The organism is Streptomyces enissocaesilis, assembly GCF_039533765.1.
Lineage (GTDB): Bacteria > Actinomycetota > Actinomycetes > Streptomycetales > Streptomycetaceae > Streptomyces > Streptomyces enissocaesilis.
In genome coordinates, this window is record NZ_BAAAUD010000010.1 from 1 (window position 1) to 113,928 (window position 113,928).

The 113,928-nt window shown below is 70.7% G+C and carries 98 protein-coding genes, 5 pseudogenes and 1 riboswitch; of the genes and pseudogenes, 27 read left to right on the plus strand and 76 right to left on the minus strand.

From position 1 onward, the window contains the following. Positions 1–230: 230 nt before the first annotated feature. Entirely contained in the window at positions 231–1,424 is a 1,194-nt protein-coding gene (locus ABD374_RS03280; RefSeq protein ID WP_344490282.1) for a CBM35 domain-containing protein, read from the minus strand. Between the two features lie 45 nt (positions 1,425–1,469). Between ABD374_RS03280 and ABD374_RS03285 the strand changes: the two genes are divergently transcribed. Both ABD374_RS03285 and ABD374_RS03290 read left to right on the plus strand, forming a co-directional pair. Further along, positions 1,470–2,243 (plus strand): hypothetical protein, encoded by a 774-nt coding sequence (locus ABD374_RS03285; RefSeq protein WP_344490285.1) that lies wholly within the window; start codon positions 1,470–1,472, stop codon positions 2,241–2,243. A 10-nt stretch (positions 2,244–2,253) separates the two neighbouring features. Then, positions 2,254–2,703: a hypothetical protein gene (locus tag ABD374_RS03290; RefSeq protein WP_344490287.1), complete on the plus strand. Its 450-nt coding sequence runs from the start codon at positions 2,254–2,256 to the stop codon at positions 2,701–2,703. A 128-nt stretch (positions 2,704–2,831) separates the two neighbouring features. Here the strand turns inward: ABD374_RS03290 and ABD374_RS03295 are convergent. From ABD374_RS03295 to ABD374_RS34530, 4 genes and pseudogenes are all read right to left on the minus strand, one after another. After that, a pseudogene (locus ABD374_RS03295) lies at positions 2,832–3,039 on the minus strand (peptidase C39 family protein); the annotation flags it as partial. A gap of 108 nt (positions 3,040–3,147) precedes the next feature. Then, positions 3,148–3,540, minus strand: coding sequence for a type II toxin-antitoxin system death-on-curing family toxin (locus ABD374_RS03300; protein ID WP_344490290.1), 393 nt, complete (start codon positions 3,538–3,540; stop codon positions 3,148–3,150). Continuing rightward, complete coding sequence (locus tag ABD374_RS03305) at positions 3,537–3,731, minus strand: ribbon-helix-helix protein, CopG family (protein WP_216719094.1); 195 nt, start codon at positions 3,729–3,731, stop codon at positions 3,537–3,539. Before ABD374_RS03305 ends, ABD374_RS03300 begins: the two co-directional genes overlap by 4 nt. Positions 3,732–4,551: 820 nt before the next feature. Next, positions 4,552–4,755, minus strand: a pseudogene (locus ABD374_RS34530) (thiolase family protein); the annotation flags it as partial. 50 nt (positions 4,756–4,805) lie between these two features. On the opposite strand from ABD374_RS34530, the pseudogene ABD374_RS03310 reads away from it, so the two are divergent. Beyond that, a pseudogene (locus tag ABD374_RS03310) lies at positions 4,806–4,991 on the plus strand (thymidine kinase); the annotation flags it as partial. Between the two features lie 101 nt (positions 4,992–5,092). Here the strand turns inward: ABD374_RS03310 and ABD374_RS03315 are convergent. The 12 genes from ABD374_RS03315 to ABD374_RS03370 all read right to left on the minus strand — a co-directional run bounded on the left by ABD374_RS03315 (position 5,093) and on the right by ABD374_RS03370 (position 17,024). Then, positions 5,093–5,821: a hypothetical protein gene (locus ABD374_RS03315; RefSeq protein ID WP_344490298.1), complete on the minus strand. Its 729-nt coding sequence runs from the start codon at positions 5,819–5,821 to the stop codon at positions 5,093–5,095. A 272-nt stretch (positions 5,822–6,093) separates the two neighbouring features. Then, on the minus strand, positions 6,094–6,921 hold the full coding sequence (locus ABD374_RS03320) for a C1 family peptidase (RefSeq protein WP_344490301.1): 828 nt from the start codon (positions 6,919–6,921) through the stop codon (positions 6,094–6,096). Then, on the minus strand, positions 6,918–7,778 hold the full coding sequence (locus tag ABD374_RS03325) for a phytanoyl-CoA dioxygenase family protein (protein WP_344490305.1): 861 nt from the start codon (positions 7,776–7,778) through the stop codon (positions 6,918–6,920). The genes ABD374_RS03320 and ABD374_RS03325 overlap by 4 nt, the downstream gene beginning before the upstream one ends. Further along, positions 7,778–8,458, minus strand: a complete 681-nt coding sequence (locus ABD374_RS03330; protein ID WP_344490308.1) for a TfuA-like protein — start codon at positions 8,456–8,458, stop codon at positions 7,778–7,780. The genes ABD374_RS03325 and ABD374_RS03330 overlap by 1 nt, the downstream gene beginning before the upstream one ends. A 26-nt stretch (positions 8,459–8,484) precedes the next feature. Next, positions 8,485–9,837, minus strand: coding sequence for a YcaO-like family protein (locus ABD374_RS03335; RefSeq protein WP_344490311.1), 1,353 nt, complete (start codon positions 9,835–9,837; stop codon positions 8,485–8,487). A gap of 37 nt (positions 9,838–9,874) precedes the next feature. Next, entirely contained in the window at positions 9,875–11,092 is a 1,218-nt protein-coding gene (locus ABD374_RS03340) for a 50S ribosomal protein L11 methyltransferase (RefSeq protein WP_344490314.1), read from the minus strand. Positions 11,093–11,099: 7 nt separating this feature from the next. Further along, positions 11,100–11,705, minus strand: coding sequence for a flavoprotein (locus ABD374_RS03345; RefSeq protein WP_344490317.1), 606 nt, complete (start codon positions 11,703–11,705; stop codon positions 11,100–11,102). Continuing rightward, positions 11,702–12,649, minus strand: coding sequence for a phosphotransferase (locus tag ABD374_RS03350; protein ID WP_344490320.1), 948 nt, complete (start codon positions 12,647–12,649; stop codon positions 11,702–11,704). The genes ABD374_RS03345 and ABD374_RS03350 overlap by 4 nt, the downstream gene beginning before the upstream one ends. Next, on the minus strand, positions 12,646–13,650 hold the full coding sequence (locus ABD374_RS03355; RefSeq protein WP_344490323.1) for a T3SS effector HopA1 family protein: 1,005 nt from the start codon (positions 13,648–13,650) through the stop codon (positions 12,646–12,648). The genes ABD374_RS03350 and ABD374_RS03355 overlap by 4 nt, the downstream gene beginning before the upstream one ends. Continuing rightward, on the minus strand, positions 13,647–14,603 hold the full coding sequence (locus ABD374_RS03360; RefSeq protein WP_344490326.1) for a phosphotransferase family protein: 957 nt from the start codon (positions 14,601–14,603) through the stop codon (positions 13,647–13,649). Before ABD374_RS03360 ends, ABD374_RS03355 begins: the two co-directional genes overlap by 4 nt. Positions 14,604–14,830: 227 nt before the next feature. Continuing rightward, on the minus strand, positions 14,831–15,094 hold the full coding sequence (gene tvaA, locus ABD374_RS03365) for a thioviridamide family RiPP peptide (RefSeq protein ID WP_107067984.1): 264 nt from the start codon (positions 15,092–15,094) through the stop codon (positions 14,831–14,833). A 589-nt stretch (positions 15,095–15,683) separates the two neighbouring features. Then, the gene (locus ABD374_RS03370) at positions 15,684–17,024 is read right to left on the minus strand and encodes a BTAD domain-containing putative transcriptional regulator (protein WP_344490333.1); all 1,341 of its coding nucleotides are present in this window, start codon (positions 17,022–17,024) and stop codon (positions 15,684–15,686) included. A 321-nt stretch (positions 17,025–17,345) separates the two neighbouring features. Here ABD374_RS03370 and ABD374_RS03375 point away from each other — a divergent pair, with 321 nt between their 5' ends. From ABD374_RS03375 to ABD374_RS03395, 5 genes are all read left to right on the plus strand, one after another. Beyond that, positions 17,346–17,780 carry a helix-turn-helix domain-containing protein gene (locus tag ABD374_RS03375; protein WP_344490336.1) on the plus strand — a complete coding sequence of 145 codons (435 nt, stop codon included), beginning with the start codon at positions 17,346–17,348 and terminating at the stop codon, positions 17,778–17,780. Between the two features lie 78 nt (positions 17,781–17,858). Continuing rightward, positions 17,859–18,380 (plus strand): hypothetical protein, encoded by a 522-nt coding sequence (locus ABD374_RS03380; RefSeq protein ID WP_344490338.1) that lies wholly within the window; start codon positions 17,859–17,861, stop codon positions 18,378–18,380. 1 nt (position 18,381) lies between these two features. Then, the gene (locus tag ABD374_RS03385) at positions 18,382–19,515 is read left to right on the plus strand and encodes an MAB_1171c family putative transporter (RefSeq protein WP_344490341.1); all 1,134 of its coding nucleotides are present in this window, start codon (positions 18,382–18,384) and stop codon (positions 19,513–19,515) included. Between the two features lie 34 nt (positions 19,516–19,549). After that, positions 19,550–20,749 (plus strand): amidohydrolase family protein, encoded by a 1,200-nt coding sequence (locus ABD374_RS03390; protein ID WP_344490344.1) that lies wholly within the window; start codon positions 19,550–19,552, stop codon positions 20,747–20,749. Between the two features lie 758 nt (positions 20,750–21,507). Next, positions 21,508–21,702 (plus strand): hypothetical protein, encoded by a 195-nt coding sequence (locus ABD374_RS03395; RefSeq protein WP_344490347.1) that lies wholly within the window; start codon positions 21,508–21,510, stop codon positions 21,700–21,702. A 365-nt stretch (positions 21,703–22,067) separates the two neighbouring features. On the opposite strand, the gene ABD374_RS03400 is transcribed toward ABD374_RS03395, so the two are convergent. Both ABD374_RS03400 and ABD374_RS03405 read right to left on the minus strand, forming a co-directional pair. Then, entirely contained in the window at positions 22,068–23,417 is a 1,350-nt protein-coding gene (locus tag ABD374_RS03400) for a class I SAM-dependent RNA methyltransferase (RefSeq protein WP_344490350.1), read from the minus strand. Positions 23,418–23,519: 102 nt separating this feature from the next. After that, the gene (locus ABD374_RS03405; protein WP_344490353.1) at positions 23,520–25,571 is read right to left on the minus strand and encodes an APC family permease; all 2,052 of its coding nucleotides are present in this window, start codon (positions 25,569–25,571) and stop codon (positions 23,520–23,522) included. A 251-nt stretch (positions 25,572–25,822) separates the two neighbouring features. Here ABD374_RS03405 and ABD374_RS03410 point away from each other — a divergent pair, with 251 nt between their 5' ends. Both ABD374_RS03410 and ABD374_RS03415 read left to right on the plus strand, forming a co-directional pair. Continuing rightward, complete coding sequence (locus ABD374_RS03410) at positions 25,823–26,494, plus strand: potassium channel family protein (protein WP_093798603.1); 672 nt, start codon at positions 25,823–25,825, stop codon at positions 26,492–26,494. After that, complete coding sequence (locus ABD374_RS03415; protein ID WP_344490359.1) at positions 26,491–27,168, plus strand: potassium channel family protein; 678 nt, start codon at positions 26,491–26,493, stop codon at positions 27,166–27,168. Before ABD374_RS03410 ends, ABD374_RS03415 begins: the two co-directional genes overlap by 4 nt. Before the next feature lie 25 nt (positions 27,169–27,193). Here ABD374_RS03415 and ABD374_RS03420 read toward each other — a convergent pair. The 11 genes and pseudogenes from ABD374_RS03420 to ABD374_RS03470 all read right to left on the minus strand — a co-directional run. Next, positions 27,194–27,943, minus strand: a pseudogene (locus ABD374_RS03420) (DUF3159 domain-containing protein); the annotation flags it as partial. Positions 27,944–27,946: 3 nt separating this feature from the next. After that, positions 27,947–28,345: an OB-fold nucleic acid binding domain-containing protein gene (locus ABD374_RS03425; protein ID WP_214972983.1), complete on the minus strand. Its 399-nt coding sequence runs from the start codon at positions 28,343–28,345 to the stop codon at positions 27,947–27,949. Positions 28,346–28,505: 160 nt separating this feature from the next. Beyond that, the gene (locus ABD374_RS03430; RefSeq protein ID WP_344490367.1) at positions 28,506–29,192 is read right to left on the minus strand and encodes a response regulator; all 687 of its coding nucleotides are present in this window, start codon (positions 29,190–29,192) and stop codon (positions 28,506–28,508) included. A 49-nt stretch (positions 29,193–29,241) separates the two neighbouring features. Further along, on the minus strand, positions 29,242–31,785 hold the full coding sequence (locus tag ABD374_RS03435) for an ATP-binding protein (protein WP_344490370.1): 2,544 nt from the start codon (positions 31,783–31,785) through the stop codon (positions 29,242–29,244). 175 nt (positions 31,786–31,960) lie between these two features. Continuing rightward, complete coding sequence (locus ABD374_RS03440) at positions 31,961–32,695, minus strand: ABC transporter ATP-binding protein (protein WP_344490373.1); 735 nt, start codon at positions 32,693–32,695, stop codon at positions 31,961–31,963. A 232-nt stretch (positions 32,696–32,927) separates the two neighbouring features. Beyond that, positions 32,928–33,119: pseudogene (locus ABD374_RS03445) on the minus strand (potassium-transporting ATPase subunit KdpA); the annotation flags it as partial. A gap of 8 nt (positions 33,120–33,127) precedes the next feature. Beyond that, positions 33,128–33,217: a K(+)-transporting ATPase subunit F gene (gene kdpF, locus ABD374_RS03450; RefSeq protein ID WP_063789431.1), complete on the minus strand. Its 90-nt coding sequence runs from the start codon at positions 33,215–33,217 to the stop codon at positions 33,128–33,130. Then, positions 33,214–33,492, minus strand: a complete 279-nt coding sequence (locus tag ABD374_RS03455) for a hypothetical protein (RefSeq protein WP_344490379.1) — start codon at positions 33,490–33,492, stop codon at positions 33,214–33,216. Before ABD374_RS03455 ends, kdpF begins: the two co-directional genes overlap by 4 nt. 42 nt (positions 33,493–33,534) lie before the next feature. Next, positions 33,535–34,305 carry a DUF3710 domain-containing protein gene (locus tag ABD374_RS03460; protein WP_344490382.1) on the minus strand — a complete coding sequence of 257 codons (771 nt, stop codon included), beginning with the start codon at positions 34,303–34,305 and terminating at the stop codon, positions 33,535–33,537. Position 34,306: 1 nt separating this feature from the next. Further along, on the minus strand, positions 34,307–34,822 hold the full coding sequence (gene dut, locus ABD374_RS03465; RefSeq protein WP_344490385.1) for a dUTP diphosphatase: 516 nt from the start codon (positions 34,820–34,822) through the stop codon (positions 34,307–34,309). Continuing rightward, a complete protein-coding gene (locus ABD374_RS03470; protein WP_344490667.1) occupies positions 34,819–35,361 on the minus strand; it encodes a PaaI family thioesterase in 543 nt (180 codons plus the stop codon). Before ABD374_RS03470 ends, dut begins: the two co-directional genes overlap by 4 nt. A gap of 124 nt (positions 35,362–35,485) precedes the next feature. Here ABD374_RS03470 and ABD374_RS03475 point away from each other — a divergent pair, with 124 nt between their 5' ends. Next, positions 35,486–35,944, plus strand: a complete 459-nt coding sequence (locus ABD374_RS03475; protein ID WP_344490388.1) for a DUF3093 domain-containing protein — start codon at positions 35,486–35,488, stop codon at positions 35,942–35,944. A gap of 12 nt (positions 35,945–35,956) precedes the next feature. Here the strand turns inward: ABD374_RS03475 and ABD374_RS03480 are convergent, their stop codons facing one another. The 4 genes from ABD374_RS03480 to ABD374_RS03495 all read right to left on the minus strand — a co-directional run bounded on the left by ABD374_RS03480 (position 35,957) and on the right by ABD374_RS03495 (position 39,412). Further along, positions 35,957–36,811, minus strand: a complete 855-nt coding sequence (locus tag ABD374_RS03480; protein ID WP_344490391.1) for a hypothetical protein — start codon at positions 36,809–36,811, stop codon at positions 35,957–35,959. A gap of 12 nt (positions 36,812–36,823) precedes the next feature. After that, positions 36,824–37,120 carry a DUF4193 domain-containing protein gene (locus tag ABD374_RS03485; RefSeq protein WP_028814145.1) on the minus strand — a complete coding sequence of 99 codons (297 nt, stop codon included), beginning with the start codon at positions 37,118–37,120 and terminating at the stop codon, positions 36,824–36,826. A gap of 393 nt (positions 37,121–37,513) precedes the next feature. Then, positions 37,514–38,752 carry a sensor histidine kinase gene (locus ABD374_RS03490; protein WP_344490394.1) on the minus strand — a complete coding sequence of 413 codons (1,239 nt, stop codon included), beginning with the start codon at positions 38,750–38,752 and terminating at the stop codon, positions 37,514–37,516. A 6-nt stretch (positions 38,753–38,758) separates the two neighbouring features. Continuing rightward, positions 38,759–39,412, minus strand: coding sequence for a response regulator transcription factor (locus ABD374_RS03495; protein ID WP_344490397.1), 654 nt, complete (start codon positions 39,410–39,412; stop codon positions 38,759–38,761). 343 nt (positions 39,413–39,755) lie between these two features. On the opposite strand from ABD374_RS03495, the gene ABD374_RS03500 reads away from it, so the two are divergent. Further along, positions 39,756–39,929: a hypothetical protein gene (locus ABD374_RS03500; RefSeq protein WP_344490400.1), complete on the plus strand. Its 174-nt coding sequence runs from the start codon at positions 39,756–39,758 to the stop codon at positions 39,927–39,929. A 120-nt stretch (positions 39,930–40,049) separates the two neighbouring features. Here ABD374_RS03500 and ABD374_RS03505 read toward each other — a convergent pair whose 3' ends face one another. Next, positions 40,050–40,850, minus strand: coding sequence for an inositol monophosphatase family protein (locus ABD374_RS03505; protein ID WP_344490403.1), 801 nt, complete (start codon positions 40,848–40,850; stop codon positions 40,050–40,052). A gap of 33 nt (positions 40,851–40,883) precedes the next feature. Continuing rightward, a complete protein-coding gene (locus ABD374_RS03510; protein ID WP_344490406.1) occupies positions 40,884–42,023 on the minus strand; it encodes a ferrochelatase in 1,140 nt (379 codons plus the stop codon). A gap of 108 nt (positions 42,024–42,131) precedes the next feature. Between ABD374_RS03510 and ABD374_RS03515 the strand changes: the two genes are divergently transcribed. Together ABD374_RS03515 and ABD374_RS03520 are read left to right on the plus strand one after the other, a co-directional pair. Then, the gene (locus ABD374_RS03515; RefSeq protein WP_344490409.1) at positions 42,132–43,376 is read left to right on the plus strand and encodes an MFS transporter; all 1,245 of its coding nucleotides are present in this window, start codon (positions 42,132–42,134) and stop codon (positions 43,374–43,376) included. Continuing rightward, positions 43,339–44,655 carry a D-arabinono-1,4-lactone oxidase gene (locus ABD374_RS03520; RefSeq protein ID WP_344490412.1) on the plus strand — a complete coding sequence of 439 codons (1,317 nt, stop codon included), beginning with the start codon at positions 43,339–43,341 and terminating at the stop codon, positions 44,653–44,655. Before ABD374_RS03515 ends, ABD374_RS03520 begins: the two co-directional genes overlap by 38 nt. A gap of 36 nt (positions 44,656–44,691) precedes the next feature. On the opposite strand, the gene ABD374_RS03525 is transcribed toward ABD374_RS03520, so the two are convergent. Continuing rightward, complete coding sequence (locus ABD374_RS03525) at positions 44,692–45,642, minus strand: hypothetical protein (protein WP_344490415.1); 951 nt, start codon at positions 45,640–45,642, stop codon at positions 44,692–44,694. A 418-nt stretch (positions 45,643–46,060) separates the two neighbouring features. Between ABD374_RS03525 and sepH the strand changes: the two genes are divergently transcribed. After that, on the plus strand, positions 46,061–47,134 hold the full coding sequence (gene sepH / locus ABD374_RS03530; RefSeq protein ID WP_344490418.1) for a septation protein SepH: 1,074 nt from the start codon (positions 46,061–46,063) through the stop codon (positions 47,132–47,134). 71 nt (positions 47,135–47,205) lie between these two features. On the opposite strand, the gene ABD374_RS03535 is transcribed toward sepH, so the two are convergent. After that, complete coding sequence (locus ABD374_RS03535) at positions 47,206–48,033, minus strand: sulfurtransferase (protein WP_344490421.1); 828 nt, start codon at positions 48,031–48,033, stop codon at positions 47,206–47,208. A gap of 243 nt (positions 48,034–48,276) precedes the next feature. Between ABD374_RS03535 and ABD374_RS03540 the strand changes: the two genes are divergently transcribed. Then, entirely contained in the window at positions 48,277–49,053 is a 777-nt protein-coding gene (locus ABD374_RS03540) for a VOC family protein (RefSeq protein ID WP_344490423.1), read from the plus strand. On the opposite strand, the gene ABD374_RS03545 is transcribed toward ABD374_RS03540, so the two are convergent. From ABD374_RS03545 to ABD374_RS03560, 4 genes are read right to left on the minus strand one after another with little or no spacing between them, the layout of a single operon-like run. After that, complete coding sequence (locus ABD374_RS03545) at positions 49,028–49,714, minus strand: thymidine kinase (RefSeq protein ID WP_344490426.1); 687 nt, start codon at positions 49,712–49,714, stop codon at positions 49,028–49,030. The two genes, ABD374_RS03540 and ABD374_RS03545, sit on opposite strands and share 26 nt — an antisense overlap. A gap of 51 nt (positions 49,715–49,765) precedes the next feature. Further along, positions 49,766–50,953, minus strand: coding sequence for an alkaline phosphatase family protein (locus tag ABD374_RS03550; RefSeq protein ID WP_344490429.1), 1,188 nt, complete (start codon positions 50,951–50,953; stop codon positions 49,766–49,768). Then, positions 50,953–51,540 carry a DUF5998 family protein gene (locus ABD374_RS03555; RefSeq protein WP_093803257.1) on the minus strand — a complete coding sequence of 196 codons (588 nt, stop codon included), beginning with the start codon at positions 51,538–51,540 and terminating at the stop codon, positions 50,953–50,955. The genes ABD374_RS03550 and ABD374_RS03555 overlap by 1 nt, the downstream gene beginning before the upstream one ends. A gap of 52 nt (positions 51,541–51,592) precedes the next feature. Beyond that, complete coding sequence (locus tag ABD374_RS03560; RefSeq protein ID WP_344490432.1) at positions 51,593–54,502, minus strand: bifunctional acetate--CoA ligase family protein/GNAT family N-acetyltransferase; 2,910 nt, start codon at positions 54,500–54,502, stop codon at positions 51,593–51,595. Between the two features lie 145 nt (positions 54,503–54,647). Here ABD374_RS03560 and ABD374_RS03565 point away from each other — a divergent pair, with 145 nt between their 5' ends. Then, positions 54,648–54,929, plus strand: coding sequence for an HPr family phosphocarrier protein (locus ABD374_RS03565; RefSeq protein ID WP_093803258.1), 282 nt, complete (start codon positions 54,648–54,650; stop codon positions 54,927–54,929). Positions 54,930–55,100: 171 nt separating this feature from the next. Here ABD374_RS03565 and ABD374_RS03570 read toward each other — a convergent pair whose 3' ends face one another. The 4 genes from ABD374_RS03570 to ABD374_RS03585 form a co-directional block, all read right to left on the minus strand. Further along, positions 55,101–55,790: a GntR family transcriptional regulator gene (locus ABD374_RS03570; RefSeq protein WP_344490435.1), complete on the minus strand. Its 690-nt coding sequence runs from the start codon at positions 55,788–55,790 to the stop codon at positions 55,101–55,103. Between the two features lie 170 nt (positions 55,791–55,960). Next, positions 55,961–56,782: a M23 family metallopeptidase gene (locus tag ABD374_RS03575; RefSeq protein ID WP_344490438.1), complete on the minus strand. Its 822-nt coding sequence runs from the start codon at positions 56,780–56,782 to the stop codon at positions 55,961–55,963. 13 nt (positions 56,783–56,795) lie between these two features. Continuing rightward, positions 56,796–56,989, minus strand: a riboswitch (cyclic di-AMP (ydaO/yuaA leader). Positions 56,990–57,223: 234 nt separating this feature from the next. After that, entirely contained in the window at positions 57,224–58,591 is a 1,368-nt protein-coding gene (locus ABD374_RS03580) for a M16 family metallopeptidase (protein WP_344490671.1), read from the minus strand. Positions 58,592–58,611: 20 nt separating this feature from the next. Beyond that, positions 58,612–59,991, minus strand: a complete 1,380-nt coding sequence (locus tag ABD374_RS03585; protein ID WP_344490674.1) for a M16 family metallopeptidase — start codon at positions 59,989–59,991, stop codon at positions 58,612–58,614. Between the two features lie 216 nt (positions 59,992–60,207). Between ABD374_RS03585 and ABD374_RS03590 the strand changes: the two genes are divergently transcribed. Then, complete coding sequence (locus tag ABD374_RS03590) at positions 60,208–62,661, plus strand: DNA gyrase/topoisomerase IV subunit A (protein ID WP_344490441.1); 2,454 nt, start codon at positions 60,208–60,210, stop codon at positions 62,659–62,661. A 44-nt stretch (positions 62,662–62,705) separates the two neighbouring features. Here ABD374_RS03590 and ABD374_RS03595 read toward each other — a convergent pair whose 3' ends face one another. Beyond that, positions 62,706–63,761: a CobW family GTP-binding protein gene (locus tag ABD374_RS03595; RefSeq protein WP_344490444.1), complete on the minus strand. Its 1,056-nt coding sequence runs from the start codon at positions 63,759–63,761 to the stop codon at positions 62,706–62,708. Positions 63,762–63,900: 139 nt separating this feature from the next. Here ABD374_RS03595 and ABD374_RS03600 point away from each other — a divergent pair, with 139 nt between their 5' ends. Then, the gene (locus ABD374_RS03600; protein WP_344490447.1) at positions 63,901–65,592 is read left to right on the plus strand and encodes a sensor histidine kinase; all 1,692 of its coding nucleotides are present in this window, start codon (positions 63,901–63,903) and stop codon (positions 65,590–65,592) included. Beyond that, positions 65,589–66,269: a response regulator gene (locus ABD374_RS03605; RefSeq protein ID WP_344490450.1), complete on the plus strand. Its 681-nt coding sequence runs from the start codon at positions 65,589–65,591 to the stop codon at positions 66,267–66,269. Before ABD374_RS03600 ends, ABD374_RS03605 begins: the two co-directional genes overlap by 4 nt. Before the next feature lie 69 nt (positions 66,270–66,338). On the opposite strand, the gene ABD374_RS03610 is transcribed toward ABD374_RS03605, so the two are convergent. From ABD374_RS03610 to ABD374_RS03625, 4 genes are all read right to left on the minus strand, one after another. Continuing rightward, the gene (locus ABD374_RS03610; RefSeq protein ID WP_344490453.1) at positions 66,339–67,931 is read right to left on the minus strand and encodes a solute symporter family protein; all 1,593 of its coding nucleotides are present in this window, start codon (positions 67,929–67,931) and stop codon (positions 66,339–66,341) included. A 41-nt stretch (positions 67,932–67,972) separates the two neighbouring features. After that, positions 67,973–68,416, minus strand: coding sequence for a DUF485 domain-containing protein (locus ABD374_RS03615; RefSeq protein ID WP_344490677.1), 444 nt, complete (start codon positions 68,414–68,416; stop codon positions 67,973–67,975). 199 nt (positions 68,417–68,615) lie between these two features. Beyond that, entirely contained in the window at positions 68,616–69,221 is a 606-nt protein-coding gene (locus ABD374_RS03620) for a hypothetical protein (protein WP_344490457.1), read from the minus strand. A 168-nt stretch (positions 69,222–69,389) separates the two neighbouring features. Then, a complete protein-coding gene (locus tag ABD374_RS03625; RefSeq protein WP_344490459.1) occupies positions 69,390–71,510 on the minus strand; it encodes a DNA gyrase/topoisomerase IV subunit B in 2,121 nt (706 codons plus the stop codon). Between the two features lie 433 nt (positions 71,511–71,943). Between ABD374_RS03625 and ABD374_RS03630 the strand changes: the two genes are divergently transcribed. Next, the gene (locus ABD374_RS03630; RefSeq protein WP_344490462.1) at positions 71,944–72,174 is read left to right on the plus strand and encodes a DUF7455 domain-containing protein; all 231 of its coding nucleotides are present in this window, start codon (positions 71,944–71,946) and stop codon (positions 72,172–72,174) included. A 106-nt stretch (positions 72,175–72,280) separates the two neighbouring features. Here the strand turns inward: ABD374_RS03630 and ABD374_RS03635 are convergent, their stop codons facing one another. From ABD374_RS03635 to ABD374_RS03665, 7 genes are all read right to left on the minus strand, one after another. Then, entirely contained in the window at positions 72,281–73,111 is an 831-nt protein-coding gene (locus ABD374_RS03635; RefSeq protein ID WP_344490466.1) for a S1 family peptidase, read from the minus strand. Positions 73,112–73,254: 143 nt separating this feature from the next. Next, positions 73,255–74,826, minus strand: coding sequence for an RNA polymerase sigma factor (locus ABD374_RS03640; RefSeq protein ID WP_344490469.1), 1,572 nt, complete (start codon positions 74,824–74,826; stop codon positions 73,255–73,257). Between the two features lie 350 nt (positions 74,827–75,176). Then, positions 75,177–76,064: a FadR/GntR family transcriptional regulator gene (locus tag ABD374_RS03645; RefSeq protein WP_344490472.1), complete on the minus strand. Its 888-nt coding sequence runs from the start codon at positions 76,062–76,064 to the stop codon at positions 75,177–75,179. Positions 76,065–76,224: 160 nt separating this feature from the next. Next, complete coding sequence (locus tag ABD374_RS03650) at positions 76,225–78,069, minus strand: ABC transporter ATP-binding protein (RefSeq protein ID WP_344490475.1); 1,845 nt, start codon at positions 78,067–78,069, stop codon at positions 76,225–76,227. Positions 78,070–78,223: 154 nt separating this feature from the next. Further along, entirely contained in the window at positions 78,224–78,988 is a 765-nt protein-coding gene (locus tag ABD374_RS03655) for an NUDIX hydrolase (protein ID WP_344490478.1), read from the minus strand. Between the two features lie 99 nt (positions 78,989–79,087). Continuing rightward, positions 79,088–81,094: a glycogen debranching N-terminal domain-containing protein gene (locus ABD374_RS03660; RefSeq protein ID WP_344490481.1), complete on the minus strand. Its 2,007-nt coding sequence runs from the start codon at positions 81,092–81,094 to the stop codon at positions 79,088–79,090. Positions 81,095–81,202: 108 nt separating this feature from the next. After that, on the minus strand, positions 81,203–82,528 hold the full coding sequence (locus ABD374_RS03665; protein WP_344490484.1) for a DUF4192 domain-containing protein: 1,326 nt from the start codon (positions 82,526–82,528) through the stop codon (positions 81,203–81,205). Between the two features lie 111 nt (positions 82,529–82,639). Here ABD374_RS03665 and ABD374_RS03670 point away from each other — a divergent pair, with 111 nt between their 5' ends. Together ABD374_RS03670 and ABD374_RS03675 are read left to right on the plus strand one after the other, a co-directional pair. Continuing rightward, on the plus strand, positions 82,640–84,802 hold the full coding sequence (locus tag ABD374_RS03670; protein ID WP_344490487.1) for a RecQ family ATP-dependent DNA helicase: 2,163 nt from the start codon (positions 82,640–82,642) through the stop codon (positions 84,800–84,802). 217 nt (positions 84,803–85,019) lie between these two features. Then, positions 85,020–85,643, plus strand: a complete 624-nt coding sequence (locus tag ABD374_RS03675) for a hypothetical protein (RefSeq protein ID WP_344490490.1) — start codon at positions 85,020–85,022, stop codon at positions 85,641–85,643. A 75-nt stretch (positions 85,644–85,718) separates the two neighbouring features. On the opposite strand, the gene ABD374_RS03680 is transcribed toward ABD374_RS03675, so the two are convergent. Both ABD374_RS03680 and ABD374_RS03685 read right to left on the minus strand, forming a co-directional pair. After that, positions 85,719–86,348, minus strand: coding sequence for a hypothetical protein (locus ABD374_RS03680; RefSeq protein ID WP_344490493.1), 630 nt, complete (start codon positions 86,346–86,348; stop codon positions 85,719–85,721). 60 nt (positions 86,349–86,408) lie between these two features. Further along, the gene (locus tag ABD374_RS03685) at positions 86,409–87,119 is read right to left on the minus strand and encodes a ribonuclease HII (RefSeq protein ID WP_344490496.1); all 711 of its coding nucleotides are present in this window, start codon (positions 87,117–87,119) and stop codon (positions 86,409–86,411) included. Between the two features lie 712 nt (positions 87,120–87,831). Between ABD374_RS03685 and ABD374_RS03690 the strand changes: the two genes are divergently transcribed. Beyond that, positions 87,832–88,014: a hypothetical protein gene (locus tag ABD374_RS03690; RefSeq protein WP_344490695.1), complete on the plus strand. Its 183-nt coding sequence runs from the start codon at positions 87,832–87,834 to the stop codon at positions 88,012–88,014. Positions 88,015–88,149: 135 nt separating this feature from the next. Here ABD374_RS03690 and ABD374_RS03695 read toward each other — a convergent pair whose 3' ends face one another. The 3 genes from ABD374_RS03695 to ABD374_RS03705 all read right to left on the minus strand — a co-directional run bounded on the left by ABD374_RS03695 (position 88,150) and on the right by ABD374_RS03705 (position 90,572). Beyond that, positions 88,150–89,058 carry an ADP-ribosylglycohydrolase family protein gene (locus tag ABD374_RS03695; RefSeq protein WP_344490499.1) on the minus strand — a complete coding sequence of 303 codons (909 nt, stop codon included), beginning with the start codon at positions 89,056–89,058 and terminating at the stop codon, positions 88,150–88,152. 12 nt (positions 89,059–89,070) lie between these two features. Continuing rightward, positions 89,071–89,730, minus strand: a complete 660-nt coding sequence (locus tag ABD374_RS03700) for a histidine phosphatase family protein (RefSeq protein WP_344490502.1) — start codon at positions 89,728–89,730, stop codon at positions 89,071–89,073. Positions 89,731–89,966: 236 nt separating this feature from the next. Next, positions 89,967–90,572 carry a YdbC family protein gene (locus ABD374_RS03705; RefSeq protein ID WP_344490505.1) on the minus strand — a complete coding sequence of 202 codons (606 nt, stop codon included), beginning with the start codon at positions 90,570–90,572 and terminating at the stop codon, positions 89,967–89,969. 149 nt (positions 90,573–90,721) lie between these two features. Between ABD374_RS03705 and ABD374_RS03710 the strand changes: the two genes are divergently transcribed. After that, complete coding sequence (locus ABD374_RS03710; RefSeq protein WP_344490507.1) at positions 90,722–91,252, plus strand: TerD family protein; 531 nt, start codon at positions 90,722–90,724, stop codon at positions 91,250–91,252. A 121-nt stretch (positions 91,253–91,373) separates the two neighbouring features. On the opposite strand, the gene ABD374_RS03715 is transcribed toward ABD374_RS03710, so the two are convergent. Further along, positions 91,374–94,274, minus strand: a complete 2,901-nt coding sequence (locus ABD374_RS03715) for a vitamin B12-dependent ribonucleotide reductase (protein WP_344490510.1) — start codon at positions 94,272–94,274, stop codon at positions 91,374–91,376. A 124-nt stretch (positions 94,275–94,398) separates the two neighbouring features. Then, entirely contained in the window at positions 94,399–94,917 is a 519-nt protein-coding gene (gene nrdR, locus ABD374_RS03720) for a transcriptional regulator NrdR (RefSeq protein WP_344490513.1), read from the minus strand. Positions 94,918–95,352: 435 nt separating this feature from the next. Between nrdR and lexA the strand changes: the two genes are divergently transcribed. Continuing rightward, complete coding sequence (gene lexA, locus ABD374_RS03725) at positions 95,353–96,141, plus strand: transcriptional repressor LexA (RefSeq protein ID WP_344490516.1); 789 nt, start codon at positions 95,353–95,355, stop codon at positions 96,139–96,141. A gap of 109 nt (positions 96,142–96,250) precedes the next feature. Here lexA and ABD374_RS03730 read toward each other — a convergent pair whose 3' ends face one another. The 5 genes from ABD374_RS03730 to ABD374_RS03750 all read right to left on the minus strand — a co-directional run bounded on the left by ABD374_RS03730 (position 96,251) and on the right by ABD374_RS03750 (position 104,253). Further along, a complete protein-coding gene (locus ABD374_RS03730) occupies positions 96,251–98,221 on the minus strand; it encodes an ATP-dependent DNA helicase (protein ID WP_344490519.1) in 1,971 nt (656 codons plus the stop codon). 68 nt (positions 98,222–98,289) lie between these two features. Then, a complete protein-coding gene (locus tag ABD374_RS03735) occupies positions 98,290–100,116 on the minus strand; it encodes an IucA/IucC family protein (RefSeq protein WP_344490522.1) in 1,827 nt (608 codons plus the stop codon). A gap of 60 nt (positions 100,117–100,176) precedes the next feature. Further along, positions 100,177–100,902, minus strand: coding sequence for a GNAT family N-acetyltransferase (locus ABD374_RS03740; protein ID WP_344490525.1), 726 nt, complete (start codon positions 100,900–100,902; stop codon positions 100,177–100,179). Between the two features lie 39 nt (positions 100,903–100,941). Beyond that, positions 100,942–102,843 carry an IucA/IucC family protein gene (locus tag ABD374_RS03745; protein ID WP_344490528.1) on the minus strand — a complete coding sequence of 634 codons (1,902 nt, stop codon included), beginning with the start codon at positions 102,841–102,843 and terminating at the stop codon, positions 100,942–100,944. A gap of 30 nt (positions 102,844–102,873) precedes the next feature. Continuing rightward, the gene (locus tag ABD374_RS03750) at positions 102,874–104,253 is read right to left on the minus strand and encodes a diaminobutyrate--2-oxoglutarate transaminase family protein (RefSeq protein WP_344490531.1); all 1,380 of its coding nucleotides are present in this window, start codon (positions 104,251–104,253) and stop codon (positions 102,874–102,876) included. Between the two features lie 295 nt (positions 104,254–104,548). On the opposite strand from ABD374_RS03750, the gene ABD374_RS03755 reads away from it, so the two are divergent. Further along, positions 104,549–105,766, plus strand: a complete 1,218-nt coding sequence (locus tag ABD374_RS03755) for a trypsin-like serine peptidase (RefSeq protein ID WP_344490534.1) — start codon at positions 104,549–104,551, stop codon at positions 105,764–105,766. 146 nt (positions 105,767–105,912) lie between these two features. Here the strand turns inward: ABD374_RS03755 and hflX are convergent, their stop codons facing one another. From hflX to miaA, 6 genes are all read right to left on the minus strand, one after another. Next, the gene (gene hflX / locus ABD374_RS03760) at positions 105,913–107,412 is read right to left on the minus strand and encodes a GTPase HflX (RefSeq protein ID WP_344490537.1); all 1,500 of its coding nucleotides are present in this window, start codon (positions 107,410–107,412) and stop codon (positions 105,913–105,915) included. Positions 107,413–107,568: 156 nt separating this feature from the next. Next, positions 107,569–109,053, minus strand: a complete 1,485-nt coding sequence (locus tag ABD374_RS03765; RefSeq protein WP_344490540.1) for a M1 family metallopeptidase — start codon at positions 109,051–109,053, stop codon at positions 107,569–107,571. A gap of 76 nt (positions 109,054–109,129) precedes the next feature. Then, positions 109,130–111,238, minus strand: coding sequence for a RelA/SpoT family protein (locus tag ABD374_RS03770; RefSeq protein ID WP_344490542.1), 2,109 nt, complete (start codon positions 111,236–111,238; stop codon positions 109,130–109,132). A gap of 165 nt (positions 111,239–111,403) precedes the next feature. Next, positions 111,404–112,282, minus strand: a complete 879-nt coding sequence (gene dapF / locus ABD374_RS03775) for a diaminopimelate epimerase (protein WP_344490546.1) — start codon at positions 112,280–112,282, stop codon at positions 111,404–111,406. A gap of 34 nt (positions 112,283–112,316) precedes the next feature. Continuing rightward, entirely contained in the window at positions 112,317–112,775 is a 459-nt protein-coding gene (locus tag ABD374_RS03780; protein ID WP_344490680.1) for a hypothetical protein, read from the minus strand. A gap of 107 nt (positions 112,776–112,882) precedes the next feature. Continuing rightward, the gene (gene miaA / locus ABD374_RS03785) at positions 112,883–113,821 is read right to left on the minus strand and encodes a tRNA (adenosine(37)-N6)-dimethylallyltransferase MiaA (protein WP_344490549.1); all 939 of its coding nucleotides are present in this window, start codon (positions 113,819–113,821) and stop codon (positions 112,883–112,885) included. Positions 113,822–113,928: the final 107 nt, after the last annotated feature.

The following is a 113,928-nucleotide window of genomic DNA, read 5'->3' on the forward strand; positions in this document are numbered from 1 at the left end:
CGGCACTCCCCGAGCCGGGACCCGCACCTCTCGCTTCGAAGCATTGCGTCCCGTCGCCTGACGGCGACGGGACGCAATGACCACGGCCTGTTTCCCAACAGTGTCACCGGGCAGCCGGGGGCATTGGAGGCGCCGGGAGGCGTCAGTGGGCCCGCACGGGCGCCAGGGCGATCGAGTCGATGTCAGGCGCCCAGGCGTCCGCGTTCGTGAACGACACGGCGTTCACGCCCTTACTCAGAGTGAACGGGGACGGCGAGGGTCCAGCAGTCGTTCCAGCTCCAGGTGTTCTTGAAGGTGACCCGCCGGGTGGTCGATCCGGCCGTGATGTCGGCGGTACGGGACATGATGTCGGTGTTGTAGGCGTGGCCGTTGTCCCGCCGGTCGTTGTTGGCATAGCGGACGATCAGCTGGTAGCGGCCCGCGCGCGGGACGTCGACATCGAAGGTGGCCTTCGAGGCGGGGCTGTTGCCGAGCATGCCGACGTACGATCCGCCGGAGGCGTACCGGCTGTCGACGAGGCGCGCTCCGCCCGCGAGCCGGGCCTCGGCGGCCTCCTTCACCAGTACCCCCGTGGTGCTGCCCCGCCCGCTGATGTCGAGGCCGCGCAGGATTGCGGGACCGGTCGCCGTGATGCGGTTGTTGCCCTCGGCGAGGTGGAGGCGGAGGCGTTCGCCCGGCCGAGCGGTCAGCATCTCACCGTGCAGGGAGAGCCGGACGGCGGAGGCTCCCCGTGCCGTGACGGTGTAGTAGCCGTCACGGGGTGCGTAGACGTCGAAGACCGCGCTGTCACCGCGGGCCAGGTGCAGCTCACCGCTGCCGCCGTGGTAGCGGAACGCCGGGTCGCCGGAGATGTCGGCGAGCGCGGCGTCGTAGTACGCGGCCGGGGTGGTGTGCCTCGTCAGGTCGATGCGGTCGAGGGTGACCTCGGCCTCGGCCTTGGCGAGGGTGAGGGTGTGGCGGCCGGCGGTGAGCCGGACCTGGGTCTCGCGCAGGCCGCGGTAGGTCCAGTTCTCGGTGGAGGGATAGGAGACGGTGGCCTGGATGCGGCCGTCCACGAGGAGACGCTGTGTGGCCGGTGCGCCGGACTGGTTGCCGTAGAGGACGGCCAGGTCGTAGGTGCCGTCCCTGGGCACGTCGACCGTGAAGTCGACCTTGCTGTCGGGCCGGTTGAGGGAGCCGACGTCCTTGGTTCCGGACACGGCGTACCCGTTGGCGTCGTCCACGGTGCCCTGGGTACGGACCTGGCCTGAGGTGATCGTGGCGCTCTCGGCCTCGTACGACGCTGTCCAGGGGACGTGCGGTGTGGTCACGGCTCCGGTTCCGGCGGGGGTCAGCACGACGCGGTAGGCGGACATGGCACGCAGGTTTCTCACCGGAACGGTGACCGTGCCGTCACGGCCGACCGCGACCTCGGTGCGGGCCACGACGCCAGCAAGTGGGCCGACTACGACTTTGTCTTCTCCGCGACGGTGCGCTGGTACCTCGTCGACGCTCCCACGAGTGCCCCGGTTCTCAACCCGGCGGGCCTCGCCGTCGACGCGGTCCTGAAGCGGGCTCGCGCCATCACCGAGCAACGAGAACCGGTCCGGTCCTCACTCGTCGAGCAGGAACTGTCCGGCGCCCTCAGCCGAATGGTGCCTGAGTCCACCGGGCACCTCCAGGCGATGGCGGAGAACATTCAGCTCGTCCTGGTGCAGCAGGACCAGGAGCGCCTCGACAAACTCGCCGACGTACGCAAGGACGAGGCGGTCTGGGTGCACCAGCGCAAGTACGAGCAGAGCAGGCGCCGGTACTTGGGCGAGGTCGTCCTCAAGGACACCGGCAGCACAGTGGTCTGGTGGCTCGCCAGGAACGACGAGCACGTGGAACGTACGGTGAACGACCTGGCCCTGCTCGCTCAGCTCACCTCGGCGGCCAATGACACCGACATTCCCGAACGGCTTCAGGATCTGATCTCTCAGCAGGTCGGCGAGCCTACGACGTCGGACTTTCCCGAGGCGAAGCCCCCCTCAGCGCCGCAGGGACGGGAGACAGCCACGATGCATCTCTCCGACTTCCTCGACAGCATCGGTTTCACCGACGGAGATGTACGCCACCCGGTGCTCGCGACACAGATCGCCGGCCTCATCAAGGAGCAGAACCGCCACGAAACCGCCGAGGAGATCCAGCACCACTTCGATCCGCCGGCGTCCCCCGCTCTGGACGACGACGGGGCGCCCGCCTCCGGCTCCCCCCTCACCTAGGAGAAGACACATGGACAGCGAACTGGCCGTACTCGCGGCGTCGGGCGCCACCACACTGGTCTCCCTCATGGTCACCGAGTCCTGGACACACGCCCGGGAACTCGTCGGGCGGTACCTGACCCGGACAGGCGCGGACCCCGACACGTTCGACGACCTGCAGGACGCTAGGACCCGGCTCCTCGCCGCCGACGCCACGGGACGTGAACGGACCGCCCGCGAGATCAGCCGACGATATGGTGACCGTCTGCGCCGACTCGCGGAAGCCGACGACGGCAGCGGCGAGGCCCTGCGTGCTCTGCTGACCTCGTTACTGCAACTCTCGGCGTCCGCGGCAGACAGCTGGCGCACGGTGGACAACCGCATCAGCGGGGGAGTCCAGCACGGCCCCGTCGTCCAGTCGGGCACCGTTGCTGGGCTGACCTTCCACGTGGATCACGTCGATCGTGCGGATCGCCAGTAGTGCCAGCGCAGCGAGGGCACGGTGCGTTCCTGTACTCGGTCAGCCCGTTCCTGCCCCGGCTCGGATGATACGGGTGTCGTGGGCAACGCGAGTTGGCCGCCCCGAGGCAGCCGCATAGCTACGCGGCGCCCGATGGGCACGGCACCCCGGAATCCATCCGGCGAGGTCGTCGTCATCGTCGGCATTGCGTCGAGCGATGGGGCGGGACCGGCAGGAGGTGTGCGTCGTCCCAGGTATCCCCCCTCGCCGCGTTGGCCCAGGAGTCGTCGATCGCGACGGAGCCGGGTACGTGACGCCGTGGCAGAGCACCCAGTGCGGGGCGTCGAAGCCTTTGATCGGCACAGCCCGATACCCTCGAACCAGCCAATGCGGCCACGTGTTGGTGGAGTTCGACAGCGCGTGAGGGCAGGGCACGCGCGTGCCGTGCGCTCACGTCGTCGAACGTCAGGAAACGGGGAACCAGGCCGACAGGCGTTTGGCGATGGCCGGTACATCGACGTTGTCCTGCGCGACGTCCTCGACGAACGGGCCGGCCACGGAGACAGGTGGCGGGACGGTACTGGCGCTGACGCCGTTGAACCGCAGGAAGACACGCATGGCAAGCCAGGCGGTGCGCTTGTTGTCGTCGATCAGCGCGTGATTGCGGGCAACGGAGTGCAGCAGCGCCGCCGCCTTCTCGTGCAGTGTGGGATACAGCTCGGCCCCGAACACATTCGTCCGGGGCCGTTCGATCGCTGACACCAAAAGTCCCATGTCACGCACGCTGCGCTCGGTACCGTTGACCGTGCGGGCGATGGCCAGGATCTCGTCGATCTGGATGTGGCGCACGTCGGTCACTTCAAGTAGTCCAGGATCTCCGCATCGCTGTCCATCAGCTCGGCCAGGACGTCATCGACCTTCAGTTCGGCCCGGTGCTGGGCGTCACGGATGGCCTCGATGGCAAGTTCCTGCTTGCTGCGGCCCTCCCGACGAGCCCGCTCGGTGAGCTTCGCGTCAAGGTCATCGGGGAGTCGGAGCGTCATTGCCATACAGCCATGATACCTGACCGGTATCATGGCTGGCGCGGTCGAGCCGCGTCCCCTGAAAACGTGGGGCCCGAGATAGCGGCTCGCAGCGCCTGAGGAGGTGCAGCAGAGACTTCCGCTGCGAGCGTCATCCGAGCGTCAAGGATCTCCGAACGCCCCTCTCAAGGCGTCGCCCATGCAAGCACCTCGCTCACGAATCCGCAGGTCAGCGAGTTATAGAGATCGATCCGTCCGCTCGAACCGCTGCACGGAGGGAAACAGGTCGAGCAACCCACCCGGACAACAAAAGCGCAGGTCAGGACCCCTTGCCAGCAGGTTCGAGGATCGCCACCCACTCCACGTGGTGGGTCATCGGGAACAGGTACATCCAAAACAGGTAGAAGAAAACCGCAGGTCAGAGCCTGACTATCCTGGCTTCGTGACGTGGATGGTGTGCGTTATGGGCGCTGTGTGCAGAAACTTGACGCTGGTTTGCCCCTCGGGACCGGGCTGGTTGCCGTCCTAACATCGACCATCCCGTGGTTAAAGAACGCCGGCCGCGCCCAACCTCAACGAGCACGTGTCCGCCCTCGCCCGGGTCGGGCATCACACCGACAGGCAGTTCGCCGCCCACTCCCTCGACGCCAAGGCTGCGCATGCCATCCGCGAGGACCGACTGGGACCGCGAACTCATCGACCTCATCGTCCATCTCCGCGCGGCTGATACCGAGGTGGTCGGCGATGTTCTCCGCCGCGTGCCCCGCGTCCATGTAGGGGTCCGGCTGCCTGCCCGACTCCCGTGGCTCGGCCCACGGCGTGCTCCCCGCCTCGGTCCGGAAAGCCGTCAGGGCTTCGGCGTCGGCGAACAGCGGGTTGTGGGTGTCCGACCAGGAGTCGCTGTTGCGGCCCATCCCCTGGAGTGCAATTCGACACCGCCGACGAGGACGACGGCGGGGGCCGCGCCAGCGCGGATCGCGTGGTGCCCGTTGCGAATGGCCTCCAGCGCGGAAGCGCAGAATCGGTTGTAGGTGGCGGCGGGCAGGTGATCGAGCCCAAGGAGCGTCCCGGTGCCTTGGCGCCGCCGTCGATCGAAGCCGGATCGGACGTAACCGTACGACTCTCGGACTCCACGATGTGATCTTCACGCGGGACGACCGGGCGGGCGGGGGGAAGCTGTCGTTCCGGCTGGGCCTGGTCACGGCGGCGGCCGAGGCCACCGAGGACGTGGAACTGTACGGGTACCTCGTAGACCACCTCTCCAGAGGCGGCAAGGCGGGCGTGGTGCCAGCCACTGATCGTGGCCGGCGCCATCAAGATCGCCGCTGAAGCAGTGCCTGCTGGCGCTGCGCAGCGCACCTGAGTCGTGGCAGCGACTCCGCGTCGGATCAGCTCCCGGAGATGTTCGCTGTGAGTACGCGGATGGCTTCGCGGGTGTTGTCTGCGGCGAAGCGAACCTCCCGCACCTCCTGCGTCGGCTTCCCGGGCTTGGGCGCCACAGAATAGGGCTCGCGCAGCTTGATGCTGAGTGTGGTGGAGTCGCCGATCGGCATCGCCAACACCCCATCGCTGATGTTGACCGCCCTGCGGTAGCCGCTGTGCCGCGACGAGCGAACCGATTCGACGAGTTCTAGCGGAATGGTGATCTGAGTGAAGTGGGCGAAGCGCAGGACGATTTTACCGTCACCGACCGTGTGAGGGCGGATGGAGAGCGCCGCGATGAATCCGAGCACCCATACCGTCCCGTATACGGAGAGCACGAGCAGGGTGATGCGCACCACCGTCCAAGGGATCATCAGTTCGACGGCGAGGATCTCCAGTGGCACAAGGAAGACCATCACCCACATAATTGGCTTGATTTCGGAGCCATAGCTCAGGATCTGGTGTCCTTCAGGCGCGTCGGGCTTCCGACGGATCCAGCGCCAAAGTGCACGGAAGAGTCCGAACTCCATCCCCATCGCTTTGGCGACGGGTGCGGGTAACACTGCGGCCAGCGCCTGGTTGAGGGCCTCTTGCCCGTCGGCTCCCTGGCTCTTAGAGGTGCGGAACGCCCGCCTCGCCAGGGTGATTTCAGTGATGACGATCCCGACCAGCAAAAGTTCGAGGAGCAGTCCCACCGCGACAGCTTCGCCTAGGCTGAACACGCCGGTCCATACGAGACAGACCTGGGCGAGGACCACGGTGGGTGCCGCCCACCGGGCAGCAGTTGCCAAGAACTTCCTCAACGTTACTCACCTGTCCTTGCGCGGGTGCTCGGTGTCCTGGCAATCATGGCAGGCACCTCTTCATGAGGAAGCGGGGGTAAGTGTGTTGGTGGCGATATTTGTTCGCATAAATCAGGGCGCAGAGGGTGCGCAGCAGAGGGATGCCCCGGCCTCGATGGTGGCCGTCACAGTTTCACCCAGTCCTGTTCCACGACAATCCAGTGTTCACCGGTCAGTTGCTGTTCGAGGAATGCGTAGGGTAGGAGGCCGTAGCCTTTGTCGCCCCATTGGGTCCCCCAGCTGTTGCGCACCTGGAATGCGCCTGGCCCGGTGCCTCGGTCGTACGGAGCTGTGTCGACGTGGTCGTCGTAGCCTGTCAGGAGGATGACGTGTGGCCCCACGGACTGCTCAGTCATCATCTGTACGGGGATGACACCGCCATTGACCAAGGACATGGAGATCGAGGGGCAGAGCCGGATCTCCACACTCACCGGGATCCCCAGGGTAATCGCGCGACGGGTCAAGTCCAGCGCGTCCGCTCCGTCGGAGGTGGACAGTCGGCTGATTACGGGGTGTGTGCGCCGGGCGGTGGTACGGCAGTGTTCGGGTGGGTCTCGATCCACCCTGGTCAGGCCGTGCTGGTCGTAGGGCCAGGCCGCTTCCTCGCACAGCCCTGATTCCGCCCACGCTCGAAAGCTGTGTTCCAGCCGCGAGCCCTTGCGGTCGGCGGATCCCGCGAGTGTGCGGGAAAGGCGGTAGTTGAACAGGACCGAGCCGGTGAACTCAACGCGCTCGGCCCGGCGGGCGTAGTAGCTGGCTATGGCTGTGGTGACTGCGGCGGTGCACAGCGGAACCTGGCCCTGGTTGATCACGGGCGGCATCCAGCTGGACAGGTCCATGTGTTCCGGTGTCCGGCCGCTGCTCCACCAGGGGGGATGGATCCGGAAGAGATAGGCGGCGTCGGCGGTCGTCGTGTTCGGCGGGGTATCTTGCCCTGTCGTTCCGCCAGTCATGTCCGGTCCTGGTTCTGAGTGGTGCCACGGTTCAGAATCGTCTCGTCGATCCGCTTCTGGCGGCGGGCTGCGGCGGCGTAGAACTGCTGCAGTGCTGCGCCGTCGAAGTCCGATACGGGCCTGGCCTCGGGGAGGAAGGCGCCGGTGCTTTCACCGCGGACGAGGAGCGCGCTGTCCTCTCCCGCTGTGGGGACAACCTGCGGGGTGATGTAGTCGATCGCGAGGTTGAAGCGTCCGTTGCCTGTGTGGTTGGGACCTGAGCAATGGGCCATGGCCAAGTGATGCATGCTGCACTGGCCGGCTTTGAGGACGACGTCGACGGCGATCGCCTCGTCGATCTCGACGGCGATCTCCTCGCCGCGCATGATGTCTTCGAGGTTGGAACTGCTGAACCGGTGCGGGGATGTGCCCTGCAGATGTGAGCCTCGGGCGTAGCGCATCGTGCCGTTGGCGACTGTTGTGTCGGTGAGCGCGACCCAGACACGTACCGCGTGCTGTTGGAATCCATCCAGCCCGAGATAGACCGCGTCCTGATGCCAGGCAAGTGAGCTTCCGCTGTGTGCCGGCCTGATGAAGAGGTTGGTGGACCACACCAGCAGCTCTGGGCCAAGCAGAGATTCGACTGCGTCGACGATCGCGGGATGGTGAACGATACGGTCCGCCCACATCGACACCAGGTGGATCTTCGGGAAGGCGGCGTACCGGGCCAGTGCGCCGCCGACGGCGCTGACGGTCTGCAGATACATACGACAGTCCTTCACTGCCCGATCGGCTTCGGCCGGTGTGAGGGCGTCCACGGGGAAGGCGTATCCGTCCGTGCGGAACCTCTCGGCGAGGTCTGCGGCGACCACGGTCATCAGACGGCCACCCCCGTGGCGAGCGCGCTGTTACTGGCGGCCTCGGCCTCCTTTTGCATGGTGGTGAGCAGGGCGATGGCATCCTCCCGCTTGGCGTCCGGGGCTTCGGGCGAGCGCAGGAACTCGGCGAGGCGCTGCCGGTCGGGCTCGGGCATGGTGCCCTTGAGCTCGTGCAGGGTGGCGGCGCTGGTGCGCTGGGGAAAGTACAGGGATTTGGCTGTTGCCAGGAACATCTTGGCGTTCTCCGCGCTCACGACGTCCCGGCGCAGCGCTTCGCTGACCGCGATCCGGATGTTGACCATCGGTTCGCACACCGGACGCAGCGACTCGCTGTCGAACGTGATGGCAACTTCGTCGTCGTCCTCTACCGTGCCGGAGGCGTACATGTCGTAGACGGTGCCGATCCCGGTCATGCCGAAGACATCGAGTTCGGCGGCCCGCAGGGCTCCCATGCTGGAGGAGCCGTAGACCCGGACGCGGCGGTCCATGGCCTTCAGGATCTCCTTGGGGGAGATCGAGAAGCTCTGCAGGAACTTTCCGTCAACGATGCCGATACGTCGTGGCGGTTCATCCTGTGACATGAGGGTGTCGATGTCGCCGCGCTCGATGGGCGGCAGGAACTCGGCGTCGGGAAGGTACGACGCCGCTTCCTCATGCGGCAGGCTGGGGCCGAGGAACACGACTGTGCACATGGTGTTTTCTCCTGTCACTGTGCGGAACCGGCGGTCCGGAGCTGCTGCTGAGCGGAGTGGATTGTTGCCAGCGTGCTGTTCCACGCCTGCGTGGCACGGGGCCCGAGCTTGTTGCGGTCGACCGTCCAGGACTCGATGCCCGGCACGATGACCCGTACGACTGTGGCGGGAACGCCGGGCGCGGAGAGGTCGACGACGATGGCCTGGTCGAGTCCGCGGGCCCGCAGCCGTTGCAGCAGCAGCCGGACGTCGGCCATGACGTCCGTGCTGGGGTGCGATGCGACGTCCTGGAGCCGGACGGAATGGGCGGACGGCTTGATCGCCCACGATTCGGGATTCGCGCGGTTGCTGCGCCGCACGTGATAGAGGGCCTTTTCCACGGGCTGACCGGGAGCGGTGATGTCCTCCCGCATGGCCTGGATGTCCACGACGCGGGACTGGGCGACCTCACTGATCGCACGGGTGACCGCGACCTCGGCGTCCGGGTGGGTGCCGATCCCGTGGTGGGAGCGGGAGAACGACTCGGCCATGAACTCGGACACCACAGCCTGGAAGCTGGGGATGCCGGTGGCCGAGGTGATGTTCTTGACCTCGATGTCGATGCCGGCGTTGTGGAACTTCTCCATGAAGAACTGAGCACGCGGCGGGAGCGTCGACGGGTCGAGGCTGGGGTGGCGTTCCTGCGCCCACGCACGGATGGCGGCCCCGACCGGACTGCCCTCGGCATCGGCGGCGAGCTTGCCGAGGCGGTTGGAGATGAGGTCGGCCATCGTCCAGTCGTCGCGTTCGACGAGTTCACACAGGGCGTGGCAGATGGCCTCTTCCAGGGAGTTGCCGGAGGCGATGCCATTGGTTGTGGAGACCGGGTAGCAGGGCACCTCGTGGTAGCTCATGTAGTAGCCGGCCAGGAACTGTGGCACGAGCACGCTGTGCTCATGCATCAGGTCGTATCCCTCGACCCAGGAAATCGGGGTGTCGATGGTGTAGGCGTGGTGCAGCTCGAAGTTGCACGACCTGGGGTCGAGCACGCGACGTCCGGAAGCCTCCAGCTCCGGGTAGGAGGCGACCGCCGCCGGCCGCATGGGCAGGGAGGCGGAGAACCGTTCAACGGCCTCCATGATGGCCGACGTCTTGGCGTCGATCTCGGTGGCGCCTTTGCCGTTGTAGACGGAGATGATGTCGAATGCCCGAGGCACGATGGCGTTGTAGACCGGTATGCCGACCCGGTCGAGACCGGTGATGTTGGCGACCCTGGTTACACCGATCCGCTTGAGGTGAGGGGCCATGCGCGCGTACGTGGCTTCGGCGGTGATCTCCCGGTGCGGGCCGTTGCCGGTGATCTTGGGGATGCTGGAACGCAGTTTCAACGTAAGGACTCCTTGGGTGTCGTGTCCGCCAGGCCTGCTACTGGCCGCTGACGAATTCGAGGCGAGAGGTGCCGTCGCCGAAATACCGGTAGGAGTAGTTGAGTTCCTGTCCAGGGCCGACCTTGATGACATCGGGGAGTGCCCAGACGGCGGTGTACCAGTGGCTGCGGGCGCAGCCCAGCCAGGGCGCCGTCGACAGAGTCGTGGTGTAGCCGAGTTGCGCCTCGAAGTGGACGATGACGCCGTTGGCCTCGCCCGTGTGGCTGGCGGCGAGAGTACAGAGGGTCTCCAGCGAGCCTGAGGCGTCCTGGTGCAGATCCACCTGGTACAGCTCGGTCGGCCTGGAGAGGACATCCCAGGTCTGTACGGTCTCCGGGCGCTCGTAGAAGCCGATGGAGCGCCGGCTCTCGGACTCCGCCATCGGGCTGAAGTCGATGCCGAACATCTCCTTCCAGCGGGCGAGATGGTCATGCGTAACCCGGTGTTTGTCGAGCACTGCGTCCGGGATCCGGGCGAGGGTCGCGAACGCGGTCAGCTTGCCGGGGACCAAACGCGGCGAGTCGTTGAGCAGTCGGCGCCGGGCGTCCTGGACGGTCTCCCAGATCTGCATGTCCAGTGCTTCGTTGCCCACGATGTCCGTCAGCAGGACATCGGCCCGCTCGGGCAGCTCCATCTGGGGCGACCAGCCGCGGATGAACTCGATGTGGTCGACCACGCCATTGCGTTCGGCGATCCGCTGAGCAAGGTGGACCATACCGGCCGGTTCGACCGCGTAGACCTTGCGGGCTCCAGCCTGGGCTGCGGTGATCGCCAGGATGCCGGAACCCGTGCCCAGGTCGAGGACCACGTCCCCGTCACGGACCGTCTCCCGGACGGCCTGCTGGAATGCCGCCTTGCGTACTGGATCCTCCAGCATGGCGATGTGGACGAAGGCAGCGTCGTAACCACCCTTGGGGAAAGGCTGGTTGCTGAACCCTTCCACTGGCTCGGTGCGCAGCAGCCCTGCCTGGTGGAGCGAGACCACAGTCGCCAGCGCCTCGCGGGTGGCCCTGGGGCCCTTCAGCCGCGGTCCGAGCAGGGTCAGTGCTTGTCCGACCGTGCGGGGTGTGTGGAAGAGGTTAAGCAACGCGAATGCGTCATGGCCGAACTTGAGTATCCGGCTCTCGTAGTGGACCTTCGCCTCGTTGCTGGTGTCAACCTCGGCGATGAAGGACGGTGCCCGGTGGAGCACGGTGTCAGGTGTGAGTTTCGGCATCTGGTGATCACTGTCCTCGTGGGTGGGCGGGTCGGGCAGCGGCCTTGACCAGGGCTGCGGAGATAGCGGGCTGGAAGTCGCCGAGCGAGCCGGCTTCCCGGCGGCCTTCGGTGAGGGAGATCCCCTCCTTGGGCTCGACGATTTCGTAGCCGTCCTCACGGAGCCGTTCGACATTGCGGCGTACGGCTGGCTTGGACCACATGGCCTCGTTCATGACGGGAGCGATGACCACGGGGCACTGGGTGGCGAGCAGAGTGGCCGTCAGTACGTCGTCCGCGATGCCGTGGGCGGCCTTCGCCAGGAAGTTCGCGGTGGCCGGCAGCACCACGAGTACGTCCGCCCAAGCGCCCAGGGCGACGTGGGCGGCGCCTCCGCCCTTGTGATCTTCCCAGTCGGTCACGGGTGGGTGACCAGTGACCGCCTCGATCATGCGCGGGCCCATCAGGTCGCGGGCCTGGGCGGTCATGATGGTGCGGATTTCCTCGACACCGACGGTGCCGCGGAGCCAGGCGTTCACATGGGGAACTGCCACGGCGGAGAAGGAACCGCACACGCCCCACAGGAGCCTCACCTTGGCCAGGGCCTGTTGAGGGCTCGTGGCGGGGTCGGTCATCGGCCGGTCACCTCCTCACCTGCTCCAACGGCGTCGAGGATGCCGGGCAGGGTCAGCTCGGCCCGCTGCAGCAGGGCGACCGCACCCTGGGGATCGGACGCCGACCAGGCTCGTAAGGCGACATGGTCGAGTACGAAGGAGGCCAGGTGTCCGGCGAGCCGCAGGTACTCGTCGCTGCTCAAGGGGGCACCTCTGGTCGTTTCATAGCCGTCGATGGTGAGCCGGGCGCGATCCGCCTGCCGCTCCTCGCCACCCATGGCGGCGGCGGCCTGCACCAGGTCGCGCAGTAGGAAGGCGAGGTCGGTCATGGGATCAGCGAGTCCGGCCTCCCGCCAGCCGAGCACGCCCAGCACCGGGCCAGGGACGCAGGAGCCGGTCGACAACCGGCCGTGCACCAATGCCAGGACAGGCGCGGCTGCCGGGCGGGACGTGTCTGTGCTGGCGAGGCGGGAGATCACGGGTGCCGTGGTCGCAGTGAGACGGCTGCGGGCGGCTCGTATGCCGTCCGCAGCGTCCGGCGCCGCTTCCAGCCAGGCCGACTGGCTCCTGGGCCGCAACTCGGCCACCCTTTCAACGGGGATGGCGTGCAGGTGTGCGAGAAAGGTTCCAAGCTCACGGAATGACCGTTCCACGACCGGCTGCGTGGTGGCGGGACGATCGTTGCCGAAGACGGTGTCGCTGACGAGTCCGGGAGTCTTCACCGCCGGGTAGATCGCGGTACGGGCGTCGGCCAACGTGGGGATCCGCGCGTACCGAGCTGCCGGGCTCCGCGCAATCGCCGCCGAGAGATCACGGAGTGCGGCGGCGTCGAGATAGGCGGGCGCGTCGGCCGGGATGCTCTCCCCCCAGCGGTAACCTCCGTCGACCCGGATACAGACGCGGCTGACGAACGGGCCGGGAAGCGAGCGCACCGTGAGCTCGGCCTGGGGAGCGGCTTGAGTCATGGCGCAGTGCTCGCTTGAGCGTTGAGGTAGGGCCTTGCCGGGTCAAGACCCTCTTCGCGGTAACGCGCCTTGATGGCACGTAGTCGGCCCGTCACAGTGGTGTGGCCGTCCTTCCAGGCCGTCAGCAGCCCCTCGGCGACGAGCAGACAGCGGTGCTGTCCAAAGCTCATCAGCCTGCCCTGCCGCTGCTCGGGCTCATCGGCCAGCCACCAGCCTTTACCCAGCTCCAACGCGAGGCAGGGCCCGGTGTCCCGCAGCTCGTTGACGTGCTCGTGGTGGATGTCCACCAACTCCCGCTCGTAGCGGCGCCAGTCGTCCCGGTACAGATAGAGAACCATCGCGTCCCGCCGCTCGTAGCCCTCCGGGTGGTTGGCCGCTTTCAGCTGGTACGGGATGCGCGCGGTGCACAGCCCACCCGTGAGCGCCCGCAACAGGCCGGCGGCGGCCGAGGGGTCTCGGGGCGTGTAGTAGAGCCGGACAACGGGCCGTTCGCCGTGGCGAGGCATGCCCTCGTCTCCGATGGCGAGATACCAGCCGGGATACCTGTAAGGCCGGTCCGGTGGGAACCTCACGCTTACCTGGTGACCTGCCGAGGAGACCGGCGGCATGATTTCCCGCTCGGTGACGGTCAAGGTCAGGCCGCTCTTGCGCACCTGGCGGCCCGCGGGACTCTCTCCGAGCCTCTGCCAGCCGGCGTCCCAGTAGCCGGTGCCTTGGTTGGCCTCGGTCAACAGGCTTGCAACCGCCGGGTCCTCACGTCTGCGGGTACCCAGCACCACCGGTGCGCCGTCGATCAGCCAACGCGCGGCACGGGTGTCTCCGGCGTAGTAGCTCAGGTACAGAAACCGGGATAAGTGAGTGAGAACACGCAGCTCTCGGGGGTCGGGCTCGACGCTGGGGGCCGGGCTGAGTTCACCCCACTCCCGATGGCGGAAGGCCGACTCGTTCAGAACTTCCACGTCCTCAGCGATAGCGGAGAACGTTGCTTCGTACTGGTTCATCCCCCCGCCTTCCGGGTGCTGGGCGCGAGGAGTTTGGCCAGGCCCTGCGGATTGTTCAGCAGCTTGCAACCCACGAAGAGGCACAGATGCCCGATCCGGCCCAGCGAACCGATCTGCTCAAGGCGTCCGGCCGCATACATCAAGAGGGACAGGCCGGCATACCGGAAGGCCGCCTCCCGCTGCCCCGTGTTGAGCGGAGCACTATGTTCGTACGCGGCAAGGAACAGACCGACATTGCGTCGGGCGGTTGCCCATGCGCCAGAGGAGGCGAGGCGGCCTACGTCGCCCCGTAGTGTGTGCAGCCACTGGATCAGCAGCTGGCCGACGATCGTGCCCACATCCAGCATCTGGTCGCCGAAGCCGGCCAGTTCCCAGTCGACCAGCGCGATCTCGGGGCGCTCACTATCGGGGCACTTGAAGAGGATGTTGTCGTCCCGGAGGTCGAAGTGAACCAGACCTTTTGGGCCCCAGTCGTCCCGCAGCTGCGCCACGCTTTCGTCAACCGACTGCATGGCGGCCGCATAGTCGGAATAGTCCATTCCAGGTCCGCTCGCGAGCTCGCTGGGAGTCAGCGTGACGAACGATGCGAACGGGAATGCTATGCGCTGAGGGGCGTACTTTTCGTTCACGATGATGTGGTTGACGGCCGTCGTGTGTATTCCGGCTGTCACCGATGCGAGCGCGACCAGCGCGGGAACTGGAATGTCCGGCGAGCTCTTGGCAATCTCCCGCATCGAAGTGAAGCCGGTCATCCCTTCCATGATGACGGTATCGGTTTCTGGGTCGGCTCCGACGAAGCGAGGAATGGACGCTCTGACGAAATCCGGAATTCCCGCTTCAGGTATCAGCCTCAGCATGGTTTCCTCGTTCCCCATTGCGGTGCCGACGGCCTTCGAGGTGGCGGGGTCCACCTGCTTCAGGACGAGCGCGGTGCCGTCCGCGAAATGCAGCATAGCCACACTGTTGCGTGCCGTGAAGGTCTGGGTCCGCTCAATGGGGCCTCGTTTGATACCGAGCGAAGCGAGCCAAGAACGAGTCCGGGCCGATTCAGGCCCGGACTCGTTCGGCAGCGCTCCGAACCAAGGCGAAGACGTGTTGCTGCCCACCCGCCCAACCCCTGACGATGCAGTGTCGGACCGGCCGTGCGAAGCGCTAGTGATCATGACGTGGACGATTCAGATTAACAGTGGAAGGCCACGGTGGCGGCGGCCGCCATCACGCTTCCCTGCGCCTCTTCGTCGGGCGAGATGCCCGCCTTCTCCTCGAGGAAGGCCTGCAGTTCCTCCGGACTGACGCCGGCGAGCTCCTCCAGGGCCTTCTCGCCGGACGCAGGGTCGATGATGGCGCGCTGCTCGTCCGTCATCGACGCCTCGGCGTCCTGGATCTTGCTGACGAGGTCGGCAAACGCAGTCTCGTCAACTGCGGAAACCATTGCTTCAGACATTTGATCCTCCTACTTCATCCCCTACCGAGCGAGAGGGGAATCGAATGGGCGATAGCAATCTGAACAAATTTACGATCGACCTGTCAACGGGTTTCGGATATTCCGTTTCTGTTCATTCGAGACCCATTTTCACGCATGGGAAATTACCCACCGATATTTTCCGGCAGGCGACTCTGACGGGTAATTGGGATGCTGGACTCGGTGAATGTTGGACTTATACAGGAGAGGAAGATCCTTGGCGGTTCACGCCGACCGTTCGCCTACGATGGGCGATTCAGGGACTCAGGTGAAACCGGCGAAGCTCCATCTCGTCAGCGCCTTGCGGGCCGGTGCCATGGGGCTGCGAGGCGCCGGTGTGGTTGAACGTCGGAATATCCACCTGCCGTGAAAGTTGTCAGAATCCCCCCGTGATGCGATCTCTACTTGAAGGCAATCACATGCCAGGCCCTTTCGGTAGGGGGCCGTCGGGCTGATCGAAACTATCAAGCCTTGCCTTGCCGCGCGAGACTCCATAGCTGCTGGTGACATGCCTCTGAGTTTTCCTACGTCCGGCCGAATTGGCTCGCAGTACTCATAACCGCATCCCCCTTCAGTTCAGTAAAGAGAAAGCTGTCGGCTCGACCTTGGCGCGCAGCAGGCCGAGGGTGTCTCTGCACGGGTCGGCCAATCGGTCAGCGAGGTAGGCCGGCGTCCAGTGCGGCTTGGCGATCAGCTGGGCCGCCACGGCGCGCATGGCGGCGGGGTGCCCATCGCACAGGCGGACCAACCGCTCAGCGTCGTCCGTGGAGACACCCACGCCGGACGTGATCCCGTTGAGCAGGTCCATCGCTTCGCACAGTTGGAGGCCGCCCAGGGCCACGACGCGCACCCTGGGCAAGGTAGCGAACCTCGGTCGTCCGGTGATCAGAAACTGGGTCCGCCCGCTGCCCGGGACCAAGGCGTGCACCTGTGCCTCATCGGCGGCATCGTCCAGAATGACAAGGCAGCGGCTCTGAGTGAGCCGGGTCCGTAATCGCCACACGCGCTCTTCCGACCCCGCCGTCGGGGCCACCCGTTCACCCAGCCCTCTCAGCAGGTCTCCGGCGATGTCGGCCGGCGGACGCCGGTATCCCGAGGTGTCACGGCCGCGGACGAACAACGTGCCGTCGGGGTAGGCCGGAGCGATCCCGTACCCGGCCCGCACGGCCAGTACGGTCTTGCCGCTGCCGGCCAGGCCGGTGACCACGACGGGCCCGGCGCAACCGGTGCCGTCCGGTGCGGGCTTCAGCCATTCCCTGAGCCGACGCAGTTCGGCATGCCGACCGGTAAGGTCCACGAGGTCGGGGGGCAGCGCCGTGTACGCCTCTTCACGAGAGGACACAGCCTCGGGTCGGACTGCAGTGTCCGCGCCCTCGGGAAGCGTCGGGCGGGCGATGAGGGTGCCAGCGAGCAGAGACTGGAAAGTACTGTTCAGTTCGTCTCCCGGATCCACAGTGAGGTGTTCGGCCAGGACCGACCGGCCCTCGTGGTAGAGGGTGATGGCCTCGGCCTGTCGGCCACACTGAGAGAGTGCGGTCATCGGCAGGGATCTCAGCCCCTCGCGGAAGGGGAACAGCGGCATACATGGGGCGAGTTCTTCGACAACCCTCCGGACAGGGCCGAGAGAAGGGTCGGCGGCCGCCTTCTCCTCCAGCACGGGCATCCGGAGTCCCTCGAGCCGGGGTGCCTCTGACGCCTCCAGGAACTCCGTTGCACCAATGAGGGCCGGCCCGCGCCACTGTCCGAGGGCATCCGTGAACAGCTCGGCGGCCTGGGCGATGCCCCCGGCCGCGTAGACGTACGTGTGCACCTGGGCGCGCACGGTCACAGGCGGAGCGGTTCCCCATAACACCTGGTGGATCTCATGTGCAGCCAGCCTGCGCTCGCCGGCGATCACCAGTGTCGCCAGCAAGGTTCTGGGCCGCATCCCGCCGAGCGACCGGGCGCCCGGCCGTCGTTCAGCGCTTCAATCCGTCCGAGCACGCGAAGTTCCATGCCTTCTCTCGTCCGAGCGTGGAGGCCGTCTCGACAGCGTCGAGTTGTCTGCGCCAACTCAGGTTGGACTAAAGTGAATTGTGTCCAACATGAGTCGAACTTCAATCTGGACGGGGACGCTAGCCTCTGGCCCGACCCCTGTCAACAGCCTCTGGCCCAACCCGTGTCAACGTGCCACCCGCCATCGACGATCACGGTCAATACCGGTAGATTGCCCCCGAGACAGGGAGGTGCGGCCTTGGCCGAGACGGACGGCGGAGCGCGGCTCAGCCTCGCCGACAAGATCAATCATCTGTTCGAAACGGTGGTGCAGGGCGGTCGTCAGCCTTTCAACACCGAAGAGGTCGCCCGGGCCATTTCGGAGGCCGGCATACCCATCTCCGGAAGCTACATCTGGCTGCTCCGCAAGGGGCAGCGCGACAATCCGACGCTCAAGCACCTCGAAGGAATAGCGAAGTTCTTCGGAGTTCCTCCGGCCTACTTCTTCAACGACCAGGTCGCATCAGAAGTCCACACGCAACTCGCCCTCCTCGCCGCGTTGCGCGACTCCAACGTCCAGCACGTCGCTTTGCGGGCCGCCGGCCTCTCCTCCGCGAGCCTGAACTCGATCGGCGAACTCATCGAGCACGTCAGGGCTCTGGAGGGCCTGCCGAAGGACGAGCCACGATCATGACCTGATTCCCCCTGTCTGTCCGAAGCCGACTCATGTTGCATGAAGGCATGCGGCCGTGAGGCACGGGGGAGGAAGCGAATGCTGCTGAAAGGTCGAGAGTTACGGCGGCGCTGCAAACGTGAACTCAGGTCGCTGGGGGTCCAGCCACCGCTGAACGTCACGGTCCTGTGCAGGCTTCTGGGGGAGCGCCGCAACCGCCCCATACAGCTCGTCCCCTACAGGCTGCCAGCGCACGGCCCATACGGACTGTGGATCGCCACCGACACCACCGACTACATCTTCTACCAGCAGGAAACCAGCAAGCCCCACCAGAACCACATCATCGTGCACGAGATCGGGCACATCCTGGCCGACCACCAGAGCGGCGGGTTGGACGATGCACTGCTTGGCGCGATCACGCCGAGTATCTCGCTCGACGTGGTCAAACGGCTCTTGGGACGCACTTCATACGACGAGGAACACGAGCACGAGGCCGAGATGATAGCCAGCATCATCCTCGAATGGGCATGCATCTTGAACACCGTTGCCCAGCCGGTCCCTCAAGACTCCACAGCCCGTCGCATCCAAACAGCTCTGACCGAGCGGCACGGGTGGCTGTGACATGCTGGCCTTCCTGCTCGGCGCAGTGCTTCTCCTCGCCCTCGTGCGTATGACCCACCAGATCGCCAGGGCTCCGCACGACCGGCCGCTCCGGGCCGTTACCTACTGCATCGTCTGCGCTTCACTGTCCTTCCCTATGGGGCTGCGGAGCGTCGCCGACAACGTCGACGGCATGGTGGGCGCGGGTACGGCGAAGCTGATTCAGAACATCCTGCTGCTCGGCACCGTGTACTGGCTGATGTGCTTCTACCTGCAATCGGCGTCGGATCCACGCACAGGCCGCCGACGCGCCCGGATCGAACTCATCCCGCTTGCCATCACCGCAGTCGTGATCACGGCGGCGACGCTCGCGACCCCACGCAGCGAGCGCGGCCATGTCTACGCGACGGCGAACATGCAGGTGGCGAGTATCGCCGTCTTCTACCTGGCAGCCGGGACCTACCTGGCGTATGCGCTCGCGATGGCGCTGCGGTGGACCCTGAGATACATCCAGGTCTCCCGTGGCTCGCTGGTCGTCGGACTACGCCTGGTCGCCGTTTCGCTGGCATGCATGGTCGGGGCCGACGCCCTCCGCGGAGTTCTCGTCGTGGTCCGCGCGTTCGACGGCACCGTGCCAGCGGCTGTGATCACCGGAGTCAAGCTGCTGCTGGACCTGGCGATCCCGCTGTTCGTCGTCGGCGTCATCTATCCGGGAGCCGCGAGCCGAATGGCTTCGCTCCGCCTCCGGTGGCGGCACCAGCGCACGCACCGCCGGCTCACCCCGCTGTGGGTGGCCCTGAACCAGGCGTTCCCCGAGAACGCCCTGCACCGGGCGCCGTCCGACGGATGGCGCAGTCGGCTCACTCCCCAGGGCCTGCACCACCGGTATTACCGCAGAGTGATCGAATGCCGCGACGGCCTCGTACGACTCAGTCCGTACCTCGCGCAGCTCAAGGAGGCGGGGCCAGTCGAGCACCTGCCACCCGGGGTGATCGCCGACCACTTAAATCGCGCCCTGAAGGCGTACACAGCCGGGGCGCAGGCCCCCTCAGGCGTGGTCGCAATCGCCCTGCCCCAAGGGGACGACCTCGACGACGACGTATGCCAGCTCGTCCTCCTCTCCGACGCGCTCAGGGCCTCCCGCCCCGCCGACTGAAGTTTCGAAGCGACATACACGAAGGTGACACTCCATGGAATACCTGATCTTCGCCAGGCAGGTCGTGACGGGCCCCGGCGGTCAGCGGCTACGGGACGGCGCCGTACTCGTCCGAGGCGAAAGAATCGTCGGCGTGGGCCCGCGGCCCGACATCGAAGTCCTGGCCTCGCCGGAGGCCACGACCATGGCATTCCCCAACGGCACGCTCCTTCCGGGCCTGATCGACTGCCATGTCCACCTCGCACTCGACGCGGGACCGGATCCCGTGACGGCACTGCTGGACACGGATGACGCCGATCTGCTGATTGGGATGGCCGAGCGGGCCCAGCAGTTGCTCGAATCGGGTGTGACAACGGTACGGGACCTCGGCGATCGCAACGGCCTGGCTCTGCGCCTGCGCGACTCAATCGCACACGACGGAGTACTAGGCCCGCGCATCCTCAGCGCCGGCACCCCCCTGACCCGCCCGGGTGGCCATTGCTGGTTCTTCGGCGGCGAGGTGGACGGTGAGGCCGCCCTGCGCGAGCTCGTCCGGCGCAACGCCCAGGACGGCGTCGATGTGATCAAAGTGATGGCCACCGGCGGCGGCATCACCAAGGGCGGTCCGCCGATCTGGCAGGCCCAGTTCACCACCGCCGAGCTGCGCTTGGTGGTGGCCGAGGCACGCCAGGCCGGGTTGCCCGTGGCGGCCCACGCGCACGGCACCGAGGGCATCGAGGCCGCAGTCGCGGCCGGCGTCACTACCTTGGAGCACTGCACTTGGATGGCGCAGGACGGTTTCGACGTACGGCACGATCTCGTCGCGGAGATCGTGGCGAAGGAGATCGGGGTGTGCCCGGCGGCGAGCCCCGACTGGCGCGGCTTCGCCCAGCGGTTCGGCCCCGAGCGGGCCGAGGAAATGTTCAACCGCCTGCGCTGGATGGCCGACCAGGGAGTCCGTCTCATCGCGGGCACCGACGCGGGCGTCACCCACGCCGTATTCAACGGCTTTGTCTCCAGCCTGGAGTTCTTCCGCCACATCGGCCTCTCCCCCGCCGAGGCCATCGACTCGGCCACGGTCGAAGCCGCCTTGGCCTTGGGCATCGCCTCCGATACCGGCCGCCTCTCCCCCGGCTACCGCGCCGACCTCCTCGCGGTCACTGGTGACCCCCTCACCAACCTCGCCGACCTCCGCGACGTCCGCCTGGTCATGTCCGCTGGCCGCCCACACACCCCGCCCACGAAGCGCCGATGACCGACCGTCGAAGGACGGATGGTGGAGCCGACGTGGCCGGTGCCCTGGTGGCCGAGCCCTGTCACGTCCCGAGCGAAGCCGGGCAGGAGGTCGACCTCCGCCGGTCGGCCTTCAGGTAGACAGCAGCTTGCCCCTCTTCGGTGGGCACAGGCACGTATAGTTCTGCATCCGCTGGTAGGCCGTGGGGGGGGCTGGTTCTTGACCTTGGTGATGTCCTCGCCGAGCCCGAGCAGGGCCTCATCGACCGCCGCGGCCAGCCATGGTCCCACCGGCCGCTGCGGTCCACTGGCCCTTCGCTGTACCCCGGCGACGAGCTGCCTGCGGCGGCCCGGTCCGGCGGGCGCTGGAGGCCACGGGCGCCGGTCTTCCTTGAGAGCAGCCACCACCGGGTGAAGGGGCCGCAGTCGGACGGGCACAGGGACGAGCGGCGCACTCTCCGGTCTCGCGCTCTTCGCGTTGTGATGCGGCCCGTCCTCGAGGGTGATCTGAAGGTCGCGGTTCCACAGGCGGAGCCTCTCGATGCGCTTCCCCAGCGGCGTGAGGTCGTGCCGCTTCGCGTAGTCGATGGCCCGGCTGTATTCGGATTCCGTCGCCTCGTCGGGCTCCGGGATGACCACCCGCCGTTCAGCCACGAGCCGTTCGATCAGTTCCGCCGCCTGGGGCCGCCGCGCCCGGGCGGCCACAGCCTGCTGCGAGTACGGCACGGGCATCTTCTTGGTGCCCTCCCTAGGCGCGGCGGCATACCGCGGATCCTCAGGATGGTGGCCGTGCTCCAGATGGAACTCCCCGGCCTCGGTGACCGCGGCCCGCACTGCCCCGTCACGGCGTACAACAACCAGCAGTCCTCGGTCGCGCAGCACATACGCGGAGAGCCGTTCCGCCGACGCCAAGCCCGACCCCTCACCGGCATCCAGCCGCCGCAAGAGCTCTCGCTGACGGTCGTTCAACGGTGACCAGCGCTGCTTGCGTCCACCTCACACTCTCCGGCCGGCGCCTCCCTTGGTCCGCGGAGGCAAGGACCATCACCTGCGGCCGCACCGCAATTCGCTACGGAGCGTGACCATCGAACGGCTGTGGCTTCGCTCCGCCAAGGCCCGCGTCCGGCACCTCCACCGCATCCAGAAGGCCGCCCCCGGTGGCGGCGAGGGCGCCCCGACGGGGCGCCCGGCCTGCTCCAGGAGACGACTCCACAGCGCTGACGCAGCATCGGAAAACAGGCCGGTCGAGCGTCATTTGAGCGTCACGAGCGTCGAATCAGCGTCAAGATATCGCCCTTAACGCCCACAGCGCACCTACCGCGCACCCGCAAAGCTGCAGGTCAGACGTCCTTCTTGACCGGTTCGAGGATGGCGACGCACTCCACGTGATGCGTCATCGGGAACAGGTCGAACGCGCGCAGCGTCCGCACCTTGTAGCCGTTGTCCGCGAAGTACGCCAGGTCCCGGGCCAGCGCCGCCGGGTCGCAGGCCACGTACGCGATGCGGCGGGCGCCCAGGGTGGCCAGGTGCTTGACCGTCTGCTTGCCGGCTCCCGCGCGGGGCGGGTCCAGGACGATCAGGTCGACGTCCGTGATTCCGGTGCGCGGCAGGACCTGTTCGACCTTGCCCTGCTCGATGCGGACCCGCTCGAAGCCCTGGAGGTTGTGGCGGGCGTCCTCCACCGCGCGCTTGCTCGTCTCGATGCCGAGCACCGCGCCCTGGTCGCCCACCCGGTCGGCGATCGCACCCGCGAAGAGGCCGACCCCGCAGTAGAGGTCGAGGGCCGAGTCGCCCTTGCGCGGCAGCAGGCCCTGCATGACGACACGCATCAGGGTGTCCGCGGCCTGCGGGTGGACCTGCCAGAAGCCGCCCATGCCGACGCGGTACGTACGGCCGTCCGCCCGCTCGCGCACGAAGGCGCGGCCGTGCACCCGGTGCACTCCGCCGTCCTTCTCCTCCACGCGCAGGACCGAGACCGGCTTGTCCAGCTCGACGAGGGGGAGGCGACCGCCGGGACGCGGGGTGAGGACGACCTGGCGGTCGCCGGAGCCGGTGGCGGCGATCGCCTCGACCGATGCCATCTGGGGCCAGTCCTGCTGCTCGATGCCGAGTTCGCTGACGCCCGGTGCGGCGATCATGCAGTGGTCGATGGGCTGGACCTCGTGCGAGCGGTGCTTGCGCAGTCCGGCGCGGCCCTCGGCGTCGATGGCGTACTGCACGCGCGTGCGCCACGCGGGCACCTCGCCCTGGGGCAGCTTGTCGCCCTCCGCCGGCATGACGGTGCCGTCCCAGCCCGCCTCCTCCGGGGTGAGGCCCGCGAGGCGCATGAGCTGCTCGGCGACGACCTCGCCCTTGAGCCGCCGCTGCGCGCCCGGCTTGGCGTGCTGCCAGTCGCAGCCGCCGCACTTGCCGGGTCCGGCGTACGGGCAGGGGGCCTCGATGCGGTCCTTGGACGCCTCCATGACCTCGACCGCGTCGGCGCGCAGGTAGCGGGAGGTCTCCCCGCCGTCCGTCACGCGGGCGCGGACCTTCTCGCCGGGCAGCGCGTGCCGTACGAACAGCACCCGGCCCTCGTCGGTGCGGGCGATGCAGTGGCCGCCGTGGGCCACGGGGCCGACCTCGACCTCGTACTCGGTCCCGACCAGGGACTGGTCGGCCGTTTCCTTGGATTCCTTGGATTCTGACTGCATGACGGGGTGACTCCAGAGATCAAAGGGGTACGGCCGGACAACAGCCCACCAGTCTACGTGGGAGTCGTCCGGCCGTTCACCACAGCGAAGCCGGGGGCGGTGTCAGCGCTTGCCGCTGGGCTCCTTGGTGCGGCGGTCGTCCACCGGGCCCCGGCGCACCGCGCCCGGCGGGTTCCACTCCTGGCGCTTCTTCGCCCGTTCCTTCGCAAGTTCGGAGGACCGCAGCTGGTACGGCACCGAGGTCACCATCACACCCGGCGTGAACAGCAGCCGGCCCTTGAGCCGCAGCGCGCTCTGGTTGTGCAGCAGGTGCTCGTACCAGTGCCCGACCACGTACTCCGGGATGTAGACGCTGATCGCGTCCCTCGGGCTCTCGCGCCGCAGGCTCTTCACGTAGTCGATGATCGGCCGTGTGATCTCGCGGTACGGCGAGTCGAGGATCTTCAGCGGCACGTTGATGCCGCGCCGTTCCCACTCCTCCTTGAGCGCCTTCGTCTCGGCCGGGTCGACGCTGATGCTCAGCGCCTCCAGCTTGTCCGAGCGCGTCAGCTTGGCGAACGCCAGGGCCCTCAGCGTCGGCTTGTGGACCTTGGAGACCAGGACGATGGAGTGGACGCGGGACGGGCGGACGCTGTCGTCGGAGGGCCCCTCGTCGGCGGCGATCTCCTCGGCGACGCGGTCGTAGTGCTTGCGGATCGCGGTCATCGTCCCGTAGAAGATCACCATGCCGAGCAGCGCGACCCACGCGCCGTGCGTGAACTTGGTGGCCAGTACGACGACGAGCACCAGACCCGTGAAGAACGCGCCGAAGGCGTTGATCGCGCGGGAGCGGATCATGCGGCGGCGCGCGGCCGGGTCCTTCTCGGTCCGCAGGTGGCGGTTCCAGTGCCGCACCATGCCGATCTGGCTGAGCGTGAAGGAGACGAAGACGCCGACGATGTAGAGCTGGATGAGCCGGGTCGAGTCGGCTTCGTAGATCCAGACGAGCAGGACGGCCGCGCCCGCGAGCAGCACGATGCCGTTGGAGAAGGCGAGGCGGTCGCCGCGGGTGTGCAGCTGGCGCGGGAGGTAGCGGTCCTGCGCGAGGATCGAGCCGAGCAGCGGGAAGCCGTTGTACGCCGTGTTCGCGGCCAGGAAGAGGACGAGCGCGGTGGCCGCCGCGAGCAGTACGAAGAAGAACGTTCCGTCGCCGAAGACGGCGGCCGCGACCTGGGAGATCACCGGGTCCTGGACGTAGTCCGGGCCGACGGCGACGCCGTCGTGGATGAGGTCCTTGGCCGGGAACTCCGCCATCTTCACGTCGGTGGCCATGGCGAGGCCGATGATCCCGCAGAACATGGTGACGGCCAGCGCGCCCATCAGGGCGAGCGTGGAGGCGGCGTTCTTGCTCTTGGGCTTGCGGAACGCGGGCACGCCGTTGCTGATCGCCTCGACGCCGGTGAGCGCCGCGCAGCCGGAGGAGAAGGCGCGCAGCAGCAGGAAGACCAGGGCGAAGCCGGCCAGGCCCTCGTGCTCGGGCTTGATCTCGAAGTCGGAGGTCGGGGCGTGCATGGTGTCGCCCATGACCATTCCGCGATAGGTGCCCCAGGCAATCATAATGAAGACGCCCGCCACGAAGACGTACGTGGGGATGGCGAAGAGCTTGCCCGACTCCTTCACACCGCGCAGGTTCATGAGCGTCAGCAGCACGATGATGCCGATGGCGCACGCCACCTTGTGCTCGACGACGAAGTGGATCGCGGAGCCGAGGTTCTCCACCCCGGAGGAGATCGACACGGCGACGGTGAGGACGTAGTCGACGAGCAGGGCACTGGCGACGGTCAGTCCCGCCTTGGGGCCGAGGTTGGTGTTGGCGACCTCGTAGTCACCGCCGCCGCTCGGGTAGGCGTGCACGTTCTGGCGGTACGAGGCCACCACCGTGAACATCAGCACCACGACCGCGACGGCGATCCACGGGCTGAAGTGGTACGCCGACACGCCCGCGATGGAGAGCACGAGAAGCACTTCTCCCGGTGCGTACGCCACGGACGAGAGCGGGTCGGAGGCGAAGACGGGAAGTGCGATGCGCTTGGGCAGGAGTGTTTCTCCCAGCCTGTCGCTGCGCAGCGCCCGGCCGATCAGGATCCGTTTGGGCACGTCGGTCAGTTTGGACACGCAGAGGATCGTAAGCGTTCGAAAAGGACACCGCCCAACCACCACCCCCACTTTTACGGAACCTGAACGGGCGGCTCATGCCGGACGTGATCGATGGCACGTTCGGGGTTGACGCTACGGTGGACGGAGACAGGGGCGAGGCAGTACCGGGCACTTTGCCCCGTGCCACCCCCGGTGAGCCGAGAAGGAAGATGTGAGCAGGGTGTTTGTGCAGGCCGGCGGGGCGACCAGGAGTGCGGGGTAACGGGACGATGCACGTCGTCATCATGGGCTGCGGGCGAGTGGGAGCCGCTCTCGCGCAGACCCTGGAGCAACAGGGGCACACGGTCGCGGTGATCGACCGCGACCCCACGGCCTTCCGCCGCCTGGGGTCCGGTTTCGGGGGCCGCAGGGTCACCGGGGTCGGCTTCGACCAGGACACCCTCCGCGAGGCCGGCATCGAGGAGGCCGGCGCGTTCGCGGCGGTGAGCAGCGGCGACAACTCCAACATCATCGCGGCCCGGGTGGCCCGCGAGATGTTCGCGATCGAGAACGTCGCGGCCCGCATCTACGACCCGCGCCGCGCCGAGGTCTACCAGCGCCTGGGCATCCCCACCGTCGCCACGGTCCGCTGGACCGCCGACCAGATGATGCGGCGGCTGCTGCCGTCCGGGGCGGAGCCGCTGTGGCGCGACCCGAGCGGAGGTGTGCAGCTCGCCGAGGTGCACACCTCTCCCGCCTGGATCGGGCACAAGATCAGCCGGCTCCAGGAGGAGACGGGCGTGCGCGTCGCGTTCCTCACCCGGCTGGGCGAGGCCGTACTGCCGACGTCCCAGACCGTGCTCCAGGAGGGCGACCTCGTCCACGTGATGATGCGTACGGAAGAGATCGCGAAGGTCGAGGCGGCCTGCTCGCAGGGTCCCGAGGAAGGCGGTCACGCATGAGGGTCGCTATTGCCGGTGCCGGCGCGGTGGGCCGTTCCATCGCGGGCGAGCTGCTGGAGAACGGTCACGAGATCCTGCTCATCGACAAGGCGCCGACCGCCATCTCGGTGGAGCGGGTGCCGCTCGCCGAGTGGCTGCTGGCCGACGCCTGCGAGATCACCTCGCTCGACGAGGCGGCGCTCCAGCGCTGCAACGTGGTGATCGCGGCGACCGGTGACGACAAGGTCAATCTGGTCGTCTCGCTGCTCGCGAAGACCGAGTACGGGGTGCCGCGCGTCGTCGCCCGCGTCAACAACCCCAAGAACGAGTGGCTGTTCACCGAGGCATGGGGCGTCGACGTCGCGGTCTCCACGCCGCGTCTGATGTCGGCGCTGGTCGAGGAGGCGGTGAGCGTCGGCGATCTCGTACGGCTGCTGCGCTTCAGCCACGGCGACGCCAACCTCGTCGAGCTGACGCTGCCGCCCGAGTCGGCGCTGGCCGGCACGCAGGTCGGGGACGTGGACTGGCCCGAGGACACCTCGCTGGTCACCATCATCCGCGGTACGCGCGTGCTCACGCCGAGCCAGGAGGAGACCCTGGAGGCGGGCGACGAGCTGCTGTTCGTGGCCGCTCAGGCGCGCGAGGAGCAGCTGGAGGACCTGCTGTCGGTCCGCAAGGCGGACACGACGGGCTGACGGCCGTACGTACGAGAGTGGGGGCCGCGGCCNCCGCGCGCTCCTTCTCGGCCCTCTCCTGCGCCTCCATCTCGGCGAACACGTCGATGGGCGGCGGCGCCTTCGCCAGGAAGATCCAGGTCAGGTAGACCGCGAGCAGGAACGGCGGGATCTTCAGCGCGATCAGGACCCAGCCGAGCTGGGTGGTGTCCGCCCACCAGTACAGCGGGAAGAGGATCGCGCACTTGCCGAGCAGGATCAGGCCCCAGGCCCAGCTCGCCTTGGCGTACGCCTTCTTGCGTCCGGGGTTGCGCGTCCGCCAGGAGAGGTTCTCCTTGAAGATCGGGCCGAGGATCAGGCCGATCAGCGGGACGCCCGCGAGCGTGGTCACGATGTACGCGAGGGCCAGGCCCAGGGTGTAGATCATGCCCGGCAGGTAGAAGTCCTTGGCGTTGCCGGTCATCATCGCGAAGACGACGCCGAAGGCGACTCCGAAGACCCCGCTGAAGGCGTGCTTGACGGTGTCCCGGCGGATCAGCCGTACGGCGACGAGCAGCAAGGACACCGCGAGGGCGGCGATGGCCGAGACGTGCAGGTCCTTGTTGATCGTGAAGATGGTCACGAACAGCAGACCGGGGAGCACGGTCTCCACCATGCCCCTGAGGCCGCCGAAGGCCTCGAAGAGGGCGGCCTCCGTGACGGCCTTCGCGTCCTGGGCGCTCTGGACGTCCTGAGCGTCCTGAGCGGCTGCTGCGCTGTCGTGATCCGTCGCGGTCGGCTTGTCGAGAGACGTCACCGGCTACTCCTGTCCGAGCGGTCGGAGTTCGTATTTGGGATTGAAGAGCACCCGGCGGCCGTGGCTCATGGAGATCCGGCCCGAGGCGATGAGCCTGCGGCCCGGTTCTATGCCCACGATGGAACGCCGGCCCAGCCACACCACGTCCAGTGGCGCGGTGCCGTCGAACAGCTCCGCCTCCAGGGCGGGCACACCGGCCCGGGGACGCAGGGTGACCGTGCGCAGGGTACCGGTCACCTTCACCACCTGGCGGTCGTCGCAGTCGCAGATGCGTGAGCACCCCGCGGCCTGGGCGTCCTCCTGGAGCTCCGCGGAGTGCAGGTCCTCCTGCGAGGTGGAAAGCCGGTCGAGCATCCGGCGGAACCGGCCGGCGGGCTTCTCCGAACGTGGTACGGCACTCATACCCGAAGGGTACCGGGGAGCGGGCCCGCCCGGATCACACCCGAACAGCCCGGCAGCGCACCGGAACAGCCCCGCAGAGCACCGGACCGGCCCCGCAGGGCACCGGACCGGCCCCGGGTCACGCCGGACCGGCTCCGCGGCGCACCGGACCGGACCCGCATCACCGCTCGAAGCGGTATCCCATGCCGGGCTCGGTGACGAAGTGCCGGGGGTGCGAGGGGTCCGCCTCCAGTTTGCGGCGCAGCTGCGCCATGTAGACCCGCAGGTAGTTGGTCTCGGTGCCGTACGAAGGGCCCCAGACCTCCTGGAGGAGCTGCTTCTGGCTGACCAGGCGGCCCGTGTTCCGTACGAGCACTTCCAGGAGGTGCCATTCGGTGGGCGTCAGCCGTACGTCCCTGCCGTCGCGGTGCACCTTCTTCGCGGCCAGGTCGACGGTGAAGTCGCCGCCCGCGTCGACGAGCACGTCGTCCCCGGCGGCGCCGGCCGGTTCGGCCCTGCGGACCGCGGCGCGGAGCCTGGCCAGGAGTTCGTCCATGCCGAAGGGCTTGGTGACGTAGTCGTCGGCCCCGGCGTCCAGCGCCTCGACCTTCTCGTCGGAGGTGTGGCGGGCGGAGAGCACCAGGACCGGTACGCGGGTCCAGCCGCGCAGCCCCCTGATCACCTCCACGCCGTCCATGTCGGGCAGGCCGAGGTCCAGGACGACCACGTCGGGGTGGCGCGCGGCGGCGAGCCGGAGCGCGGTGGCTCCGTCCGGGGCCGCGTCCACCTCGTACTTGCGCGCCCTCAGGTTGATCACGAGGGCGCGTACGATCTGCGGCTCGTCGTCGACCACGAGCACCCGGGTCATGTGGTGCCTGCCTTTCTGCGGGACGTACGGAACAACACGGGCGCCCGGGTCATGAGGTGACCCGGGCGGAAAGGCCGGGACGTGCCGGGGCCTGTCCGGGGACCGCCTTGAGGGTGAGGACCATCGTCATGCCGCCCCCGGGCGTGTCCTCGGCGGTCAGCGTGCCGCCCATGGACTCGACGAAGCCGCGGGCGACGGCGAGGCCGAGGCCGACTCCGGCGCCGCGCGGGGCGTCCCCGTACCGCTGGAACGGCTCGAAGATCCGCTCCTTGCCGTCGTCCGGCACGCCGGGTCCGCGGTCCGCGACGCGCAGCTCGACGCGGTCGCCGAGCGCGCTCGCGGCGACGGAGACGGGGGCGTCGCCGGGGCTGTACTTGACGGCGTTCTCGACGATGTTGGCGACGGCGCGTTCGAGGAGTCCCCGGTCGACGGCCACCATCGGCAGGGTCTCCGGGATGTCGAGGCCGACGCTCTCGGCCGGTACGCCGACGAGGGCCATCGGGACGACCTCGTCGAGGTCGGTCTCGCGGATGAGCGGGGTGACGGTGCCGGTCTGGAGCCTGGACATGTCGAGGAGGTTGCCGACGAGGTGGTCCAGGCGGTCCGCGCCGTCCTCGATGCCCGCGAGCAGTTCCGCCTCGTCGGTCTGCGACCAGGCCACGTCGTCGGAGCGCAGGGACGACACGGCTGCCTTGATGGCGGCCAGCGGTGTACGCAGGTCGTGGCTGACGGCGGCGAGCAGGGCGGTGCGGATGCGGTTGCCCTCGGCGAGCTTGCGCGCCCCCTCGGCCTCCCCGACCAGGCGCTGGCGGTCCAGTACGACGGCGGCCTGGGCGGCGAAGGCACCGAGCACCCGGCGGTCCTCGGCGGGCAGCACCCGGCCGGAGAGGGCGAGTGCCATGTGGTCGCCGATCGGCATGTCCACGTCGGCGTCCTCGGGGCGGCCGAGCGGCCTGGGTCCGACGCCGGCGGCGCAGGTCCAGGGGTCGATGTCGCTCGCGCGTTCCAGCAGCGCCACGGAGTCCATGGCGAAGGTCTCCCGTACCCGCTCCAGGAGGGCGTCCAGGGTCGTCTCACCGCGCAGGACGCTGCCCGCGAGGAAGGAGAGGATCTCGGACTCGGCGCGCAGCCGGGCGGCCTGGTGGGTGCGGCGGGCGGCCAGGTCGACCACGGAGGCGACCGCGACGGCCACCGCGAAGAAGATCACTATGGCGACGATGTTCTTCGGGTTGCTGATCGTCAGGGTGTGGGTGGGCGGCGTGAAGTAGTAGTTCAGCAGGAGCGAGCCGACGGCGGCCGACGCGAGCGCGGGCAGCAGTCCGCCGAGCAGGGCGGCGACGACGGTGAGGAAGAGGAAGAGCAGGACGTCGTTGGCGAGCCCGGGGCCGTTCTCCATGCTGGTGAGCAGCAGCGAGAGCAGGACGGGCGCGACGACGCCGACCAGCCAGCCGGAGACGATCCGGGCCCGGCCGAGGCGGGCGCCGCGGGCGACGGGCAGGCCCCGGCCCTTGGCGACGTGGTCGTGGGTGACGATGTGGACGTCCAGGTCGGGGCCGGACTCGCGGGCCACGGTGGCGCCGACGCCGGGGCCGAAGACGTACTGCCAGGTCTTGCGGCGGCTGGAGCCGAGCACGATCTGGGTGGCGTTGACGCCGCGGGCGAACTCCAGCAGCGAGGAGGGGACGTCGTCGCCTATGACGTGGTGGAAGGTGCCGCCGAGGTCCTCGACGAGGGTGCGCTGCACGGCGAGTTCCTTGGGCGAGGCCGAGGTCAGCCCGTCGCTGCGGGCGACGTAGACGGCGAGGATCTCGCCGCCGGAGCCCTTGGCCGCCATGCGTGAGGCGCGGCGGATGAGGGTACGGCCCTCGGGTCCGCCGGTGAGGCCCACGACGATGCGCTCGCGCGCCTGCCAGGTGGAACGGATGTTGTGCTCGCCGCGGTACTGCTGGAGGTACTCGTCGACGCGGTCGGCCACCCACAGGAGCGCCAGTTCGCGCAGCGCGGTGAGGTTGCCGGGGCGGAAGTAGTGGGACAGGGCGGCGTCGAGCTTGTCCGGCTTGTATATGTTGCCGTGGGCCATGCGGCGGCGCAGCGCCTGGGGCGACATGTCGACCAGCTCGATCTGGTCGGCGCGGCGGACGACCTCGTCGGGTACGGTCTCCCGCTGCCGTACGCCGGTTATCGACTCGACGACGTCGCCGAGGGACTCCAGGTGCTGGATGTTGACCGTGGAGATGACGTCGATGCCCGCCTGGAGCAGTTCCTCGACGTCCTGCCAGCGCTTGGCGTTGCGCGATCCGGGGACGTTGGTGTGGGCGAGTTCGTCGACGAGGGCGACGGCGGGACGGCGTCCGAGGACCGCGTCGACGTCCATCTCGGTGAAGACCGCGGAGCAGTACTCGATCGCGCGGCGCGGAATGCCCTCCAGGCCGCGCAGCATCACTTCGGTGCGCGGCCGGTCGTGGTGCTCGACGAAGGCGACGACGCAGTCGGTGCCGCGCTCGACCCGGCGGTGGGCCTCGGAGAGCATGGCGTACGTCTTGCCGACACCCGGCGCCGCGCCGAGGTAGATCCGAAGCTTGCCGCGTCCCATGGCCCCATTGTCTTCCAGCGAGGTGCTGCGGCCCGGTGGGCCGGCTCTGGTGAAGCTACAGCCCCGGAATGCGGCAGAACGGGCGGGGGCGGGGATCAGAGGTGCGTATTGACACAACTCTGATGCCCGCCGGCGCCCTTCGGACTCGGACGTGCCGGCCTCGGACGTGCCGGCCTCAGACGTGCTCGACGAGGTGGCCGTCGCCGAGTTCGAGCACCCGGTCGGCGAGGCCCAGGAGCTGGGCGTCGTGCGTGGCGACCAGCGCGGTGACGCCTTCGCTCCGTACGACCGCCCGCAGCAGCTCCATCACGGCGAGGCCGGTCTCCGCGTCGAGCTGGCCGGTGGGCTCGTCCGCGATCAGCAGCGCCGGCTTGTTGGCGAGCGCGCGGGCGATGGCGACACGCTGCTGCTGGCCGCCGGAGAGCTCGCCGGGACGCTGCGCCGCGTGGTCGGCGAGGCCGACGAGGGCGAGCAGCAGCTCGACGCGCTCCTCGCGCACCTTGGGGTCGGTCCTGCGCAGCCGCATGGGCACGCCGACGTTCTCGGCGGCGGTGAGGATGGGGATCAGGCCGAAGGACTGGAAGATGAAGCCGATGCGGTCGCGGCGCAGGGCGAGCAGGCCGTCCTCGCCGAGGCCCGCCAGTTCCGTTCCGTCGACGACGATGCGGCCCCGGTCGGCGGTGTCGAGGCCGCCGACCAGGTTGAGCAGGGTCGTCTTGCCGGAGCCCGACCGGCCCTTGAGCGCGACGAGCTCGCCGCGCGGCACGTTGAAGGAGACGCCGCGCAGCGCGTGGACGGCCGCCGCCCCCGTGCCGTAGGAGTGGTGCAGATCCGTCACCTCGACCATGGGCCCCTCGGCCGGACCGGCGGCCACGGCCGTGCCGGTGCTGCCCCTGGTGCTCTCGCTCATACGTACTCCCCCGTGCGGTGGTCCGGCCGGGCGTCAGTATGGTCACGGCGCGCCCGGCCCCGCAACGGTCACGTCAGTCCCTGGCCGCTCCCCCGGCCACGAGCTCCTTGAGCGCGATGTCGAGCCCCGGGACGTTCGCCCGGGGCTCCCCCGTGAAGCCGAGGGTCCGCCCTTCGGTGTGGTCCCCGACCTGCTTCGCCACCCGCCCGGCGTCCAGGCCGGGGCGGGCCTCGCGCAGGTACGCGGGCCAGCGCGTCCGCGCGGTGGGACCGGCGCCGACCGCGTGGCAGATCCGTTTCTCCACCCGCAGACGGGGCGGTGCGCGGTAGACGCGGGCCATGTGGTCGCCGAGGGGCCGGTGGACCAGGCCGAGCGCCACGACGAGCGCGAGGGGCTGGAGCACGCCGGCGAGGACAGGGCTCATGACGGGGCTCAGAACCGCTCCGGGTACACGAGGGCGAGGACGAGATAGCCCAGCAGGGAGACGGCCACGACCAGCCCGACGATGTTCTCGGCAGTCACAGCTTCGCCACCCCCTCGGCGACGAGTGCCATCAGCGCGAAGACCGCGAGTGTGGTGACGGCGAAGGCCAGGTCGGCCATCGGGTGCTCCTGGGTGCGATACGGATTCTCTGACCCCCCGAGGAAACCCCTCCCCCGCCGGGCCGGGCCGTCCGTTGACGCCCCCCATACGGCCGGGGGCGCCGCGTTGACGGGATCCGTACGGAACGATCCGAACGATCCGAACGGAACGCGAAAGCCGGTGGGCCGCACCCCCGATGCGGGAGTGCGGCCCACCGGCCCCGTCTGCTGTGGTTCAGTCCCTGCGCACCAGGACGATCAGCGCACCTCGGTGATCTCGGGGCCACGCTGCAGCTGGCCCATCCCGCCGGAGAAGCGCGAGCCCTCCTGCTCCTCCTGCTGGACGCCCTCGGGCACCATCTGCGCGTCGTTCGGCAGCTTGAGGACGATCGGGTCACGCGGCGCCATCGGCCCCTCGCCCCGTACGACCACGGTGTCCTTGAAGACGTGCTCCAGCACGCCCGCGGCCTCCGGGTGCACCGCGCCCTGGCCGGAGATCACTCCGCGCAGGAACCAGCGCGGCCCGTCGACACCGACGAAGCGCACCATCTGCACGCCACCCGTGCCGTCCGGCAGCTGTACGGGCACCTGGGCCCGCAGCTCCCAGCCCAGCGGTCCCTCGACCTCGTCGATGACGCCGCCCTGCTGGGTGATGCCCGACGCGATCTCCTCGCGGACCTCGCCCCAGATGCCTTCCTTCTTGGGTGCCGCGAAAGCCTGGAGCTGGACGGCGCTGTCGCGCAGCACGACCGTCGCCGCGACGATCGCGTCACCCGCGACCTCGACCCGCAGTTCCATGCCCTCGACTCCGGGCACGAACATTCCACCCAGGTCGACCCGGCCCTCGCCGGGCTCCATGACCTCGGACACGTCCCACGGACCGTCCGGGCGGGGCGCCGGCGGCAGGTTCACCCTGCGGACCGACCCGTCGCCGTCGGCGGCCTCGTCAGGCTCGACGTCGTCGACGACCTGCTCGGCCTCGCCCGCCACGTCCTGGGCGGATTCGCTCTTCTTGCGACGTCCGAACACGTCACTGTCCTTCCCGGTCGGATACGACCGATGCGTATCGATTCCCACCCGTCCGGCCGTCCACGGCGGCATGACCACCGGTGGAACCGAAGCCCCCCTCGGCCCGCGCCGATCCGGGAAGCTCCGCGACCTCGTGGAAGCGCACCTTCTCGACCTGCTGGACGACCAGTTGGGCAATCCGGTCGAAGCGCTCGAACCGCACACTCTCGCGCGGGTCGAGATTGACCACGATCACCTTGATTTCCCCACGGTACCCGGCATCCACCGTCCCCGGGGCATTCACGAGGGCGACTCCGCAGCGGGCGGCGAGACCGGAGCGCGGGTGCACGAAGGCCGCGTACCCGTCGGGCAGCGCGACAGACACCCCGGTGGGGAGCACCGCGCGTTCGCCGGGGGCGAGCTCGGCGGCTTCCGTGGTGACCAGGTCGGCTCCCGCGTCACCCGGATGTCCGTACGAGGGCAGCGGTACGTCGGGGTCGACCCGGCGGATCAGCACGTCGACAGGGTTACGGGTCACGGGTTCACCTCGAAGGCGCGGGCGCGCCGGGCCTGGTCGGGGTCGGCCATCGCCGCCCGGATCTCCTCCGGGCGTCCGTTCTCGACGAAGTGGTCGACCTTGACTTCGATGAAGAGGGCGTCGGCGCGGACGGCCACGGGCCCGTCGGGGCCGCCGATCCGTCCGGTCGCCGTGGAGTAGATCTTGCGGCCGTGCACCGCGGTCACCTCGGCGTCGAGGTGCAGCACGGTGCCGACCGGCACGGGACGTACGAAATCGGTCTCCAGCCGGCCGGTCACCGCGATGACCCGCAGCAGCCAGTTCAGCGAGCCGAGCGTCTCGTCGAGCGCCGTGGCCAGTACGCCGCCGTGCGCGAGTCCGGGAGCGCCCTGATGGGCGGCCTTGACCGTGAACTCGGCCGAGACCTGTACGCCTTCACCGGCGCGGGCCTGGAGGTGCAGCCCGTGGGGCTGGCCCCCGCCGCAGCCGAAGCAGTGCTCGTAGTGCGCGCCGAGGAGCTCTCCGGGCGGTGGTGCGCCGGGGTGCCTGACCGGGGCTATGGCGTCGGCCGGGGGGATCAGGGCCGCGGACCCGGGGGCCGCCTCCCGGGGGTTCTCAGTACTCACAGGCGCAGACCTTACCCGCGCGGGTACGCGCAGGTCGCGCCGTGTCAAGCTTGGTTTCATGCAGCCTTCAGCCCCGCAGTACGCAGAACGCCTGACCGCACCCCGTTCCTGGTGGATCATCGCCGGGCTCCTCGGCATCGCGGGCGGGCTGATGCTGCTGCCCCTGGGCGTGCTGCCGATGCTCGGCGGGCTGATCGGCGCCGGCGCGCTCGCCGCCGCAGGTGTGAGTGCGTACGGCTCCCAGCGGATCCGGGTCGTCGGGGACGCGCTGATCGCGGGCGACGCCCGCATCCCGGTCTCCGCGCTCGGCGAGGCCGAGGTGCTGGACGCCGAGGAGGCCCGCGCCTGGCGGTCCCACAAGGCGGATACGCGCGCCCACATGCTGCTGCGCAGCTACATCCCGGGAGCGCTGCGCGTGGAGGTCGCCGACCCGGCCGATCCGACGCCGTACCTCTACCTCTCGACCCGTGATCCCGAGGGCCTGGCCGCCGCTCTCGCGGCCGTACGGGCGGGCTGAGCGGGGGCCGCGCTAGCCCTCCAGCTCCTCGCGGCCCCGCCCGGGCTCGGCCGGGGGCTGCTCCAGGGGCGGCAGCTCGGGCAGCGCGTCCCAGGGGATCTGGGTGCGACGCAGGTCCGCGCGGATCCGGTCGGCGAGCTTTCTGGTGTCGCGGTGGTTCATCACGGCGCCGACGGCGGCGCCGACCATGAACGGCATGAGGTTCGGCAGGTTGCGGACCATGCGCTTCATGATCTGCTGCCGCAGCTGGCGTTTCATCTGCGTGCCCAGCCCGGCGCTGTACGTGGCCGGACTGGCCACGTCGATCCCCCGCTCCTGCGACCAGGAGTTGAGGTAGGCGATGCTGCGCTGGGCGAGAGTGCCGGGCGGCCGCATGCCGTAGACCTCGTGGAGCTCCGCGATGAGCTTCAGCTCTATCGCGGCGACGCCGGTGACCTCGGCGGCCAGCTCGGCCGGCATGGCGGGGGGTACGGGCAGCATGGCGGCCGCACCGATTCCCGCCCCCACCGTGGAGGTGCCGTTGGCCGCGCCCGCCACCAGCCTGTCGGCGATCTGTTCCGGGCCGAGACCCGGGAACTGCTTGCGCAGGGTCGGCAGGTCACGTACGGGAACGCGCGGCGCGTTCTCGATGATCCGGTCGGCGAGGAAGCCGACGGCGGCCTTCGCGCTCTCGCCGCCCCTCCGTACGCCCTGCCTGACAGCCGCCAGGCGCCGGGTCCTGGCCGGGGACCCTTCCGCCACTTCGAGCGAGGCCGTCAGGCCCCGCTCGTCGTCACGTGCGCCGACGGCCGCGCTCACGTCTTGCTGCGCCTCCGGCGAATCCTTCCTCCGGAAACGCTTCTTCCTGGACGGTGTCGCGCCTGCCACGGCCGGCCCGACCTAGTCGCAGTCGCGGCAGATCGGCTGGCCGTTCTTCTCCCTGGCCAGCTGGGAACGGTGGTGCACGAGGAAGCAGCTCATGCAGGTGAACTCGTCGGCCTGCTTGGGCAGGACGCGCACGGCGAGCTCTTCGTTGGAAAGGTCGGCGCCGGGCAGTTCAAGCCCCTCCGCCGCCTCGAATTCGTCCACGTCAACGGCCGATGCCGTCTTGTCGCTCCGACGCGCCTTGAGCTCTTCAAGACTGTCGGAATCGACGTCGTCATCGGTCTTGCGTGGGGTGTCGTAATCCGTTGCCACTGTCGCTCTCCCCCTCTGGGTAGTTGCGGTGTCTCAGCGCACGTAACGCGTGAGAGGCCGGACTTGTGCCCGACCTGAGGCGGAGATTTTGCCTCACATCAAGGTCTGTTACTCAATCGACACCCAACCGCTCTCCTCGGGAGAGGTCGATTTGGATGGCGATCGGGACCGTACACGGTCCGAATGTCGTACTTCACGGGTGCCACCCCGTGTACTTCCCGTGATGCCACCCCCAGGAAACCCGGACTTTTCCCTGCTTTCCGGGGGAGTTGGCGATCACGGAGTGTGGAGGGCCGGAAATTCGAGTCTGTGATCGATCACACACGGACCCCTCCGGACCAGGTCTTGAAAATTCCGCTTAAAGCGAACGGATTGACGCCTGCACGAAACGTCTCAGATCGGAAGGGTGACGCGCATCACGAGACCGCCGCCCTCACGGGGCTCCGCGATGATACGGCCTCCGTGGGCCCTCGCGACGCTGCGCGCGATGGACAGGCCCAGTCCCACGCCCTTGTCGCTGCCGGTGCGCTCCGTACGCAGGCGTCTGAACGGCTCGAAGAGGTTGTCGATCTCGTACGCGGGAACCATGGGGCCCGTGTTCGAGACCACCAGGAGCGCCTGGCCGGGCCGGCTCCCGGTGGTGACCTCGACCCAGCCGTCCTCGGGGGCGTTGTAGCGCACGGCGTTCTGCACCAGGTTGAGGGCGATCCGCTCCAGCAGTACGCCGTTGCCCTGCACGACGGCGGGTGCCTGCTCGCCGCGGATCTCCACGCCCTTGGCCACCGCCTCGCCGCGCGCCTGGTCGATGGCGCGCGAGGCGACCTCGGCCAGGTCCACCGGCTTGCGCTCGATGATCTGGTTCTCGCTGCGGGCCAGCAGCAGCAGGCCCTCCACCAGCTGCTCGCTGCGCTCGTTGGTGGCCAGGAGCGTCTTGCCGAGCTGCTGGAGCTCGGGGGGCGCCTCCGGATCGGACAGGTGGACCTCCAGCAGCGTCCTGTTGATCGCGAGCGGTGTGCGCAGCTCGTGCGACGCGTTGCCCACGAACCGCTGCTGGGCGGTGAAGGCCCGCTCCAGGCGGTCGAGCATCTCGTCGAAGGTGTCGGCGAGCTCCTTCAGCTCGTCGTCGGGGCCGTCCAGCTCGATCCGCCGGGTCAGGTCCGTGCCGGCCACCCTGCGGGCCGTACGCGTGATCCTGCCGAGCGGCGACAGGACGCGTCCCGCCATCGCGTAACCGAAGGCGAAGGCGATGACGCTGAGCCCGAGCAGGGCGAGCAGCGAGCGGCTGAGCAGCTCGTCGAGGGCCTGCTGGCGCTGGTGGTTGACGCAGGCGTTCATGGCCGCGTTGAACTGCTCGGGCGGAGCGTTGTCGGGCAGGCCCAGACCGCACACCGCGCTCTCGACCTTGCCGCTCACGATCTTGAAGGGGAGTTCGCTGCCCACCGCGAGGGCCTGGGCCGCCAGCAGGTAGATGATCGAGAGCAGCAGGATGCCGGCGATCAGGAACATGCCGCCGTACAGCAGGGTGAGCCGTATCCGGATCGTGGGGCGCAGCCAGGGGAAGGAGGGCTCGTGCTCCCTCGGGTCCCAGGTCGGTTTCGGCGGCGCCGCGGGCGGCGCCGGAGTCGATGCCATCGCGCGTCAGATCCGGTAGCCGGAGCCGGGCACCGTCACGATGACCGGCGGCTCGCCGAGCTTGCGGCGCAGGGTCATCACCGTGACGCGCACGACATTGGTGAACGGGTCGGTGTTCTCGTCCCATGCCTTCTCCAGCAGCTGCTCGGCCGACACGACGGCGCCCTCGCTGCGCATCAGCACCTCCAGCACCGCGAACTCCTTCGGCGCCAGCTGGATCTCCTGGCCGTCGCGGAAGACCTCGCGGCGGTTCGGGTCGAGCTTGATGCCGGAGCGCTCCAGGACGGGCGGCAGCGCGACCGTCGTACGGCGCCCGAGGGCCCGTACCCGCGCGGTCAGCTCACTGAAGGCGAAGGGCTTGGGGAGGTAGTCGTCCGCGCCGATCTCCAGGCCCTCGACGCGGTCGCTGACGTCACCGGAAGCGGTGAGCATCAGCACACGGGTGGGCATGCCGAGCTCGACGACCCTCCGGCACACGTCGTCACCGTGGACCAGCGGGAGGTCACGGTCGAGCACGACGACGTCGTAGTCGTTCACCCCGATACGTTCCAGGGCGGCCGCGCCGTCGTACACGACGTCGACGGCCATGGCCTCCCGGCGCAGTCCGGTGGCCACCGCATCGGCGAGCAGCTGCTCGTCCTCGACGACGAGTACGCGCACGTCGCATTCCTTCCGCTGACTGCCCATGCGGGCAGGGGTGTGTCCCATTGACTGTGTGCTGCCATCCTGCCCCTTTCGGCCATAAACCGGCGGTAAGGCGGTACGCCGGGGAAAGGGCCCGGGAGCCCGCACGAGCGAACCCGGTCCGGCATGCGTGGGGATTTCCATGATTCCTGGGCCAGTTGGGGTTTTCCCGCGACGGACGATGGGGAGGACGACTGCACACCCGCGATCACGCCCTGCATGGGGCATGCCACACCCCGCTCTGTCCCTCTGACGGAGAGTGATCACCCCACCCTCGGCACACCCCCGTGCCACCGACCCATGACGAGGGGGCGCACCCATGGACGCTTTCACCGCAGGCCTGCTGCAGCGCATAAAGGCCACGGAAACAGACCTCACGACGGCTCGCGAAACGGGCGACGACTTCCTGGCGGAGGTGGAGCAGGCGGAACTCGAGGACCTGCACCGCCTCGCCGCGGAGCACGGCGTACGGCTGGACGCCGTCAGCGCCTGACCCGTCGGCCGACCGTACGGAGCACGTGGAAGGGCCCCGGCGCCGGAGGACTGCGCCGGGGCCCTTCCACGCCCTGCCGGGCCCCCGCTCCCCGGTCATGGCCCCCTGGTCGCGACCTCCCTAGTCGTGCCAGGCGCCGAAGTCCTCCAGCAGGGCCTGGAGCGGCTCGAAAACGCCTGGTGAAGCCGCGATCGTCAGCTCCCCGGACGGGCGCTCACCGGGCCGCCCGCCCGTCAGCGCGCCCGCCTCCCGGGCGATCAGGTCGCCCGCCGCCAGGTCCCACGGGCTGAGGCCGCGCTCGTAGTAGCCGTCCAGACGACCCGCGGCCACATCGCTCAGGTCGATCGCGGCCGACCCGCCCCGACGGATGTCCCGCACCCTCGGGATCAGCCGCTGGGCGATGTCCGCCTGGTGGCTGCGGACCGTGGCGACGTAGTTGAAGCCCGTCGAGACCAGGGCCTGGCCGAGCGGCGGCGCGGGCCGCACGCGCAGTGCGGCGCCGTCGGCGTACGCGCCGCCGCCGAGCACCGCGTGGTACGTCTCGCGCCGCATCGGCGCCTCCACGACGCCCACCAGCGTCTCGCCGTCGCGTTCGGCCGCGATGGACACCGCCCAAGTGGGCAGCCCGTAGAGGTAGTTGACCGTGCCGTCGAGCGGGTCGATCACCCAGCGCACCCCGCTCGTGCCCCCGCTGCTCGCGCCCTCCTCGCCCAGGATCCCGTCCTCGGGGCGGTGCTCGGCGAGGAAGTCGGTGATCAGCTTCTCGGCGGCGATGTCCATCTCCGTGACGACGTCGACGGGGCTGGACTTGGTGGCGGCGACGCCCAGATCCGCGGGCCGGCCGTCCCGCAGCAGCGCACCGGCGCGCCGGGCGGCCTCCAGGGCGAGTTCGAGCAGCTCTGACGTGAGGGGATCGGTCACGGCTCTCCTTTGTGCGCAGAGGTGCGGCAGGGGTTACGCGTACGGGCTGTCGGCGCCCGCGGCGGCGGGCTTGGGGGACCTGGCCGGGCAGCAGCCGACCGGACAGAGGTCGTGGCTCGGGCCCAGGGCCCCCAGCGCGCACCGCCGCACCGTGAGCCCCCGCTCGGCGGCCGCCCGCTCCAGCACCAGCTCGCGCACCGCTGCGGCGAAGCGCGGATCGGCGCCGACGGTCGCGGACCGCCGCACCGGCAGGCCGAGTTCGGCGGCCTTGGCGGTGGCCTCGGTGTCGAGGTCGTACAGGACCTCCATGTGGTCCGAGACGAAGCCGATCGGGACCATCACCACGGCGGGCACGCCCGCGGCGTGCCGCTCCTCCAGGTGGTCGCAGATGTCCGGCTCCAGCCACGGGATGTGCGGCGCCCCGCTGCGCGACTGGTAGACGAGCTGCCAGGGGTGCGCGACGCCGGTCTCCTCCCGCACCGCCTCGGCGATCACCCGCGCGACGTCCAGGTGCTCGGCGACGTACGCGCCGCCGTCGCCGTGGCCCTCCACCGGGCCCGACGTGTCCGCCGCGGCGGTCGGGATGGAGTGCGTCGTGAAGGCGAGGTGGGCCCCCGCCCGTACGCTCTCGTCCAGCTCCGCCAGGGACTTGACGACCCCGTCGACCATGGGACGTACGAAACCCGGGTGGTTGAAGTAGTGGCGCAGCTTGTCGACGCGCGGCGGCTCGATCCCCTCGGCCTCCAGGGTCGCGAGCGCCTCGGCGAGATTCTCGCGGTACTGGCGGCAGCCGGAGTACGAGGCGTACGCGCTCGTGGCGAGCACGGCGATGCGGCGGCGGCCGTCCGCGGCCATCTCGCGCAGGGTGTCGACGAGGTACGGCGCCCAGTTGCGGTTGCCCCAGTAGACCGGCAGGCCGTCCGGGCCGCCCACCCCCTGCTCGGCGAAGTCCTCGCGCAGGGCGTCGAGGAGGGAACGGTTCTGCCCGTTGATCGGGCTGACGCCGCCAAACAGGAAGTAGTGCTGTCCCACCTCCTTGAGCCTCTCCTTGGGGATGCCCCGGCCGCGGGTGACGTTCTCCAGGAACGGGACCACGTCGTCCGGGCCTTCGGGGCCGCCGAAGGAGAGGAGCAGCAGGGCGTCGTAAGGGGCGGGATCACGCTGATCGGACATGGGTCCGATCCTGCCACTCGTACGCGGCGACGGTGAAACCGCCGTGCGGTGCGCCGCCCGACGGACGTAAGCTGTGAATCCCATTTGTACGCCTTACCGGAGCGTCCCTTGTCCAGTCCGTACCGCGCGATTTTCGCCGCCCCAGGCACCAAGACGTTCTCCGCCGCCGGCTTCTTGGGCCGGATGCCGCTGTCCATGATGGGCATCGGCATCATCACCATGATCTCCCAGCTCACGGGGGAGTACGGGCTCGCGGGCGCCCTCACCGCCGTCCTCGCGACGGCGGCCGCCGTCCTGGGTCCGCAGATCTCCCGACTCGTGGACCGGTACGGACAGCGCCGCGTCCTGCGCCCCGCCACCCTGGTCTCGGTCGCGGCGGTCGCCGGGCTGCTGGTCTGCGCCCAGCAGGGCGCCCCCGCATGGACGCTGTTCGTGTTCGCGGCCGGCGCCGGCTGCGTGCCGAGCGTCGGCTCGATGGTCAGGGCACGCTGGGCCGAGATCTACCGCGGCTCCCCGCGCGAGCTCCACACGGCGTACTCCTGGGAGTCGATCGTCGACGAGGTCTGCTTCATCTTCGGTCCGATCGTCTCCATCGGGCTCTCGACCGCGTGGTTCCCCGAGGCCGGCCCGCTGCTCGCCGCCGCCTTCCTGGTCGTCGGCGTCTTCTGGCTGACCGCCCAGCGCGCCACCGAGCCCGTCCCGCACCCGCGCGACGAGCACACCGGCGGCTCCGCGCTGCGCTCCCCCGGCCTCCAGGTCCTGGTGGCCACCTTCGTGGCGACCGGCGCGATCTTCGGGTCGGTCGACGTGGTGACGGTGGCATTCGCGGAGGAGCAGGGCCGCAAGGCCGCGGCCAGCCTCGTCCTCGCCGTGTACGCGCTCGGTTCCTGCCTCGCGGGAGCGGTTTTCGGGCTGCTGCACCTCAAGGGCGCGGCGTCCACCAGGTGGCTGGTGGGAGTCTGCGCGATGGCCGTGAGTATGATCCCCCTCCTACTGGCCGGGAGCCTGCCGTTCCTGGCCGTGGCGCTCTTTGTTGCGGGCCTTGCCATCGCGCCGACGATGGTGACCACCATGGCTCTCATCGAGCAGCACGTACCGCGCGCCAAACTGACCGAGGGCATGACCTGGACGGGAACCGGGCTCGCCGTCGGCATCGCTCTCGGTTCCTCGGCCGCAGGCTGGGTGGTCGACGCGGCGGGGGCGGAGTCGGGGTACGCGGTGCCCGTCGCGGCGGGAGCGCTCGCGGCCGTGGTGGCGTTCCTGGGGTTCCGCCGGCTCCGCAGGCCGGCACAGACTCGGGGAGGGTACGGGGCAGATGGCCACCACATCCAGGACGACGAGCACGTGGCGTAACTGGGCCGGGAACGTCACCGCCCGTCCGGCACGGGTGGTGGCCCCCGCCTCGGCCGGGGAGCTCGCCGAAGCCGTACGCCGGGCCGCCGAGGACGGCCTGAAGGTGAAGCCGGTCGGCACGGGCCACTCCTTCACGGCTGCCGCCGCGACCGACGGTGTGCTGATCCGCCCCGACCTGCTGACCGGCATCCGCGACGTCGACCGCGTGGCCGGGGCCGTGACCGTGGAGGCCGGCACCCCGCTCAAGCGCCTGAACGTGGCTTTGGCCAGGGAGGGCCTGTCGCTCACGAACATGGGCGACATCATGGAGCAGACCGTGGCCGGTGCGACCAGCACCGGCACGCACGGCACCGGCCGCGACTCCGCCTCGACGTCCGCGCAGATCCGCGCCCTGGAGCTCGTCACGGCCGACGGCTCGTTGCTGACGTGCTCCGCGCGGGAGAACGCCGACGTCTTCGCGGCCGCCAGGCTCGGGCTCGGCGCGCTGGGCGTCGTCACCGCGATCACCTTCGCCGTGGAGCCCCTCTTCCTGCTGAGGGCCCGCGAGGAACCGATGACCTTCGACCGGGTCACCGCCGACTTCGAAGCGCTGCACGCCGAGAACGAGCACTTCGAGTTCTACTGGTTCCCGCACACCGGCAACTGCAACACCAAGCGCAACAACCGCAGCGCGGGCCCCGCGGCCCCGCCCGGCAGGGTCAGCGGCTGGGTCGAGGACGAGTTCCTGTCCAACGGCGCCTTCCAGGTGGCCTGTTCGGTCGGCCGGGCCGTTCCCGCGGCCATACCCGCGATCGCCAGGCTCTCCAGCCGCGCGCTCTCCGCCCGTACGTACACGGACATCCCCTACAAGGTCTTCACCAGCCCGCGCCGCGTGCGCTTCATGGAGATGGAGTACGCCGTTCCGCGCGAGGCGGCGGTGGAGGCGCTGCGCGAGGTGAAGGCACTGGTCGAGCGTTCGCCGCTGCGCGTGAGCTTCCCGGTGGAGGTACGGACGGCCCCGGCGGACGACATCACGCTGTCCACGGCGTCCGGCAGGGACACGGCGTACATCGCGGTGCACCTGTACCGGGGCACCCCGTACCAGGTGTACTTCACCGCGGTCGAGCGGATCATGACCGCGCACGGCGGCCGGCCGCACTGGGGCAAGGTGCACACGCGCGACGCCGCGTACCTGGCCGAGGCCTACCCTCGCTTCGCCGAGTTCACGGCGGTGCGCGACCGGCTGGACCCGCAGCGGCTCTTCACCAACGGCTACCTGCGGCGGGTCCTGGGCGACTAGGAGGCCGGCCCCGCGGGGCCTGTTCCCCGCCCTGCCCTAGGGGGCCGGGGTGCCGGCCTGCGTGCCGTTGTCGCCGTCGCCGCCCGTCGCAGGGTCTTCACCGGCGTCGGCGCCCGTGTCGCCGCCCTCACCGCCGGTGGTTCCGGACGGCGTCGGGGGCGGAGTGGGCGTCGGGGTCGCTTCGCCCGTCCCGCCCGTCGAGCCGCCGTCCGTCGTCGTGGACGGCGTGCCGCTGGGGTCGGGCGAGGCGCCGCCGCCCTCCCCCGTGCCGGTGCCGGTGCCGGTGCCGGAGTCCTGGCCGGGACTTCGTCCGCCGTCGGTCCCGGTGCCGGGCGTCGCGGAGCCGCCGCCCGGGGTCTCCTCGGGGGTCTGCGACGGCGGGGTCTCCTTCTGGCGCTGGTGCTGCTCTCCGCCGCGGAAGACGGTGCCCACGGTGCTGCCCTTGCCGCCGCCGAGGCCGTCGCCCGTGATCAGCTCGTACGCCGTGATGCCGCCCATCGCCACGACGAAGACGACGACGGCCGCGACGACGGAACGCCTCCAGCCCCGCACCCGCGTGCCGTGCGTGGTGGCCTCGCTGAACTCCTCGTCCGGGAGACCGGTGTTCGAGAGGTCCGTCGGCACCGTGACGGTGCGCAGCACCCGCGTCCGCGTCGCGTCTCCGCCCTCCTGCCCGTACGCGCGCGGGTCATGCACCGGCACCTGACGAACCTTCGGTTTCGCGTGGACCGTGACCTCGCGGAGCTGCTCCCCGGTGCGCCGGAAGAGATGCTGGAAGACCGTGCCGCCGCTGGTCGCGACGACACTGACCACTCCCGCGCCGATGATCGTCCCGTACACACCGAGCTGGGAAGCCAGCACCGCCGCCACGACTGCGGCCACCGCGCTTCCCGCCACCTGAGCGACACTCAGGTCCAGTCGCGGATCCTTCGCTTCTTCTACGTCGTTTTCCGGCTTACCGCCCATGCCCAGCCTCTGATTGCCCATCTCACCCATCTGGTCCACCTTGCAACATGAAGGGACATTTGGGCGAAGTGGAAAGTTCCGTTTCAAACGATTCTGTGAAACAGGCCACTACCGAGGCCCTGCGGCGACGGACCGTCGCCCTCAACTCCCGCACGCGTGGAGAACTTCGGTGGCGCGCCGGTCCACCCTCATGGTCCGAATGGAGTACTGTGGCGAGCCCTGGGTCCGGCCTCCATCACGGGCGCCGAATGCTCATAGTGACGAACCGGTCACCATGAGTGGCGAAATGGTAACCGTGCCATGGCGGCGAGCCAGGGCTGATGCCCGACACGCCGGGCAACTGGGCAAGGTTGTGGCAGGCTGCACCCGGGCAGGCCACACTCGACTAGCGGAAGCAGCGACGCACGTGACGTCGGCAGGCACCACCCGGGAGGTTCCCATGCCCGAACTGCGTGTCGTGGCCGTCTCGAATGACGGCACACGACTGGTGCTGAAGGCTGCTGACAGCACGGAGTACACACTTCCGATCGACGAGCGGCTGCGTGCGGCTGTCCGCAACGACCGCGCCCGCCTCGGCCAGATCGAGATCGAGGTGGAGAGCCACCTCCGTCCTCGCGACATCCAGGCCCGGATACGGGCCGGTGCCTCCGCCGAGGAGGTCGCTCAGCACGCGGGTATCCCGGTGGACCGGGTCCGCCGCTTCGAAGGTCCCGTACTGGCCGAACGCGCCTTCATGGCCGAGCGCGCCCGGAAGACCCCGGTGCGCCGCCCCGGCGAGAACACCGGGACCGGACCCCAGCTCGGCGAGGCGGTGCAGGAGCGGCTGCTGCTGCGCGGCGCCGACAAGGAAACCGTTCTCTGGGACTCCTGGCGGCGCGACGACGGCACGTGGGAGGTGCTGCTGGTCTACCGCGTCGCGGGCGAACCCCACTCCGCGAGCTGGACGTACGACCCGCCCCGGCGGCTCGTACAGGCCGTGGACGACGAGGCGCGCGCGCTGATCGGTGAGACGGACGACACCACCATGGTGGCCGCGCCCGAGCCGAGCTTCCCCTTCGTGCCGCGGATCGCGCGGCTGCCCCGGGACCGGCCGCTGGACCGCGCACTCGACCGGCAGCTGGAGCGGCCCGCCGTGCCGTTGCCCGCGTCCGAGCCGCAGCAGGAGGGCGCCGGCGGTGAACGGGATTCGCTGACCAGCCTGCTGGAGGCGGTGCCGAGCTTCCGCGGCGACATGGTGGTGCCCGAGCGGCCCGTGCCGCCTCCGGAGCCGCCGGCGACCGACCCCGCCGCGCAGGAACCGGAGGCCGAGGAGACCGCCGCGTCCGCCGCCTCCGGAGCCGGTGCGGCGTACGCCGATGTGCTCATGCCGCGCGCCGTCGCCGGGCACCGGGACCGGCTCACCGGCACGACGGACCGTCAGGCCGAGGCCGACGGGGTCCGGCCCGGACGGCGGGCGGCCGTACCGAGCTGGGACGAGATCGTCTTCGGTACGCGCCGCAAGAAGCAGGAGTAGACGCCGGACGTCCGGGGCGAGGGGCCGGTACGCGATCCGTGCGATCCGCACGGGCCCCTCGCCCCGCGCGGTTACCGGGGGTCGGGCCCGGTGGCCACCGGACGGGACGCGTCGGCGCACCACTCGGACCACGACCCCACGTACAGCGCCGCCGGAATGCCCGCGACCTCCAGGGCCAGCACCTGCTGGGCCGCGGAGACGCCCGAGCCGCAGTAGACGCCGACCGCCCGCGCTTCGCCGGCGCCCAGCGACGTGAAGCGGGCGGCCAGTTCGGAGGCGGGGAGAAGGCGGCCGTCGGGGCCGACGTTCTCCGTGGTCGGGGCGGAGACCGCGCCCGGGATGTGGCCGGCGACCGGGTCGATCGGCTCCACCTCGCCCCGGTAGCGCTCGGCCGCCCGCGCGTCGAGCAGCAGACCGGTGCGGGCGAGCTCGGCGGCGCCGTCGGCGTCGAGGAGCACTGCGGCGCCGGGGGCCGGCCGGAAATCACCGGCGGCCGGGGCCGGGACCTCCGATTCGACCGGGCCCGTCCAGGCCGCGAGGCCGCCGTCCAGCACCCTGACGTCCGGGTGGCCCGCCCAGCGCAGCATCCACCAGGCGCGCGCCGCGGCCCAGCCCTGCCCGCCGTCGTACACCACGACCGGGGTGTCGTGACGGACGCCCGCGCGGCGCATGACCGCGCCGAAGTCCTCGACGTCCGGGAGCGGATGGCGGCCGCCGGAGCCGGGCGGGCCGGCGAGTTCCGCCTCGAGGTCCACGAAGACGGCTCCGGGGATGTGTCCCGCCTCGTACGCGGCGCGACCGTGCGGCCCGCCCAACTGGTAGCGGACGTCCAGGAGGACCGGCGGCCGCTCTCCCGTCGACTCGCTCGCGAGTACGGCTGCGGTGATGATGGCATTCATAGGTGCCATCCTCGCGCAGCCTTCGGTACGACCGACACCGTACGGTGACACCACCGAAACGGACGGGAAATGCCAAATCGGGCATTCTCGTACGGGAACCCGCAGAAAGCGGCGCGGCCGGGACGCGCCGCACGCCAGGTGGTGCAAGCATCTGCACGGGCGCGTCCCTTCAGCACTTCACCGCTTCGCGACGGGGCGCCCGTTCCCGCACGACCACCACGATGGTCCGAGGAGAGAGTGACGATGACGGAGGCAGTGACCGGGCGGCACATGCCCGGTGCGCCCTGCTGGGTGAGCCTGATGGTGCACGGCCTGGCCACCACCCAGGAATTCTACGGAACGCTGTTCGGCTGGGAGTTCCGGCCAGGACCGCAGCAGCTCGGCCCGTACGTACGGGCCCTGCTCGACGGCAAGGAGATCGCGGGCGTCGGACAACTGCCGCCCGACCGGCATCTGCCCATCGCCTGGACGCCGTACCTCGCCACCGACGACGCCGGTGTCACGGCCGAGTCCGTCAGGAGCCACGGCGGCACGGTGGGGGTCGGTCCGATCGAAGCGGGCGACGCCGGCCGGATGGCGATCTGCTCCGACCCCACCGGCGCGGTCTTCGGCATCTGGCAGGCCGCGACCCATCCGGGCACGGCCCTGGCCGGCACCCATGGCACCCCGGTCTGGAACGAGCTGGTGACGCGCGAGACGTCGGTGGTCGGCAAGTTCTACGCGGCGGTATTCGGCCACGAGGTGGAGACGGACGTCTCCGCCGGCCCCGACCTGCTCACGCTGCACCTCGAAGGCCGTCCGGTGGCGTCCGTGCGCGGCGTGGGCGCCGCCCTGCCGCGTGACCGGGGCCCGCACTGGGTGACGTACTTCGAAGTCGGGGACGCCGACGAGTCGGCCCGTCTGCTGACGGAGCTCGGCGGGCATGTGCTGCGGCCGCCCCGGGACGACGCGCGGGGGAGGGCGGCTCTCGTCTCGGACCCGGAGGGCGCGGTGTTCACGATCGTGACGACGGCCGGCTGACGGAGTCGCCGAGGGAGGGGTCTACGGGCAGCACGTCGGGCGACAGGGCCGCGGCGTGCGCGGCCGCGGCCGTCGTCCGGCGCCTGTGGTGGCGACGGCACAGCACCTCGTAACCGACCTCGTCCGGCGCCTGGTTGACGTCGCCGACGACGACCTGGGCGCCCTCGACCACCATCTCGCCGCCGATCGTACGGGCGTTGTGCGTGGCCCTCGCACCGCACCAGCAGAGCGCCTCGACCTGGAGCACCTCCACCCGGTCGGCGAGTTCGACCAGGCGCTGCGAGCCGGGGAAGAGCTTGGAACGGAAGTCGGTGGTGATCCCGAAGGCGAAGACGTCGAGCTCCAGGTCGTCGACGACGCGGGCCAGTTGGTCGATCTGCTCACCGGCGAGGAACTGGGCCTCGTCCACGATCACGTAGTCGGCGCGGTTGCCCTGGGAGAGGTGGGCGACGAGGTACGCGTAGAAGTCGAAGCCCTCTGCGGCCTCGACGGCGTCGGTGACCAGGCCGAGGCGGGAGGACAGCTTGCCCTCGCCCGCCCGGTCGTCGCGCGTGAAGATCATGCCCTGGAGGCCGCGCGCGGACCGGTTGTGCTCGATCTGAAGAGCCAGGGTGCTCTTTCCGCAGTCCATCGTTCCGGAGAAGAACACCAGCTCGGGCATGAGGGGGTGAGGGCCTTTCAGATCAGGGCGCAGGGGCTGGGGGATGCGGGGTTACGAGCGGACTTCGAGGAGCGGGACGAGCTGCTCGGCGGGCGTCATGGAGCCGTGCATGCCCACCATCGCGGACTCGTGCGGCTCGCGGCGCGAGGCGGTGACCACGACGTCGTCGTGGGCCGCGGCGACGACGTCGCCGATGCGTCCGTAGACGCGCTCGTCGACCGCCGGGCCGAACCAGCCGGCCGCGATCGCCTCGTCCCTGCTCGCCACCCAGAACTGTTCGCCGAGCACCTCGCGCCAGACGGTGAGCACGTCGCTCTCGGCGCCCGGGACGGCGTACACATGCCGGGCCCGGCCCTCGCCGCCCAGCAGGGCGACACCGGCGCCCAGTTCCCAGTCCTCGTCGAAGTCGATGCGCGACTCCTCGTCGAAGGGGATGTCGATCATGCCGTGGTCGGCGGTGACGTACAGCGCCGCGCGGGGCGGCAGCTGTTCGGCGAGGCGCTGGGCGAGCCGGTCGACGTACATCAGCTGGCCGCGCCAGGCGTCGGAGTCCATGCCGAAGCGGTGACCCTTGCCGTCGACCTCGCTGTAGTACGTGTAGACCAGCGAACGGTCGCCCGCCGCCAGTTGCTCGGCGGCGAGGTCCATGCGCTCCTCGCCGGTGAGCTTGCCGCGGAACGTGCCGCCGCTCAGCGCGATCTTGGTGAGCGGGGTGTGCTGGAAGTCCGGGGACGAGACCTGCGCGGTGTGCACGCCCGCGGCGTCGGCGAGCTGGAAGACCGTGGGGTACGGCTGCCAGACGTGCGGGTCGGTCCACGGCTTCCAGCGCAGCTGGTTCATCAGCGCGCCGGTGTCCGGGTCGCGCACGGTGTAACCGGGCAGGCCGTGCGCGCCGGGCGGCAGGCCGGTGCCGACCGAGGCGAGCGAGGTCGCGGTGGTGGCGGGGAAGCCGGCCGTGAGCGGGCGGCCGGTGCCGCCGCGCGAGCTGCCGAGGAGGGAGTGGAGGTACGGGGCCTCGTCCGGGTGGGCCTTGATCTGCTCCCAGCCGAGACCGTCGATCAGGAACACGCAGTTCCGGTCGGCGGGCGTGAGCTCGGGGATCGTGGCGCTCGTCCCGGGTACGTCCATGCCCGCCGCGAGGGTCGGCAGGAGGTCGGCGAGCGAGCCGCTGCCGTACTCGGGGGCGGGAGCGGTGCCCGGGGCGAGCGGAACCGGGTCGGACCAGAGGGGCTGCGCCATCAGCGGTCGGCCGCGGCGGTCGCTTCGGAGAGCGCCTGGGCGAACGCGAGCGTCTGGCGGACGGCGTCCGGTCCGTCGCCGGCCTCGCTGACGCGCAGGCTGAGGTCGTCGGCGGTGGTGCTGCCGGTGTAGCCGTGGTCCGCGTCGCAATTGGGGTCGCCGCAGGCGGCGGGCTCCAGGTCGATGCGGGAGACCGCGCCCCAGCCGATGGTCAGGACGACCTCGCGGGGCAGGGTTCCCGGGACGTACTTCTCCGGGTTGGCGACGACGCGGCTGACCACGACCGACGAGATCCGGTCGAGCTTGACCGACTCGGTGGAGGTGGTGGCGTACGGCGCCGGGGAGGTGGCGTCGGCGGCCTGCTCGTCGGTGTGGCTGACGATGAAGCGGTTGCCGGTCAGGACGAGCACCGTGACGTGGCGGCGGACCTCGTTGGAGTCGAAGGTCGTCTCCTGGTGCACCAGGTATGAGGAGACCGGCTCGCCGCCGACAGCGGCCTCCACCGCTTCGGCCACGAGGGCCGGGTAGTAGCCGCTGCGCTCGATGGCCGCGCGCAGCCCCTTGGTCGTCGTACCGGTCTTCGCCATGCCCTCCATCCTACGGGGCTCCGGGGGGCGCGATGCCGGGCCTGTGGACGGCTCAGTAGCTGGGGAGGCGGCGGGGGCCGAGGTCGTCGCGGGCGGGCGGGGACGCGAGGCGCACGGACGCGCCGAGCACGGACAGGCCGTGCGGGGCGACGACCACGGGTTCCAGGGCGACCCCGACCACCTCGGGGTGGTCGTCGACCAGGCGCGAGACGCGCAGCAGCAGCTCTTCGAGCGCGGCGGTGTCGACGGGGTCCGAGCCGCGCCAGCCGAAGAGGAGCGGGGCGGTGCGGATCGACCTGATGAGTTCGGCGGCGTCCCGGTCGGTGGCCGGCACCAGACGGTGTCCGATGTCACCGAGCAGCTCGGAGGCGGCTCCGGCCAGCCCGAAGGAGAGCACGGCGCCGGCCGCGGCGTCGATGGAGGCCCGTACGACGGTGTCCACGCCCCGGGGGGCCATGGCCTGGACGACGGGCTGGAGCTCCTCGGGCTTGCCGAGCGCCTCGGCCAGCTCGCCGTAGGCCCGGCGCAGTTCCTGCTCGTCACCGAGGTCGAGGCGTACGCCGCCGAGGTCGGGTCGGTGGCGCAGGTGCGGGGCGGTGGTCTTGAGGGCGACGGGGTAGCCGAGCCGCCGGGCCGCCGCGACGGCGGCGTCGGGCCCCGGCGCGGGCAGGGCCGGCCGTACGTCGATGCCGTACCGCGCGAGGAGTTCCCGGGCGGCGTCGTCCCTGAGGGGCATCCCGCCGGGGGCGGCGGCGCCCTCGCTCAGCAGCGCGGCGATCCGGGCGGCGGCCCCGGCCTCGTCGATGTCGTCGTACTCGGGCACCCGCCCGGGCTCGGCGGCCTGCCGCCGCCACTGCGCGTACTTGACGGCCTCGGCGAGTGCGCGCACGGCGCGTTCGGCGGCGGGGTAGGCGGGAATCCGGCGCCCGTCGCCCGCGCCGCCTGCCTCCGGGCGCCCTTCGGGCGTGTCCCCGAACGCCGGACGGGCTCGGCTTTCCCGTGCGGCGGCCCCCGCTCCCCCTCCCGGGCCGTCCGAAGACACCGGCACCGGGACCTGCTCCGGCGCCGGGCGGGCCGTGCTCGTCGCCGCGGCGAGCGCGTCGGCCAGGGCGCCCATTTCCACGTGCACGACCGCCACCGGTTTCGCCGACCCCGTCGCCGCCTCCCGCAGCGCCGCCGCCAGGACCTCCCCGTCACCGGATTCCGTGACGCCGTTCTCGCCGACCCACGGGATCGCCGTGACCACGACCGCGTCGCACGTCCCGTCCGCCAGCGCCCGGGCCAGCGCCGCGCGGAAGTCCGCCGGGGTCGCGGCCGTCGTCAGGTCGAGCGGCGGCAGCGGCCGCAGCCCTTCGGCCAGGCAGGCGTCGTACGTCAGGAGGCCCAGGGACTCGGAATTGCCGAGGATGGCGACGCGCGGCCCGGCCGGCAGCGGCTGCCCGGCGAGCAGCAGCCCCGCGTCGACGAGTTCGGTGACGGTGTCGACGCGGACGACCCCCGCCTGCCGCAGCAGCGCGGAGACCGTCGCGTCGGGGATGCGCGTGGCGGGCACCGCGTGGCCCGGCGGCGTACTGCCGCTGTGGCGCGCGCCCTTGACCACGACGACCGGCTTCGCCGCCGCCGTGCGCCGGGCCAGGCGGGTGAACTTGCGCGGGTTGCCGATGGACTCCAGGTAGAGGAGGACGACGTCGGTGTCGGGGTCCTCGTAGCCGTACTGGAGGAAGTCGTTGCCGGACACGTCCGCCCGGTTGCCGGCCGAGATGAACGAGGACAGCCCGGCGCCCCGCCGGTAGAGCCCCGACAGCAGCGCGATGCCGATCGCTCCGGACTGGGTGAACAGGCCGATGCGGCCGCGCGCGGGCGGCTCCGGCGCGAGGGAGGCGTTGAGGCGTACCGCATCGGAGGTGTTGATGATCCCGAAGGCGTTGGGCCCGATGATGCGCATGCCGTACGAGCGGGCCTGGCGCACCAGCTCGCGCTGGCGCGCCCGGCCCGCGGCCCCGCTCTCGGCGTATCCGGCGGAGAGGACGACCAGCCCCTGTACGCCGCTCTCGCCGCAGTCCGCGACCACCTCCGGCACCCGTTCGGCCGGTACGGCGACGACGGCGAGGTCGACGGCCTCACCGATCCCGGCGACGGAGCGGTGCGCGGGGACGCCGTCCAGCTCGGTGAGGCCCTCGGGGAAGGCCCGGTTCACGGCGAACGTACGGCCCGTGTATCCGGCGGCGAGCAGATTGCGCAGGACGGCGCGCCCCACCCCGCCCGGGGCGCGCCCGGTCCCGACGACCGCGACGGAGCCGGGGGCGAGGAGGCGCTGCACGGAGCGGGACTCCGCGCGGTGCTCGCGGGCGCGCTGGACGGCGACGGAGCGGTCGGTCGGTTCCAGGCCGAATTCGAGGTGGACGACGCCGTCCTCGAAGCTGCGCTCCTGGGTGTAGCCGGCGTCCGTGAAGACCTTGATCATTTTGGAGTTGGCGGGCAGCACCTCCGCCACGAAGCGCCGGATGCCGCGCTCGCGCGCGACCGCGCCGATGTGTTCGAGGAGGGCGGAGGCGACCCCGCGCCCCTGGTGGGCGTCCTGGACCAGGAAGGCGACTTCGGCCAGGTCGGCGTCGGGGCCGGACGAGGGGCGCCCCTGCGCGTTGATGCGGTCGTACCGGACGGTGGCGATGAACTCGCCGCCCACCGTCGCCGCGAGACCCACCCTGTCCACGTAGTCGTGGTGGGTGAAGCGGCGGACGTCCTTGTCGGAGAGGCGCGGGTACGGCGCGAAGAAGCGGTAGTACTTCGACTCGTCCGACACCTGCTCGTAGAAGCTGACCAGGCGCTGCGCGTCGTCGGGAGCGATGGGGCGGATCCGCGCCGTACCTCCGTCGCGCAGCACCACGTCGGCTTCCCAGTGGGCCGGGTACGCGTGGTGCCCGTTGCGGTCCGGCGGGGTCTGCTCCATCGGAGGCTGCATGAAGGAAGCCTACGGCTCGCGGGTCCGCCGGGGGCGAGACAGGCCGGGGCCGCCGCGCGCGGCCGGCCCGGGGTCGCGGGCACGGCTTCCCCGAGCGCCATGAGAGACTGGTCTAGACAACCGTTAGAACATGAAGGGCAACACCATGGTTGAGCGCCGTGTCACCGTCGGCTGGGCCGAGGGCCTGCACGCCCGGCCCGCCTCCATCTTCGTTCGCGCAGCGACCGCCTCGGGTGTTCCCGTGACGATCGCCAAGGCCGACGGCAAGCCGGTCAACGCGGCCTCCATGCTCGCGGTGCTCGGCCTGGGCGCGCAGGGCGGCGAGGAGATCGTGCTCGCTTCCGAGGCCGACGGTTCCGACGCCGCCCTCGACCGCCTGGCGAAGCTGGTCTCCGAGGGCCTCGACGAGCTTCCCGAGACCGTCTGACCACTCGGACGGGCTCATTCTCACGAAGGAGCCGTGACATCCCGGATTCGGGACGTCACGGCTCCTTCGCTTTTGCGCGGAAACAGCGGAGACAGCGGAGGTATACGTCAGGAATTCCGGGCAGCAGAAAAAGCCCCCGCCGATTCGCTTTCTTTGTATACGGCGCATCTGTTAATTGCGGCCGCCCCCGGTGTGTACGGCATGTTGCGAAGTCCTCACGCGTTCCGGCCGCGGGCCGGGGCGCCGCAGCCGGTGCGCGGCCACCGCCCGTTCGGCGTGCAGGGCCGTCAGCGCCCGGGCCCGCTGCGCGTCGCCGCGTGCCACGGCGTCCACGATCGCGCCGTGTTCGGCCCAGGACTCGACGGGGCGGGCGGGCTGCTCGACGGCGTACATCCAGGTGATCTTGTGCCTGAGCTGGGTGAGCAGGGCCGTGAGGCCGGGGCTGCCGGACGCCTGGGCGAGCGTCTCGTGGAACCAGCCGCCCAGGGGGCTCAGATCCTCGCCCTCGCCCCGGCGGGCCCGCTCCTGACCGAGCCTGACCAGGCCGCGCAACACCTTGAGGTGCGCCTCGGTGCGCCGCTGGGCGGCGCGGGCCGCCCCCAGCGGCTCCAGCAGCGTTCTGACCTCCAGGAGGTCGGCGGCCTCCTGCGCGGTGGGTTCGGCCACGCAGGCGCCCGCGTGCCGGCGGGTGGTGACGAACCCCTCGGACTCCAGCGTGCGCAGGGCCTCGCGCACCGGGACGCGCGAGACGCCGTAACGGCGCGCCAGCAGCTCTTCGGTGAGCCGACTGCCCCGCTCGAAGACGCCGGAGACGATGTCGTCACGGATCGCCGTGCATACCGATTGCGCGGGAATGCGCATGAGCGGACCTCCGCCTTGATCCTCGCGAAACGCGGTCGAATGACGCCTGTTCGGCGACTCTATTGCAGCGGCGCGCAATTTCCGACGGGCGGCAGGAATTCATGGATATCTTTTGGCCAACGCCGAAGGCCCCGGCGGGAAGCCGGGGCCTTCGGGAAAACCGGGGTGCGTCAGACGTTCACACCGTGCGCGCGCAGGTACGCGACCGGGTCCATGTCGGAGCCGTACTCGGAAGACGTACGGGCCTCGAAGTGCAGGTGCGGGCCCGTCGAGTTTCCGGTCGAACCCGAGAGACCTATCTGGAGGCCCGGGGTGACGGCCTGGCCGACGGAGACGCCGATGGACGACAGGTGGCCGTACTGCGTGTACGTGCCGTCGTTCATCCTGATGACGATGCTGTTGCCGTACGCCCCGCCCCAGCCGGCCTCGACGACGGTGCCCGCCCCGACGGCCACGACGGAACTGCCGGACGCGGCCCGGAAGTCGACGCCGGAGTGGCTGCCGGAGGACCAGAGCGAGCCGCCGCTCCGGTAGCCGGTGGTCACGACGGAACCGGCGACCGGAAGGGTGTAGGCGGTGAGGCGCTCGCGTTCCGCCGCACGGGCGGCGCGCTCCTCGGCCTCGCGCTCCGCCCGCTCCTCGCGCTCCTTCTCGGCCCTGGCCTCCGCCTTGCGCCTGGCCTCCGCCTTGCGCGCCGCCTCGGCCCTGCGCTCGGCCTCCGCCCGGTCGGCGGCGTGCCGCTGCGCCTCGGCCTGGGCGGCGACCTGGTCGGCGAGGGAGTCGCCGACGACGAGGGCCTGGGTCAGGCCGGTCGCCTCGACGGAGTGGGCCGCGTCGGCGCTGGTACCGGCGGCGAGGGCCGGAGAGGCCAGGCTCCCGACGGCGCCGGTCGTCGCGAGGGTGGCAACGCCCGCCAGGCTCGCGCTCCTGCGCGTCAGACGGCCCGGACGGCTCGGACGACGGTGCTTCCCGGTGGCACGGGTGAACGCCATGAAGTGGCTGGTCCTTTCCTTCCTTCTCGCCTACCGGGTTAGCTGACGGGTTCGGAGCAGGAAGGTCTCCTACGGACCCCTTCCGTACGTACGGAAGGACGTCCGATTCACCCCAGGGACTGGGCTCCTCCAGCCGCGAAGGCGGCAGGAGGGTGGGTCCCCGGCTCCCCAGGCTCGCGCCTGACGGGGACTCGGCGATGGCTGCCCGGTGCCACGGATGCGGCTCACTGCTGACGGACAGCCGGACCGACGCTAAGCGGGACATCTTTCAATCACCAAAAAGTCTCCGCGCTTTGTAACGCACCCCACAGGCCAGAAAGGCAACCTCCATAACAAAACGGACATACGCCAAGGACCCCGGCGGCCTGTCGGCCACCGGGGTCCCTCTGCCTCCCGTGGTGAGGGAGTTGCGCGATCGGCTCGCCTCGAACGGACGGACCGTCAGCCGGCGACCACCGTCACGTCACCGATGCCGAGCGCCCTGACGGGCTCCTCGATCTGCGAGGCGTCCCCGACGAGGACCGTGACCAGACGGTCCTCGGGGAAGGCGCTGACGACCGCCGCGGTGGCCTCCACCGTGCCCGTCTCGACGAGGCGGGCGTACAGCTGGGCCTGGAAGTCGTCCGGCAGGTGCTGCTCGACCTGGTCGGCGAGGGTTCCGGCGACGGCGGCCGCCGTCTCGTACTTGAGCGGTGCCACACCCACCAGGTTCTGCACGGCGACGTCGCGCTCGGCGTCGGTGAGGCCCTCGGCCGCGAGGGTGCGCAGCACCTTCCACAGGTCTTCGAGCGCCGGGCCCGTGGACTCCGTGTCCACCGAGCCGCTGATCGCCAGCATCGACGCACCCGATCCGTCGGGAGCGGAGCGCAGCACCTGGCCGAAGGCGCGCACGCCGTACGTGTAGCCCTTCTCCTCGCGCAGGACGCGGTCCAGACGGGAGGTGAGCGTGCCGCCCAGGCAGTACGTACCGAGGACCTGGGCCGGCCAGACCCGGTCGTGCCGGTCGGGGCCGATCCGGCCGATGAGAAGCTGCGTCTGGACCGCGCCGGGACGGTCCACGATGACCACACGGCCCGTGTCGTCGGCCGTCACCGGCGGTACGGGGCGGGGCTCGGCGGTGTCGCCCTTCCACGCCCCCAGGGTGTCGGCCAGCACGGCGTCCAGGTCGGTGCCGTCGAGGTCGCCGACGATCACGGCGGTGGCGGTCGCGGGACGCACGTGCGCCGCGTAGAAGCCCCTCACGGCGGCGGAGTCGATGCGCTTGACCGTCTCCTCGGAGCCCTGGCGCGGACGCGACATGCGCGAGGTCGCCGGGAACAGCTCCTTGGAGAGCTGCTTGGCGGCGCGGCGGGACGGGTTGGCCGTCTCGTGCGGGATCTCGTCGAGCCGGTTGGCCACCAGCCGCTCGATCTCGCCGTCCGCGAAGGCGGGCGCGCGCAGCGCGTCGGCGAGCAGGCCGAGCGCCTTGGGCAGCCGGGAGACCGGGACCTCCAGGGAGACCCGGACGCCCGGGTGGTCGGCGTACGCGTCGAGCGTGGCGCCGCAGCGCTCCAGCTCGGCGGCGAACTCCTCGGCGGAATGCTTGTCGGTGCCCTCGGAGAGGGCCCGCGACATGATCGTGGCCACGCCGTCGAGGCCCTCGGGCTCAGCCTCCAGGGGGGCGGCGAGGAAGACCTCGACGGCCATGACCTGCTGGCCGGGGCGGTGGCAGCGCAGGACGGTCAGGCCGTTGGGCAGGGAGCCGCGCTCGGGGGCGGGGAACGCCCACGGCGTGGGGGTGCCGGCCTGCGGCTGGGGGTGGAATTCCATGCTCACGGCTGCGGTGTCGGTCACTTGTCCGCCCCTTCCTGCGTACCGGCCGCACCGGCGGCGTCTGCGGTGTCGTCGGCTGCGGCTGCGTCCGCCGCGGGTGTCGGCTCGTACACCAGGACCGCGCGGTTGTCCGGGCGCAGGCGGGCCTTGGCGGCCGCCTGGACCTCCTCCGCCGTGATCTCCAGGACGCGCTGGACGGCGGTCAGCGCGAGCTGGGGGTCGCCGAACAGGACGGCGTACCGGCAGAGTTCGTCGGCGCGGCCCGCGACCGTACCGAGCCGGTCGAGCCACTCGCGCTCCAGCTGGGCCTGCGCGCGCTCCATCTCCTCGGGCGTGGGGCCCTCGGCGGCGAAGCGGGCCAGCTCCTCGTCGACCGCGCGCTCGATGTCGGGCACCTCGACGCCGGCCGACGTCTTGACGTCCAGCCAGCCCAGCGAGGGGGCGCCGGCGAGGCGCAGCAGCCCGAAACCGGCCGCGACGGCCGTCCGGTCGCGGCGGACCAGCCGGTTGTGCAGCCGGGAGGACTCGCCGCCGCCGAGGACGGTGAGGGCCAGGTCGGCGGCGTCGGCCTCGCGGGTGCCGTCGTGCGGCAGCCGGTAGGCGGCCATCAGCGCGCGGGCCGGGACCTCTTCGTGGATCTCCTCGCGGAGCTCCTCGCCGATGATGTCGGGCAGCGTCCCGTCGCGCGGCGGCTGCTTGCCGTCGTGGGACGGGATGGAGCCGAAGTACTTCTCGATCCAGGCGAGCGTCTGCTCCGGGTCGATGTCGCCGACGACCGAGAGCACCGCGTTGTTGGGCGCGTAGTACGTACGGAAGAAGGCGCGCGCGTCCTCGAGGGTCGCGGCGTCCAGGTCGGCCATCGAACCGATCGGCGTGTGGTGGTACGGGTGGCCCTCCGGGTAGGAGAGGGCGGTCAGTTTCTCGAACGCGGTGCCGTACGGGACGTTGTCGTACCGCTGGCGGCGCTCGTTCTTGACGACGTCGCGCTGGTTCTCCATGGACTCCTCGTCGAGCGCGGAGAGCAGCGAGCCCATCCGGTCGGCTTCCAGCCACAGAGCCAGCTCCACCTGGTGGGCGGGCATCGTCTCGAAGTAGTTGGTGCGCTCGAAACTGGTCGTGCCGTTGAGCGAACCGCCCGCACCCTGCACCAGCTCGAAGTGGCCGTTGCCCTTGACCTGTGCCGAGCCCTGGAACATCAGGTGCTCGAAAAGGTGAGCAAGACCGGTACGGCCCTTGACCTCGTGGCGCGAGCCCACGTCGTACCAGAGGCAGACCGCGGCGACCGGGGTCAGGTGGTCCTCGGAGAGCACCACGCGCAGGCCATTGGCCAGCCGGTGCTCGGTCGCTGTCAGGCCGCCGGAACCGGCCTGCGCTGTGGCCGTGTGACCCATGGGCATGTACGTCCCTTCGATCGCGATACGGAGAAGTCCTGCCACTGTATGCAAGCGCAGTGACGCCTGGCGAAGTTCCCGGCCGGTGTACGCCCTCAGGGAACGGCCCGAGCAGGCGCTACGGACGGGTCGGGGTCGGCGTTGTCAGTGGACCGGTCCACAATGGTCGGCATCAGACCCAAGAATCCACCCCGACAGAACCGCGAAGGAGCCGCAGCCGCGATGGCCCGCCGCAGCACGAAGACCCCGCCGCCGGACGATGCGTTCGAGGAGAAGATCCTCGATGTCGACGTCGTCGACGAAATGCAGGGCTCCTTCCTCGAGTACGCGTACTCGGTGATCTACTCGCGAGCGCTGCCCGACGCCCGCGACGGCATGAAGCCGGTGCACCGACGCATCGTCTACCAGATGAACGAGATGGGGCTGCGGCCCGACCGCGGCTACGTGAAGTGCGCCCGCGTCGTCGGCGAGGTGATGGGCAAGCTGCACCCGCACGGCGACGCTTCGATCTACGACGCGCTCGTGCGGATGGCCCAGCCCTTCTCCATGCGCCTGCCCCTGGTCGACGGGCACGGCAACTTCGGCTCCCTCGGCAACGACGACCCGCCGGCCGCCATGCGGTACACCGAGTGCCGGATGGCCGACGCCACGTCGCTGATGACGGAGTCCATCGACGAGGACACGGTCGACTTCAACCCGAACTACGACGGGCAGGAGCGGGAGCCGGTCGCGCTTCCCGCGGCGTATCCGAACCTGCTGGTCAACGGCGCCTCCGGAATCGCCGTCGGCATGGCGACGAACATGCCGCCGCACAACCTGGGCGAGGTCGTCGCCGCCGCCCGGCACCTGATCAGGCACCCCGGCGCGGATCTCGAGACGCTGATGCGTTTCGTGCCCGGGCCCGACCTGCCGACCGGCGGCCGCATCGTCGGCCTCGGCGGCATCAAGGACGCGTACGAGAAGGGGCGCGGCACCTTCAGGATCCGCGCGACGGCCACCGTGGAGAACGTGACGGCGCGCCGCAAGGGCCTGGTCGTCACCGAACTGCCGTTCACGGTCGGCCCGGAGAAGGTGATCGCCAAGATCAAGGACCTGGTCTCGTCGAAGAAGCTCCAGGGCATCGCGGACGTCAAGGACCTCACGGACCGCATGCACGGTCTGCGTCTGGTCATCGAGATCAAGAACGGCTTCGTCCCCGAGGCCGTCCTGGAGCAGCTCTACAAGCTGACGCCGATGGAGGAGACCTTCGGCATCAACAACGTGGCGCTGGTGGACGGCCAGCCGCTGACGCTGGGGCTCAAGGAGCTGCTGGAGGTCTATCTCGACCACCGTTTCGAGGTCGTGCGCCGCCGCAGCGAGTTCCGCCGCACCAAGCGGCGCGACCGGCTGCACCTGGTCGAGGGCCTGCTCGTCGCGCTGCTCGACATCGACGAGGTCATCCGCCTCATCCGCTCCAGCGACAACTCGGGGCAGGCGAAGGAGCGGCTGATCGAGCGCTTCTCGCTGAGCGAGATCCAGACGCAGTACATCCTGGACACGCCGCTGCGCCGGCTCACCAGGTTCGACCGGATCGAGCTGGAGAGCGAGCGCGACCGGCTGAACGGCGAGATCGACGAGCTGACCGGGATCCTGGAGTCGGACGCGGAGCTGCGCAAGCTGGTCTCGGCGGAACTGGCGGCGGTGGCGAAGAAGTTCGGCACCGACCGGCGCACCGTGCTGCTGGAGTCCGGGAGTTCGCCGGTCGCCGCGGTGCCGCTGGAGGTCGCGGACGACCCCTGCCGCGTCCTCCTGTCCTCGACCGGGCTGCTGGCCCGTACGGCCAGTGGTGAGCCTCTCGCCCTGGACGACGCCCGGCGCGCCAAGCACGACGTGATCGTCTCCGCGGTGCCCGCGACGGCGCGCGGTGACGTGGGCGCGGTGACCTCGGCCGGGCGGCTGCTGCGGCTGTCGGTGATCGACCTGCCCCAGCTGCCGGACACGGCGTCCGCGCCGAACCTCTCGGGCGGGGCGCCGGTCGCGGAGTTCCTGTCCCTGGAGCCGGACGAGTCGCTGATCTGCCTCACCACGCTCGACGAGTCCTCGCCGGGGCTCGCGCTCGGCACCGAGCAGGGCGTGGTGAAGCGGGTCGCCCCGGACTACCCCGCGAACAAGGACGAGCTGGAGGTCATCACCCTCAAGCAGGGCGACCGGATCGTCGGCGGGGCCGAGCTGCGCACCGGCGAGGAGGACCTGGTCTTCATCACGGACGACGCCCAGCTGCTGCGCTACCCGGCGGGGCAGGTACGGCCGCAGGGCCGTGCCGCGGGCGGTATGGCGGGCATCAAGCTCGCCGACGGCGCCAAGGTGATCTCCTTCACCGCGGTGGACCCGGCGGCGGACGGCGTGGTCTTCACGGTGGCAGGCGCGGCCGGCACGCTGCTCGGCGACTCCGAGACGTCGGCGAAGCTGACGCCGTTCGACCAGTACCCGCGCAAGGGCCGGGCCACCGGCGGCGTGCGCTGCCAGCGGTTCCTCAAGGGCGAGGACACGCTGGTCCTGGCCTGGGCGGGCGCGGCTCCGGCGCGCGCGGCGGCGAAGAACGGCACACCGGTGGAGCTGCCCGGGCAGGACCCGCGCCGCGACGGTTCGGGCACACCGCTGACGACGGCGGTGGCGGCTCTGGCAGGCCCGGTCTAGCTCCTGGCCGCCGGGTCTCCTGGCCCGGGACCCGGCTCCGCCGGTCAGCCCTCGCCCTGTACGTACCGCAGGACGCCCCACATGCCGTGCTCGTCGGCATCGGCGGGGGCGTCCCGCGGGCCCTCCGCCCGGCAAAACGCCAGTTCCCTGCCCAGCGCCCCGGCGTCCGTCCCGGATCCGATGAGGACCAGCTGGGTGAGTCTCGGTTCCTCGCGTCCCCAGGGCTCGGGGTAGAAGCGCAGGAACCGGCCGACGGCATGCACCGCGTACCGGTTGCGGGCGTCGGCCGCACCGAAGTCGACGTACCCCTTGATCCGGTAGAGCCCCTCCGGCCTGCTGTCGAGGAACTCCATGAGCCGGCGCGGGTCCATGGGCACGTCGGAGGTGAAGGAGACGCTCTCGTACGCGGCGTGCAGATGATCGTCGTGGCGGCCCCCGGGGTCCTCGCTCCGCAGGTCGTCGAACGACAGCTGCCGCGCCTTCTCCTCGGCGTCCGGCCGTGCCGCCGGGTCGAAGAGCAGCTGCGGATCGATCCGCCCGTACGACGCGCGGACCACGGCGGCGGAGCCGCTGAGAGCCCGGACGGTGTCGAGGACGCTCGCGAGCCGCTCCTCCCCCACCCGGTCCGTCTTGTTCAGGACGACGAGGTCGGCGAGGGCGAGATGGCGGTCGACCTCGGGATGGCGCTCCCGGGTCGCGTCGAACTCGGCGGCGTCGACGACCTCGGCGAGCCCTCCGTACACGATCCGCTCGTTCTCGCTGGCCAGGACCATCCGGACGAGCTCCTGCGGCTCGGCGAGACCGCTCGCCTCGATGACGATCACATCGAGACGGGCGGCGGGGCGGGTCAGCCTCTCCAGGTACACGTCGAGCTCACTGGCGTCGACGGCGCAGCACAGACAGCCGTTGCCGAGCGAGACGGTGGAGTCCCCGAGCTGCCCGGCGACCGCCATGGCGTCGATCTCGATGGCCCCGAAGTCATTGACGATCGCACCGATCCTGGTGCCTCTGCTCCGCCTCAGCAGATGGTTGAGCAAGGTGGTCTTGCCGGATCCCAGGAAGCCCGTGAGGACGATGACCGGGATCTGCTTCTTGCTCACCGGGGGGCCTTTCTCGTAGCGCGGGAAGCGGCGGCACCAGGATATTGGCGCTCCGGCCGGTCGTACGAGCCGCACGGGGGGCGAGCGGGCGAGCACGGGATTTCGGAAAGGCGAGCCCGGCGCTCTACCGTTCGTAGACATGAGCGCCGCACCGACCGCCCCCGCCAGACGTTTCCGTCTGGGCTGGCCCCAGCGCGTCTTCTCGCAGGTCCTCCTGATGCAGCTGTCCGTCGCCGGTGGCGTCGCCGTGCTCGCCACCGGCCTCTTCCTCGCCCCGCTCAGCGATCAGCTGGACCAGGAGGCGATGCGGCGCGCGCTCGCGATCGCGCAGACCACCGCGGCCCAGCCGCAGCTGGCCGACGCGCTCGCCGGCACCCGGCCCGCCGCCGGAGGGCCCGTACAGGCCGGGGCCGACCGCATCAGGCGCTCCACCGGCGCCGAGTACGTCGTGGTCATGGACGAACGCGGCGTCCGCTGGTCCCACACCGACACCGGCCAGATCGGCAAGATCGTCTCCACCGACCCCAGCGAAGCGCTCGCCGGCCACGAGGTCATGGAGATCGACGAGGGTACGCTCGGCCGCTCCGCCCGCGGCAAGGTCCCGCTGCGCGACACCGGCGGTGAGATCGTCGGCGCGGTGTCGGTCGGCATCGAGTACGACAGCGTCCGCGCCCGGCTGCTGGGGGCGATCCCCGGGCTGCTGGCGTACGCGGGCGGGGCCCTGGCCGTCGGCGCGGTGGCGGCGTACCTCGTCTCCCGCAGACTCCAGCGGCAGACCCATGACCTCGCCTTCTCCGACATCTCCGCGCTGCTGGCCGAGCGCGAGGCGATGCTGCACGGCATTCGCGAAGGTGTCGTCGCCCTCGACTCCGGGGGCAGGATCCGGTTGATGAACGACGAGGCCCAGCGGCTGCTCGGGCTCGGCGCCGAGGCCACCGGACGGCCGCTCGACGAGGCCCTGGGCGAGGGGCGTACCGCGGATGTGCTGGCGGGGCGGGTGACCGGTGAGGACCTGCTGACCGTACGCGGCCGGCGCGTGCTGGTCACCAACCGGATGCCGACGGACGACGGGGGCGCCGTGGCGACCCTGCGCGACCGTACGGAGCTGGAGCGGCTCGGCCGCGAGCTGGATTCGACCCGCGGCCTGATCGACGCCCTGCGCGCCCAGGACCACGAGCACGCCAACCGGATGCATACGCTCCTGGGGCTGCTGGAACTGGGCATGCACGAGGAGGCGGTGGAGTTCGTGACGGAGGTCGCGGCGGTGCACCGCGCCACCGCCGAGCAGATCACCGAGAAGATCCACGATCCGCTGCTGGCGGCGCTGCTGGTCGGCAAGGCCACGGTCGCCGCGGAGCGCGGGGTCGCGCTGCGGCTCTCGGGCGCGACGCTGCTGCCCGACCGTCTGGTGGACCCGCGCGGTCTGGTCACGGTGGTCGGCAACCTGGTGGACAACGCGCTGGACGCCTCGGCCGGTTCCCCGGACGCCCGCGTAGAGGTCGAGCTGCGGGCGCGGGGGCGTACGGCCGTGCTGCGGGTGGCCGACAGCGGGCCCGGTGTCCCGGCCGAGCAGCGGGAGCTGATCTTCACGGAGGGGTGGTCGACCAAGGAGCTCCCGGCCCACGGCAAGCGCGGCCTCGGCCTCGCGATGGTGCGCAGGCTGGCGGAGCGGCAGGGCGGCAGCGCCCGGGCCGGCGAGGGGGCCGACGGGGGCGCCGAATTCACCGTCGTACTGCCGGAGGCGCTGACGGATGCCGGACCGGCCGACGGCGGGCCGGCCCGTGCGGAAGTGACGACGGCGGCGCTGGACACGGCGGGAGAGACCCGATGATCGACGTACTGGTGGTGGACGACGACGTCCGGGTCGCGGAGATCAACGCCGCGTACGTGGCCAAGGTGGCGGGCTTCCGCGTCGTCGGCCGGGCCCACTCCGCCGCCGACGCACTGGCACAGCTGCGCGCGCACCACGTCGACCTGGTGCTCCTGGACCACTATCTGCCGGACGGGAACGGGCTCGCGCTCGTACGGGAGCTGCGCGGGCTCGGCCTCCAGACCGACGTGATCATGGTGACGGCGGCGCGCGACATCGGGACCGTGCAGGCGGCGATGCGTCAGGGAGCCCTCCAGTACCTGGTGAAACCCTTCAACTTCGCCGGGCTGCGCACCAAGCTGGAGGCGTACGCCGGGCTGCGCCGGACCCTCGACGGGGGCGGCGAGGCGGAACAGGCCGAGGTCGACCGTATCTTCGGGGCCCTGTCCGTGACCGGTTCCCCCCACCTTCCCAAGGGGCACTCGCCGACCACCGCGGAGCTGGTCCGCCAGGTGCTGCTGGCCGCCGGGGGCCCGCTGTCCGCCCAGGAGATCGCGGAGCGGGCGGGCATGAGCCGGCAGACCGCGCAGCGCTATCTGAAGCTGCTGGAGAGGTCGGGGCGGGTACGCCTCAGCCTCAAGTACGGCGAGACGGGCCGCCCGGAGCACCGGTACGCGTGGACGGCCGGCAGCCGCTGAGCACGTGCGGCCCCCGCCGCCGCGCCCGCTCCCCGCCCCCTCCCCGCCACCCCTCCCGACGCCGCCCGGTCAGGCGGCGCCCGCGCCCGTCAGTGAGCGCACCTCTGCCTCCGCGTGCCTGGCCGCGTCCGGTGGTCCGGGCGACAGCGCCGTACCGGCCCAGCCCGCCAGGAAGCCCAGCGGGATCGAGACCAGACCCGGGTTCTGCAACGGGAAGAGCTGGAAGTCGACGCCCGGGAAGAGCGCTTCGGGACTGCCGGAGACGACCGGCGAGAACAGCACGAGCAGTACGGCCGGGGCCAGGCCGCCGTACACCGACCAGACCGCGCCGCGGGTGGTGAACTTCCGCCAGAACAACGAGTAGAGCAGCACCGGCAGATTGGCGGACGCGGCGACCGCGAAGGCCAGGCCGACGAGGAAGGCGACGTTCAGATCGCGGGCGAGCAGGCCCAGGCCGATGGCCACGGCCCCGACACCGGCCGCCGCAACACGGGCCACCGCGACCTCGCTGTGCTGCCTGGCGTGGCGGCGCCTGAGCGAGGCGTACAGATCATGGGCGACGGAGGCGGAGGACGCCAGCGTGATGCCGGCCACGACCGCGAGGATGGTGGCGAAGGCGACGGCCGCGACGACGGCGAAGAGAACCGTTCCTCCGGTGGAGCCGGCGCCGCCGCCCAGGTCGAGCGCCAGCAGGGGAACCGCCGTGTTCCCGGCGGCGTTCGACGCCCGGACCTCGTCGGATCCGACCACCGCCGCCGCGCCGAAGCCGAGCACGATCGTCATCAGGTAGAAGCTGCCGATGAGGCCGACGGACCAGACGACCGAGCGGCGGGCGGCGCGCGCGGTCGGCACGGTGTAGAAGCGGGACAGGATGTGCGGCAGCCCGGCCGTACCGAGGACGAGCGCGAGGCCGAGGCTGATGAAGTCGAAGCGGGCGGTCCAGTCGCCGCCGTACCGCAGACCGGGTGCCAGGAAGTCCGTGCCGTGGCCGCTGCGCTCCGCGGCGGAGAGCAGCAGCTGGTTGAAGTCGCCGTGGAAGCGCACCAGGACGAGCACGGTGAGCGCGACCGTACCCGCCATCAGCAGCACTGCCTTGACGATCTGGATCCAGGTGGTGGCCCGCATCCCTCCCAGCGACACATAGATCACCATCAGCGCACCCACGCCGACGACCGTCCAGGAACGCGCGGCCTCGCTGCCCCCGCCCAGCAGCAGCGCGACCAGGCTGCCCGCCCCCACCATCTGCGCCACCAGATAGAGAACGGACACGGTGACCGAGGAGGTTCCCGCCGCGATACGGACGGGGCGCTCGCTCATCCGCGCGGCGATGACGTCGGCGAGGGTGAACCGGCCGCAGTTGCGGACGAGCTCGGCGACGAGCAGCAGGACGACGAGCCACGCGACGAGGAAGCCCACGGAGTAGAGCATGCCGTCGTAGCCGTAGAGGGCGATCAGCCCCGAGATTCCGAGGAAGGACGCGGCGGACATGTAGTCGCCCGCGATGGCGAAACCATTCTCCATGGGGGAGAACAGCCGGCCTCCCGCGTAGAACTCCTCGGCGGAACCGTGCCGGTTGCGGCTCACCCAGGTCGTGATCGCCAGCGTGACCGCGATGAACGCGCAGAACAGCAGCAGCGCGAGCGTCTGGTGCTGCGTGGTCATGGCCGGGCCTGCCATGGCCGGGCCTGCCATCGCTGGGCCCGTCATCGCTCGGCCCCCCGCGTCATTTCCTGGGTGTCCCAGCGGAGGTCGAGCGCCGCGCGGTCCCTGCGCAGCCGCGCGTGACGCGCGTACGCCCAGGTCAGCAGGAAGGTGCTGAGGAACTGTCCGAGCCCGGCGACCATCGCGACGTTCACCGCGCCCACGACGGGGCGGGCCATCAGGTCGTGTGCGGTGGTCGCCGCGACGACGTAGACGAGGTACCAGGCGAGGAACGCGAGGGACGCGGGAACGACGAACCGCCGGTAGCGGCTGCGCACTTCCTGGAAGGCGGCGCTGCGCTGCACCTCCAGGTAGATCTCGGCCGCGCTGTGGCCGGACCGCGGGCCGCCGGGCGCGGGCGGCGCGGCCGGCGCGGGGGCGCCCGTACCGTCCAGCTCGCCCCACCCGGAGGCGAGCGCGTCGTACCAGGGATCGTCGAACCGCACCGCTGCGGTCTCGCGCCCTTCGTGCTTCTCCACCGAACAGTTCTCCTTGTCCGCGCACGGATCGTCCGCGTGCCAAGGATGGACAGAGTGGGAAGATCCAGGACTCTTCAATCCCTTCAACTTCACCCCTTCAGGTGACGGATGTTCCGGGCGGCTGTGCGAGTCCGTGCCGGTAGGCGTACCGCACCGCCTGCGCAGGTCACTCGCCCCCCGCCTCGGCGAGGAGGTGGTCGATGTGGGCCGCGGAGAGGCCGTGTGCCAGGACGTCGTGGACCTCCCGGGCGGTACGGGCCCGCTCGGCCAGGGCCGCGGACCGGGCCTGCGCCGCCCGGGCCGTCCGCTTCTGTGCGAGCAGCCGGAAGCCGGCGCCGCGGGCCCGCGTGTCGAGGCGCGGGGAGTGGCCGACGAGCACGATCCCCCGGCCGAGCAGGACGGACTCCAGGGCCCGGTCGTGGTGGGCGGCGCCGCGGGTACCCGGGACGGCCACGGGCAGCGCGGCGGCCAGGGGCAGCCGTTCCATGGCCTGTACGGCGCAGACGATCCAGAGGATGGACGCGGGTGTCCGCGCCCCGGCGGCGTACGGGCCCGCCCCGACGAGGGCCACCACGGCGAGTGTTCCGACGGCCGACCGCAGCCGGTTGCGCGCGGTGAGCCGGTCGTACGCACGGGCGGCAGCCGCGCACCGGGCCGGTCCGGCAGCCGGGGCGACGGCCGCGACGCCCCGGAAGAGCCCCGCGCCGTACGCCGTCCAGAGGACCCAGGTGGCCACCGCGGCCCGGACCAGGACGTCGACGACCGTACGCACGGGTGGCACCCCGAGCCGTGACAGGGCCTTCGGGGACGGCCACGCGGTCCAGCAGCCGATCGCCTGCGATGTCCTGGGAGGACCCCTACGGACCACAGGCCCGCAGGGGATCGGAGCGTGGGTGGAGCGGTGCGCTCCACCCACGGGTGGACTCCGTCCGGCGTCGGCTCAGGCGTCGATGCGCGAGCGGTCCAGGGTCGCCGCCGAGCTGGTGATGAACTCCTTGCGGGGCGCGACCTCGTTGCCCATCAGCAGGTCGAAGACCTGCTCGGAGGATTCCAGGTCACCGATGTTGATCCGGCGCAGCGTGCGGTGGCGCGGGTCCATCGTGGTCTCCGCCAGTTGGTCGGCGTCCATCTCGCCCAGACCCTTGTAGCGCTGGATGGAGTCCTTGAAGCGCACGTTCTTGCGCTGGAACTCCAGCAGCTTCTGCCGCAGCTCGCTGTCCGAGTACGTGTAGACATACTTGTCCTGGCCCTTCTTCGGCTGGACGAGCTCGATCCGGTGCAGCGGCGGCACGGCGGCGAAGACCCGTCCCGCCTCCACCATCGGCCGCATGTAGCGCTGGAAGAGCGTCAGCAGCAGGCAGCGGATGTGCGCGCCGTCGACATCGGCGTCCACGAGCAGCACGATCTTGCCGTAGCGCGCGGCGTCCAGGTCGAAGGTCCGCCCGGAGCCCGCTCCTATGACCTGGATGATGGCGCCGCACTCGGCGTTCTTGAGCATGTCCGAGACGGACGACTTCTGGACGTTGAGGATCTTGCCCCGGATGGGCAGCAGCGCCTGGAACTCGGAGTTCCGGGCGAGCTTGGCCGTACCGAGCGCGGAGTCCCCCTCGACGATGAAGAGCTCGCTGCGCTCCACGTCGTCGCTGCGGCAGTCGGCGAGCTTGGCCGGCAGCGAGGAGGTCTCCAGCGCGGTCTTGCGGCGCTGTGCCTCCTTGTGCTGGCGGGCCGCGATGCGCGTCCGCGCGGCGGCGACGGCCTTCTCCATGACCGAGCGCGCCTGCTGCTTGGCATCCCGCTTGGTGGAGGTCAGGAACGTCTTGAGTTCCTTGGCGACGACATTGCCGACGATCCGCGCGGCCGCCGACGTACCGAGGATCTCCTTCGTCTGGCCCTCGAACTGCGGCTCCGCCAGCCGCACCGTGACGACCGCGGTGAGGCCCTCCATGACGTCGTCCTTGACGACGTCGTCCTCGGCGACGCGCAGCAGCTTGGCCGAGCGCAGCGCCTCGTTGACGGTCTTGGTGAGGGACCGCTCGAAGCCGGAGATGTGGGTGCCGCCCTTGGGGGTGGCGATGATGTTGACGAAGGACCTGACGGTGGTGTCGTACCCCGTGCCCCAGCGCAGCGCGATGTCCACACCGAGCTCGCGGGTGACCTCGGTGGCCGTCATGTGCCCGCGGTCGTCGAGGACCGGCACGGTCTCCTTGAAGGTGCCCTGCCCGGACAGCCGCAGAACGTCGCAGATGGCCTTGTCCTGCGCGAGGTACTCGCAGAACTCGCTGATGCCGCCGTCGAAGCGGAAGATCTCCTCGGTCTTGCCCTCGCCCTCCAGGGCGCGCTCGTCGCGTACGACGATGGTCAGGCCGGGCACGAGGAAGGCCGTCTGGCGGGCGCGCTGGTACAGCGTCTCCAGGCCGAGCTTGGCGTCCTTGAGGAAGATCTGCTGGTCGGCCCAGTAGCGCACGCGCGTGCCGGTGCGCGTCTTGGGGATCCGCTTGACCTTGCGCAGCCCGTTGGCCGGGTCGAAGGGGGACGCGGGGCCCGGCCCGGTGAACGCGCCGGGGACGCCCCGCCGGAAGCTGATGGCGTGCGTCGAGCTGCTGCGGTCGACCTCGACGTCCAGGCGGGCGGAGAGGGCGTTGACGACGGAGGCACCGACGCCGTGCAGACCGCCGGAGGCCGCGTACGAGCCGCCGCCGAACTTGCCGCCGGCGTGCAGCTTGGTCATCACGACCTCGACGCCGGACAGGCCCGTCTTGGGCTCGACGTCGACCGGGATGCCGCGGCCGTTGTCCTGGACCTCCACCGAGCCGTCCTCGTGGAGGATGACCTCGATGTGGTCGCAGTAACCGCCGAGGGCTTCGTCGACGGAGTTGTCGATGATCTCCCAGAGGCAGTGCATGAGGCCGCGGCTGTCGGTGGAACCGATGTACATGCCAGGGCGCTTGCGGACAGCCTCGAGCCCCTCGAGTACGAGCAGGTGCCGCGCGGTGTAGTTGGAGCCGTCACGGTCTGCACCGGTCAGAAGCGCAGTGGACGGCACGGACGTCTCGGCGGTCACGCGGTTCGCTCCTCGCTGAATTTCAAATGTGTCCCGATGGGGTACGGGCCCGGCGTGGGTCGCCGGTCAGAGGGTACCGAGGCCTGGTAGAGCCGATGTAACGCCACCCTCAGGAAAACTCATGCTAGTCCAGAGTCGTATGCACGTTCGATCCCTCGAAGGGGTGACGTGGACATCACGTTCCCTTCGAGGCATGAACCATTTAGGCTCCGGGCACGTCCTCATGAACAACCGGCAAGCCAGCCGGGAGGGCAGACCACCAATAACCGACGCGAAACCGTAGAGCGACGCAATACGGCTCCTTCGCCGCTAACCGGCAGCAGACAGCCACCTTCGGAAGAATTTTCAAGGAAAAGCCACGAGCGGGAACGTTTTCGGCCTGGTTGGATGTTGACCCTGGTACGACAGCTCGTCGAGCTAGAGAAGAGGCGACGTGACTACTGTTCTGACCCCCGCGACCCCCCTGACGGCCGCTGACCGATGCGACCGATGCGGCGCCCAGGCCTATCTGCGCGTTGTCCTGGCCAGCGGCGGCGAACTGCTCTTCTGCGCCCACCACGGTCGCAAGTTCGAGCCGGAACTCAAGAAGATCGCCGCGGAAATACAGGACGAGACAGACCGGCTGACCCCCGTGCCGCCGTCCCCGGAAGACGAGGAACGCTGATACCTCGCCATTACGACGAGCCAAGGGCCGGTCACAGACCGGTCGACGGGCGGTCTTCCCCGGAAACCCGGAGAAGGCCGCCCGTTCTCGTACGCTGTAAGCGTAATCAGCCTCTGACGGCCCATGTTCCGGGGGCCGCCGAGAGGCGGGCGTACACCCCGGGGCTCTGGGCCTGACCGCAGCCGCCTCCCCAGGAGACGAGCCCGATCAGCCGGCCGTCGGCCACCAGCGGCCCGCCGCTGTCCCCCTGGCACGCGTCGTGGCCCCCCTCCGGGTCCCCGGCGCACAGCATCGTGTCCGCGCTGTACGTCCCGTAGATGCTTTTCGGGTAGGCGATCTCGCAGGTGCTGTCGGGCAGCACCTCCACCGGCGCGGCATGCAGCTCGGACGCGTAGGTCCCGGTGCCGGTCGTGTCCCCCCAGCCGTAGACGACCGCGCTCGTGCCCGGCGTGTACGCCGCGTCTCCCGGCCCCGCGGCCTTGACGGCGTGATGCGCGGGCAGCGAGGTGGACAGCGTGAGCATCGCGAAGTCCCCCGCGTTCGTCCCGGCGTCGTACTCCGGATCGATCCGCACCTCACTCACCGTCGCCTCCTGGCCCCCCGTACCCGCCAGCTCGCTGCGGCCGGTGATGACCTTCAGGTCGCGCACCTGGCCGATCGGTACACCGAGGACGTCCTTGCTCACGCAGTGCGCCGCCGTCATCACCTTGTCCGGCGCCACCAGCACTCCCCCGCAGAATTGCCCCGCCCGCGTACCCCCGAACCGGTCACGGCTGGCCAGTGCCACCACCCAGGGCGTCTCGGAGACCTGTACCGGCCGGCCCCCGATCACCACGGCGTCGGCGGCGGCGGTACCGCCCGAGGCCTGGGGCGTTATGACGGCCGCGGCCGCCAGGGCCACCGCCCCTGTCAGAGATCCGGTAGAAGAGCGACGCATTCGGCCTCCTGGTTCGGCGCTGCAATGACATCCCCAGCGTCGACCGGGCGGCGGCGCGACGCACCCGTGGAAGCGCGAGGGCCCGGAGTCTCGTGTACGAGGCTCCGGGCCCTCGGTCCGGGCGGTGAACGACCGGGGACGGCCTAGTCGAGGTAGTCGCGCAGGACCTGCGAGCGCGACGGGTGGCGCAGCTTCGACATCGTCTTCGACTCGATCTGGCGGATGCGCTCACGCGTCACGCCGTAGACCTTGCCGATCTCGTCCAGGGTCTTGGGCTGGCCGTCGGTGAGGCCGAAGCGCATGGACACGACGCCCGCCTCGCGCTCCGAGAGGGTGTCCAGGACCGAGTGCAGCTGCTCCTGCAGGAGTGTGAAGGAGACCGCGTCGGCCGGTACGACCGCCTCGGAGTCCTCGATGAGGTCACCGAACTCGCTGTCGCCGTCCTCGCCGAGCGGTGTGTGCAGCGAGATGGGCTCGCGGCCGTACTTCTGGACCTCGATGACCTTCTCGGGGGTCATGTCGAGTTCCTTGGCCAGCTCCTCCGGGGTGGGCTCGCGGCCCAGGTCCTGGAGCATCTGGCGCTGCACGCGCGCGAGCTTGTTGATGACCTCGACCATGTGCACCGGGATACGGATGGTGCGGGCCTGGTCGGCCATCGCGCGGGTGATCGCCTGCCGGATCCACCAGGTGGCGTACGTCGAGAACTTGTAGCCCTTGGTGTAGTCGAACTTCTCCACCGCGCGGATCAGACCCAGGTTGCCCTCCTGGATGAGGTCCAGGAAGAGCATGCCGCGGCCGGTGTAGCGCTTGGCCAGCGAGACCACGAGGCGGAGGTTGGCCTCCAGCAGGTGGTTCTTGGCGCGGCGGCCGTCCTCGGCGATGATCTCCAGCTCGCGCTTGAGCTTCGGCGCGAGCTTGTCGCTGTTGGCCAGCTTGTCCTCGGCGAACAGGCCCGCCTCGATGCGCTTGGCGAGCTCCACCTCCTGCTCGGCGTTGAGGAGGGGGACCTTGCCGATCTGCTTGAGGTAGTCCTTGACGGGGTCGGCGGTGGCGCCGGCGACAGCGACCTGCTGCGCGGGCGCGTCGTCCTCGTCCTCGTCGGAGAGAACGAAGCCCTTCTCCCCGCCCTCTTCTTCTTCGTCGGCGCCCGCCTTGACCGGGGTCTCCTCGGTGGAGTCCTCGCCGTCGGCGGCCCCGTCGGCGTCCTTCTTGGCGGAGGCCTTCTTGGTGGCCGTCTTCTTGGCCGCGGTCTTCTTCGCAGCGGTCTTCTTGGCCGCGGCCTTCTTGGCGGGGGCCTTCTTCTCCGGCCCTGGCGTGGCGACGTCCTCGGGCGCGACGACCTCGTCGGCCACCGCGTCCACGGTCTCGGACGCCGGAGCGGCGGTGGCGGCGACCGTCTTCGCGGGGGTCGCCCTGTCCGCGACGGACTTGGTGGCGGTGCGCTTGAGCGGGCTCTTCGCCGCGACGCTCTTGCGGGGGCGCTTGGGCGGCTCCGCGGCAGTGACCATCAGCGTCACACCCTCTTCCTCGAGGATCTGGTTGAGGCTGCGCAGAACGTTCTTCCACTGGGCCGAGGGAATCTGGTCGGCCAAGAATGCCTGGCGCACGTCATCGCCCGCGATCTGCCCATCAGCCTTTCCCCGCTCGATAAGCGCCATCACAGACTCGGACTCGGCGATCTCCGACGGGAGCGTACGGGATGTGCTGGCCGACACGAACAACCTCTCGGAACGATGGGAACGGCTTCCGGCCTCGCCCTGAGTACGGGCCACGACCGACGACATCGGCTGGGGATGTACCGACGGCGCAGGTTGAACCTCGGACTGGTTACAGCGCCAGGTTCAGCGGCTGTATTCCCTCTTCGGCTGTCACCTCTTAGGTCATCGCACAGTTCCGAGGAGTGTTACGCCCAATCTGCGTGGCTCGAGTCACACGCCGTACGGGGCGGGGAGGAACGGAGGGGACACCGGCTCACAAGCGTGTCGCCGGACCCATCGGATCCGGCGACACGAAGTTCGTCAGCGCAGTCGGGCCGCAAGGCACACACCCCGGCCGTGGTCCGTGATCAGTGCTCGCGCGGCGCCGGCACCACACGCTCCACTTCCGGGTGGATGGTGAGCAGTTGGCGCATGGCGGTCTCGGCCGCCATGGCGTCGCCCGCGGCGAGCGCGTCCACGATGCGGGAGTGGTGGACGAGAGCGGCCTCGGTCGGACGGTCACAGCCGATGAGGGACCCGCCGGACACCTGAAGGGCGGCGGAAACGATGCCGGAAAGGTGTTCGAGCATGCGGTTGCCCGCCAGCTGGATGATGAGCGAGTGGAATTCGGCGTCGGCCCGGGAGAACGTCAGAGAGTCGCCCTGAGTAAGGGCGTGGCCCATGATCTCGACCATGTCACCGAGGCGCTGCTGGAGGTCGTCGCGCCCGTGGCCGACTGCGAGGCGGGCCGCGAGCGGCTCGATCATCCACCGCAGTTCGCCGAGTTCGCGGCGTTGGTCGTCGCGCTGCGGACCGAAGGCCCGCCACTCGATGATGTCGGGGTCCAGCAGGTTCCAGTCGCTGACGGGGCGGACCCGGGTGCCGACGTTGGGGCGGGCGCTGACCAGGCCTTTCGCCTCAAGTACGCGCAGGGATTCGCGTACGACGGTACGGGAGACCTCGAAGCGCTGGCCGATCTCCTCGGGGACGAGCGGGCGGTCGGCGCCCAGGTCGCCGGAGACGATCATCTGGCCGAGCTGCTGGACGAGTTGGCCGTGGAGCCCGCGGCCCCGGCTGCCCGCCGAGCGGCGGCCCACCCGGCCCAGGTCCGGGTCTCCCCCGTCCCAGGAGGGCATGCCGACGCGGTCGGTGCCCGGCGCCTCCGTGTAGGGGTAGCGGTCGAGTTCACCCGGCCCGGCGAGGCCTGAATCGGCGGAGCGGGCGGCGGTCATCATGGTGTGCGCAAGGGTACTCACGGATCTTTTGTCGGCGTGATTTCCGCGCCCCTTGAGGTCTTTGGTGAAAAGCACACGAAAGGGTGATCGTCGCCCACCCTGTAATTGACGACTTATCGGAAATACCCGGGCGTTCTCAGGGGAGTTGCGCGTCGTTGGCGGCCTTCACCGCCCAAGTCGATCATCGATGGACGCTACGGCGAAAGCCGACGAACAGATACGCGCAGAGAAGGGCACACAACGACAACGCCAGCGCGGTGCCGACGGGTTGGGCCGCGACCCTCACCGCGGCCACCAGCCACCGGTCGATCTCGTGCGGCCACTGCAGCCACGCCACCTCGCGCAGCCTGCCCGGGAGTCCGGCCACCGAACGCACGGACGGGGTCAGGACCATCTCCTGGGCGACCGGCGCCACGAGGACCGGCACGGCGAGCACCGCGGCCACTCCGGGGGCCGTCGCACGGAAGACACCGGCGCCCAGCAGCCCGGCCCAGGCACAGCCGACGGTCAGGCCGGACCAACTCGCCGCCATGGACCCCCATTTCTCCGGTACGCGCAGCAAGTCTTCGCCGTACACCAGCCGCAGGGCCTCGGCGTCGGCCACCACGACGAGCGCCCCCAGGAGCAGCGCGGTGGCGGCGGAGACGATCAGCTTGGCCAGAAGCAGCCCGACGCGGCGGGGGACCGTGCCGCGGGCGGCGGCGAGGGCGGGGTAGCGGAACTCCTCGCCGAAGGCGATCGCGCCGAGCAGCCCGGCGCCGAACGCTGCGGGCGGCAGGGGAAGGATGTCCGGCCAGGCGGCGAGGAGGGCGGGCAGGGTGGCGCTGCCCCGACGCGCGAGCAGCACGGAGATCGCCATGGACGCGACGAGGACGGCGGTCGCGGTCAGGAGGGCGGTCCTCGTACCGAGGAGGCGGTGCAGTTCGTAGCGCAGGGGGTGGAGCGGGCTGCGTGCCGGGCGCAGAGGCAGCGGCGGCAAGGGCGGTCCCGGTGTCGAGGGCGGTCCCGGCACCGTGGTGGGTCCTGCCGGCGTGGCGGGGTTCGGCGGCCTGGTGGGGCTCGGCGACGTGGCGGGGCCCTCCGCCTCGTTTTCGCCACGCCCGGAAGCGGACGGGGAAAGGGGCGCGGCCGGCCGCTCCGGGGCGGGGGCAGGTCCGGTGTCGCCGATCTCGTCGGCGAGCCGGTGGACCGGGATGCCGTGCCGGAAGGCGGTCTCGCCGATCTGCGCGCAGTCGCTGCCGTAGACGGAGAGATGGCTGCCCCCTTCGGTGACGACCTCGACGGAACGCCGGGCTGCTCGGGCTTCGCGGGTGACAAGGGCAGCGAGGCGGGCGGCGTGCGGGGTCCTGACGGCGACACGGGGACGGAGTCTGGTCCTGGCGAACTCGGCCGCCTCCTGCTCCGCGACGAGGCGGCCGTCGTCGATGGTGACGACCCGGTCGGCGGTACGGGCGGCCTCCTTGGCGTCGCGCGTGGTGTAGAGCACGGTGCCGCCTCGGGCCGCGTGACCGCGCAGCACTCCGTACACCCAGCTGTTCTCGCGCGGGGACAGGCCGTCGGCCGGCTCGTCGAGGAGGAGGGCGTGCGGGTCTCCCAGCAGGGCGGAGGCGAGCCCGAGCCGGCGGTCCATGCCTCGGGAGAGCGTGCTGAGACGCTGGTCGCCGAGGTCGGCCAGACCGACGAGATCGAGCATGTCGTTCGCACGGCCGGCGGGCACGCCGGCCGCGGCGCAGAGCATGCGGAGCTGACCGCGGGCGGTACGGGCGGGATGGCCCGGTACGTCGCCGAGGAGCGCCCCGACCTCGCGGGCGGGGTGGGTGATCCGGTGGAGGGGGTGCCCGCGGAAGTACGTGACACCACGGCCGGGTTCCAGGCCAAGCATCAGCCTGAGCACCGTGGTCTTGCCGGACCCGGCGGCACCGAGGAGGGCCGTGACCTGCCCCGGCCGCGCCTCGAAGGTCAGGTCGTCCACGACGGGCGGGAGTTTTCGGCGGGGGGCGCTGGTGAGTCCGATGGCCTGGAGCATCGCTTCTCTCGCGGAAGGGGAGACCGCTCGGCGGCAGGGCGGTACCGCAGCAAGATAACGCGATATATCCGACTTCTGGCGCAGCGAAGCGACTGCGGGTGTCAGACCACGGGTTCCGTACCCCTGCCCGGGTACGGGTGTCGGACCTCAGGCGTCAGACCTCGGGGCGCAGCATCGGCGGATTGAGCAATGTCGCCCCGCCGGCCCGGAACAGCTGCGCGGGCCGGCCGCCCTGCCGGGTCGTGGTCCCGCCCGAGGGGACGAGGAAACCGGGGGTGCCGGTGACCTTGCGGTGGAAATTCCGGGGATCGAGCGCGACTCCCCAGACGGCTTCGTACACCCGTCGCAGCTCGCCGACTGTGAACTCCGGGGGGCAGAAGGCGGTGGCGAGCGACGAGTATTCGATTTTGGAGCGGGCGCGCTCCACACCGTCCGCGAGGATCTGCGCATGGTCGAAGGCGAGCGGGGCCGGAGGCTCGTCCTCACGGCTGTGGTCGTCCTCCTGGCCGAGCAGGGCCTCCACCGGTGCCCAGCGCACGCTGTGCGCGTCGCCGCCCGCCCGCGGAGCGGGGAGATCCGGTGCGAGCACCAGATGAGCCACGCTCACCACCCGCATCCGGGGGTCCCGTCCGGGCTCCCCGTACGTGGCGAGCTGCTCCAGGTGCGCCCCGTTGCCGGGCGAGGGGGTGCCGGGGTCGTGCGCGCACAGTCCGGTCTCCTCGGCGAGCTCGCGCGCCGCCGCCGCCCCGAGGTCCTCCTCCGGCCGGACAAAGCCGCCGGGCAGTGCCCACCGACCCTGATAGGGCTGCTCGCCCCGGCGTACGACCAGTGCGCAGAGGGCGTGACGGCGCACGGTGAGCACGACCAGATCCACGGTGACGGCGAAGGGAGGAAAGGCCGATGGGTCGTAGGGCGACATGCCGTGATCATAGTCGTCTGCCTGACGATAAACAGTCCTCCGGCCGGTGAAGCCACGGTCCGCGCCGCCTTCTTCGCGCCGCCCTGCGGCATCCACGGTTCAGCCTCCCAGCTGGAGGGTTCCGGTGGCTTCCTCGACCATGCCGAGGCCCAGCCTGCTGATCCGTACGGCGAAGGGCTCCCCCGCCACGCGCAGTCCGGACAACTGCACGGCCCCGAGCGGCGCACTGCGCACCGGGCACAGCGCCACCGTGCCGGCGGGGGCGTCCGGGCGGATGCCCGCGAGCGTGGTGAGCAGGTGGACACCGGCCGCTGCCGCCACCGCCGCGGGGCGGCACGCGGCCGGGTGCGGCACGGGAAAGCTGTCCGCGGTGCGCTGCTCGCCCGCGTACATCTCGGGCAGCCGGTTGCCGAAAGCTCCCGCGGCGTCGAGGACGCCGCGCAGCAGGGCCGCCGCTTCCCTCTCGTACCCGGCCGCCGCGAGTCCCGCGACGGCGACGGCCGTTTCGTGGACGCGCACCGCGCCGCCGCGGTGGCCGAAGGGGTTGTGACCGTTCTCCTTGGCGCCGAGGCTGCGCAGCCCCCAGCCCGAGTCCATCGCGGGGCCGCCCAGCAGCCTCGCCACCTGCTCGGTCTGCACCCTGTCCAGCAGGCCGGGCGCCTGTCGCCCGGCCCCGAGCAGGCCGGTGTCCAGGAGGTGCGCGGCGGAACCGCCGAGGTGCGGGACGACCCGTCCCCCCGCCGTACGGGCCGCCGCCGGTCTGCCTCCCGCACGGTCGTCGATCCAGAAGTCCTCCTGGAACGTACGGCGCAATCTGCCCGCCCACTCGCGCCATCCTTCGGCTCCCGGGCGACCGCACTCGGCCAGCAGGTCGGCGCCGAGCACCGCCGCACGGTGGGCATGGGCCTGGGTCTCACTGCGCCGGGGTCCTCCGGTGCCCCGTTCGTCCAGACAGCCGTCGTCGTCCGCGGCTCTGCGCAGCCAGAGCAGACAGCGTTCGGCGACGGGCAGCAGCTCCTCCAGATCCTGTTCCGCCAGCCCCCACCGTCTCGCCTCCGCGAGCACCACGGGGAAGGCCAGCGTCGCCTCCACCCCCGTGCAGCTCGGCGGGAGGTGCGGGCCGGCGTCCCTGAGCGGGCCCGGGAGCCGGCCCTGGTCGGGCCCCGGGCCCGGCAGCTGGGTACGGGCGAGGGTGCGCAGCGTCGTGGCCGCAAGCCGGGTGCCGAGCGGCAGCGTCATCCGCGCCGCCCACAGCGCCTCGGCGGGCGCGAGTCCGCAGCGCCAGGGCACCCCCGCCGCCAGGTACACGTCCGCAGGATTGCGCGGATCACGCATCAGCAGGGCCCGCAGATCGTCGAGGCTGGTCCGCAACAACTCCCGCACCCGCGGGTCGTCCCCCTCCGCCGCCGCCTCGGAGAACGGGCCCGTTCCGGTCTTCGCGAGCGGCCGGGCACCACGCTCCGCACGGATCCGCAGCTCGATGGTGTGCGAGGCGCCGGGCAGCAGCTCGATCTCCCAGCGCAATAGACCGGCGGAGGCGACCGCGTCCTCGGGAGGCGGGTCGGCGGTGACCACGGCCTGGGCTCCCGCGGCCGACCAGCGCATGCCCGAGGCGTGGACGCTGGCGGGCAGCTCGGGCCCGGAGCGGCCCGCGGCGACGGCACCCAGATCCGCGAGGTCGGTACCGAGCCCGATCTCCACGCGGAGCCGCACGACGCGCCCCGCCGAACTGCGCAGGACGATCCGCTCCGTGCCCCCGGCGTGCCGCAGCCGCTCCACGGAGATCTCCGGGTCCGGTCCTGGGCCGGCCGGGAGGCGCACCACCCCCACGAACCGGGCGCGGAACGCGGAGACCAGCCGGCCCTGCACGGCGACCGGCTCCCGTCCCGCGACCCGCAAGTGACAGCGGGAGAGCAGGCGTCGCCCCGACCGGTAGAAGCCCTCCAGGCCGTGGCCGGTGAGCTGCCCGTGTTCCGCGGAGAGCGCGAGCCCGGGCAGGTCCGCGCAGACCAGCAGGGCATGGACCGAGGGCAGCTCACCGGAGGGCCGGACGCCTCCCGCAAGAGGTCTTCCCCCGGCGGCGGGGTACTGGGCGGTGAGGGTCATACGGTGCCTCCTCTGCGCTCGTGACAGCCGCGCGGATCGGGACGGCGCGGGGCGTTCGCGGTACCGCCATACGTGTGAACGTCCGTATCGCCGCCGTGGTCACGGCCGTCATCGCCCGCTCCTTCCCTGCCTGTTGTCCCGCCGGCTGTCCCGTCGGCGCGTACGGCCTCGCGCGTCGGCGGCCGCGGGCCGCGCCTTGGCGGGCGGGGCGCTCTGCCGGGCGGCGGACTGCGGCCGCACGGAACGCGTGGTGGCACGTGTGCGTACGACACGTGAGCGGAGCCGTTTGCCCTCCGCCCGCTCCCGGCGCTCCTCGCGCAGACAGCGCCGCAGGCCTTCCGGGTCGATGCCCTCGTTGCACGCCTGGTGCAGGAGCCGGGCGAAGGTGTATTCGGGGTCGGCCCGCAGGGCGCGGTCGAGGGCCACCCTCGCCCCCGGCTCGTCCCCGGTCGACCAGGCGACCCATCCGGCGAGGGTGAGCGGGGCCGCGGCATGGGTGTCGTACGCTCCGGCGCACCGGCGGGCGAGCGCCCGCCAGAGCCGCAGTGCGGGTTCGGCGTCCACCCCCTCCATCCACTCCGCGGCCCGGTCCCTGGTCTCCCGGTCCTGGAGCCCGAGGATGACGGCCGCAGCCTCGTCATGGGCGATGAGGGCGTCGTCGGCGGCGTCCGCGTCGGGCCAGCCTGCCGTGGCCGGCCCGTTCTCGCCCAGGCGCTTCATGAGCCGACGCGCCAGGGCGAGCGTCTCCGCCGTGACCCGCTCACGCTCGGCACCGCCGAGGATCCGGGGGACCAGCGCGAGCCCCGCCGCGTCCAGCGCCCGCACCTGCTCCTGCTCCCGGCCGGCCGGGAGCTGCGGGGGCGCGACCCTGGCCTCCATCTCCCGCAGGGAGCCGCGCACCTGGATTCCGGCGTAGGCGGCGGCCGCGGCCATCACCGAAGTGCCCGGCAGCGCCAGTACGTTCCCCTCGGGCGGGCAGCAGCGCTCGTCGGGGCAGCAGTAGGACCAGTACCTCCCGTCCGAGATGCACAGCGCTTCGGACACGGGGACGTCGAGCGCCCCGCACGCGGTGCGCAGCCGTTGCGCGAAGGGGCGCAGCCGCTCCATCACCTGCCTGCCCGACTCGCCCTCGGCCGGGTCCTGGCAGAGGAAGACGACGATGCCCTCGGGGCGGCCTCCCCGGCGCTCGCTGCCTGTCACCAGGCAGTCGGCGAGCTGGTCGGAGACGAACGGCCATTCCCTCGGCGAGCGCGGGATGCCGAGCCTGAGCCGTCCGCCGAACCGGCCCCTGCGGCCGTGCAGCGCGACCATCACCACGCTGTCGGTCGGGTGGAAGCCCATGAGGTACGGGAGGGCGTCGGCAAGTTCGGCGGGGCCTCGCAGGGTGATCTGGTCACCGGCGGAGGGGCCTGTGGGTTCGTGGTGGTTGCTCATGGCTCGACGTTCCCGCAGGAACCGCTCGCGCCGCCAACCCTGTGGATAACTTTATCCACAGGATGGAGGCCTCATTCGCACAATGTCCGAGGCATCGGGTTGCATGGGGGCATGACCAACGCAGACCTCAGGTCCTCGGCCGATTCCGTACTCGCCCGCCTCGTCGGAGACACCACCGGCGCCGCCAGGCTGCGCGAGGACCAGTGGCGGGCCATCGAGGCGCTCGTCGCCGACAAGCGCCGGGCCCTGGTCGTGCAGCGCACCGGCTGGGGCAAGTCCGCCGTGTACTTCGTCGCCACCTCCCTGCTACGCGAGCGCGGCGCCGGGCCCACGGTGATCGTTTCGCCGCTCCTCGCGCTCATGCGAAACCAGGTGGAGGCGGCGGCGCGGGCCGGCATCCGCGCGCGGACGATCAATTCGTCCAACACGGAGGAGTGGGACACGGTCCAGGCCGAGGTCGCGGCCGGCGAGGTGGATGTACTGCTGGTCAGCCCCGAGCGGCTGAACAACCCCGATTTCCGCGACGAGGTGCTGCCCAAGTTGTCCGCCACCACCGGCCTGCTGGTGGTGGACGAGGCCCACTGCATCTCGGACTGGGGTCACGACTTCCGGCCCGACTACCGGCGGCTGCGCACCATGCTCGCCGAGCTTCCGCCGGGGGTCCCCGTGCTCGCCACCACGGCCACGGCGAATGCCCGCGTGACCGCCGATGTCGCGGAGCAGCTGGGGACGGGCGCGGACACAGACGCCCTGGTGCTGCGCGGCCCGCTGGACCGGGAGAGTCTCAGCCTGGGTGTGCTGCGGCTCCCGGACGCCGCGCACCGCCTGGCCTGGCTGGCCGATCACCTCGGCGAACTGCCCGGATCCGGGATCGTCTACACCCTGACGGTCGCCGCCGCCGAGGAGGTCACGGCGTACTTGCGCCAATGCGGCCACACCGTCGCGTCGTACACCGGCAGGACCGAGAACGCGGAGCGGATGCAGGCTGAGGAGGACCTGCTCGCCAATCGGGTCAAGGCTCTGGTCGCCACCTCTGCGCTGGGCATGGGCTTCGACAAGCCGGATCTCGGTTTCGTCGTGCACCTGGGCTCGCCCTCCTCCCCCATCGCGTACTACCAGCAGGTGGGGCGCGCGGGCCGTGGTGTGGCCCATGCCGAAGTGCTGCTCCTGCCGGGCCGCGAGGACGAGGCGATCTGGCAGTACTTCGCCTCCGTCGCCTTCCCGCCGGAGGAGCAGGTACGCCGCACGCTCGACGCACTGGCCACGGCGGGGCGCCCGCTCTCGCTGCCCGCGCTGGAGCCGATCGTCGACCTGCGGCGTACCCGCCTGGAGGCGATGCTCAAGGTCCTCGACGTGGACGGCGCGGTGCGCAGGGTCAAGGGCGGCTGGACCGCCACGGGGCAGCCGTGGGTGTACGAGGCCGAGCGCTACGCCTGGGTCGCCCGCCAGCGCGCCGCCGAGCAGCACGCCATGCGCGACTACGCGACGACGGCCGGCTGCCGGATGGAGTTCCTGCGGCGCCAGCTGGACGACGAGGAGGCCGCGCCGTGCGGCCGGTGCGACAACTGCGCGGGGGCCCGGTTCGGCGACGCGGTGTCCACGGGGGCCCTGGACACGGCACGCGGTGAACTCGGCAGGCCCGGTGTGGAGGTGGAGCCGCGCAAGATGTGGCCGACCGGTCTCGCCGCGGTCGGCGTGGATCTCAAGGGGCGTATCCCGCAAGGTGAACTGGCCTTCCCGGGACGGGCGCTGGGGCGGCTCTCGGACATCGGCTGGGGCAACAGGCTCCGTCCGCTCCTCGCGGCGCAGGCGCCCGACGGCCCGGTGCCGGACGATGTGGCGAACGCGGTGGTCAGTGTGCTGGCCGACTGGGCGAAGGGCCCCGGAGGCTGGGCTTCCGGTGAGGCCGACGCCGCCGCGCGCCCGGTCGGAGTGGTCACGGTCGCCTCGCACAGCAGGCCCGCGCTCATCCAGTCGCTCGCCGGCCGGATCGCGGAGGTGGGCAGAATGCCGCTGCTCGGGACCGTCGAGTACACCTCCGAGGCAGCGGACGAGCAGATGTCGCACACCAACAGCGCCCAGCGGGTGAAGGGCCTTCACCGGGCCTTGACGGTGTCGCCCGAACTGGCCGCCGCGCTGGCCGCGGCCGGTGGCCCGGTGCTGCTCGTCGACGACCGCCAGGACACGGGCTGGACGCTCGCGGTGGCGGCCAGGCTGCTGCGCCGGGCCGGAGCGGAGGGGGTGTTTCCACTGGTCCTCGCCGTCCAGACGTGAGCGTGAGGCATTGCCCGCGGCCGGCCTGGGCAGGGATATCCATGTCATATCCGCAGATTTCAGTCGGCCGCGTCAATTGCTCGTTGCCGCATGCCCCACGGGGCAGCGAGAATTGGACCGCTCCCCCGCACGGCCCGCCTGTGGACCGGAAGGGCTGTGCCGCGGTGCGCCCCAACCGACCCTGCCCACATCTGGGCGCGTATGCGAAGGGAGGACCGTGACCTTCGGATTCGCTCCGTCCGCCGCCTCGTTGAACTCCGCCGACACCGTCAGCCGTCTGGGCCGGACACTCGAACCGTCCGAGTGGGCGGCCGCCGGTATACCGCTGCTGCGCAATCCGCGTGAAGTCGTCAGCGGACTGCACGCGCGGCATCGTCCCACGCCGGCCACGGCAGTGGTCGCCGTCCTCGACACCGAGGAACGGCTCACCGCCAGCGCCTCGTTCGCCCGGCGCTCCGTTCCCGCCGACGGCTGGGAGTTCCGCAACGTCCTGCTCGCCCACCTGCGCCGCGTCATCCCGCACGACCTGCGCCGCCGCACGCCCGTGCGGACCGCCGTGCTGCTCTACTGCCGCGACGGCGACGAGCGCTGGACCGAGGAGGACGGGGCGTGGATGTGGGGTCTGCGGGACGCCTGCACGTTGCACGGGCTGCGCTGCGGCGCGTACATCACGCTGACGCACAGCGGCTGGCAGGTGCTCGGCGAGGGCCGTGGCGGCCGTCGCCCGAGCGCCGGATCACACCCGGTCGGCCTGGCGGAAGCCGAGGCCGAGGCCGAGCCGTCCCCACCGCGCACGGGCGGCGGGGCGGCGGAAGCGCTGCGGCGGGCGGTGGCCCGCTGAAGCGGTCCGCCGGCGCCGGCCTGCACGCCTCTCACCCGCCCCGCGGACCGCACATGGCCTGCGCAGGCGTACGTCTCAGACGCCCGCGCCGAGCAGCGCGTTGACCCGCTGCGGGTCTCCGCACACGATCAGCAGCACGCTCGCACGCGCCTTGGCGGACGGCAGCGCGCGAGTCAGCACGTCGTCGCTTGGGCCGCCTTCGCCGTTGACCGCGACGATGACGACGGGCCTGGCGGCAGCCCGCTCCGCGGCGGCGGCGTCCGCGTAGAAGACGTCGTCACGGGCATCGTGCTGTGCCCAGTAGGCGGCTTCGCCGAAGGACAGCTCGTGAGCGGCCCAAGGGTGCTGCTCACCGGTGGTGAGCACCAGGACGTCGCCCGGCGCGCGGCCGGAGTCGAGCAGCACGTCGACCGCCTCGTCGGCGGCGTCGAGCGCGCCGTCCGCCGGAGCGGGGATCAGCTGGATCTGCGGCACGGAACGATTCTCCTGCCGCGGGGACGGGGACCGGCCAGCGGGTGTGTGCGACCGCTGCGCCGGAGGCGCGGGCCGGGCCGGGCCGGGCACGGGACGTCCGGGACGCGGCGTGGCCGCGGTACGCGGACCGGGTACGGGACGGGGGGTCGACGCGGGACGGCCGGTGGCCGGAGTGACGCGGGGACCCTGGGCGCTCTCGTGAATCTGAGGCTCCTCGGGGGAGAGAGGCATGAGTGGATGTCTATCAAATGCCGCCGCGAAACGCAGCAGCGGGTAGGCACATGCGTGCGGTCAGAAATCGAAGCCGAGTTGGCCCCCGTTTTCCGGAGCGGCGGCCTCCGCCGGGATCCGGGTCTTCTTGAGGTGCTGCCACCGGGGCAGCGCGTCGAGATAGGACCAGGAAAGCCGGTGGTACGGGGTGGGCCCCCGCTCCGCCAGCGCCGCCTTGTGCACGGGCGAGGGATAGCCCGCGTTGGCCGAGAAGGCGAAGTCGGCGAACTCCCCGGACTCCGCCTCCAGTTCGGCCATCATCGCGTCGCGCCGCACCTTGGCGATCACCGAGGCGGCCGCGACCGCGATGCAGGACTGGTCGCCCTTGACGACCGTACGGACCTTCCAGGGCAGCCCGAGATAGTCGTGCTTCCCGTCCAGGATCACCGCGTCCGGCCGCACCGGCAGCGCCTCCAGGGCGCGTACGGCGGCGAGCCGCAGCGCGGCGGTCATCCCGAGTGCGTCGATCTCCTCGGGGGAGGAGTGGCCGAGGGCGTGCGACGTGACCCACCCTTCGAGGATCGCGGCAAGCTCGGCACGGCGCTTCGGGCTGATCAATTTGGAGTCGGTGAGCCCGTCGGGCGGGCGGCGCAGACCGGTGACGGCCGCGCACACGGTGACGGGTCCGGCCCATGCTCCGCGCCCGACTTCGTCGACACCAGCGATGATCTTGGCACCGGTGGTGGCGCGCAGTGAGCGCTCGACGGCGTGGGTGGGTGGTTCGTACGGCATGGCGCAAGACAGATTACGCCGCCGGAGCCCGCCGGGACACCCCGGGCGGAACCCGCGGCCGGCGAAGGACGGAAACGGGCCGGGGCAAGGGGCGGAACGAGGGCCGCCCAGCCGGTCACCGGACGCAGGAGCGACACCGTGACCCGGTCGCTCGTCTCGGTGCTCTCCCCGTCCGGCCATTCGCTCCCGCACACCTTCGAGCGGTACGCCGACAAGCCGGGGACCACACCGAAGACCGGGCCGCCGACCGCGTCGGGGCGGGCATCGCCCCACCCGACTCCGCAGCGTACGACCTCAAGAAAGAACCGGTTCGAGGGCTCGACCGCTTGGCGCAGGATCACCGTGGCGCGGGATCACTCCGCGAAATCGCTCCGCCACCTCACTGTCGCATCCGCGAATCGTCGGGGGCAGCGCGAAGCCGGGCTCGGAATACATCGCTCCGCGCCTCCGCCGGCAGCGGCGGCAGCGTCGGCAAAGGTCTTCGCGGATGCCGCCCCGGCCCGGCGCCTCGTCCGGTCCGGCAGTCCGGCCCGCGGGCCGTCCGCGACGCGGTCCTCCTCGGAGGGCCGGGGAGGACAGACCACGGGTTTGCCGGTCTGCGCACCGGCCGCGTCACCCTCCTCGGTGAACGCCTTCCAACCGGCCGCACTCAACTGCTCCAGTACGGCTCCGAGGAAGGGCCGTTCACCAACTCGTCTGTGAAGAAAGCGCAATGACCACCTCTCAGCAGCCGTGGCAGACGCTCACGGCACGCGCGCTCCAGGGCGCGGACGGCGCCATCGACCCGCCCACCGCGCTCGCGCTCATCACCACGACGTTCCACGAAGGTCCCGGGCCCCCTCCCGCCGGGTGGGGCACGGCAAGGGGGCCGCGACCGGAGCCCGGTGCCTCGTAGGCGCACACCCGCCAAGATCAACAGGGCGGCGTGGCCCGTCGGGCAGCCCCGGCCCACCGCCCCGGCGCCGCCGGAGCCCGGCTGTGGCAGGACCGTGACCGTCACGGAACCACCGCATCCGGCAGGCGGCCGGCATCAGACCACGCGGGGCGGAATCCATTCGGGCAGCTCTTCGGTCCGCTCCAGCCACCCGGCCGGCGGGGCTCCGGCCTCCCCCGCGGCGACGACTCCGCCGAAGATGGCGCAGGTCGTGTCGACGTCGCCGCCCACCTGCGCGGTGACCCAGAAGCCCTGCTCGAAGTCACCGAGCGCCCGGGCGGCCGACCAGAGGGCGAACGGCACGGTGTCGTGCGCACTCGTACGCCGTCCGCAGCCGAGCACCGCGGCCACGGTCCCGGCATCGCCGTAGTCCAGCATGTCGCGGGCCCGGCGGAGCCCGGCGCCCACGGCGCTGCGCGGCACGAGCGCGATCACGCCGTCGAGCAGTCCGGCCGGTGTCGGCGTCCCCGCGGGATCGGCGGCGAGCGCCGTGGCGGCCGCCACGGCCATGGCGCCGACCACGGCCTCACGGTGCTGATGCGTGACGTACGACGAGATCTCGGCCTGGTGCGTGGCCTGCTCGGGGTCGTCCGCGTACCAGGCGCCGAGCGGCGCGATGCGCATGGCCGCGCCGTTGCCCCAGGAGCCCTGGCCGTTGAAGAGCGCTGCGGCGAGCTCACGCCAGTCACCGCCCTCCCTGATGAGCCGGAGCATCCGGTTGACGGCGGGGCCGTAGCCGCGGTCGAAGTCGTGGTGCTCGGCGAAGGAACGGGCGAGCGCGTCCTGGTCGATGCGGCCGTGTGCGGCGAGCACCGCCAGTACCGAGCAGGCCATCTCGGTGTCGTCGGTCCACTGCCAGGGTGCGGGCGGCAGCTCGCGCCTCTTGAGCAGCGGGTAGTTCACGGGTACGAAGAACTGGGAGCCCAGGGCGTCTCCCAGGGACAGCCCACGCAGGCTGGCCAGGGCGCGTTCGAAGCGCCGGACGGTGGAGGAGTCAGCGGTCATCGCCCTGCCACTCTATCCGGTGCGGCCGTACGGTTCGGGAGCCCGCCAGCGTTCGAACGGCTGGTCAAGGGTGTATCGGCCGTCCTTCCCCAGCAGCAGGGACCGCGTTTCGCCGTTGCGCGGATTGCACAGCGACTCGAAATCCGCCACCGTCCAGTGGAACCAGCGCATGCAGAACAGCCGCATGGTCAGACCGTGCGTGACCAGCAGCACGTTCGGCGGGTGGTCCGGCGCCTCGAAGCTCCGGTACAGGCTCTCCAGGAAGGCCCCGACCCGGTCGTACACATCGGCTCCCGACTCGCCCTGGGCGAAGCGGTAGAAGAAGTGCCCGTACGCGTCCCGGTACGCCTTCTGAAGCCGTACGTCGTCCCGGTCCTGCCAGTTCCCCCAGTCCTGCTCGCGCAGCCTCGGCTCCTCCCGCACCCGTACCCGGGCCGGGTCCAGCCCGAAGGCGGCGAAGGTCTCGTGGGTGCGGCGGTACGGCGAGACGTAGGCGCTGATCCGCTCCTCGCCGAAGACCTCGCGCAGCCGTGCCCCGGTCTGCCGGGCCTGGCGCAGACCGGCTCCGGTGAGTCGGAGCGCGTGGTCGGGCTCGCGTTCGTACACCGAGTCGTCGGCATTGCCCTCCGACTCCCCGTGCCGGACGAGAACGATGCGCCGCGGTCGTGCCATGCCGAAACCCTAGAACCTGTGATCGAATGCGGCCCGGCCGGGCAGCTGCCCCGCCTCCGTCCAGCGTATCCGGCCGGTCGGACACCGGCGCAGCGGCCTGCCTGCCGGTCGGCCGGTCCGGGCAGAGGGCCGCCGGCGCACCGGGCCACCGCGCGGGGGCCGGGAACCCGCCTGCCCCGCCGCCCGGCCCGGTGCGTGCAGGACCGCGCACACGGAGAAACGCGCGTACGGCCCGGTCACACCGTCCAGGACGGCTCCAGCTGCACGACCGCCCCCGCCAGTTCGGCCACGTCGGCATCGGTCTGCGCACGCAGCGACAGGCGTTCCACCCGCTCGGCGCGGTACTTGCCGTGCTCGGCGGCGGACTGCCACATCGACAGCACCAGGAACTCATTGCCCGGCGCCTCGCCGAACACCCCCCGCAGCATCCCCGGCGACCCGGCCATCGCCGGATTCCAGATCTTCTCCTGCATCAGCGAGAAGTGCTCGACCCGGCCCTCATGCACCTTGCAGTGCGCGACCCGCACCACGTCGGCGTCGGTGAACCGCGGTTCGAAGCCCGTCTTGATGTCGAACCGGTAGTCGAAGAGTCCGACTTGGGGATTCTTGTACGTACCCGACTGGGCAGCCGCGAGCCGGTCGTGGGAGCGCGCCATGAACGAGTCGTAGAACGCGCGGCTCTCCCAGAAGGAAAAGACGTGCACCACCCCCGGCCGCTCACGGCTCCAGCCGCCGCCCTGCCCCCGGAACCCCGGTTCCCCCAGCAGCCCCGCCCACTTCCGCTGCCCCCGCTCGAAACCCCGACGGTCGATCACTGTGCAGCGAATCCACTTGACCAGCACCGCGCCATCGTACGGCCATCGTCTTTCACGGGTGAACAGTGCTGAGCGCACCCCGAGTTGTCGGTACCCGGGGCTAGCCTTGTCCCAGGTGCACATTCGCACGGCCCGCGCCGGTGACAGCCGGCCGGGTTCCGAGGGAGGGAAAACGGGTGGGCAGTCTCAACAAAGGGGTCGGCAAGGTCGAAGTGACGCTCAGGTGGGACCCCAGTCCCATGGGAGAGCCGCCCCATGACCTGGACATCATCGCCGCGACGTACACCGCCGACGACCCGTACGGCAGCCCCGCGTACGTCGTGCACTTCGACAGCCGCTCGCCGGACGGCACCATCACCCTGAACAGGGAAAGCCGGAACGGACAGGGATTCGGCTTCGACGAGGTCATGACTCTCGAACTCGACCGGCTGGCACCTGTCTACACCCGGGTGGTGGTCGGTATGGCCATCCAGCAGGGCGGAGGAAGGAAGACGTTCGGCGGCATAAGCAATACGGGCTTCCGTATCCGCGAGGGGTACACCGTGCTCGCGGAGAGCGACTTCGCCGACGTGTCCGCCTCCACCGCGGCCACCGTCGCCGAGTTCACGAGAGGCGCTTCGGGGGGCTGGGACTTCCGCCCCGTCGTCCGGGGCTTCGACGCCGACCCGAATTCCTTCGCCGGGGCCATGGGCAGCACTCTCACCTGAGAGCCCGAGCGCACCTTGCCCAAGAGCGGTTTGCCCTCGGGGTTCGCCGTTTTCGGAACGCCGAGGGGCGGCGGGCCCTCGGGCCCGCCGCCCCTCACCTCATCCGTCGCCTACCAGCCGGTCAGCTGCAACCGCTGGTCGAGCCGCAGCCCTCGCAGATGTAGCAGCTGCCCGCGCGCTGCATCTTCGTACCGCACGAGAAGCACAGCGGAGCGTCGGCGCTGATGCCGAGCTGCATCTCGACGAGCTCCGCCGAGGTGTGCGCCTGCTTCTGCTCCGGCACGGCCTCCGCCTTCGGGGCGACGACCGGCTTCGGCGTCTCCGTCTGGCGCGGGGCGGACTGGGCCAGGCCCTCGACGTCGACGTCGTCGTCCTCCATCGACGGCTCGTACGAGCCGGTCTCCAGGTGACGCTGACGCTCGTCGGCGGAGTGGATACCGAGCGCCGAACGGGTCTCGAAGGGCAGGAAGTCCAGCGCCAGGCGGCGGAAGATGTAGTCGACGATCGACTGCGCCATCCGCACATCGGGGTCGTCCGTCATGCCGGCCGGCTCGAAGCGCATGTTGGTGAACTTCGAGACGTACGTCTCCAGCGGGACGCCGTACTGCAGACCGACCGAGACGGCGATCGAGAAGGCGTCCATCATGCCCGCCAGGGTCGAGCCCTGCTTGGACATCTTCAGGAAGACCTCACCGAGACCGTCGTCCGGGTAGGAGTTGGCGGTCATGTAGCCCTCGGCACCGCCCACCGTGAAGGAGGTGGTGATCCCCGGGCGGCCCTTGGGAAGACGCTTGCGCACCGGGCGGTACTCGACGACCTTCTCGACCGCGGCGCGGATCGTCTCCTCGGTCTTCTCCGTGACCTCGGCCTTGACGTCCTTCTTCTTGGCGGAGAGGGGCTGGCCGACCTTGCAGTTGTCGCGGTAGATCGCGAGCGCCTTGACGCCCATCTTCCACGCCTCGAAGTAGACCTCTTCGACGTCCTCGACGGTGGCCGTCTCCGGCAGGTTCACCGTCTTGGAGAGCGCGCCGGAGATCCACGGCTGGATGGCCGCCATCATGCGGACGTGGCCCATCGCGGAGATGGAACGCTCGCCCATCGCGCAGTCGAAGACCTCGTAGTGCTCGTGCTTCAGGCCGGGGGCGTCGATCACATTGCCGTGCTCGGCGATGTGGGCGACGATCGCCTCGATCTGCTCCTCCTGGTAGCCCAGGCGGCGCAGCGCCTGCGGCACCGTGCCGTTGACGATCTGCATCGAGCCGCCGCCGACCAGCTTCTTGAACTTGACCAGGGCCAGGTCGGGTTCGAGGCCGGTGGTGTCGCAGGACATCGCGAGACCGATGGTGCCGGTGGGCGCGATGACCGAGGCCTGCGCGTTGCGGAAGCCGTTCTTCTCGCCGAGGCGGAGCACGTCCTGCCAGGACTCCGTGGCGGCCGCCCAGATCGGCGAGTCCAGGTCGTCCACGCGCGGGGCCGTGGCGTTGGCGTCGGAGTGCTGCTTCATGACGCGCAGGTGGGGCTCGGCGTTGCGGGCGTAACCGTCGTACGGGCCGACGACCGCGGCCAGTTCGGCGGAGCGCCGGTACGACGTACCCGTCATCAGCGAGGTGATGGCGCCGGCCAGCGAGCGGCCGCCGTCGCTGTCGTACGCGTGACCGGTCGCCATGAGCAGGGCGCCGAGGTTCGCGTAACCGATGCCGAGCTGGCGGAAGGCGCGGGTGTTCTCACCGATCTTCTCGGTGGGGAAGTCCGCGAAGCAGATGGAGATGTCCATCGCGGTGATGACGAGCTCGACGACCTTGGCGAAGCGCTCGGACTCGAACGACTGGTTGCCCTTGCCGTCGTCCTTGAGGAACTTCATCAGGTTCAGCGAGGCCAGGTTGCACGAGGTGTTGTCCAGGTGCATGTACTCGCTGCACGGGTTCGACGCGGTGATCCGGCCGGACTCGGGGCAGGTGTGCCAGTTGTTGATGGTGTCGTCGTACTGGATGCCCGGGTCGGCGCAGGCCCAGGCGGCCTCGGCCATCTTGCGGAAGAGCGACTTGGCGTCGACCTCCTCGATGACCTCACCCGTCATACGGGCACGGAGGCCGAACTTGCCGCCGGCCTCGACCGCGTGCATGAACTCGTCGTTCACGCGTACCGAGTTGTTGGCGTTCTGGTACTGGACGGACGTGATGTCGTCGCCGCCCAGGTCCATGTCGAAGCCCGCGTCACGCAGGGCGCGGATCTTCTCCTCCTCCTTCACCTTGGTCTCGATGAAGTCCTCGATGTCGGGGTGGTCGACGTCGAGGACGACCATCTTGGCCGCGCGGCGGGTGGCACCGCCGGACTTGATCGTTCCCGCGGAGGCGTCGGCGCCGCGCATGAAGGAGACCGGACCGGAGGCGTTGCCGCCGGAGGAGAGGAGCTCCTTGGAGGAGCGGATGCGGGAGAGGTTCAGGCCGGCACCGGAGCCGCCCTTGAAGATCATGCCCTCTTCCTTGTACCAGTCGAGGATCGACTCCATGGAGTCGTCGACGGCCAGGATGAAGCAGGCGGAGACCTGCTGCGGCTGGGGCGTACCGACGTTGAACCAGACCGGCGAGTTGAAGCTGAAGATCTGGTGCAGGAGGGCGTACGCCAGCTCGTGCTCGAAGATCTCGGCGTCAGCGGGAGAGACGAAGTAGTTGTATTCCTCACCGGCCTTCCGGTACGTCTTCACGATCCGGTCGATCAGCTGGCGCAGACCGGTCTCGCGCTGCGGCGTACCGACAGCTCCGCGGAAATACTTGCTGGTGACGATGTTGACCGCGTTCACCGACCAGAAGTCGGGGAACTCGACACCACGCTGCTCGAAATTGACCGAGCCGTCACGCCAGTTGGTCATGACGACGTCACGACGCTCCCAGACCACCTCGTCGTACGGATGCACGCCGGGCGTGGTGTGGATGCGCTCGATGCGCAAGCCCTGCCGAGCCACAGCCGCCTTGGCTCCCTTGGTGCGGGAACCTCGTGCCGGGCCGCTCGCCGTCTCTGTCATGCCGCCTCCCATATACGTACAAAAACGCTCTGACGTGCCCAGTTCTTCCCGGGGCACGTGGTGTGTCTGATGTTCCGGACGCCACGAAGGGCGGCCGGAACAGGTCTGGTCCGCCGCCGGCCGGTCAGTCGGCGGCGGCGGCGGGCGCGGGGACCTCGGGGGTCACGCCGGGCCCGCAGTCGCAATCACTTGCCGGAGGCCGCTCCTCGCGGAGCTCCGCGATGGCGGCCTCGAAGTCTTCGAGTGAATCGAACGCCCGGTACACGGACGCGAAGCGCAGGTACGCGACGAGATCGAGTTCCTGCAGCGGGCCGAGTATGGCCAGTCCCACGTCGTGGGTCGTCAGCTCGGCGCTGCCGGTGGCGCGCACCGCCTCCTCGACCCGCTGGCCGAGCTTGGCGAGGGCGTCCTCGGTGACCGGTCGGCCCTGGCACGCCTTGCGCACGCCGGAAATGACCTTGGTGCGGCTGAAGGGCTCGGTCACTCCGCTGCGCTTGATCACCATCAGCGAGGCGGTCTCCACCGTCGTGAAACGGCGGGAGCAGTCGGGGCACTGGCGGCGCCTGCGGATCGAGGTCCCGTCGTCGGTGGTGCGACTGTCGACGACACGGCTGTCCGGGTGCCTGCAGAAGGGACAGTGCATGGAACCCAACCCTCCCTCGCAGTACGACTGAATAGCCTCGCCGGCCCCACCCGGGGCCCTTCGAAGCAGCCACCAGCATAGGCGATGGCCGAACTCCCGGCGGACCAGGGACCACAACTTGTGGGCGGCCTCGGCCATGCAACCACTAGATCTGGGGTCCGGGCGCGTTTTCACTCTCCGCGCGTGTCGCGCTCCACACGGGTGACGACAGGCGGACGACACGCGGGGAACCGCGCCCGGGCACCCCCTGACCGAGCGCGAAGGCTACCGTAATGGCCCGAATTGCCTTTCGACTCGAAATGGCCCTTCATACACCCCGTCGCGTATTCCGGTAAAGCATTCTGCGCTTTTTCACTCGAACGTGTGTTTGGCGCAACCTTTCGAAAGCAACTACCGTTGTCCAGCCAGGGAGAGAACATCTCGAGAGGGGCCGACGTGACCACGACCGCTGACAGTGCAACTATCGCTGCCCAGGACCGCTCCCAGAGCCGACTCGAGCCGGTGCATGCCATGAATGAAGCAGCAGCCACACACTCCGAGGGCTCCAAGCCCTCACGCTCGCTGCCCGGCCGGCCTCCAGGAATCCGGGCGGACAGTTCCGGCCTCACCGATCGGCAACGACGAGTCATCGAGGTCATCAGGGACTCGGTGCAACGGCGAGGATACCCCCCGTCCATGCGCGAGATCGGTCAGGCGGTGGGCCTCTCCAGTACCTCTTCCGTGGCTCATCAGCTGATGGCTCTCGAACGCAAGGGGTTCCTGCGCCGTGACCCGCACCGCCCCCGGGCGTACGAGGTGCGGGGCTCGGACCAGCCCAGCACTCAGCCCACCGACACGGCCGGCAAGCCCGCCGCGTCCTACGTCCCCCTCGTCGGCCGGATCGCGGCGGGCGGCCCGATCCTCGCCGAGGAGTCGGTGGAGGACGTCTTCCCGCTCCCCCGGCAGCTCGTGGGGGACGGCGAGCTGTTCGTCCTCAAGGTCGTCGGCGACTCGATGATCGAAGCGGCGATCTGTGACGGCGACTGGGTGACGGTACGCCGCCAGCCGGTCGCCGAGAACGGTGACATCGTGGCCGCGATGCTGGACGGCGAGGCAACGGTGAAGCGGTTCAAGCGCGAGGACGGCCAGGTGTGGCTGCTGCCGCACAACGCCGCCTACCAGCCGATCCCCGGCGACGAAGCGACCATTCTCGGCAAGGTCGTGGCGGTGCTGCGGCGGGTGTGACACCTCGCGGTCAAAGACCGGGCCCCTGGAACCCACTGCGCCGGTTCCGGGGGCCTGCTGCTTTTACGGCCTCTACGACTTTCAGATCTTCACGCCCGAACCGCCGCCGCTACTTCCCCTCGGCCTCGGCCGCGGCGTTGATCGCGGCGAGCGAGCGACGTACCTGATTGCGATCCGTGGTGTACCAGAAGTCCGGCAGGGACGCCCGCAGGTAACTGCCGTAACGCGCATTGGCCAGCCTCGGGTCGAGTACGGCGACGACACCGCGATCCCCCGTGGCCCGCACGAGCCGTCCCGCGCCCTGGGCCATCAGCAGCGCCGCGTGCGTCGCCGCGACGGCCATGAAACCGTTGCCCCCGGCTTCCTCGACCGCCTTCTGCCGCGCGCTCATCAGCGGGTCGTCGGGGCGGGGGAACGGGATCCGGTCCATGACGACGAGCTGGCAGCTCGGTCCGGGCACATCGACGCCCTGCCAGAGAGACAGCGTGCCGAAGAGGCAGGTCTCCGGATCGGCCGCGAAGGACTTGATCAGCTCACCGAGCGTTTCCTCACCCTGGAGCAGGATGGGCATGCCGAGCCGGCCGCGCAGCTCCTCGGCCGCCGCTTTGGCGGCCCGCATGGAGGAGAAAAGGCCCAGCGTGCGCCCTCCGGCGGCCTCGATCAGCTCGGCGAGTTCGTCCATCATGTCGCCCCGCGCCCCCTCGCGGCCCGGCGTGGCCAGCTGCCGGGCGACGTACAGAATGCCCTGCTTCGGGTAGTCGAAGGGCGAGCCGACGTCGAGCCCCTTCCAGACCGGGACGTCTTCCCCCTCCGTACCCTCCGGGGACAGGCCGAGCGAGGCACCCACACCGTTGAAGTCGCCGCCGAGCTTGAGGGTGGCGGAGGTCAGGACGACGGAGCGCTCGCTGAAGAGCTTCTCGCGCAGCAGCCCCGACACGGAGAGCGGGGCGACGCGCAGGGAGGCCCCGTAACGGTCGTGCCGCTCGAACCAGACGACGTCGTACTCGGAACCGTTGGCGATCCGCTCGGCGACGCCGTGAATGCTCTCGACGGCCGCGAGCGCCTGCTTGCGGACGGCGTCCTCGTCCTGGACGGACTTGTCCCGGGTCGAGCCGATGGCCGAGATGACGTTACGAGCGGCGTCACGCAGTGCCATGAGCGCGTACCCGAGGTCTTCCGGGACCTCTTCGAGACGTCCGGGGAGCGCGAGCTCCATCAGCCGCTCGAAGGACTCCGCGGCCGTCTGGAGGGCGTCGGCGACCTTCTCGTCGACGAGCTTGGCCGCACGGCGGACGGCCCGGTTGACCTGCCCGGGACTGAGCTCGCCGGTCGCGACGCCGGTCACCCGTGAGACCAGTTCGTGCGCCTCGTCGACGATCAGCACCTCGTGCTGCGGGAGCACGGGCGCGCCCTCGATGGCGTCGATGGCGAGGAGGGCGTGGTTGGTCACGACGACATCGGCGAGCTTGGCGCGCTCGCGGGCCGCCTCCGCGAAGCATTCCGCTCCGTAGGCGCATTTCGACGCGCCGAGGCATTCGCGGGAGGAGACGGACACCTGGCCCCAGGCGCGGTCGGAGACACCGGGGGTGAGGTCGTCGCGGTCGCCCGTCTCGGTCTCGTCCGCCCAGTCGCGCATGCGCAGCAGGTCCTGGCCGAGCTTGCTGGTGGGGGCCGCGGCCTCGAACTGGTCGAAGAGGCCGTCCTCCTCTTCCTGCGGTACGCCCTCGTGGAGCCGGTGCAGGCAGAGGTAGTTCGAGCGCCCCTTGAGCATGGCGAACTCGGGGCGCCTGCGCAGCAGCGGATGCAGCGCCTCGACCGTACGCGGAAGATCACGCTCCACGAGCTGGCGCTGCAGGGCCAGGGTCGCCGTCGCCACCACGACGCGCTCGCCGTGTGCCAGGGCCGGCACCAGATAGCCGAGGGACTTTCCGGTGCCGGTGCCGGCCTGGACGAGCAGGTGGGCATTGTCGTCGATGGCTTCGGCCACGGCCTCGGTCATGGTGACCTGGCCTGGCCGCTCCGTGCCGCCGACGGCAGTGACCGCGGCGTGGAGGAGCTCGGGGAGTGAGGGCTTCGTCATAGCTCCACCAGCCTACGGGGCACCACTGACACCCCGGGCCCACACCGGGATCACCACCGGCGAGCTCATCAGGACAGGTGGAGGGGGTTGGGGACGGTGCCGTGCACCGCGGCGTGCGGGCGGCCGGGACGGTCACGGTAGCCGTCGAGGTGCAGACGGTTGCGGTTGAGGCAGAGGCGCTCGATCCGCGGGACGAGCAGGTCGAAGATCTCGTAACGGTCCTTGAGCTCGGGGAAGCGTGCCTGGTGCCGCAGGATTTCGGCCCGTACGAGTGACCAGAAGTCGCTCTCCGGAACACCCAGTTGCTCCTCGCAGAGAGGCGCCAGATAGCGGAACACGCCGACGAACAGACCGGAATGGATGAACTGCGTGAGGAAGGCCGGAGGCTCGGTGAGGAGGATCTCGCGCACGTCGCCGGGCATGGAGTCGTGTTCGGGCAGCCTCTGCGCGCTGACGTTCACGTCGTCGACGAAGTCCTTGATGGCGAGGCGCACCGGGATGTCGTGGTCGTCGAAGACGACGATGGCGTTCTCGCCGTGCGGGGAGAAGACGGTGCCGTAGCGGTACAGGAAGTGCAGCAGCGGGGGCAGCAGGGCGGTGAAGAGCCGCTTGAGCCAGGCGGTGGGGGTGAGACCCGAGCGGGCGACGAGCTCCGCGGTGAAGGCGCGGCCTTCGGGATCCGTGTAGAGCAGTGAGGCCAGCGTGCGGGCGCGCTCTCCCGGCGCGAGGCGGCCGGTGAGCGGCTCGCGCCAGATGGCACCCAGCAGTTCCTTGTACTGGTACGGGACTTCGGGCAGTCCGTCGTACAGGGGGTGCGCGACCGCGACGGAGGCGACCTCTCCGAGGAGGATCACTTTGCACTCGTCGCGCAGGAAGGGGTCGGCGTCGCGCAGCCCGTGCACCCAGGCGGTGACGGCGGGCGCCGCCAGGGTCCGCTCGGTGGGCAGTCCTCGCCAGACCAGCGTGTTGAGGACGGCGAGCGGCAGCTTGACCGTGTGCCGGTCGGGGCGGGTCGTGTTGAGGAAGGTGCGGATGGACTGCTGCGGCAGCCGTACGTCGCCGTCGGTGGGGAGCGGCACGATGGCGCCCTGTGCGACGGCGGGCGCGAAGAGCGGCAGGACCACTTCCTCCCACTGCCAGGGGTGTACGGGCAGGTAGAGGTACCGCGCGGGATCCAGGCCGCGGGCACGGAGCGCGGCGGCGAACGACTCGCGGGTGGGGGCGTCGAGTTCGCGTGCGTAGAGGTGCTCCGGTGTGGCGAGTAAGGGGACTCCGCGGTAGCCCGCGAGGTCGGTGCTGACCGCGATCCAGGGGAGCGCTGCCGGTGTACGGGCTTCGGGGGCCCAGCGGGCGGCGTCGCCGGCGGAGAAACCGAGGCGCCCCTTGTTGAGCACGAGCCAGGGGTGGCCGGTCTGGTGCCCTTCGAGTTCCGCGTATCCGAGGTCGGCGAGGAGCGACGCGGACAGGGCGGTGTGACCGAGGCGGGCGTCGGCGGCGAGGGTGGCGCTCAGCTCGCGGATGAGGTGGCCGAGGGTGGCGCCGTCGAGGGCGAGGAGGCGGCGGGCGAGGACGAGGAAGCGGAGGGGGTCGCCGAAGGGGCGGCCTGTGGCGTCGGTGGCGTGGTCGCGGAGTTCGATCGTGTCGGGGTCGACGCGCCAGCTGCCGTAGGCGCCGCGGCCGGCCCGGAAGGAGAGGATTCCGCCGTCGTCGAGCAGGAGGGTGTGGCGGTCGCCGGCTGGTTGCGGAAGCGGCTCGACGATCTCCTCGTACGCGAACTCACCGAGCATCTTGGCGAGGAGGCGGCGGGCTGCCAGGTCCCAGGTGCCGGGGTTCAGTTCGGGCGGAGCGAGCAGCGGAAGCGGATCCTCGACATCATGGGCGGCGGGTTTCGGCACGGGGACTCCTCGGAGTGGAACCTATTCGGGAGGAACGGTGTATGAGAAGCAGCGGGTGGTTCACAGCAGGTTTCGCAGGGTGCGTTCACGGACCATGAGTGCGGCTCGCTTGTCGGGGAGGTCGAGTTCGGCGGAGAAGCGGAAGCCGGCCCGGAGGAAGGCCGAGACGGAGGGGGTGTTGCGGAGGTCCGGTTCGGCGACGACCCGCGCACAGGCGGGACGGCTGTCGAGTACGAGGTCGGCGACGGCTCTGAGAAGGGTGGTGCCGAGACCGCGGCCGCGGTCCGCGACGCCGCCGACGAGGAGGTGGATCCCGGTGTCGTGCGGGCGGGCCGGGTAGTGACGGGCCAGCGGGTCGAGGTCGGCGCGGTAGATCTCCCAGTAGCTCATGGGTACGCCGCCCAGTACGCCGAGACAGGGCGCGCTGCGGCCGTCGCCGTCGAGCTGGGGACGCAGGTGGGCGGCGGTCACCTCGTGCGGTCCTTCGAGTTCCCAGAAGGCGGCGACGGCCGGGTCGTTCATCCACCGGCTGATGAGCGGCAGGTCCCGTTCGATGCGTACGGGAACGAGCTGGAAGACGCCGGCGGGGGTGGTGACGGGGCCCCAGTCGGCGGGGGTGTCGAGGAGGTCGCCGCCGACGGCCCGGGGGCCGGCCACCGGGCCGTCGTCACCGAACAGCGCGACGAGCTCGTCGGACAGCCGCAGGTCCAGGGTGTCCTCGGTGCCGGATCCGGCGCGGGGAGCGGAGTTGGTTCCTGCGTCGGTGCTCGCATCGGGGGGAGGCACGGCGACGCTCCTCTCAGCAGTTCGGGTGGGCGCGTTCCTTCAGGTGCGAAGGGGGTTGGCGATGGTGACGTAGACGGACTGGGTGTCGACCGGGCCTTCGAGCTCGTCGAGGCCGTGCAGCCGGGTGAGCAGGTTGGCCTTGCAGCGGAGGCTGGGGGTCTCCAGGAGTTGTGCGGGCAGCGGGGAGCCGAGGGCGGTGTTCTTCCCGAGGAACTGGCGGAACGCGGCGATCAGGACGCGTTCGTCGGCCAGCCGCTGGGCGCCGAACGCTCCGATCAGACCGAAGACGTTGTTGATGCCGAGGTAGTAGGCGAAGCGTTCGTCGGTGACGGCGTCCGTGACGAAGGTGTCGCTGGTGGCGCCGATGCCGGGGAGACGGCGTTCGAGGCCGGCGCGGTGGGATTCACGGAAGTAGTAGCCCTGGTTGTCGCGGTAGCGGCCGCCGACGGGCCAGCCGTCGGGGTTGAGGAGGACCAGGGTGTTCTGCTGGTGGGCTTCCAGGGCGATCCCTGCCGTGCCGTCCAGCCAGAGCACCGGGCGTACGACGTGGTCGAGGTAGCGCAGGAACCACTCGGCGGCGACGGCCGCGGTGGGGCGGCCGGTGCGGGCGGCGAGCCGGGCGACGACGTCGGCGAGGCGGGATTGCATGCCGGCCCGGCCGGGCCAGGGCCTCGGAGCGGTGAGGCCCGCGATGCAGACGGCGTCGTCGCCGGGGCCGAACGGGTTGTGGCGCAGCAGGGCGTCGAAGCCCGGAACCGGTTCGCCGTCCGCCGTGTCCACGGCGAGCCAGGCCGGGTCGCGGACGATGTCGAAGCCGGGGTGGACGGACTGCCATTCCTCGGCCAGTCCGCCGCGCAGCAGCCGGTGGACCTCGACACCGCGGTGGAGTTCCTTGCGGAGGTTCTCACGACGGGAGTTGGTGATGCGTACGCCGAGCGAAAGTTTGAGCATGGCGGACGCACCGGGGCGGTGCACGGTGCGGACGGAGGAGGTGGGGTGCCACCGGGCGCCATGAGGGCCGAGGTCGTGGAGGAGACCTTGCTCAAGGAGCGCCATGACGGCGGGCCGGTGCTTGAGCTCGCGGGCCTGCCAGGGGTGGAGGGGCAGGGGGACCGTGTGGTCGGGCAGTCGAAGGCCGTCGGCCAGCCGGACGGTGAGCTGCTCGACGGGGACGGTGCGGCCGCGTTCGGTCCAGGCGGAGTCCCCCGCGAGTACGGACCGGTCGACACCCATCCAGTGGAGCGGAAAGGAGCCGTGCAGCTCGGGTGAGTACAGGAGCGCTTCCGCGTCGGAGAGCCCTTCGCGGCTCTTGGGGGTGGGGTGCAGCGGATGCCCGAGGAGAAGGGACTGCTCCGCGCTGAGGAACAGGTCCGCCTCTTCGGCGGGGCCGGGGCTCCGGCGGCGGGCGGTGATGAACCCGGCGGTGCGCCGCACCGAGTCGGCGACCCGGCCGACCAGGTCCGCCCCTTCGCGCTGCCCCGCCTCGCGGCCCAGGAGGGCGGCGACCGTGACGGCGTCGGCGGGCGGCGCGCCCTGCGGCCCGCCTTCCAGGACCGGCATGCCGAAGCGGTGCCATCCGGTGGCCGACCAGTAGCGGACGGGAACGAGCAGTGCGGTACCGCTGGCACCCAGCGGGATGCGCAGGACCGGTCCGAGGGGCTCGGTGATGCCGTTCTCCCGGATCCAGCAGCGCAGCAGGTTCTCGACGGCTGCCGCCTCCGCCGCCGCATGCGGGTCGGGGTGGTCGAGGAGGTCCGCGTCCGCGGTCTGCGGGTGTGCGCCGGGCCCCGGCGTGCGCTGCCCCCCGTGGGCGCTGCCCTTCTGCCGGGGCACCTTGGCCTCGTCGGCCATGAGGCGGCCGCGCGTACCGCTCTGTCCTCGGTCGTGGGCGGTGGGACGGTCTTCGGCCTCGGACGCATCGGATGCGGGAGTGGGGTTCACGGGGGTCTTCCTTGGGACGAGGTCCGGGGGTCAGTGCGAGAGCCCGGTCTGTTGCCGGGGGTACGGGGAGCGCTCGGCGGCCGACAGGGCGTCGGCCAGGCGGTCGAGGACCGCCGTGGCCTGTTCATCGGTGAGGGTGAGAGGAGGCAGCAGACGTACGACGCCGGCGTGACGGCCGCCGAGTTCGACGATGAGTCCGCGTTCCAGGCACTCCTGCTGGACGGCGGCGGCCAGAGCGGGCGCCGCCGGGGGAGCCCCCGTGGACGTACGGTCTCCGGCATCGGGGTCGACGAGTTCGACGCCGATCATCAGCCCCCGGCCGCGTACGTTCCCGATGCAGGGATGGTCGGCGGCCAGCCCCTGCAACTGGCCCGTCATGCGTGCGCCGAGCACGGCGGCGCGGTCGGCGAGCCGGTTCTCGCGTACGTACGCCAGGGTGGCGGCGCCCGCCGCCATGGCGAGCTGGTTGCCGCGGAACGTACCGGCGTGGGCACCGGGCTCCCATACGTCGAGGTCGGACCGGTAGACCACGACGGCCAGCGGAAGGCTGCCGCCGATGGCCTTGGACATGACCATCACATCGGGCACGACGCCACTGTGCTCGACCGCCCAGAAGGCACCGGTCCTGCCGACCCCGGTCTGCACCTCGTCGGCGATCAGCGGAATGGAGCGGTCCGCCGTGATCGTGCGCATGCGCCGCATCCAGTCGTCCGGCGCGGGGATCACGCCGCCCTCCCCCTGCACCGGTTCGAGGATCATCCCGGCCGGGGACGGCACTCCGCCCTTCGGGTCGTCGAGGAGGTTCTCGGTCCAGCGGGCGGAGAGTTCGGCGCCGCGCTCGCCGCCCACCCCGAAGGGGCACCGGTAGTCGTACGGGTAGGGCAGGCGCGTCACCCGTACGTCCTGCGCCCCGCCCGAGGCGTCGAAGGCGCCCGCCGTCATGCCGTGGTACGCCCCGGTGAAGGACAGCAGTCCGCTGCGGCCGGTGGCGGTGCGTACGAGCTTGAGCGCGGCCTCGACCGCGTCCGTACCCGCGGGGCCGCAGAACTGCACCCGCGCGTTGTCGGCGAGTCCGCGCGGCAGGGTCGCGAACAGCTCGGTGATGAACGCGTCCTTGACGGGGGTCGCGAGGTCCAGCACATGGAGCGGGGCCCCCGAGTCGAGGACCTTCTTGATCGCTTCCAGGACCACGGGATGGTTGTGCCCGAGCGCCAGGGTCCCGGCACCCGAGAGGCAGTCGAGATACCGGCGCCCGTCCGCCCCCTCGATCGTCAGCCCGCGCGCCCGTACGGGAACGATGGGCAGGGACCGCGCGTAGGTGCGCGCCGCCGATTCACGCAGTGACTGGCGGCGGAGGATTCCCTCGTGCGCGGCAGTCGGCACCGCAGCGGCAGGTTCGGTCACGGCCACGTCTGTCGGTCCTCCCGCGGTGAAGGTTCTGTCGCGGTTCTCCGCAGGTCCGTTGCCCGCCGGCGCTGAACACCGGCCCTGCGTTCCCCGTACGTACCAACGACAGTGCCGCCGGGGGATCACGGGCAATCAGAAGATCCTTACGTCGGGGGAACCGCGGCCCTGCCTCGTGCCGTCTCCCACGGCACCGGCATAGTGGGGTCCGCACGCCGGCCCCGGAGCTCCGCCGTCGGGGCGAGCGGCACGTGCAGAGAGTTCGCCGAAGAAGATTTCGAAGTCCCAGGGGGATCACGACATGCGACCCATTCGCCCGACCTTCGCAGCACGTGGCGGGAGGAGCGCGCGTCGCCGAACCTCCCCCGTACTGGCCGCAGTCGGGCTCACCACCGCCCTCGCCCTGACCGCCACCGCCTGCGGACCGGGCGAGGACAACGCGGGCGGCGAGCCGAGCGCCTCCGCCGGCCGGACCGCCGACGGCAAGATCGTCATTCCCGACCACCTGAAGGACGAGCTCAAGAAGCACGGCGTCGACCTGGACAAGTGGAAGGACGGCGCCTGGAAGGACTGGAGCAAGGACGACTGGCTCCGCGAGGCCGAGGACTACATCAACCCGATCATCGAGGACCTCTGGGACCCGGACCGGATGCGGGACGCGGAGCAGCCGGACAGGCCGGTGGGCAACGACATCTCCGGCGACGAGGGGGTCACCGACCCGACGCCCGCGCCCGTCGAGGCCCAGCCCTTGAGGACTCCGTACACCACGAGCGCCCCCGAGGCCGGGAAGCTCTTCTTCGACGGGCCCGAGGGCTCGATGGTCTGTTCCGCGACCGTCATCCAGGACTCGGCGCATCCCGGCAAGTCCAACATGGTGTGGACCGCCGGCCACTGCGTGCACGCGGGCAAGAAGGGCGGCTGGTACCGCAACATCGCCTTCGTCCCGTCGTACAACAGCACCGGCAAGTCGGCCGCCGAGATCGGTGGCGCGTCCCAGGACGAGATCACCCCGCACGGTGTGTGGTGGGGCGACTGGGCGCAGACGTCCGACCAGTGGATCGCCCAGGGCGGCCCCACCGGCGGCGAAGGCGCCCCGTACGACTTCGCCGTCCTGCACGTCACCCCGGAGAAGGGCGGCGGCAAGTCCCTGGAGGAGACGGTCGGTTCGGCCCTCCCGGTGGAGTTCGACGCACCGGCCGCGCCGGACATCGCGAGCATCACGGCGACCGGCTACCCGGCCGCCCCGCCCTTCGACGGCCAGAAGCAGCTCGAGTGCGCCGACAAGCCGGGCCGTCTGTCCATCAAGGCCGGTGACCCGACGATGTACCGCATCGGCTGCACCATGACCGGTGGTTCCTCCGGCGGTGGCTGGACGGCTCCCGGCCGGGACGGCAGGCCCGCGCTGGTCTCCAACACCTCGATCGGTCCGGTGACCGCCGGCTGGCTGGCCGGTCCTCGCCTGGGCGAGGAGGCCAAGGGGATCTACACCTCGGTGAGCAGGAAGTTCGCCAACCGGTAGGTCCTCCCCGGGCGCGGCCCCACGCGTTGCCCGCGCAGCCCGAAGGCCCGCCCCCTCGTCGTGAGGGGGCGGGCCTTCGGCTTGCTCCGTGCGGTGTTCCCGTACGTGCTGTCTTGCCGTACGACCGTGCTGCGGGCCGTCCGCGGTCAGTGAGCCACCGGCACGTACGGCGCCAGGTCGGCCGCCAGCTCCTCGTGCACCCGCACCTTGATGAGCGTGCCCTCCCCGGTGTGCTCCTCGGAGATGACCTCGCCTTCGGCGTGTGCCCGCGAGACCAGCCCGCCCTGCGTGTACGGCACGAGTGCCTCGATCTCGACCTCGGGCCGGGGCAGCTCGGAGTCGATCAGCGCCAGCAGCTCCGCCATGCCCGCGCCCGTACGGGCCGACACCGCGATCGCGTGACGCTCGATGCGCAGCAGCCGCTGCAGGACGACCGGGTCCGCCGCGTCCGCCTTGTTGATCACCACGATCTCGGGCACGTCCAGCGCGCCGACGTCACGGATCACTTCGCGTACGGCCGCCAGCTGCTCCTCCGGCGCCGGGTGGGAACCGTCCACCACGTGCAGGATGAGGTCGGAGTCGCCGACCTCCTCCATGGTGGAGCGGAACGCCTCGACGAGGTGGTGCGGCAGGTGCCGTACGAATCCGACGGTGTCGGCGAGCGTGTAGACCCGCCCGGTGGGTGTCTCCGCGCGGCGCACGGTCGGGTCGAGGGTGGCGAACAGCGCGTTCTCCACCAGCACGCCCGCGCCCGTCAGGCGGTTGAGCAGCGAGGACTTCCCTGCGTTGGTGTATCCGGCGATCGCGACCGAAGGCACCTTGTTGCGCTTGCGCTCCTGGCGCTTGATGTCGCGGCCGGTCTTCATCTCCGCGATCTCCCGGCGCATCTTCGCCATCTTCTCGCGGATCCGGCGCCGGTCGGTCTCGATCTTGGTCTCACCGGGTCCACGGGTGGCCATACCGCCGCCACCGCCGGAACCGGCGCCGCCCATCTGCCGGGACAGCGACTGACCCCAGCCGCGCAGTCGCGGCAGCATGTACTGCATCTGCGCGAGCGCGACCTGCGCCTTGCCCTCCCGGGACTTGGCGTGCTGGGCGAAGATGTCCAGGATCAGGGCGGTGCGGTCGACCACCTTCACCTTGACGACGTCTTCGAGGTGGATGAGCTGGCCGGGGCTGAGCTCACCGTCGCAGACGACGGTGTCGGCTCCGGTCTCGAGCACGATGTCACGCAGTTCGACGGCCTTGCCCGAACCGATGTAGGTGGCCGGGTCCGGCTTGTCGCGGCGCTGCACGACGCCGTCGAGCACCAGGGCGCCCGCGGTCTCCGCGAGAGCCGCCAGCTCGGCCAGCGAGTTCTCGGCGTCCTGCACGGTGCCGGAGGTCCAGACGCCGACCAGCACCACACGCTCCAGGCGCAGCTGCCGGTACTCGACCTCGGTGACGTCTTCGAGCTCGGTGGAGAGGCCGGCCACCCGTCGGAGCGCCGCACGGTCCGAGCGCTCGTACTGGTCGCCGTCCCGCTCCCCGTCGACTTCGTGGCTCCAGGCGACGTCCTCTTCCATCAGGGCATCGGCCCGAAGGCTCTCGGTCAGGTTCTCCGTGAAGCTCTGTGCGTCCTTGGAAGCGGAAGAAGAGGAGGTCATTGGATCCTTACGTCGTTAGAAGCTGGAAAGCAGGCTGTACCGATCACAACGCGTCACGTGCCCGGAAGATTCCCGAAGTGTCAGGGGCCCCGTCCCGGCTGCGCCGCCGGCCCGTCGCGCCGGCCCGTCGATAGTGGCACGGGGCGGCCCGGGCCGTCACTCCGGTTTATCCCCGCTCCGCCAGTCGGACTGCCCGGGCATCGCCGGCGTCTTCTTCCCGTACAGCCACGCGTGGAAGAAACCGGACAGATCCCGCCCCGCGATCCGCGAGGCGAGGCCCGTGAAGTCGTCGGTCGTCGCGGTGGCGTCCCGGTGGTCCCGCACCCACCGCCGCTCCAGCTCCTCGAAGGCGTCCTCACCGATCTCCTGGCGCAGTGCGTACAGCACCAGTGCGCTGCCGTCGTAGACGACCGGTCTGAAGAGGCTGACCTTCTGTCCCGGTGTGGGGGTGCGGGGAGCGGCGGGCGGGCCGCCCTGTTCCCGCCACCCGTCCGACTGCGCGTACGCCTCGCGCATCCTCGCCTCCAGCGACTGCTCGGCGTGTTCCTCGGCGTACCGCGCCTCGTACCAGGAGGCGTGTCCTTCGTTCAGCCACAGGTCGGACCAGGAGCGCGGCGAGACGCTGTTGCCGAACCACTGGTGCGCCAGTTCGTGCACCATGATCGAGTCGACGTACCACTCGGGCAGTTCGGAGCGGGTGAACAGGGAGCGCTCGAAGAGCGACAGCGTCTGTGTCTCCAGCTGGAATCCCGTCTCCGCGTCGGCGACGAGCATCCCGTACGTCTCGAAGGGGTAGCGGCCGACCTGCCGCTCCATCCACTCCAGGTGCGCCGGCGTCTTCTTCAGCCACGGTTCGAGCCGCGCGCGTTCCGCGGTGGGCACGACATCGCGTACGGGCAGCCCGTGCGGCCCGGTCCTGTGCACGACGGTCGACCGGCCGACGGAGACCTGGGCGAGCTCGGTCGCCATGGGGTGGCTGGTCCGGTACGACCAGGTGGTGACGCCCTCCGCCGTGTTCCCGGGGGTCTCGGGGGTCTCGGGCTTCCCCACCGGCAGTCCGTTGGTGACCGCCGTCATGCCCTGGGGCACGGTGACACGGAAGGTGAAGAGCGCCTTGTCGGCGGGGTGGTCGTTGCACGGGAAGACGCGGTGCGCCGCGTCGGCCTGGTTCGCCATCGCCAGGCCGTCCCGGGTGCGCACCCAGCCGCTGTCCTCGCGCCCCTTCGGGTCGGGATCGCTGGTGTGCCGGACGGTGATCCGCACCGGCCGCCCCTTGAACACCGGCTCCGCGGGCGTGACGACCAGGTCCTCCTCCGCCGTCGCGAACGTGGCGCGTTCGCCGTTCACCTCGACCGATCCGACGGTCCCGTGTGCGAAGTCGAGATTGATCCGGTCGAGCCGCTGGGTGGCCGTCGCGTCGATCTTCGTGACGGCGTCCAGTGGTTTCCTGTTGCTTCCGCGGTACGTGAAGGAGATGTCGTACGCGAGGACGTCGTACCCGGGGTTGCCCAGGTGGGGAAAGAGCGGATCGCCGATCCCGAGGGCCACGGGCGGCGCGGGGGCGGGGAGCGTCGCGGCGACGAGGGTGGCCGACGCGGCGGCCAGCAGGGCGGCACGCAGGCGCCGGGAGGTGAGCAGCATGACCTACCGCTACCAGCGCCCGCCGCGCGTACCGTGTCCGCACACGCCGCTCCACTCGAAAGAGCGGCTGGTTCGGTCAAGCGGTGGCGGGGTGCTGGGCGCGGCTCACGTCGTACACGCCGGGTACCTCGCGCATCGCGCGCATGAGCGCGGGAAGCTTCGCGGCATCGGGGAGCTGGAGGGTGTACGTGTGCCGTACGCGCTGCTCGCTCGGCGGTTCCACGGTGGCCGAGACGACCGCCGCGCCCGCGGTGGCGATGGCCTCGGTGAGATCGGCGAGGAGCCGCGGACGCCCGAAGGACTCGGCGACCAGGGTGACCCGGCAGTCCCCCGTGGCCAGCCAGCGCACGCCCACCGGTTCCCGTCCGCGCGCCCGCATCCGGACCGCCGCGGGACACGCCTCGCGGTGCACGGTGACGACACCGCCGCGTACGGCGAAGCCGGTGACGGCGTCGGGCGGTACGGGCGTACAGCAGCCGGCGAGCCGCACGGTCGCGTCCGGGAGGTCCACGAGGGCGTTCCCGGCGCTCCTGGGCAGCAGGCTGCCGGTGGCGGCTGCCTCAGGGACGGCCTCCGGCCTGGGCGTCGGCGTCCGGCCTCCCGGGGCGGGTGGATCGTCCTGCGGAGGGGCGGAGAACCAGCGGGTGATGGCGATCCGCGCGGCGGGCGTGCGGGCGTGGTCGAGCCACTCGGGCGAGGGCCCCGAGCCGATGTCGTGGGCGAGGAGCAGCTGCACCGTGTCACCGTCGCTCAGCACCGTGCTGAGGGTCGCCAGCCGACCGTTGACCCGGGCGCCGATGCAGCGGTGCGCCGCCTCGCCGTGCTGGGCGTACGCGGCGTCCACGCAGCTCGCGCCGGCCGGCAGCCCCAGCGCGGCGCCGTCCGGGCGGAACACGGTGATCTCCCGGTCCTGCGCGAGGTCCGCGCGCAGCGACGTCCAGAAGGTGTCGGGGTCGGGCGTGGACTCCTGCCACTCCAGCAGCCGGGAGAGCCAGCCGGGCCTGGTGGGGTCCGCGCGCTCGCCCTCGACGGCGGGCTCGGCGCCGTCGGTCGGCGCGTACGGGTTGCCCAGGGCGACGACGCCCGCCTCCGCCACCTTGTGCATCCGGTGCGTACGGATGAGGACTTCGGCCACCTCGCCGTCCGGGCGCGCGACGGCGGTGTGCAGTGACTGGTAGAGGTTGAACTTGGGCGCCGCGATGAAGTCCTTGAACTCGGAGATCACCGGTGTGAAGCAGGTGTGCAGCTCGCCCAGTACGCCGTAGCAGTCGGCGTCCTCCGTGACGAGCACCAGCAGCCGTCCGAAGTCCGTGCCGCGCAGTTCGCCGCGTTTGAGCCTGGTCCGGTGGACGGAGACGAAGTGGCGGGGTCTGACGAGAACCTCGGCGGCCAGGCCGGCTTCCCGCAGCACCTTCCTGACCTCTTCCGCGATCGCCTCCAGCGGGTCCCCCGCAGTGGCGTCCGCCGCGATGAGGGCGCGCGTGTGCGCGTACTCCTCGGGGTGGAGGATCGCGAAGACCAGGTCCTCCAGTTCGGTCTTGAGCGCCTGCACGCCGAGCCGTTCGGCGAGGGGGATCAGGACGTCCCGGGTGACCTTGGCGATCCGGGCCTGCTTCTCGGGGCGCATCACGGTGAGGGTGCGCATGTTGTGCAGCCGGTCGGCGAGCTTGATCGACATGACCCGGACGTCGTTGCCGGTGGCGACGAGCATCTTGCGGAAGGTCTCGGGTTCCGCGGCGGCCCCGTAGTCGACCTTCTCCAGTTTCGTCACACCGTCGACGAGGAAACAGACCTCCTCGCCGAACCCCGTGCGGACCTGATCGAGCGTCACGTCGGTGTCCTCGACGGTGTCGTGCAGGAGCGCCGCGGTCAACGTGGTGGTCTCGGCGCCGAGTTCGGCGAGGATCAGCGTCACGGCGAGCGGATGGGTGATGTACGGCTCGCCGCTCTTGCGCATCTGTCCGCGGTGCGACGACTCGGCGAGTACGTACGCCCTGTGCAGGATGGAGAGGTCGGCGTCCGGATGGTGGGCGCGGTGGGCGTCCGCGACGTGGCCGATCGCGTCGGGCAGCCGGTCCCGCGACGCGGGACCGAGCAGGGCGACACGGCCGAGTCTGCGGAGGTCCAGTCTGGTGCGGCCACGCCTGCGGCTGGTGGCTCCTGGGTGGGCGGCCTCTGCACTCATGGGGGACCTCCGGCAGCGTCGACCGGCGGTGGACGGGTGGGCCCGCGTCCCGGCCGGTGCTTGATGCTACCGAGCCCACCACGCCCCGCTGTCCCGCTCTCGCTCAGCGTGAACCGGATCACCCATTCGAGCGAAGCTCGGTGCGGCGGCCGTTTCCTGGCGGTCCTACGGGGCCGGAGCGATCCAGTGCGGGTCGACGGTGCCCTCGGCGACGATCACGGCGGGCCCCGTCATCTCGACGGCTCCGTCGGGCCGCTCGGTGATCGTCAGACGCCCGCCGGGGAGGTCGACGATGTACGTCACGGGCTCGCCGGTGACGGCGGGATCGGCGCCGTCCCTGCGGGCCGCGGCGACGGCCACGGCGCACGCGCCCGTACCGCAGGAGCGCGTCTCGCCCGAGCCGCGCTCGTGCACGCGCATCGCGACGTGGCGCGGGCCGCGGTCGACGACGAACTCGACGTTGACGCCCTCCGGGTAGGCGGAGGCGGGGCTGAAGGACGGGGCGGTGAACAGGTCGCCGGCGTGGTCCAGGTCGTCGACGAAGGCGACGGCGTGCGGGTTGCCCATGTTCACGTTGCGGGCGGGCCATTCGCGGGCCCCCACCGAGACCGCGACGTCGCCCTCGGGGAGGAGGGCCCGGCCCATGGAGACGGTGATGTCGCCGCCGGCGTCCGCCTTGGCGACGTGCACCCGCTTGACGCCGCCGCGGGTGGCGACGGCCAGGTCGCCCTCGCCGACGAGGCCCGCGTGCCGGAGGTAGCGGGCGAAGACGCGGACGCCGTTGCCGCACATCTCGGCGATCGAGCCGTCGGCGTTGCGGTAGTCCATGAACCACTCGGCCGTTTCGGCCGCCGCACGCGCTTCGGGGTGCGCGGCGGACCGTACGACGTGCAGCAGGCCGTCACCGCCGATGCCGGCCCTGCGGTCGCACAGTTTCGCGACGAGGGACGGGGGCAGGTCGATGCGGTTGTCCGGGTCGGGGACGATCACGAAGTCGTTCTCGGTCCCGTGGCCCTTGAGGAAGGCGATCGGCGGGTTGCTCACGGCGACCATCGTACGGGGCGGGTACGACAGGCGGTCAGCGGAGACGGGCCACGCGCCAGACGGCCAGCGCGACCAGGCCGGCGCCCACGACGACGTACAGGGCGATCACCCGCCAGTCGGGGCGCCTGCCCGAATCCCTGGACGGCAGACCGGGCCAGGTGTGTCCCACGCGGCGGGCGGCCATCATGCCCCAGCCCGCGGCGCAGCAGCTGATCAGCAGTCCCAGCATGGCGACGACCGCTCCGCCGTCGCCGAACTCGAAGGCCAGGGGGAAGGCGAACATCAGGGAGCCCAGGGCGGCGAGTCCCACGATCGGCGCGAGCTGCCAGATCCGCAGGCGCCGCTGCGGGCGCAGCTCGACCTCGACCTCGGGCCCCGTCCCCGCCCCGGGCGCCACACCCTGGTCGTCGGGCCCGTCGGGGCTCAAGTCGGGCCCGTCGGGGCTCAAACGGTCCGGATCTTCCTGTGCTGTGTCACGAGGGCCGGCTTCCATCGCCACGCGCCCTCCCAACTTGGACTCCACCGGTCGATCGAAACTTGATGATGGCACGGGCCCGGGCACCGGAATGACGGGCGGAGCGTCCCGATGCCATCACGTGATCAGGCTGTAACCGCTCGTTCGACCAATGCCAGCGCCCGCCGCGGGAGTTCCGCGCGGTCCTCGGCCGCGCCGCTCAGCCAGTGCACCCGCGGATCCCGGCGGAACCACGAGTCCTGGCGGCGCGCGAAGCGCTTGGTGGCGCGCACGGTCTCGGCGCGTGCCTCCTCCTCGGTGCACTCCCCCGCCAGCGCGGCCAGTACCTGCTGGTACCCCAGGGCGCGAGCGGCCGTACGCCCCTCCCGGAGCCCCCGCGCCTCCAGGGTGCGCACCTCGTCCACGAGCCCCGCCTCCCACATGCGGTCGACGCGCGCCGCGATGCGCTCGTCGAGCTCGGGGCGGCCGACGTCGACGCCGATCTGGACGGTGTCGTACACCGGGTCGGGACCCGGGAGATTGGCCGTGAACGGCTTGCCGGTGATTTCGATCACTTCGAGCGCGCGGACGATGCGCCGGCCGTTGCTCGGCAGGATCGCGCGTCCCGCGTCGGGGTCGGCAGCGGCGAGGCGCGCGTGCAGGGCGCCCGGCCCCCGCAGCTCCAGTTCCTCCTCCAGCCGGGCCCGTACCGCCGGGTCGGTGCCGGGGAATTCGAGTGCGTCGACGGCCCCTCGCACGTAGAGCCCCGAGCCGCCGACGAGGACGGGTGCACGGCCGTCGGCGAGAAGCCGGTCGATCTCCGCGCGGGCGAGCCTCTGGTACTCGGCGACACTGGCCGCCTCGGTCACGTCCCAGATGTCGAGGAGGTGGTGCGGGATCCCGCCGCGCTCCCCGGGCGTCAGTTTGGCGGTGCCGATGTCCATCCCCCGGTAGAGCTGCATGGAGTCGGCGTTGACGACTTCCCCGCCGAAATGCCGGGCGAGGGCGACGCCCAGATCGGACTTTCCGGCTGCCGTGGGGCCGACAACGGCGATGACCCGCGGTGCGGGAGCTGCAGTTCTCACTGTCCCAGTCTCGCAAACCCCGCGGCGCCTCCCCGAACGAGTTACGTGACGGCACGCGGCCGGGTTCGTTTCCTGTTGCGAGGTTCCGACCGCCGGTTTACGGACCG

Excerpts from the sequence above, each read along its gene's own strand:
- ABD374_RS03290 (WP_344490287.1), top strand. The coding sequence starts at position 2,254 with ATGGACAGCGAACTGGCCGTACTCGCGGCGTCGGGCGCCACCACACTG.
- ABD374_RS03305 (WP_216719094.1), bottom strand. The coding sequence starts at position 3,731 with ATGGCAATGACGCTCCGACTCCCCGATGACCTTGACGCGAAGCTCACC.
- ABD374_RS03320 (WP_344490301.1), bottom strand. The coding sequence starts at position 6,921 with ATGACTGGCGGAACGACAGGGCAAGATACCCCGCCGAACACGACGACC.
- ABD374_RS03325 (WP_344490305.1), bottom strand. The coding sequence starts at position 7,778 with ATGACCGTGGTCGCCGCAGACCTCGCCGAGAGGTTCCGCACGGACGGA.
- ABD374_RS03340 (WP_344490314.1), bottom strand. The coding sequence starts at position 11,092 with ATGCCGAAACTCACACCTGACACCGTGCTCCACCGGGCACCGTCCTTC.
- ABD374_RS03345 (WP_344490317.1), bottom strand. The coding sequence starts at position 11,705 with ATGACCGACCCCGCCACGAGCCCTCAACAGGCCCTGGCCAAGGTGAGG.
- ABD374_RS03350 (WP_344490320.1), bottom strand. The coding sequence starts at position 12,649 with ATGACTCAAGCCGCTCCCCAGGCCGAGCTCACGGTGCGCTCGCTTCCC.
- ABD374_RS03355 (WP_344490323.1), bottom strand. The coding sequence starts at position 13,650 with ATGAACCAGTACGAAGCAACGTTCTCCGCTATCGCTGAGGACGTGGAA.
- ABD374_RS03360 (WP_344490326.1), bottom strand. The coding sequence starts at position 14,603 with ATGCTGCATTTCGCGGACGGCACCGCGCTCGTCCTGAAGCAGGTGGAC.
- tvaA (WP_107067984.1), bottom strand. The coding sequence starts at position 15,094 with ATGTCTGAAGCAATGGTTTCCGCAGTTGACGAGACTGCGTTTGCCGAC.
- ABD374_RS03380 (WP_344490338.1), top strand. The coding sequence starts at position 17,859 with ATGCTGCTGAAAGGTCGAGAGTTACGGCGGCGCTGCAAACGTGAACTC.
- ABD374_RS03385 (WP_344490341.1), top strand. The coding sequence starts at position 18,382 with ATGCTGGCCTTCCTGCTCGGCGCAGTGCTTCTCCTCGCCCTCGTGCGT.
- ABD374_RS03390 (WP_344490344.1), top strand. The coding sequence starts at position 19,550 with ATGGAATACCTGATCTTCGCCAGGCAGGTCGTGACGGGCCCCGGCGGT.
- ABD374_RS03395 (WP_344490347.1), top strand. The coding sequence starts at position 21,508 with ATGGTGGCCGTGCTCCAGATGGAACTCCCCGGCCTCGGTGACCGCGGC.
- ABD374_RS03400 (WP_344490350.1), bottom strand. The coding sequence starts at position 23,417 with ATGCAGTCAGAATCCAAGGAATCCAAGGAAACGGCCGACCAGTCCCTG.
- ABD374_RS03410 (WP_093798603.1), top strand. The coding sequence starts at position 25,823 with ATGCACGTCGTCATCATGGGCTGCGGGCGAGTGGGAGCCGCTCTCGCG.
- ABD374_RS03415 (WP_344490359.1), top strand. The coding sequence starts at position 26,491 with ATGAGGGTCGCTATTGCCGGTGCCGGCGCGGTGGGCCGTTCCATCGCG.
- ABD374_RS03425 (WP_214972983.1), bottom strand. The coding sequence starts at position 28,345 with ATGAGTGCCGTACCACGTTCGGAGAAGCCCGCCGGCCGGTTCCGCCGG.
- ABD374_RS03430 (WP_344490367.1), bottom strand. The coding sequence starts at position 29,192 with ATGACCCGGGTGCTCGTGGTCGACGACGAGCCGCAGATCGTACGCGCC.
- ABD374_RS03435 (WP_344490370.1), bottom strand. The coding sequence starts at position 31,785 with ATGGGACGCGGCAAGCTTCGGATCTACCTCGGCGCGGCGCCGGGTGTC.
- ABD374_RS03440 (WP_344490373.1), bottom strand. The coding sequence starts at position 32,695 with ATGAGCGAGAGCACCAGGGGCAGCACCGGCACGGCCGTGGCCGCCGGT.
- ABD374_RS03475 (WP_344490388.1), top strand. The coding sequence starts at position 35,486 with ATGCAGCCTTCAGCCCCGCAGTACGCAGAACGCCTGACCGCACCCCGT.
- ABD374_RS03490 (WP_344490394.1), bottom strand. The coding sequence starts at position 38,752 with ATGGCATCGACTCCGGCGCCGCCCGCGGCGCCGCCGAAACCGACCTGG.
- ABD374_RS03500 (WP_344490400.1), top strand. The coding sequence starts at position 39,756 with ATGGACGCTTTCACCGCAGGCCTGCTGCAGCGCATAAAGGCCACGGAA.
- ABD374_RS03510 (WP_344490406.1), bottom strand. The coding sequence starts at position 42,023 with ATGTCCGATCAGCGTGATCCCGCCCCTTACGACGCCCTGCTGCTCCTC.
- ABD374_RS03520 (WP_344490412.1), top strand. The coding sequence starts at position 43,339 with ATGGCCACCACATCCAGGACGACGAGCACGTGGCGTAACTGGGCCGGG.
- ABD374_RS03525 (WP_344490415.1), bottom strand. The coding sequence starts at position 45,642 with ATGGGCAATCAGAGGCTGGGCATGGGCGGTAAGCCGGAAAACGACGTA.
- sepH (WP_344490418.1), top strand. The coding sequence starts at position 46,061 with ATGCCCGAACTGCGTGTCGTGGCCGTCTCGAATGACGGCACACGACTG.
- ABD374_RS03535 (WP_344490421.1), bottom strand. The coding sequence starts at position 48,033 with ATGAATGCCATCATCACCGCAGCCGTACTCGCGAGCGAGTCGACGGGA.
- ABD374_RS03540 (WP_344490423.1), top strand. The coding sequence starts at position 48,277 with ATGACGGAGGCAGTGACCGGGCGGCACATGCCCGGTGCGCCCTGCTGG.
- ABD374_RS03545 (WP_344490426.1), bottom strand. The coding sequence starts at position 49,714 with ATGCCCGAGCTGGTGTTCTTCTCCGGAACGATGGACTGCGGAAAGAGC.
- ABD374_RS03550 (WP_344490429.1), bottom strand. The coding sequence starts at position 50,953 with ATGGCGCAGCCCCTCTGGTCCGACCCGGTTCCGCTCGCCCCGGGCACC.
- ABD374_RS03555 (WP_093803257.1), bottom strand. The coding sequence starts at position 51,540 with ATGGCGAAGACCGGTACGACGACCAAGGGGCTGCGCGCGGCCATCGAG.
- ABD374_RS03560 (WP_344490432.1), bottom strand. The coding sequence starts at position 54,502 with ATGCAGCCTCCGATGGAGCAGACCCCGCCGGACCGCAACGGGCACCAC.
- ABD374_RS03565 (WP_093803258.1), top strand. The coding sequence starts at position 54,648 with ATGGTTGAGCGCCGTGTCACCGTCGGCTGGGCCGAGGGCCTGCACGCC.
- ABD374_RS03570 (WP_344490435.1), bottom strand. The coding sequence starts at position 55,790 with ATGCGCATTCCCGCGCAATCGGTATGCACGGCGATCCGTGACGACATC.
- ABD374_RS03575 (WP_344490438.1), bottom strand. The coding sequence starts at position 56,782 with ATGGCGTTCACCCGTGCCACCGGGAAGCACCGTCGTCCGAGCCGTCCG.
- ABD374_RS03580 (WP_344490671.1), bottom strand. The coding sequence starts at position 58,591 with ATGGAATTCCACCCCCAGCCGCAGGCCGGCACCCCCACGCCGTGGGCG.
- ABD374_RS03585 (WP_344490674.1), bottom strand. The coding sequence starts at position 59,991 with ATGCCCATGGGTCACACGGCCACAGCGCAGGCCGGTTCCGGCGGCCTG.
- ABD374_RS03590 (WP_344490441.1), top strand. The coding sequence starts at position 60,208 with ATGGCCCGCCGCAGCACGAAGACCCCGCCGCCGGACGATGCGTTCGAG.
- ABD374_RS03600 (WP_344490447.1), top strand. The coding sequence starts at position 63,901 with ATGAGCGCCGCACCGACCGCCCCCGCCAGACGTTTCCGTCTGGGCTGG.
- ABD374_RS03605 (WP_344490450.1), top strand. The coding sequence starts at position 65,589 with ATGATCGACGTACTGGTGGTGGACGACGACGTCCGGGTCGCGGAGATC.
- ABD374_RS03610 (WP_344490453.1), bottom strand. The coding sequence starts at position 67,931 with ATGACCACGCAGCACCAGACGCTCGCGCTGCTGCTGTTCTGCGCGTTC.
- ABD374_RS03635 (WP_344490466.1), bottom strand. The coding sequence starts at position 73,111 with ATGCGTCGCTCTTCTACCGGATCTCTGACAGGGGCGGTGGCCCTGGCG.
- ABD374_RS03650 (WP_344490475.1), bottom strand. The coding sequence starts at position 78,069 with ATGCTCCAGGCCATCGGACTCACCAGCGCCCCCCGCCGAAAACTCCCG.
- ABD374_RS03655 (WP_344490478.1), bottom strand. The coding sequence starts at position 78,988 with ATGTCGCCCTACGACCCATCGGCCTTTCCTCCCTTCGCCGTCACCGTG.
- ABD374_RS03660 (WP_344490481.1), bottom strand. The coding sequence starts at position 81,094 with ATGACCCTCACCGCCCAGTACCCCGCCGCCGGGGGAAGACCTCTTGCG.
- ABD374_RS03665 (WP_344490484.1), bottom strand. The coding sequence starts at position 82,528 with ATGAGCAACCACCACGAACCCACAGGCCCCTCCGCCGGTGACCAGATC.
- ABD374_RS03670 (WP_344490487.1), top strand. The coding sequence starts at position 82,640 with ATGACCAACGCAGACCTCAGGTCCTCGGCCGATTCCGTACTCGCCCGC.
- ABD374_RS03680 (WP_344490493.1), bottom strand. The coding sequence starts at position 86,348 with ATGCCTCTCTCCCCCGAGGAGCCTCAGATTCACGAGAGCGCCCAGGGT.
- ABD374_RS03685 (WP_344490496.1), bottom strand. The coding sequence starts at position 87,119 with ATGCCGTACGAACCACCCACCCACGCCGTCGAGCGCTCACTGCGCGCC.
- ABD374_RS03690 (WP_344490695.1), top strand. The coding sequence starts at position 87,832 with ATGACCACCTCTCAGCAGCCGTGGCAGACGCTCACGGCACGCGCGCTC.
- ABD374_RS03695 (WP_344490499.1), bottom strand. The coding sequence starts at position 89,058 with ATGACCGCTGACTCCTCCACCGTCCGGCGCTTCGAACGCGCCCTGGCC.
- ABD374_RS03700 (WP_344490502.1), bottom strand. The coding sequence starts at position 89,730 with ATGGCACGACCGCGGCGCATCGTTCTCGTCCGGCACGGGGAGTCGGAG.
- ABD374_RS03715 (WP_344490510.1), bottom strand. The coding sequence starts at position 94,274 with ATGACAGAGACGGCGAGCGGCCCGGCACGAGGTTCCCGCACCAAGGGA.
- nrdR (WP_344490513.1), bottom strand. The coding sequence starts at position 94,917 with ATGCACTGTCCCTTCTGCAGGCACCCGGACAGCCGTGTCGTCGACAGT.
- ABD374_RS03730 (WP_344490519.1), bottom strand. The coding sequence starts at position 98,221 with ATGACGAAGCCCTCACTCCCCGAGCTCCTCCACGCCGCGGTCACTGCC.
- ABD374_RS03755 (WP_344490534.1), top strand. The coding sequence starts at position 104,549 with ATGCGACCCATTCGCCCGACCTTCGCAGCACGTGGCGGGAGGAGCGCG.
- hflX (WP_344490537.1), bottom strand. The coding sequence starts at position 107,412 with ATGACCTCCTCTTCTTCCGCTTCCAAGGACGCACAGAGCTTCACGGAG.
- ABD374_RS03765 (WP_344490540.1), bottom strand. The coding sequence starts at position 109,053 with ATGCTGCTCACCTCCCGGCGCCTGCGTGCCGCCCTGCTGGCCGCCGCG.
- ABD374_RS03770 (WP_344490542.1), bottom strand. The coding sequence starts at position 111,238 with ATGAGTGCAGAGGCCGCCCACCCAGGAGCCACCAGCCGCAGGCGTGGC.
- ABD374_RS03780 (WP_344490680.1), bottom strand. The coding sequence starts at position 112,775 with ATGGAAGCCGGCCCTCGTGACACAGCACAGGAAGATCCGGACCGTTTG.